The 91751-nt window shown below is 68.5% G+C and carries 69 protein-coding genes; 38 read left to right on the top strand and 31 right to left on the bottom strand.

All coding sequences use genetic code 11. From position 1 onward, the window contains the following. The first annotated feature begins 238 nt into the window (after positions 1-238). From E2F46_RS13825 to E2F46_RS13805, 5 genes are all read left to right on the top strand, one after another. The gene (locus E2F46_RS13825; protein WP_133323068.1) at positions 239-1117 is read left to right on the top strand and encodes a carbohydrate ABC transporter permease; all 879 of its coding nucleotides are present in this window, start codon (positions 239-241) and stop codon (positions 1115-1117) included. Further along, entirely contained in the window at positions 1114-1962 is an 849-nt protein-coding gene (locus E2F46_RS13820; protein WP_133323066.1) for a carbohydrate ABC transporter permease, read from the top strand. The genes E2F46_RS13825 and E2F46_RS13820 overlap by 4 nt, the downstream gene beginning before the upstream one ends. A gap of 23 nt (positions 1963-1985) precedes the next feature. Continuing rightward, a complete protein-coding gene (locus E2F46_RS13815; protein ID WP_425599841.1) occupies positions 1986-5099 on the top strand; it encodes a discoidin domain-containing protein in 3114 nt (1037 codons plus the stop codon). 76 nt (positions 5100-5175) lie between these two features. Continuing rightward, on the top strand, positions 5176-5721 hold the full coding sequence (locus tag E2F46_RS13810; protein ID WP_165967479.1) for an MAPEG family protein: 546 nt from the start codon (positions 5176-5178) through the stop codon (positions 5719-5721). Beyond that, positions 5721-6410: a hypothetical protein gene (locus E2F46_RS13805; protein ID WP_133323060.1), complete on the top strand. Its 690-nt coding sequence runs from the start codon at positions 5721-5723 to the stop codon at positions 6408-6410. Before E2F46_RS13810 ends, E2F46_RS13805 begins: the two co-directional genes overlap by 1 nt. Before the next feature lie 75 nt (positions 6411-6485). Here the strand turns inward: E2F46_RS13805 and eda are convergent, their stop codons facing one another. The 5 genes from eda to zwf are packed head-to-tail and all read right to left on the bottom strand — an operon-like array spanning position 6486 to position 12238. Then, positions 6486-7148 (bottom strand): bifunctional 4-hydroxy-2-oxoglutarate aldolase/2-dehydro-3-deoxy-phosphogluconate aldolase, encoded by a 663-nt coding sequence (gene eda, locus E2F46_RS13800; RefSeq protein ID WP_133323058.1) that lies wholly within the window; start codon positions 7146-7148, stop codon positions 6486-6488. Next, the gene (gene edd, locus E2F46_RS13795) at positions 7148-9067 is read right to left on the bottom strand and encodes a phosphogluconate dehydratase (protein WP_133323056.1); all 1920 of its coding nucleotides are present in this window, start codon (positions 9065-9067) and stop codon (positions 7148-7150) included. The genes eda and edd overlap by 1 nt, the downstream gene beginning before the upstream one ends. Before the next feature lie 26 nt (positions 9068-9093). Next, positions 9094-9822 (bottom strand): 6-phosphogluconolactonase, encoded by a 729-nt coding sequence (gene pgl / locus E2F46_RS13790; RefSeq protein WP_133323054.1) that lies wholly within the window; start codon positions 9820-9822, stop codon positions 9094-9096. Then, a complete protein-coding gene (glk, locus tag E2F46_RS13785) occupies positions 9819-10823 on the bottom strand; it encodes a glucokinase (RefSeq protein WP_133323052.1) in 1005 nt (334 codons plus the stop codon). Before glk ends, pgl begins: the two co-directional genes overlap by 4 nt. Beyond that, positions 10820-12238, bottom strand: coding sequence for a glucose-6-phosphate dehydrogenase (gene zwf / locus E2F46_RS13780; RefSeq protein WP_133323050.1), 1419 nt, complete (start codon positions 12236-12238; stop codon positions 10820-10822). The genes glk and zwf overlap by 4 nt, the downstream gene beginning before the upstream one ends. Before the next feature lie 690 nt (positions 12239-12928). Here zwf and E2F46_RS13775 point away from each other — a divergent pair. The 10 genes from E2F46_RS13775 to mtnA all read left to right on the top strand — a co-directional run bounded on the left by E2F46_RS13775 (position 12929) and on the right by mtnA (position 27920). Further along, positions 12929-14017 (top strand): ABC transporter ATP-binding protein, encoded by a 1089-nt coding sequence (locus E2F46_RS13775; protein ID WP_133323048.1) that lies wholly within the window; start codon positions 12929-12931, stop codon positions 14015-14017. Between the two features lie 143 nt (positions 14018-14160). After that, the gene (otsB, locus tag E2F46_RS13770; protein WP_133323046.1) at positions 14161-14907 is read left to right on the top strand and encodes a trehalose-phosphatase; all 747 of its coding nucleotides are present in this window, start codon (positions 14161-14163) and stop codon (positions 14905-14907) included. Further along, complete coding sequence (locus E2F46_RS13765) at positions 14904-16724, top strand: glycoside hydrolase family 15 protein (RefSeq protein ID WP_133323044.1); 1821 nt, start codon at positions 14904-14906, stop codon at positions 16722-16724. The genes otsB and E2F46_RS13765 overlap by 4 nt, the downstream gene beginning before the upstream one ends. Next, the gene (otsA, locus tag E2F46_RS13760; RefSeq protein ID WP_133323042.1) at positions 16721-18124 is read left to right on the top strand and encodes an alpha,alpha-trehalose-phosphate synthase (UDP-forming); all 1404 of its coding nucleotides are present in this window, start codon (positions 16721-16723) and stop codon (positions 18122-18124) included. Before E2F46_RS13765 ends, otsA begins: the two co-directional genes overlap by 4 nt. Positions 18125-18321: 197 nt before the next feature. Beyond that, complete coding sequence (gene smc, locus E2F46_RS13755) at positions 18322-21825, top strand: chromosome segregation protein SMC (protein WP_133323040.1); 3504 nt, start codon at positions 18322-18324, stop codon at positions 21823-21825. Positions 21826-21859: 34 nt separating this feature from the next. Next, positions 21860-22606, top strand: coding sequence for a cell division protein ZipA (gene zipA / locus E2F46_RS13750; RefSeq protein WP_133323038.1), 747 nt, complete (start codon positions 21860-21862; stop codon positions 22604-22606). 76 nt (positions 22607-22682) lie between these two features. Next, a complete protein-coding gene (gene ligA, locus E2F46_RS13745; RefSeq protein ID WP_133323036.1) occupies positions 22683-25187 on the top strand; it encodes an NAD-dependent DNA ligase LigA in 2505 nt (834 codons plus the stop codon). Further along, positions 25184-26155, top strand: a complete 972-nt coding sequence (epmA, locus tag E2F46_RS13740) for an EF-P lysine aminoacylase EpmA (protein WP_133323034.1) — start codon at positions 25184-25186, stop codon at positions 26153-26155. The genes ligA and epmA overlap by 4 nt, the downstream gene beginning before the upstream one ends. 93 nt (positions 26156-26248) lie before the next feature. Further along, positions 26249-26803 (top strand): DUF3011 domain-containing protein, encoded by a 555-nt coding sequence (locus E2F46_RS13735; protein WP_165967478.1) that lies wholly within the window; start codon positions 26249-26251, stop codon positions 26801-26803. Positions 26804-26849: 46 nt separating this feature from the next. Further along, positions 26850-27920, top strand: coding sequence for an S-methyl-5-thioribose-1-phosphate isomerase (gene mtnA / locus E2F46_RS13730; RefSeq protein WP_133323030.1), 1071 nt, complete (start codon positions 26850-26852; stop codon positions 27918-27920). Here the strand turns inward: mtnA and E2F46_RS13725 are convergent. Beyond that, the gene (locus E2F46_RS13725) at positions 27917-28729 is read right to left on the bottom strand and encodes a CPBP family intramembrane glutamic endopeptidase (RefSeq protein WP_165967477.1); all 813 of its coding nucleotides are present in this window, start codon (positions 28727-28729) and stop codon (positions 27917-27919) included. The two genes, mtnA and E2F46_RS13725, sit on opposite strands and share 4 nt — an antisense overlap. A 300-nt stretch (positions 28730-29029) precedes the next feature. On the opposite strand from E2F46_RS13725, the gene gyrA reads away from it, so the two are divergent. The 9 genes from gyrA (at position 29030) to pbpC (ending at position 47383) form a co-directional block, all read left to right on the top strand. Then, the gene (gene gyrA, locus E2F46_RS13720; protein ID WP_133323026.1) at positions 29030-31657 is read left to right on the top strand and encodes a DNA gyrase subunit A; all 2628 of its coding nucleotides are present in this window, start codon (positions 29030-29032) and stop codon (positions 31655-31657) included. Positions 31658-31728: 71 nt separating this feature from the next. Next, entirely contained in the window at positions 31729-32541 is an 813-nt protein-coding gene (locus E2F46_RS13715; RefSeq protein WP_133323024.1) for a CPBP family intramembrane glutamic endopeptidase, read from the top strand. Positions 32542-32696: 155 nt separating this feature from the next. After that, complete coding sequence (locus E2F46_RS13710; protein WP_133323021.1) at positions 32697-37628, top strand: alpha-2-macroglobulin family protein; 4932 nt, start codon at positions 32697-32699, stop codon at positions 37626-37628. Positions 37629-37771: 143 nt separating this feature from the next. After that, positions 37772-39025 carry an efflux RND transporter periplasmic adaptor subunit gene (locus E2F46_RS13705; RefSeq protein WP_133323019.1) on the top strand — a complete coding sequence of 418 codons (1254 nt, stop codon included), beginning with the start codon at positions 37772-37774 and terminating at the stop codon, positions 39023-39025. 19 nt (positions 39026-39044) lie between these two features. Continuing rightward, on the top strand, positions 39045-39806 hold the full coding sequence (locus E2F46_RS13700; protein ID WP_133323017.1) for an ABC transporter ATP-binding protein: 762 nt from the start codon (positions 39045-39047) through the stop codon (positions 39804-39806). After that, positions 39803-42229 (top strand): ADOP family duplicated permease, encoded by a 2427-nt coding sequence (locus tag E2F46_RS13695; protein WP_133323015.1) that lies wholly within the window; start codon positions 39803-39805, stop codon positions 42227-42229. Before E2F46_RS13700 ends, E2F46_RS13695 begins: the two co-directional genes overlap by 4 nt. Positions 42230-42263: 34 nt before the next feature. After that, complete coding sequence (locus E2F46_RS13690) at positions 42264-43673, top strand: sigma-54-dependent transcriptional regulator (RefSeq protein ID WP_133323013.1); 1410 nt, start codon at positions 42264-42266, stop codon at positions 43671-43673. An 805-nt stretch (positions 43674-44478) separates the two neighbouring features. Beyond that, complete coding sequence (locus tag E2F46_RS17715; protein ID WP_243720446.1) at positions 44479-44982, top strand: sensor histidine kinase; 504 nt, start codon at positions 44479-44481, stop codon at positions 44980-44982. Next, positions 44975-47383 carry a penicillin-binding protein 1C gene (gene pbpC / locus E2F46_RS13680; RefSeq protein ID WP_133323009.1) on the top strand — a complete coding sequence of 803 codons (2409 nt, stop codon included), beginning with the start codon at positions 44975-44977 and terminating at the stop codon, positions 47381-47383. Before E2F46_RS17715 ends, pbpC begins: the two co-directional genes overlap by 8 nt. A gap of 27 nt (positions 47384-47410) precedes the next feature. Here pbpC and E2F46_RS13675 read toward each other — a convergent pair whose 3' ends face one another. Beyond that, entirely contained in the window at positions 47411-47887 is a 477-nt protein-coding gene (locus E2F46_RS13675) for a peroxiredoxin (RefSeq protein ID WP_133323007.1), read from the bottom strand. 142 nt (positions 47888-48029) lie between these two features. Here E2F46_RS13675 and E2F46_RS13670 point away from each other — a divergent pair, with 142 nt between their 5' ends. Both E2F46_RS13670 and E2F46_RS13665 read left to right on the top strand, forming a co-directional pair. Beyond that, the gene (locus tag E2F46_RS13670) at positions 48030-48494 is read left to right on the top strand and encodes an Hsp20/alpha crystallin family protein (RefSeq protein WP_133323005.1); all 465 of its coding nucleotides are present in this window, start codon (positions 48030-48032) and stop codon (positions 48492-48494) included. A 71-nt stretch (positions 48495-48565) separates the two neighbouring features. Beyond that, positions 48566-49462 (top strand): DnaJ C-terminal domain-containing protein, encoded by an 897-nt coding sequence (locus tag E2F46_RS13665; protein WP_133323003.1) that lies wholly within the window; start codon positions 48566-48568, stop codon positions 49460-49462. Positions 49463-49488: 26 nt separating this feature from the next. On the opposite strand, the gene E2F46_RS13660 is transcribed toward E2F46_RS13665, so the two are convergent. The 9 genes from E2F46_RS13660 to bla form a co-directional block, all read right to left on the bottom strand. Further along, positions 49489-49872, bottom strand: coding sequence for a response regulator (locus E2F46_RS13660; protein WP_133323001.1), 384 nt, complete (start codon positions 49870-49872; stop codon positions 49489-49491). 63 nt (positions 49873-49935) lie between these two features. Beyond that, positions 49936-50928, bottom strand: coding sequence for an acrylyl-CoA reductase family protein (locus E2F46_RS13655; protein ID WP_133322999.1), 993 nt, complete (start codon positions 50926-50928; stop codon positions 49936-49938). Between the two features lie 495 nt (positions 50929-51423). Then, positions 51424-52017: an LOG family protein gene (locus tag E2F46_RS13650; protein WP_133322997.1), complete on the bottom strand. Its 594-nt coding sequence runs from the start codon at positions 52015-52017 to the stop codon at positions 51424-51426. Between the two features lie 124 nt (positions 52018-52141). After that, positions 52142-53584, bottom strand: coding sequence for a dihydrolipoyl dehydrogenase (lpdA, locus tag E2F46_RS13645; protein WP_133322995.1), 1443 nt, complete (start codon positions 53582-53584; stop codon positions 52142-52144). A gap of 173 nt (positions 53585-53757) precedes the next feature. Continuing rightward, a complete protein-coding gene (sucB, locus tag E2F46_RS13640; protein WP_133322993.1) occupies positions 53758-54993 on the bottom strand; it encodes a dihydrolipoyllysine-residue succinyltransferase in 1236 nt (411 codons plus the stop codon). Positions 54994-55030: 37 nt separating this feature from the next. Beyond that, on the bottom strand, positions 55031-57889 hold the full coding sequence (locus E2F46_RS13635; RefSeq protein WP_133322991.1) for a 2-oxoglutarate dehydrogenase E1 component: 2859 nt from the start codon (positions 57887-57889) through the stop codon (positions 55031-55033). Positions 57890-58063: 174 nt separating this feature from the next. Then, on the bottom strand, positions 58064-58960 hold the full coding sequence (locus E2F46_RS13630) for a GNAT family N-acetyltransferase (RefSeq protein ID WP_133322989.1): 897 nt from the start codon (positions 58958-58960) through the stop codon (positions 58064-58066). 54 nt (positions 58961-59014) lie between these two features. Then, the gene (locus E2F46_RS13625; protein ID WP_133322987.1) at positions 59015-60193 is read right to left on the bottom strand and encodes a cupin domain-containing protein; all 1179 of its coding nucleotides are present in this window, start codon (positions 60191-60193) and stop codon (positions 59015-59017) included. Further along, positions 60190-60969, bottom strand: coding sequence for a subclass B3 metallo-beta-lactamase (gene bla / locus E2F46_RS13620; protein WP_207949586.1), 780 nt, complete (start codon positions 60967-60969; stop codon positions 60190-60192). The genes E2F46_RS13625 and bla overlap by 4 nt, the downstream gene beginning before the upstream one ends. Between bla and E2F46_RS17495 the strand changes: the two genes are divergently transcribed. Next, positions 60968-61207 (top strand): hypothetical protein, encoded by a 240-nt coding sequence (locus E2F46_RS17495; protein WP_165967475.1) that lies wholly within the window; start codon positions 60968-60970, stop codon positions 61205-61207. The two genes, bla and E2F46_RS17495, sit on opposite strands and share 2 nt — an antisense overlap. Here the strand turns inward: E2F46_RS17495 and E2F46_RS13615 are convergent. Beyond that, a complete protein-coding gene (locus E2F46_RS13615; RefSeq protein ID WP_133322985.1) occupies positions 61197-61595 on the bottom strand; it encodes a VOC family protein in 399 nt (132 codons plus the stop codon). The two genes, E2F46_RS17495 and E2F46_RS13615, sit on opposite strands and share 11 nt — an antisense overlap. A 19-nt stretch (positions 61596-61614) precedes the next feature. Next, positions 61615-62997 carry an adenylosuccinate lyase gene (gene purB, locus E2F46_RS13610; RefSeq protein ID WP_133322983.1) on the bottom strand — a complete coding sequence of 461 codons (1383 nt, stop codon included), beginning with the start codon at positions 62995-62997 and terminating at the stop codon, positions 61615-61617. 261 nt (positions 62998-63258) lie between these two features. Here purB and E2F46_RS13605 point away from each other — a divergent pair, with 261 nt between their 5' ends. Continuing rightward, on the top strand, positions 63259-64686 hold the full coding sequence (locus E2F46_RS13605) for a class II fumarate hydratase (RefSeq protein WP_133322981.1): 1428 nt from the start codon (positions 63259-63261) through the stop codon (positions 64684-64686). A gap of 55 nt (positions 64687-64741) precedes the next feature. Here E2F46_RS13605 and E2F46_RS13600 read toward each other — a convergent pair whose 3' ends face one another. From E2F46_RS13600 to E2F46_RS13575, 6 genes are all read right to left on the bottom strand, one after another. Further along, entirely contained in the window at positions 64742-65392 is a 651-nt protein-coding gene (locus E2F46_RS13600; protein WP_243720445.1) for a YggN family protein, read from the bottom strand. A 33-nt stretch (positions 65393-65425) separates the two neighbouring features. After that, on the bottom strand, positions 65426-66259 hold the full coding sequence (locus E2F46_RS13595; protein ID WP_133322979.1) for a DUF4097 family beta strand repeat-containing protein: 834 nt from the start codon (positions 66257-66259) through the stop codon (positions 65426-65428). 141 nt (positions 66260-66400) lie between these two features. Then, positions 66401-67459: a hypothetical protein gene (locus tag E2F46_RS13590; protein WP_243720443.1), complete on the bottom strand. Its 1059-nt coding sequence runs from the start codon at positions 67457-67459 to the stop codon at positions 66401-66403. Further along, positions 67456-68334, bottom strand: a complete 879-nt coding sequence (locus E2F46_RS13585) for an ABC transporter ATP-binding protein (protein WP_133322977.1) — start codon at positions 68332-68334, stop codon at positions 67456-67458. The genes E2F46_RS13590 and E2F46_RS13585 overlap by 4 nt, the downstream gene beginning before the upstream one ends. Further along, entirely contained in the window at positions 68331-68702 is a 372-nt protein-coding gene (locus E2F46_RS13580; RefSeq protein WP_133322975.1) for a GntR family transcriptional regulator, read from the bottom strand. The genes E2F46_RS13585 and E2F46_RS13580 overlap by 4 nt, the downstream gene beginning before the upstream one ends. A gap of 3 nt (positions 68703-68705) precedes the next feature. Then, positions 68706-69167, bottom strand: a complete 462-nt coding sequence (locus tag E2F46_RS13575; RefSeq protein ID WP_133322972.1) for a hypothetical protein — start codon at positions 69165-69167, stop codon at positions 68706-68708. A gap of 151 nt (positions 69168-69318) precedes the next feature. Here E2F46_RS13575 and E2F46_RS13570 point away from each other — a divergent pair, with 151 nt between their 5' ends. The 6 genes from E2F46_RS13570 (at position 69319) to E2F46_RS13545 (ending at position 73935) form a co-directional block, all read left to right on the top strand. Continuing rightward, positions 69319-69885: a glutathione peroxidase gene (locus E2F46_RS13570; RefSeq protein WP_425599839.1), complete on the top strand. Its 567-nt coding sequence runs from the start codon at positions 69319-69321 to the stop codon at positions 69883-69885. 95 nt (positions 69886-69980) lie between these two features. After that, entirely contained in the window at positions 69981-70913 is a 933-nt protein-coding gene (locus tag E2F46_RS13565) for an FKBP-type peptidyl-prolyl cis-trans isomerase N-terminal domain-containing protein (protein ID WP_133322968.1), read from the top strand. A 61-nt stretch (positions 70914-70974) separates the two neighbouring features. After that, positions 70975-71718 (top strand): BamJ family beta-barrel-assembly machinery protein, encoded by a 744-nt coding sequence (gene bamJ / locus E2F46_RS13560; RefSeq protein WP_165967476.1) that lies wholly within the window; start codon positions 70975-70977, stop codon positions 71716-71718. A gap of 20 nt (positions 71719-71738) precedes the next feature. Further along, on the top strand, positions 71739-73103 hold the full coding sequence (locus tag E2F46_RS13555; RefSeq protein ID WP_133322964.1) for a UDP-glucose dehydrogenase family protein: 1365 nt from the start codon (positions 71739-71741) through the stop codon (positions 73101-73103). Then, positions 73096-73311: a SlyX family protein gene (locus tag E2F46_RS13550; RefSeq protein WP_243720442.1), complete on the top strand. Its 216-nt coding sequence runs from the start codon at positions 73096-73098 to the stop codon at positions 73309-73311. Before E2F46_RS13555 ends, E2F46_RS13550 begins: the two co-directional genes overlap by 8 nt. A gap of 18 nt (positions 73312-73329) precedes the next feature. Beyond that, entirely contained in the window at positions 73330-73935 is a 606-nt protein-coding gene (locus tag E2F46_RS13545) for a DUF2058 domain-containing protein (protein WP_133322960.1), read from the top strand. A gap of 48 nt (positions 73936-73983) precedes the next feature. Here E2F46_RS13545 and E2F46_RS13540 read toward each other — a convergent pair whose 3' ends face one another. The 4 genes from E2F46_RS13540 to E2F46_RS13525 all read right to left on the bottom strand — a co-directional run bounded on the left by E2F46_RS13540 (position 73984) and on the right by E2F46_RS13525 (position 80518). Further along, the gene (locus tag E2F46_RS13540; RefSeq protein WP_133322958.1) at positions 73984-75408 is read right to left on the bottom strand and encodes an amidohydrolase family protein; all 1425 of its coding nucleotides are present in this window, start codon (positions 75406-75408) and stop codon (positions 73984-73986) included. A gap of 159 nt (positions 75409-75567) precedes the next feature. Then, positions 75568-78339, bottom strand: coding sequence for a methionine synthase (gene metH / locus E2F46_RS13535; protein WP_133322956.1), 2772 nt, complete (start codon positions 78337-78339; stop codon positions 75568-75570). After that, a complete protein-coding gene (locus E2F46_RS13530; RefSeq protein ID WP_133322954.1) occupies positions 78336-79421 on the bottom strand; it encodes a homocysteine S-methyltransferase family protein in 1086 nt (361 codons plus the stop codon). The genes metH and E2F46_RS13530 overlap by 4 nt, the downstream gene beginning before the upstream one ends. A 167-nt stretch (positions 79422-79588) precedes the next feature. Next, on the bottom strand, positions 79589-80518 hold the full coding sequence (locus E2F46_RS13525) for an ArsR/SmtB family transcription factor (RefSeq protein ID WP_133322952.1): 930 nt from the start codon (positions 80516-80518) through the stop codon (positions 79589-79591). Positions 80519-80680: 162 nt separating this feature from the next. Between E2F46_RS13525 and E2F46_RS13520 the strand changes: the two genes are divergently transcribed. From E2F46_RS13520 to E2F46_RS13505, 4 genes are all read left to right on the top strand, one after another. Next, a complete protein-coding gene (locus E2F46_RS13520; protein WP_133322950.1) occupies positions 80681-81829 on the top strand; it encodes an acyl-CoA dehydrogenase family protein in 1149 nt (382 codons plus the stop codon). 66 nt (positions 81830-81895) lie between these two features. Next, positions 81896-86878, top strand: coding sequence for an NAD-glutamate dehydrogenase (locus tag E2F46_RS13515; RefSeq protein ID WP_425599840.1), 4983 nt, complete (start codon positions 81896-81898; stop codon positions 86876-86878). A gap of 82 nt (positions 86879-86960) precedes the next feature. After that, positions 86961-87755, top strand: a complete 795-nt coding sequence (locus tag E2F46_RS13510) for an NAD kinase (RefSeq protein ID WP_133322946.1) — start codon at positions 86961-86963, stop codon at positions 87753-87755. Between the two features lie 102 nt (positions 87756-87857). Continuing rightward, a complete protein-coding gene (locus tag E2F46_RS13505; RefSeq protein ID WP_133322944.1) occupies positions 87858-88772 on the top strand; it encodes a 5'-nucleotidase in 915 nt (304 codons plus the stop codon). A 159-nt stretch (positions 88773-88931) separates the two neighbouring features. Here the strand turns inward: E2F46_RS13505 and E2F46_RS13500 are convergent, their stop codons facing one another. From E2F46_RS13500 to sbcB, 3 genes are read right to left on the bottom strand one after another with little or no spacing between them, the layout of a single operon-like run. Beyond that, positions 88932-89465 carry a DUF2939 domain-containing protein gene (locus tag E2F46_RS13500; RefSeq protein WP_133322941.1) on the bottom strand — a complete coding sequence of 178 codons (534 nt, stop codon included), beginning with the start codon at positions 89463-89465 and terminating at the stop codon, positions 88932-88934. Continuing rightward, a complete protein-coding gene (locus E2F46_RS13495; RefSeq protein WP_133322939.1) occupies positions 89465-90151 on the bottom strand; it encodes a DUF2461 domain-containing protein in 687 nt (228 codons plus the stop codon). Before E2F46_RS13495 ends, E2F46_RS13500 begins: the two co-directional genes overlap by 1 nt. Next, positions 90148-91584 (bottom strand): exodeoxyribonuclease I, encoded by a 1437-nt coding sequence (gene sbcB / locus E2F46_RS13490; protein WP_133322937.1) that lies wholly within the window; start codon positions 91582-91584, stop codon positions 90148-90150. Before sbcB ends, E2F46_RS13495 begins: the two co-directional genes overlap by 4 nt. Positions 91585-91751: the final 167 nt, after the last annotated feature.

Raw genomic sequence — 91751 nt, 5'->3', positions numbered from 1 at the left:
GGGCGAGATGGTTGTCGTCGCGTCGGAACGTACCCGCATCCCGACCTTCCCCCGCAGGCGGGGGAAGGGGCAGAAGCGCGCGAGGCGCACATGGCGACTCCCTCCCCCGCGTGCGGGGGAGGGCTGGGGTGGGGGCGAGGCGGGCGAGATGGTTGTCGTCGCGTCGGAACGTACCCCCATCCCGACCCTCGCCCGCTGGCGGGGGAAGGAGAAGATCGTGCCGACGGGGGGCACAGGCATGCGCGCTAGTCTCGCCGGGTGGGTCTTCGCCGCGCCGGCGCTGGTCGTGCTGCTGGTGTTCTTCGGCTTGCCGGTGCTCGCCGCGCTGCTGCTCAGCCTGACCGACTTCGACCTGTACGCACTCGCCGACAGCCGCCACCTGCGTTTCGTCGCGCTGGGCAACTACATCGAGCTGTTGCAGACGCCGATGTTCTGGAAGGCCCTCGGCAACACCACCTATTTCGTGGTGGTCGGCGTGCCGCTGTCGATCGCGCTGTCGCTGGGTGCGGCGCTGCTGCTGCACGCGAAGGTGGCGCGCTTCAAGCCGCTGTTCCGCACCGCGCTGTTCGCGCCGGTGGTGACGACCGTCGTCGCGGTGGCGGTGATCTGGCGCTACCTGTTCCATACCAGCTACGGGCTGGTGAACTGGGGGCTGGGCCACGTCGGCATCGATCCGGTCGACTGGCTGGGCGATCCACGCTGGGCGATGCCGACCATCATGCTGTTCGCGGCCTGGAAGAACTTCGGCTACAACATGGTGATCCTGCTGGCCGGCCTGCAGGCGATCCCGCAGGACCTGTACGAGGCCGCGCGCATCGACGGCGCCTCGAAGTGGCGGCAGTTCCTGCACATCACCTTGCCCATGCTCGGCCCGGTGCTGCTGGTGGTGGGCGTGATCACCATCTCCGGCTATTTCCAGCTGTTCGCCGAGCCCTACGTGATGACCCGTGGCGATCCGCTGCAGAGCACGGTCAGCGTGCTGTATTACATGTTCGAGGAAGGCTTCAAGTGGTGGAACCTCGGCCGCGCCTCGGCGGTGGCGTTCCTGCTGTTCCTGATCATCCTGTCGGTGACGGCGGTCCTGGTGCGGTTCGGCCGCAGGCGGGCGCTGGTATGAGCGTGGCGACCGAACGGGACGTCGGCGAGTCGCGCAGCCATGCCTGGCTGGTCAATGGTGCGCTGGCGGTGCTTGCGCTGTTGAGCCTGGCGCCGCTGCTGTGGATGCTGTCGGTGTCGTTCATGCCGATGGGCGAAGCCAGCCGTTTCCCGCCGCCGCTGTTGCCGGGCGAGGTGACGCTGGACAACTACCGCACCCTGTTCGCGCGCACCGATGCGGCGCGCAACTTCGTCAACAGCCTGTTCGTGGCCGGCACCATCACCGTGCTGTCGCTGCTGGTCAACGCGATGGCGGGCTACGCCTTCGCCAAGCTGCGTTTCGTGGGTCGCGACCGCACCTTCCAACTGCTGCTGGCGGCGCTGGTCATCCCGGCGCAAGTGGCGATGCTGCCGCTGTTCCTGCTGATGAAACAGCTGGGGCTGGTGAATACCTACGCAGGCGTGATCGTGCCGGCGCTGGCGACCGTGTTCGGCATCTTCCTGGTGCGGCAGTACGCGCGCAGCATCCCGGACGAACTGCTGGAAGCCGCGCGCATCGACGGTGCAGGCGAGCTGCGGATCTTCTTCCAGATCGTGCTGCCGATGCTCAAGCCGGTGCTGGTCACGCTGGCCATCTTCACCTTCATGGCCGCGTGGAACGACTTCATGTGGCCGTTGATCGTGCTCACCGACCAGGAGCACTACACGCTGCCGGTCGCGCTTGCGGCGCTGTCGCGCGAGCACATCATGGAAGTCGAGATGATGATGGCCGGCGCCGTGGTGACGGTGGTGCCGGTGCTGCTGCTGTTCCTGCTGCTGCAGCGCTACTACATCCAGGGTTTGCTGCTAGGGAGTATCAAGGGCTGATGATCGTGAAGACCACCCGTGTGATCGTTGCGTTGCTGGCGATGTCGGCGGCGCAGGTGCAGGCGCAGGACGATGCAAGGCTGCTCGACGGATTCGAGGATGCCAGCCAATGGCGCGTCGTCACCTCCAACCAGGTCAGCGGCAGCATCCGCAGCGTGGCGGGCGTCGAGGGCAGGGCGCTGTGCCTGGACTACGACTTCAACGGTGTGTCCGGCTATGTCGGCATCCAGCGCGACCTGCCGATGACCTATCCGGAGAATTACCGCTTCACCTTCCAGTTGCGTGGCGATTCGCCGGACAACGACCTGCAGTTCAAGCTGGTCGATGCCAGCGGCGACAACGTGTGGTGGGTCAACCGGCCGAAGTACGACTATCCGAAGGACTGGACCGAAGTGGCCTACCGCAAGCGCCACATCGACAAGGCCTGGGGGCCAGGCGCGGACGACGTGCTGCGCGAAAGCGCGAAGCTGGAATACACGATCTACAACAACGTCGGTGGCAAGGGATCGGTCTGCTTCGACCAGCTGGTGTTCGAGCCGCTGCCGGTGGACGACGGCTCGCCGCTGGTGCCGGTGGCGGCGATGTCGACCGTGCCTGCCTTCGACGCGATGGCGTCCGTCGATGGCAATGCCGACAGCGCCTGGGAAGCGCCCGCCGGACCGCAGCGCCTGGTCTTCGACCTGGGGCGCGTGCGCGAGTTCGGCGGCCTGCGCCTGGGCTGGGGCGAGGGGCGGCATGCGTCGCACTACGGCGTATCGCTGTCCGAAGACGGCGAACACTGGCGCAGCGTGCGACGTGTCGCGCAGGGCAATGGCGGCAGCGACTGGATCGCGCTGCCGGAATCGGAAGCGCGCTACATCGCGCTCGACCTGCAGGAAGGCACTGCTGCCGGCTACGCATTGCACCGGTTCGAAGTGCAGCCGCTGGCGTTCTCGTCGCATCCGAACGAAGTGATCAAGGCGATCGCGGCCGAGTCGCCGCGCGGCCTGTATCCACGCGGGTTCAGTGGCGAGCAGCCGTACTGGACGATCCTGGGCCTGGATGGCGGCATCCAGCAGGGGCTGATCGGCGAGGACGGGGCGGTGGAAGTGGCGAAGGGCGGCTTCAGCATCGAGCCGTTCCTGCGCGTCGACGGCAAGCTGGCCACCTGGCATGACGTCGAGGTCACGCAGTCGCTGCAGGACGGCTACCTGCCGATCCCGACCGTGCAATGGACGCGCGATGACCTCGACCTGAAGATCACCGCGTTCGCGCACGGCACGCCGCAGTCGTCGCAGCTGGTGGTCCGCTATCGGTTGACCAATCCCGGCCGGCGCACGCGCGACTACACGCTGGCGCTGGCGGTGCAGCCGTTCCAAGTCAATCCGCCGGCGCAGTTCCTCAATACGCCGGGTGGGGTGAGCCGCATCGAGTCGCTGTCGATCGACGGCGCCATCGCCACGGTGGCCGGCGTGCCGCGCGTATTCGCCAAGCAGGTGCCCGATGCGGTCTTCGCGTCGCCGTTCGACGCCGGCATGGCGTCCACGCATCTCGCTTCGGGTCGCTTCCCCACGGTGGCGCGGGTGCAGGACGAGACCGGCCTGGCCTCCGGTGCCTCGCTGTACAACCTGCGCCTGCGTGGCTGGGAGACGCGCGAGATCCAGGTGATGATCCCGATGACCGGCAACGCCGGGCTGGCGCGGCGCTGGTGGGATGCCGACGTGCTGCAGAACGGCGTGGCGGCGGAGTGGCGCGACAAGCTCGGCAAAGTGGGCATCACCGTGCCGGAACAGGCGCAGCCGGTCGCCGACGCGTTGCGCACCGCGCTGGCCCACATGCTGATCTCGCGGATCGGGCCGCGCCTGCAGCCGGGCACGCGGTCGTATGCCCGCAGCTGGATCCGTGATGGCGCGATGATCTCGGAAGGCCTGCTGCGGATGGGCCGCGAGGATGTGGTGAAAGAATACGTCGAGTGGTATGCGCCGTACCAGTTCGACAACGGCATGGTGCCGTGCTGCGTGGACGACCGCGGCAGCGACCCGGTACCGGAGAACGACAGCCATGGCGAGCTGATCTACAACATCGCCGAGTACTGGCGCTACACCGGCGACACCGACTTCCTCGAAAGGATGTGGCCGCACGTGCTGGGTGCGTTCGAGTACATGGAGGTGTTGCGCGCCAGCGAGCGGACCGCGGCGAACCGCCGCGTCAACGAGGCCTTTTACGGAATGATGCCGGCGTCGATCAGCCACGAGGGTTATTCGGCCAAGCCGATGCACTCGTACTGGGACAATTTCTGGGCGCTGCGCGGCTACAAGGATGCGGTGACCGTGGCCGAGGCACTGGGCAGGACCGACGAGCTGCCGCGCCTGGTTGCCGGACGCGACCAGTTCCGCGACGACCTGATGGCGTCGCTGCTGGCGGCCACGCGCCTGCACGGCATCGACTTCCTGCCCGGTGCGGCCGAACTGGGCGATTTCGACCCGACCTCGACCACGATCGCGCTGGCGCCCGGCGGCGAACAGGACTGGCTGCCGCAGGACCTGCTGCGCGGCACGTTCGAACGCTACTGGCGCGAGTTCGTCGAGCGTCGCGACGGCATCACGCCGTGGAAGGACTACACGCCTTACGAATGGCGCAACGTGGCGGCGATGGTGCGGCTGGGCTGGCGTGGCCGAGCGGAGGAAGTGTTCGACTGGTTCTTCGACCACCGCGCGCCGCATGGCTGGAACCAGTGGGGCGAGGTGGTGTCGAGCACGCCGCGCACGCCGTTCTTCCTCGGCGACCTGCCGCATGCGTGGGTGGCCTCGGATTTCATGCGCTCGGCGCTGGAGATGTTCGCGTATCCGCGCGAGAGCGACGACAGCATCGTGCTGGCCGCCGGCCTGCCGCCGGCGTGGCTGGACGGCACGGGCGTTTCGATCGAAGGCATGCGCACGCCGCAGGGCGACCTGCGCTTCTCGCTGCGTCGCGACGGTGGAACGCTGCGGCTGGAAGCGGGCGAAGGCCTGCGCCTGCCCGATGGCGGACTGGTCTTGCCATGGCCGTACGAAGGTGTACCGGGCGCGACCACCATCAACGGCCAGCCGGCGCAATGGGACGGGAACGAACTGCGCATCACATCGCTGCCGGCCAGCGTGGAGATCGCGGCGCCGTAACGCTGCGGGATGCCGCGCAAGGCGACGGCCGTTTGCAGCGGGCGTCGCCGCCACCTAAGCTCGGTGCATGGTGGACATGGCGCGCGAAGAACACCTGATCCGCACCCGCACTTCGCTTGCGCTGGTCGTGGTGCTGGTGTGTTTCGCCGCAGGCCATCTCCTGCTGCCACGTGCGTTCGTGTTTCCCGGCGACGTGGCGAATCGCCTTGCTTTCGCGGCCCAGGCTGCGGCATTCGTGCTGTCGTGCTTGCTGGTGGCGATCGGCATGGTGTCGACGGGACGCCGACGCTCGCGCGACGACATCGCCGGAGCCGCCGCCGGCCCGCCGAGCCCCGTGTTGGCCACCAAGGTCGCGTTCCTGCAGAACACCCTGGAACAATCGGTTCTGGCCTGCGGCGCATTCCTGGCATTCGCGGCCGTGGTCGATGGCGCGTGGCTGGCCTTGCTGCCGGTCGCGGCGGTGTTGTTTTGCGTGGGACGCGTGTTGTTCTACCGGGGGTACCCCTCGGGCGCCGGTGGGCGTGCCTTCGGCATGGCCTTGACCTTGCTGCCGGGCGCGTTGTTGCTGCTCGCCGTCCTGGTTGTGGTCGTCCTGCGCATGGCCGCATCGGTGCTGGCCTGATGTTCCGGCGCGGCGTTGCCCTGTGGCCCTTGCCGCTGGCGATCGCGCTCACGCTGACCGTGGCGGCGCACCTGGCGCTGGTGATCTCGGTCCAGGCAGGACACGTGCCGGCCTGCGTGCCCTACATCGAAGGCTGTACTTCGATCAGCCGCGCTGCACGACATGGCCTGGGCAACCACCTGTTCCGCCTGCTGGTCCTGCCATGCGCATTGCTGGTGGGACTGCACTGGTGGCTGTCGGCGAGATGGGCACGTACCCTGGGGCAGGGTGCGCGCATGCTGCTGGTGCTGGGCGTCCTGGCGGCAATCGCGCTGGCGGTCTATGCGACCTTCCTCGGCACCGAGGGTGCTGCGTACCGGTTCCTGCGGCGTTACGGCGTGAACGTGTTCTTCGGCAGCAGCTATGTCGCACAGCTGGTCTTCCTGCGCATGGCGATCCGTAGCGGCACGTTGCCGCGCGCATTGCGCATGGGCATGCAGGCGGTCTGCGTGGCGATGCTGTCGCTGGGCCTGCTGCATGTCGCGGCACTGGCCGCCATCGGCGGCAGCGATGTGCAGGATCGGCTGGAAAACGCGCTGGAGTGGCAGCTGGGCGTGCTGCTGGTGGCGTGGTATGGCCTGCAGGCCTTGCACTGGCGGCGCGATGGCTACCGCATCGAGACCACGCGACAAGCAGCGCTCATCCCTTAGCGCGGGTCTCGGGTGGCGCAACCTGCTTGCCGATGGCGGTGGGCGCGACGCATGGCGCCATGCTCCGCGCAGCGCCTATCCGCGCGCGCGGACCTCGGCGATCAGCTTCGCCGCGTTCTTGGCGCTGTCGCGGACGCGGCGATAGTCGCCCGCTGCGATCCAGTCCTTCGGCACCATCCACGAGCCGCCGATGCACAGCACGTTGGGCTGCGACAGGAATTGCGCGGCGTCGCCTTCACCAATCCCGCCGGTCGGGCACAGTTTCAGCCCGGCCAGCGGACCGGCGAGACCCTTGACCATCGCCAGTCCGCCCACGGCGGTGGCGGGGAACAGCTTGCAGACGCGAAACCCGTGCGCCATCAGCGACAGGAACTCGGTGGGGGTAGCGCCGCCGGGCACGACCGGGATCGGCGCCTGCGCGAGCGCATCGGCCAACGTCGTCGGCGTGCCGGGCGTGACCAGGAAGTCGGCGCCGGCGTCGATGGACTGGCGGATGTGCTGGTCGTTGAGCACGGTGCCGGCACCGATGACGATGTCGGGCAGCTCGTGCTTCAGCGTGGCCAGCGTCTCCAGCGCGGCAGGCGTGCGCAGTGTGAGCTCCAGCGATTTCAAACCGCCATCCAGCAACGCCTCGGCGATGCGACGGCCCTGGTCCACGCTGTCGGCGGTGATGACGGGAAGGATCCCGGCGTCGAGCAGCAGCTGCTCGGCGCGATCCTGCAGGCTTTCGATCGGCATCAGGCGTCCTTGGATTCGTGTGGGGCTTCGGCGGCCAGTGCGGCGTCGTCGCCCAGGTCGTACTCGGCGTCGTAATCCCACGGCCCGCCGTCGCGTGCCGGTGGGCCGCAGGAAATCGACAGGCCGCCACGGTCCGCGGGGGTGGCGAGTTGGCGATTCAATGCGAACAGGTTGCGGCCGATGTCATAGGCGCAGTGCGCAGTGCTTTCGGCCGGGGTACGCGCCTGCCACTCGCTGGCATCCACCAGCGCTTCCAGCGTGCCCGCCTCGCCGTCCAGGCGCATCAGGTCGCCTTCGCGCAGCAGCGCGATCGCGCCGCCCCGTGCGGCTTCCGGCGTGAGGTGGATGGCTGCGGGGAACTTGCCCGAAGCGCCGGACAGCCGGCCATCGGTGACCAGCGCCACGCGCCGACCCTGGTTCTGCAGCATGCCCAGCAACGGCGCCAGCGAATGCAGCTCCGGCATGCCGTTGGCCTTGGGTCCCTGGTAGCGGACGACGGCCACGAAGTGTTCGGGCAGCGCGCCCGCCGCGTGCAGCCTGTTGAGCGCGCGCGGGTCGTCCACCACCACCGCAGGCGCTTCGATGCTGCGGTACTCCGGCTTGACCGCCGACAGCTTGATCAACGAACGCCCCAGGTTGCCGCGCAGCAGGCGCAGTCCGCCCTGGGCCTCGAACGGTGCAGCGGCGGGACGCAGCACGCCGTCATCGGCGCTCTGCGCCACCGAAGGTACGTAGTCGATCGTGCCTTCGGCGAGCCGCGGCTCGTCGGCATACGCGCGCATGCCGCCGGGCACGATGGTGGGCAGGTCGTCGTGCATCAGCCCGGCATCCATCAGTTCGCGGAACACGTAACCGATGCCGCCTGCGGCGTGGAAGCGGTTCACGTCGGCATCGCCGTTGGGGTAGATGCGTGCGAGCAGCGGGACGACCCGCGACAACCCGTCCATGTCGTCCCAGGTCAGCACGACACCCGCGGCGCGGGCGACGGCGATCCAGTGGATGGTGTGGTTGGTCGAGCCACCGGTGGCCATCAGCGCGACCACGGCATTGACGATGGCGCGTTCGTCGATCAGGTGGCCCAGCGGCCGGTAGTCGGCGCCCAGCGCGGTGATGCGCAGCGCGCGTTCGGTGGCGGCGCGGGTCAGTGCCTCGCGCAGCGGCGTATCCGGGTTGATGAAGGACGAACCGGGCAACTGCACCCCCATCGCCTCCAGCAGCACCTGGTTGGAGTTGGCGGTGCCGTAGAAGGTGCAGGTGCCGGCGGAGTGGTAGGAGCCGGCTTCTGCCTCCAGCAGTTCCTCGCGCGTGGCCTCGCCGGCGGCGAAGCGCTCGCGCACCTCGGCCTTGGTCTTGTTGGGGATGCCGGGCGTCATCGGTCCGCCGGGGATGAACACCGCGGGCAGGTGGCCGAAGGCGAGCGCGCCGATCAGCAGGCCCGGCACGATCTTGTCGCAGATGCCGAGGTACACCGCGCTGTCGAACATGTCGTGCGACAGCGAAATCGCGGTGGCCTGCGCGATGATGTCGCGGGAGAACAGCGACAGTTCCATGCCTGCGCGGCCCTGGGTGACGCCGTCGCACATCGCCGGCACGCCGCCCGCGACCTGCGCGGTCGCGCCCAGTGCGCGCGCGTGTCCGCGGATGGCTTCCGGATAGCCCTCGTAGGGCTGGTGCGCCGACAGCATGTCGTTGTACGCGGTGACGATGCCGAGGTTGGGCGTGGCCTCGCCGCGCAGGCGGCGCTTGTCGGTCGGGCCGCAGGCGGCGAAACCGTGCGCGAGGTTGGCGCAGCTCAGGCGGTCGCGCAGCGGGCCGGCCTGGCGCATCGCTTCGATGCCGTCCAGATACGCCTTGCGCGAAGGCGCGCTGCGGCGACGGATGCGTTCGGTGATCTCGTGGAGGCGGGGGTGCAGGGCCATGGGGGAGCCGTGGTTGTGGGCGCCGCTCAGGGGCACCAGTGGATATGCAGGGGAGGGCCGGGCGTGGTGAAGGCGACGCGGGCCGGGAACTCGTGCGGATCGTCGCCGTCGAGCACGCGATCGAGCAGCTTGCGCTTGCTTTCGCCGCGGATCAGCATCAGCCGCGTGTGCGCCGGGGCAAGGCCCGCCGGCGTCAGGCTGATGCGACGCAACAGTTTGCCCGCGCCCGGGCACCCGGTGGCGTCGACCGACACGTATGCCGCCTTGGTCGACAGCGCCTGGTCGAGCCCCTGCATGCCCGGGAACAGCGATGCGGTGTGGCCGTCGTCGCCCATGCCCAGCACGACCACGCCGGGCCGGTTCTGCGCATGCAGGTTGGCGGCGTTGACCGATTCCTCGATGTTGCGGCCGGCACGGGTCAGGGTTTCGAACCGCGCCTTCGCCGCATTGTTCTGCAGCAGGTGTTCGCGGACCAGGCGTGCGTTGCTGTCGGGGTCGTCGGGCAGCAGCCAGCGTTCGTCGACCAGGGCCACGTCGATGCGGCCCCAGTCCAGCGGTGCCTTCGACAGCGCGGCATAGACCGGCGATGGCGTGCTGCCGCCGGACAGCAGCAGGCGCGTGCGCGGCCTGTCCTGCAGGTCGCGGGCCAGCACCGAAGAGATCGCGACGGCCGCGCCCCAGGTCCACTGGGTGGCGGACTCGTAGCTGTGCATGCGCACGCGCGAGCCCTCGATCACTTCGGCGGCCTGGTTCATGGCGCAGCCCCGCAGGGGCCGTGGCAGGCGATCGCGGCCGCGCCCAGCAGCCCGGCGTGGCGATGCAGCACCGCCATCGACGGTACCCGCGCCATGTTCGGCGAGAACCTGCCCTTGTGTTCGAAGCGCTGGCGGAATCCGGAGTGCTGCAGTTCGTCGAGCATCTTCGGCACCAGTCCTCCGGTCAGGAACACCCCGTCCCAGGCGCCCAGCGTCAGCACCAGGTCGCCGGCGATGGCGCCGAACACCGCGCAGAACACATCGACCGCGCGCATGCAGCGCGGATCGCCGGCGCGGGCGCGTTCGGTGATGTCGGCCGGCTGCATCGGGCCGGGATCGACGCCTGCGATCTCGCTCAGCGCGCGATGGATGTTGACCAGGCCGGGGCCGCAGATCAGGCGTTCGTTCGAGACGCGTCCGAACTGCGCCGAGAGCCGGTCGAGGATGTCCAGTTCTTCCGGCGTGCCGGGCGGGAAGCTGACATGCCCGCCTTCGGTCTCCAGCGGATAGTGACGGCCATCGCGCACGACCAGCGCGCCCACGCCGAGGCCGGTGCCGGGACCGATCACCGCATAGGTCCGGTGCTGGCAGTCGGGCTGCTTGCGCCAGCCGCTGCCGCCGATCTGGCGCATGTCCTCCGGCTGCAGCAGCGGGATGGCCATGGCCTGCGCGGCGAAATCGTTGATCAGTTCGATGCGATCGAAGCCGAGCCGCTCGGCGGTGCGACGCTTCGAAATGACCCAGGGATGGTTGGTGATCCGCGCCTCGTCGCCGTCGACCCGCCCGGCAACGGCGAATACCGCCTCGCGGATGCCCGCGTCCTGCAGGCCACAGGCATCGAGATAGTGCCTGGCCGCGTCGGCCAGCGACGGGAAATCCGCGACCGCGAACCCCTGCACGCTGTCGGCCAGCAACGGTTGCTCCGCCGCCGGCGCAGCCAGCGCGAAACGGGCGTTGGTGCCGCCGATGTCGGCCAGCAGGACGCGGCGCCCGGCGTTCACGGCTTGCGCCCGCCGTTGACCGGAAGCGTGGTGGGCAGGAAGTCGGCGGCCTCCGGCGGCCCCCAGGAGCCGGCGGGGTAGTCCTGCACCGGCGTCCCTGCGGCACGCCAGGCGGCGTTGATGCTGTCGATCCAGCGCCACGCGGCCTCGACCTCGTCGTCGCGCACGAACAGCGTCTGGTCGCCCTTGAGCGCATCGATCATGAGTCGCTCATAGGCGATGCGCCGCTTGGGCGGCAGCATCGACAGGTCCAGCGACATCGGTTCGAGTTCGGTCGCGCCCCATTCCGGCGCGGCCAGGCTGCCCATCAGGGTCAGCTCGATGGTTTCTTCGGGCTGCAGCCGCATGCGCAGCCGGTTGGGGCGCGCATGCTGCTTGTCGGGGCGGTCGAACACCCAGTGCGTGACCGGCTTGAAGCGCACGATCACCTCGGTGGCCCGCGCCGGCATGCGCTTGCCGGTGACCAGCCGGAACGGCACGCCTGCCCAGCGCCAGTTGTCGATCCACGCGCGCACCGCGACGAAGGTCTCCACGTCGTACTCGCGGCCGAAGCCCTTGGCCGCCTTGCCGTCGACCACGCCATCGGTATAGCGGCCGCGCACGCTGTCGTTGCCGGCTTCCTCGGCGGTCATCGGGCGCAGCGCGCGCAGCACCTTGCGCTTCTCGTCGCGGATGCTGTCGGCGTCCATCGCCGCCGGTGGCTCCATCGCGATGAGCGCCAGCAGCTGCAGCATGTGGTTCTGCACCATGTCGCGCAGCGCGCCGTAGTCGGCGTAGTAGCCCTCGCGGCCATCGACGCCGCCGGTTTCGGCGACCACGATGTCCACCGAATCGATCCAGCGGTGCTGCCAGACCGCTTCCAGCAGGGCATTGCCGAAACGCAGCGCCAGCAGGTTCTGCACCGGCGCCTTGCCGAGGTAGTGGTCGATGCGGAAGATCCGCGATTCATCCAGCGCCGACTTGAGCGTCGCGTCGATCGCGCGTGCCGATTCCAGGTCGTGCCCGATCGGCTTTTCCAGCACCAGCCGCGACGGCGCTTCCAGCAGCCCGGCCGCCTTCAACCCGCGGCAGGCGGGTTCGAACAGGTTGGGCGGCGTGGACAGGTAGCTGACCGCCGGACGATCAGCGTATTGCGACAGCGCCGCCGCGACGCCGTCGATGTCCTGCAGGTCCAGCGCGTGGTAGCGGATGCGGCGCAGCAGGTCGTCCAGCGCCCCGGCGTTGCGGTCCTCGCCCTGGATGCGGTTGCGCAGCCAGTCGCGGAAGCCGTCGTCGCTGTGTTCGCTGCGGCCGATGGCGACCACGCGGAAGCCTTCCGGCAACTGGCGGTCGCGCAGCAGGTGCAGCAGGGACGGGAACAGGTAGCGCTGTGCGAGATCGCCGGTTGCGCCGAACAGCAACAAAGTGTCATGCATGGGGCGCGTGGTGGAGTCTCGTCAGTGGCGGGAAGGAATCGGCGCCGTGGCGGCCGTGCGATGCAAGATTGCGAGAGTACCAGCGCGGCTGGTCCTTGTGTGCGCGGGGCGGGACGCGTGCGGGTCTGTGTTCGCGCTGTTCGACGGTGCAGGCGCGACCTCTCCCGCGCGCATCCGGGCGGGATGTCTTGCTGGACATGCGCATGCGTACAGGTATCGATGGCGGCGTCGAGGAATGGTTGCGCATGCCATCGATTCGCAGCGCTGCGTGCGGGCGTCGTTGTGCTATGTCTCGTGGCCGCAGCCCGACGCCAGCGCGGGTCCGGTCGACGTCCATCGCGTTCGCTCGCGGAGGGGCGGCTTCGGCGCGCACTGCGCGGTGCGCCGGGCATTGCGCAGGAGCGCGACAGCGCAGGTCGCCGCCCATCGTCCGGGCATGCCGTGCGCACCCGCGCCGCTGGATCCACCGAACCTTCCCCCGGGGTAGCCCGGGTGGGCGCGGCATCTGGAGTGAAGGGAGGGCGGGCAAGGCGACCACGAATCCGGCATGATGGACTGAAAACGATTACATGCCAGAATACCGGCATCCTGTCCCGCCGTCAGTGCCCGGCTGGGCGGATCAGGCAGCCCGGTATCCCGTATTGGGAAGTCCGTGCTGCGAAATGCCGCACTGCATCCTCGAGGAGTGACATGGCCGATGTCCGCCTGAACCAGCTGCGCAAGGTGTATCCCAACGGGCATGTGGCCGTGGCCGATGCCTCGCTGGACATCGCCGACGGCGAGCTGCTGGTGCTGGTGGGGCCGTCGGGCTGTGGCAAGTCCACCCTGCTGCGGATGCTCGCCGGGCTGGAGTCGATCACCTCGGGCACCCTGTCGATCGGCGGCCGCGTGGTGAACGACGTGGCGCCGAAGGACCGGGACATCGCCATGGTGTTCCAGAGTTATGCGCTGTACCCGCACATGAGCGTGGCCGAAAACCTCGCTTTCGGATTGAAGCTGCGCGGGCACGACAAGGCCGCGGTGGCGGCGCGCGTGGCCGATGCCGCCCGCGTGCTGGAACTCGACGGCCTGCTGGATCGCAAGCCCGGGCAACTGTCGGGCGGCCAGCGCCAGCGCGTCGCACTGGGACGCGCGCTGGTGCGGCAGCCGCAGGTGTTCCTGCTGGACGAACCGTTGTCCAACCTCGACGCCAAGCTGCGCACGGGCATGCGCGTGGAGATCGCGCGGCTGCACCGCCAGCTGGGCACCACGATGGTGTACGTGACCCATGACCAGATCGAGGCGATGACGCTCGGCCAGCGCATCGTCGTGCTCAACGAAGGGCGGATCCTGCAGGTGGACACGCCGATGGCGCTGTACGAACGCCCGGCCAACCTGTTCGTCGCCACCTTCCTCGGCAGTCCGGCGATGAACGTGTTCACCGGCACGCTCGACGTGGGCGATGGCCTGCACCTGCGGCTTGCCGGTGGTGCGCGCGTCGGCCTGCCGCCTGGTTTCGACGTGCCCCGGGCGTGGATCGGGCGCGAATGGCACCTGGGCGTGCGTCCTGAGGACCTGCATCGTTGCGAGGCGGATCAGGCGCAGCTGGTGCCCGAGGTGGAAGTGATCGAACCGGTGGGCAGCGAAGCCCTCGCCAACCTCCGCCTGGGCGCGCAGCCGCTGGTGGTGCGGCTGGCGCCACGCAACCTGCCCGCTGTTGGCGATGCCTTGCCGCTGCGCATCGACCCGCATCGCGTGCACCTGTTCGATCCTGCGACCGGCGACGCGCAATCGGTTTGACCGCTGCGCGCAATGTGCGCATCCTGACCCGCATTGACGCGGGCTTTGCGGTGATGCCGTCATCATGGGCAATGCCTGCGTCGCAGCACCTTTGCAGTGATTTGCGAGGTGCCGTGCGCACGACACCCCCCATGACGATGCCCATGCCTGCCACTGCCATTTCGCTGCCATCACCCCCCGTGCCTGCGCGCGACTGGGCGCTGTTCCTCGATGTCGATGGCTGCCTCATCGAATTCACCGACGATCCCGACGACGCCGGCGTGCAGCCGGGCGTGGTCGACCGCCTGCTGGCGCTGTCCGGCATGCTCGATGGCGCACTGGCGCTGGTGAGCGGGCGCCGCATCGCGATGCTCGACCGCATGTTCGCCCCGGCCCTGTTTCCCGCTGCAGGGCTGCACGGACTGGAACGCCGGCTGGATGCCGACATCGTCGCGCTGGCGGAGGAGGGTGGTGCCGACATGCGCGGCGTTGTCGAGGACGCGCGCCAGGCGCTGGCGCCATTCCCTGGCGCGCTGGTGGAAGACAAGGGCGTCGCGTTGGCGCTGCACTGGCGCGCCGCGCCGGAAGCAGCCGCGTCGGCGATGGCGTTCGCAGAGGGCGCGTTGGCCAGATTGTCCGGCTACCGCCTGCAGCCGGGCGACCATGTCGCCGAGCTCAAGCCCGATGCCGCCGACAAGGGCACGGCCATCGCGGCCTTCCTCGAACACGCACCGTTCCGCGGGCGGGTGCCGGTGTTCGCCGGCGACGACCTCACCGACGAGCATGGCTTCGAGGTGGTCAATGCCCGCGGCGGCATCAGCATCCTGGTGGGTGGGCGTACGGACAGCGTGGCCCGGCACGGGCTGGCGGATCCGGCCGCGGTGCGCGACTGGCTGGGAGTGGCACGATGAGCGTCGACGCAACGGCGCCTGGCGCAACGCTTCACCCGGCGTCGCAATCGCTCGACCTCGGCGTGATCGGCAATGGCAGCTTCGGCGCGCTGGTCGATCGCGAGGCGCGCGTGGTGTGGAGCTGCATGCCGGCGTTCGATGGCGATCCGGCCTTCTGCGCGTTGCTGTCGCCGCGCGACCACGCCGGCGGCGATTTCGCCATCGAGCTCGAGGATTTCGAGCGTAGCGAACAGGAATACCTCACCAACACCGCCATCCTGCGCACGGTGCTGCATGACCGCCACGGTAGTGCCGTGGAAATCCTGGATTTCGCGCCGCGCTGGAAGAACAACGGCCGCATCTACCGACCGGTGTCGATCATTCGCAAGCTGCGGCCGCTGTCCGGCACGCCGCGCATCCGCGTGCGCCTGCGCCCGCTGGCGGACTGGGGTGCACGCAAGCCCGAGACCACGTGGGGCAGCAACCATATCCGCTGGCTGCTGCCGGATTTCACAATGCGCCTGACCACCGACGTGCCGGTGCGCTTCGTGCGCGAGGAAACGCCGTTCGTGCTGGCCGATACCGCGCACCTCGTGCTGGGCCCGGACGAATCGCTGCTGCGCTCCATCGCGGGCTATGCCGAGGAGGCGCTGGACCGCACCGTCGAGTACTGGCGTGAGTGGGCGCGCTACCTCTCGGTGCCGCTGGACTGGCAGGACGCGGTGATCCGCAGTGCGATCACGCTCAAGCTGTGCCAGTACGAGGACAGCGGCGCGATCATCGCCGCCATGACCACCTCGATCCCGGAGGCGCCAGGCAGCGTGCGCAACTGGGATTACCGCTACTGCTGGCTGCGCGATGCCGCCTTCGTGGTGCGTGCGCTGAACCGGCTGGGCGCCACCCGCAGCATGGAAGAGTTCCTGCGCTACATCTTCAACATCGCCACCCACGACGGCAGCCTGCAGCCGCTGTACGGCATCGATTTTGCCGAGGAACTCGAGGAAATCGAAGTCGAAAGCCTGGCCGGCTACCGCGGCATGGGCCCGGTGCGCCGCGGCAACCTGGCCTGGGTGCAGAAGCAGCACGATGTGTACGGCAGCGTGGTGCTGGCCTCGACGCAACTGTTCTTCGACCAGAGGCTTGCGCATCCCGGCGATGCCGCCGCGTTCGCGCGGCTCGAACCGTTGGGCGAACGCGCCTTCGCCCTGCACGACCAGCCCGATGCCGGCCTGTGGGAATTCCGTGGCCGCGCGGAGGTGCATACGTACACGGCGGCGATGTGCTGGGCGGCCTGCGACCGGCTGGCGAAGATCGCCGGCAACCTCGGACTCGGCGAGCGCCGCGACCACTGGCGCTCGCGTGCCGACACCATCCATGCGCATACCGTCGAACGTGCCTGGCGCGGACAGGCGGGGCATTTCAGCGCCTCGTTCCAGAGCGACTACCTGGATGCCTCGTTGCTGCTGCTGGCCGACATCGGCTTCCTTTCCCCCGACGATCCGCGCTACGTGTCGACGGTGGAGGCGATCGGCCGCGACCTGCGCAGGGGCGACGCGCTGTTCCGCTACATTGCGCCGGACGACTTCGGCGAGCCCGAAACCAGCTTCACCATCTGCACGTTCTGGTACATCGACGCGCTGGCCGCGATCGGTCGAACCGACGAAGCCCGCGCGATGTTCGAGCGCGTATTGTCGCGCCGCAACCACCTCGGCCTCCTGTCCGAGGACACCGCGTTCGAGGACGGCGAGGCCTGGGGCAACTTCCCGCAGACCTATTCGCACGTGGGCCTCATCATCGCGGCGATGCGGCTGTCGCGTTCATGGCAGGAAGCGTCGTGAGCCGACTGGTCGTCGTGTCCAACCGCGTGGCCGTGCCGGGCGAGAACCGTGCGGGTGGGCTGGCGGTTGCCTTGCAGGCGGCGCTCGAAGAAAAAGGAGGGCTGTGGTTCGGCTGGAGCGGCAGGACCGTGCGCGAGGCCAGTGGCGCGCTGCACGAGCAGTCCGAGGGCGACATCCGCTTCGTCACCATGGACCTCAACAAGCGCGACCACGACGCCTACTACAACGGCTTCGCCAACCGCACGCTGTGGCCGCTGCTGCATTTCAGGCTGGACCTGGTCGACTACTCGCGCGAAACCCGTGAGGGCTATCGCCGCGTCAACGCACTGTTCGCCGACAAGCTGGCGCCGCTGCTGCGCGAGGACGACACGGTCTGGATCCACGACTACCACCTGATCCCGCTGGCGGCGCTGCTGCGCGAACGCGGCATCGGCTGCCGCATGGGGTTCTTCCTGCACGTACCGATGCCGTCGCCCGACCTGATGGCGGCCATGCCGGACCACGCGCGGCTGTTCTCCACGCTGTACTCCTACGACCTGATCGGCTTCCAGACCCAGCGCGACGTCGAGCGCTTCCAGGACTACGTGCGCCTGTTCGGCGGCGGCCGCGTGTTCGGCGATGGCGTGCTGGAAGCACCCGGTGGACGCAGGCTGCGCGCGGCGGCGTTCCCGATCAGCATCGATACCGCGCACATCGCCAGCCAGTCGGTCGCGGCGATCAACAAGCCCGCCGTGCGCGACTTGCGCCGCAGCCTCGAACCCAGGCTGCTCGCGATCGGGGTGGATCGGCTGGATTACTCCAAGGGCTTGCCCGAGCGTTTCCATGGGTTCGAGCGCTACCTTGAACGCCATGCCGGCGAACGCGGCAGCCTGACCTACCTGCAGATCGCGCCGGTCTCGCGCGGCGACGTGACCGAGTACCGGCAACTGCGCAACCAGCTGGAGCAGATCGCCGGCCACATCAACGGCAACCACGCCGTGCCCGACTGGACCCCGCTGCGCTACGTCAACCGCAACTTCGCCCACGCCACGTTGACCGGGTTCTACCGGCTGGCGCGGCTGGGGCTGGTCACGCCGTTGCGCGACGGCATGAACCTTGTGGCGAAGGAATTCGTGGCGGCGCAGGACCCGGAAGACCCGGGGGTACTGGTGCTGTCGCTGCTGGCCGGCGCCGCGCAGGAGATGAAGGAAGCGCTGCTGGTCAACCCGCACGACCTGGATGGCGTGGCCGATGCCATCGCCACCGCGGCCAACATGCCCAAGGCGCAGCGGATCGAACGCTGGCGGGCAATGATGGACCGGCTGGAGGAGTTCGACATCCATGCCTGGCGGCGTGCCTACATGGCGGTGCTGGAAGGCGAACCCGCCTTGTGGGCGCCGGCAGCGCCGGCGTCCGCTTGAATGGGGGTCGATGGCACCGGGGCCGGTGCGGCGACGATCCTGCGCATGCCCGTTATACTCGGCCACCAGCGCGGCTTTCCCGCCGCAAGTGCGCCAATCCGGTCAATGGCTTGGCGTAATGACTTCAACCTGAATCACATCTAGCCGGCGGCGCGTCCCGAAGGGAGTCGGTGCGGCCGGTGGAAGCCCAACGCCGCATGCGCCTGTCCACCATCAAGCTGTCCGGATTCAAGTCCTTCGTCGATCCCACCACGCTGCACCTGCCGACCAACATGACCGGCGTGGTCGGCCCGAACGGGTGCGGCAAGTCGAACATCATCGACGCGGTGCGCTGGGTGATGGGCGAAAGCTCGGCCAGCCGCCTGCGCGGCGACTCGCTGACCGACGTGATCTTCGCCGGCTCCACCGCCCGCAAGCCGGTGTCGCAGGCCACGGTCGAACTGATCTTCGACAACTCCGACCACACCATCGCCGGCGAGTACGCCGCGTTCAACGAGATCTCGGTCAAGCGCACGGTCAGCCGCGACGGCCAGAGCAGCTACTACCTCAACGGCGCCAAGTGCCGCCGCCGCGACATCACCGACCTGTTCCTCGGCACTGGCCTGGGGCCGCGCAGCTACTCGATCATCGAGCAGGGCATGATCAGCCAGGTCATCGACGCCAAGCCCGAAGAACTGCGCGTGTATCTGGAGGAAGCGGCCGGCATCTCCAAGTACAAGGAGCGGCGCAAGGAAACCGAAACCCGCATCCGCCACACCCGCGAGAACCTCGACCGCCTGGGCGACCTGCGCGAGGAGATCGGCAAGCAGCTGCAGCATCTTGCGCGGCAGGCGAAGCAGGCCGAGCAGTACACCGCCATCCAGGCCGAGCGCAGGATCCGCGACGCGGAATGGAAGGCGCTGGAGTTCCGCGCGCTCGACGCCGAACTGCAGGGCCTGCGCGAAGGGCTGTCGCAGGAGGAAACCCGCCTGCAGCAGCTGATCGCCGAACAGCGCGAGGCCGAACGCGAACTGGAAACCGGCCGCGTGCGCCGCGAGGAGGCCGCCGAGGCGCTCAACAAGGCGCAGGCCGAGAGCTACGAAGTCGGCGGCACGCTGGCCCGGGTGGAGCAGCAGATCGCGCACCAGCGCGAGTTGACCGAGCGCCTGCACAAGGCGCGCGAGGAAACCCGCCACGCGCTGGAAGAGATCGGTGCGCACATCAGCGGCGACGAAGCGCGGCTGGAGGTGCTGCAGTCCGCCATCGCCGATGCCGAGCCGCAGCTCGAGGCGTTGCGCGACGACGACGGCATCCGGCAGGAGGCGCTGCGCAACGCCGAGGAAGCGCTGGCCGACTGGCAGCAGCGCTGGGAAGCGCATACGCGCGAGCAGGGCGAGGCCTCGCGGGCCGGGGATGTCGAGCGCACGCGCGTCGACTACCTTGATCGTCAGTCGCTGGAAGCCGACCGCCGCCGCGAACAACTCGGCAGCGAGCGTGCCGGCCTGGATCTGGTGGCGCTGATCGAGGCGTTCGAAGCGTTGCAGGTCCAGCACGACGAACATCGTGAGTCGCTCGACGGGCTGACCCTGGAACTCGAAGAGCGCAAGCAGGCCGCGGTGGAGCTGCAGGACCAGCAGCGCAGCGCACAGAATGACTTGTCCGAAGTTCGCAAGCAGGCGCAGCAGGCGCGTGGCCGCCTGTCCTCTCTCGAAACGCTGCAGCACGCCGCACTGGGGCAGGAGCAGGGCGTGGCCGTGGAATGGTTGCGCCAGCGCGGGCTGGATTCGGCCGCGCGCGTGGGCGAGCAGCTGGTGGTCGAGCCGGGCTGGGAAAATGCCGTCGAAGGCGCGCTGGGCCAGTTGATCGAGGGCGTACTGGTGGATGCGCCCGAGGCGCTGGTCGATGCGCTGGGCGAGCTGGGCGAGGGCCGGCTGGCGCTGGTGTCGGCCGCGACCGGCGAGGCCAGCTTCGCGCCGACCTCGCTGGCGGCCAAGGTGCAGGGGCCGCTGGCGGTCCGTCGCCTGCTGTCGCGCCTGCACGGTGCCGACAGCCTGGCCGATGCCCGCGCGCTGCAGGCGCGGCTGGGCGAGGGCGAATCGGTCATCACCCGCAACGGCGAACGCCTGGGGGCCGGTTGGGTGCGCGTGGTGCGCTCCGGTGCGGCCAAGCAGGGCGCGCTGCTGCGCGAGCGCGAGATCAAGACGCTGCGCGGCGAGATCGAGGAACTGCAGGCGCGCGAACAGGAACTGGAGTCGGCGATCGGTTCTGGCCGCGAGCGCCTGCTGGCGGCCGAGCAGCAGCGCGAGGAAGCGCAGCGCCAGCTGTATCTCGCGCACCGCAGCGTGTCGGAGCTGGCTGGCCAGTTGCAGAGCCAGCAGGGCCGGCTGGACTCGGCCAAGGCGCGGATCGAGAAGATCGACGCCGAACTGGCGCAACTGGGCGAGACCGTGGAATCCAGCGGGCAGCAGGCGCGTGAAGCCCGCGGCAAGCTCGAGGACGCCGTCGGCCGCATGGCCGAGCTGGAATCGGCGCGCGGCGCGCTGGAAGCCGAGCGGCGCGCCCTCGTGGAAGCCCGCGACGCCGCGCGCAATGCCGCGCGCGAATCCCGCGATGCCGCACACGCGCTGGCGCTGACGCTGGAATCGCAGCGCGCCCAGGTGGTGGCGCTGGCGCAGGCCTTGCAGCGCATGGGCGGCCAGCGCGGCCAGCTCGACGCACGCCTGGGCGAACTGGCGGCGCAGCTGTCCGATGGCGATTCGCCGGTCGCCGCGCTGGAACAGCAGCGCCAGGCCGCGCTGGAACAGCGCGTCGACGCCGAGCGCCGGCTGGGGGCCGCACGTTCCGCACTGGAAGGCGTGGACAACGAACTGCGCGGCTTCGAACGCACCCGTCACGAGCGCGAAGAGCAGGCCGTGACCCAGCGCGAGGCCATCTCGCAGCGCCGCCTCGACCAGCAGGCACTGGCGATCCGTGCCGAACAACTCAGCGCGGCCGTGGTCGAGGCCGGCTTCGCGATGGACGAGGTGATCGCCAATCTCGCCGCCGAAGCCACCGCACCGGCGTGGGAGAAGATGGTCGCCGACTTCGACGCCAGGCTGCGCCGGCTGGAGCCGGTCAACCTAGCCGCGATCGCCGAGCACGCCGAGGCCGCGCAGCGCAAGGAGTACCTGGACGCGCAGGACGCCGACCTCAACAGCGCGCTGGAAACGCTGGAAGACGCCATCCGCAAGATCGACCGCGAGACCCGAGGCCGCTTCAAGGACACCTTCGACCGCGTCAACGCCGGCGTGCAGGAGCTCTACCCGCGCCTGTTCGGCGGCGGCCATGCCTACCTCGAACTCACCGGCGACGACCTGCTCGACACCGGCGTGGCGATCATGGCGCGGCCCCCGGGCAAGCGTGTGTCCAACATCTCGCTGCTGTCCGGTGGCGAGAAGGCGATGACCGCGGTCGCGCTGGTGTTCGCCATCTTCCGCCTCAACCCGGCGCCGTTCTGCCTGCTGGACGAGGTGGACGCGCCGCTGGACGAGGCCAACGTCGGCCGCTTCACCAACATGGTCGGCGAGATGAGCGAGACCGTGCAGTTCCTGTTCGTCACCCACAACAAGGCGACGATGGAGGCCGCATCCCAGCTCAGCGGCGTTACCATGCGCGAGCCGGGCGTCAGCCGCCTGGTGTCCGTCGACCTGGCCGAGGCCGCGCGCCTGGCCGGCGCGGCATGAGCGCCAGCCCCATCATCGCCACCCGGAGGCCCGCATGACCGAATTGCGCATTGGCATCCTCGTCGCCGGCCTGCTGCTGATCGCGGCGATCTGGTACTTCGGCTCGCGGCCCCGCAAGGGGCAGGGCAGGCGCCTGCCGGCCGAGCCGCGCGAACACGCCGGCGGCGACCGCATGGAGCCCACGCTGGGCGCGCAGATCGAGCAGGACATCGCCGCCTCGCACGACTACAGCAGCGACGAGGCGGTGCAGGCCGAGATGGAGCTGATCGATTCGGCGGTGGGCGGCGCGCCTTCGCCGAACAGCGAGCTGGGCAAGCGCGTCAACGACGACTTCGACAGGATCGTCACGCTCTACGTCGCGGCGAAGGCCGGGCAGGTGTTGCGCGGACCGGACATCGTGGTCGCCGCCGAGAAGGCCGGCCTGACCTATGGCCATATGAACGTGTTCCACCGCCTGGTCGAAAGCCATCCCGAGCGTGGCCCGATCTTCAGCGTGGCCAACATCCGCAAACCGGGCAGTTTCGAGATGTCCGAGATCCAGGCGCTGGAAACCCCGGCCATTGCGTTCTTCCTCACCTTGCCGGCGCCCGTGGGCGCGCTGGACGCGTGGGACGCGATGTTGCCCACCGCGCAGCGCATGGCCGAACTGCTCGATGGCGTGGTGCTGGACGAGCAGCGCAACGCGCTGGGCCGCCAGCGCATCGCGGGCCTGCGCGACGAGATGCGGGCCTGGGACCGCGAGCACGAAGTGCCGCCGGTGACGCGCAGCCCGCGCTGGTGAACTGGAGTCGTCTTCCGGGAACGGAAGGCGCTGCCATGGCGGATGAAGGCAGACAGTCGATCGTGATCTCCGCGAAATGAGCAACCCCGCACAACGCATCGCCGCGCTACGTCTCCAGCTGGAAGACGCCAACCACCGCTACTACGTGCTCGACGATCCGGCGATCCCGGATGCCGAGTACGACGCCCTGCTGCGTGAACTGGAAGCGCTGGAAATCGAGCATCCCGAACTGGCCAGCGACGATTCGCCTACGCGCACCGTGGGCACGCGTCCGGAGGGTGGCTTCCCCGAAGTGGCGCATGCCATCCCGATGCTTTCGCTGGCAAACGCGTTCGAGACGCCAGGCGTTGCCGACGATGCCGACGACCGCGCGCGCTACGCCGAGGTCGCCGATTTCGTGCGACGGATCGAGCAGAAGCTCGATATCAGCGACCCGGTGTTCTCGGTCGAACCGAAGCTCGACGGGCTGGCGATCAGCCTGCGCTACGAGGATGGGGTGTTCATGCAGGGCGCCACGCGTGGCGACGGCGCGACGGGAGAGAACGTCACCGCCAACCTGCGCCAGGTGCGCGCGGTGCCGCTGAAGCTGCGCGAGTCCGGCACTCCGGTGCCGTCCGTGTTTGAAGTTCGTGGCGAGATCTACATGCCGCGCAAGTCCTTCGCCGAGTGGAACGCGAAGGCGCTGGAGAATAACGAGAAGCTGCTGGCCAATCCACGCAATGGTGCGGCCGGCTCGCTGCGGCAGCTCGATCCGGCGGTGACGCGCCGCCGCCCGCTGGCCTTCTTCGCCTATTCGGTGGGCGAAGTGCGCGGGCTGGAGTTGCCGGAGACACATTCGCAGACACTTGCGTTGCTGCGCACGTTCGGGTTTCCGGTGGCGCCCGAAGCCGATACCGCCACCGGGTTCGATGGCCTGATCGCGTACTTCCGCCGCATTGGCACGGCGCGCGACAGCCTGCCCTACGACATCGACGGCGTGGTCTACAAGCTCGACGACTACGACCAGCAGCGGGTGATGGGCTTCGTCTCGCGGGCGCCACGCTGGGCGCTGGCGCACAAGTTCCCGGCGCAGGAGCAGTCCACAGTGCTGCGCGCGATCGAAGTGCAGGTGGGTCGTACCGGCGCGATCACGCCCGTGGCACGACTCGAGCCGGTACAGGTCGCGGGCGTCACCGTGACCAACGCGACGCTGCACAACGAGGACCAGATCCGCCGCCTCGACGTGCGCGAGGGCGATACCGTGATCGTGCGTCGCGCCGGCGACGTGATCCCCGAGGTAGTGCGCGTGATCGAGGAACGTCGCCCGGCTGGCACGGTCGAGTGGTCGATGCCGGCCACATGCCCGGTCTGCGGCTCCGAACTCGTGCGCGAGGAGGGTGCGGCGGCCTGGCGCTGCACCGGCGGCCTGACCTGCTCCGCGCAGCGCAAGGAGGCCGTGCGCCATTTCGCGTCGCGCCGTGCGATGGACATCGAAGGCCTGGGCGACAAGCAGGCAGAAGCGCTGGTCGAGTTCGGGTTCGTGCATTCGCCTGCCGACCTGTACACGCTGACCGTCGCGGACCTGGTGCGGATGAAAACGGCGCTGGATGCCGCGACCGCCGCCGATTTCCTGCAGGCGGTGTCCGACAGCAAGGGTGCGCTCGCGCTGGACACGGAAGGACAGCGCATCCTCGCGCAGGACGATTTCGACTGGAAGGATGCCGGCTTCCTGCGTTCGCACCTGGCCGTCGAACCGGACGGCAAGCTCGCGACGAAATGGGCCGGGAACCTGGTCGCCGGCATCGATGCCAGCCGTGCCACCACGCTGGCGCGGTTCCTGTTCGCACTGGGCATCCCGCACCTGGGCGAGACGACGGCGAAGTCTCTGGCGCAGTGGCTCGGGTCGCTCGACTTCGTGCGCAGCACGCCCGCCGTGGTGCTGCAGGCGCTGCCGGACATCGGCGGCGAAGTGGGGCGATCGATTGCCACGTTCTTCGAACAGCCTGGCAACGCCGGCGTGGTCGATGCCCTGCTCGCGGCCGGCATCACCTTCAGCGACGAGGCGCCGCCTTCGGCCGCGCTGCGCGAGCGACTGGGGCTTTCGCACCTGCTGTCGACGTTGCCGGTGGACAAACTCGGCGACAAGAGCGCGCAGCGCCTGGCGGAGACCTACGGCACGCTCGACGCCTTGCTGCGCGCCAACGCCATCGGTTGGGCCGGTGCCGGCGCGTCTATGGCCGGCGCGGAGAACCTTGCCGCGTACCTGGCCGATGCCCAGGCGTTGGCGGCATTGCGCGCGACCGATGCGGCGATGCGTCGCCTGCTGGATGCCGCGCCCGAGCGCGCCGTTGCAGCCAGTGGCCCGCTCGACGGCAAGACCGTGGTGCTGACCGGCAGCCTGGCCGCCATGACCCGCGACGAGGCCGGCGCGAAGCTCGAGGCGCTGGGTGCGAAGGTGGCCGGCAGTGTGTCGAAGAAGACGCAGCTGGTGGTGGCCGGCGAAAGCGCGGGATCCAAGCTGGCGAAGGCACGGGAGCTCGGTATCGAGGTCTGGGACGAAGAGGCCTTGCTGTCTTTCCTGCAAGCCCACGGCGCGTCGTGACGGATTGGCAGCCAAGCGCATCGGTCGATGCGCTGCGCCTGCGCGCCCGGCTCAATGCCGTGGTGCGCGCATTTTTCGCTGAGCGCGACGTGCTGGAGGTGGAGACGCCGCTGATGTCGCGCGCAGGCAATACCGATCCCAACATCGCTTCGTTCGCGCTCGGGTTTTCCGGTCGCGTCGAAGACGGACCGCGCACGCGCTGGCTGCGCACGTCGGCGGAGTTCCCCATGAAACGGCTGCTCGCGGCCGGGATCGGGGACTGCTACGAACTGGGACGCGTGTTCCGCGATGGCGAGGCTGGCGGACGGCACAACCCCGAGTTCACGATGCTGGAGTGGTATCGCATCGGTCGGGATCATCTGCAGCTGGCCGACGAAACCGTCGAACTGGTGCAGGCCGCGCTGGCGCTGGTGCAGCGCGAGGCTTCGGTCGCGCGCATCACCTTCCGCGACCTGTACCGCGACACGCTGGGACTGGACCCGATGACCGCCGGCATCGAAGTCTTGCAGGAGGCATTCGACGGCGACATCGATCCCGCCGGCCTGACCCGCGACGACTGGCTGGACCTGCTGATGACGCATCGCATCCAGTCGCGGTTCCCGCCCAACCAGCTGTTGGCCGTGCACGACTACCCCGCCTCGCAATGCGCGCTTGCGCGGGTGGTGCGGCGCGACGACGTCGACGTGGCCGAGCGCTTCGAGCTGTACCTCGGGCCGCTCGAACTGGCGAACGGCTACCACGAGCTGGTCGATGCAGATGAGCAGCATGCGCGCTTCCAGCGCGACCTGGGCCTGCGTGCAACGCGCGGCCAGATGCAACCGTCGATGGATGCGGCGCTCATGGACGCCATGCGTGCCGGGCTGCCCGCATGCGCAGGCGTGGCGCTCGGCATCGACCGCCTGCTGATGGCAATGCGTGGAAGCGTTTGCATCGACGACGTGCTGGCGTTCGGCTTCAACCGCGCATGAATGCGGGCCACGGAGGGGTCAACAAGTAGCGGGTGCAGGGCGTTTCCATTCGTGCAGGCGCAGGTGCCTGTCACGAACGCCGGAGGAAATGCCATGAACAAGTCCATGACCGCTTTGATCGCAGGCGCGACGATGGTGCTCGCCGGCGGCGCTGCACACGCGCAGTCCGCGGGCTACCACGGTGGCTTCGCATCGGCAGGCTTCGGGCGACCGGGGCATCCTGCGGCCGGTCAGGTGGTCCGCTGCGAATCGCAGAACCATCGTCGACAGCATTGCCGCGTCGATACGCGCGGTGGCGTAACCCTGGTGCGGCAGCTGTCGAACCAGCGCTGCGTGCAAGGGCGCAACTGGGGCCATGACCGCAACGGCGTATGGGTGACCAACGGCTGTCGGGCGGAGTTCGCCGTGGGTCGTGGCGCGCAGCATCGTCCCGGCCAGCGCCCTGTGCCTCCGGTCGCGGCCGGCCACACCGTGCGCTGCGAGTCGAACAACCACGGCCATCGTCGCTGCAATATCGCGGTGAACCGCAGCGTGAGCCTGGTCCGCCAGCTTTCGGATGCGCGCTGTGTCAGTGGCCGCACCTGGGGCTGGGATCGCGGCGGCATCTGGGTCGACCGTGGCTGCCGCGCCGAGTTCGCGGTCCGCTAGGCCCTGCTGACGCATGGCGTCGGTCGTGCGCCGGTACACTGCGCGCATGACCGACGCCATCGATTACGCCCGCTACGACCGCATCCGCCCGATCCGCTGGACCGGCGATGCGCTCGAACTGCTGGACCAGCGCAAGCTCCCGTTTACCGTCGAATACCTTGCATGCCGCACCGGCGACGAAGTGGCCGCTGCCATCCATGCCCTCGCCGTGCGCGGCGCGCCGGCGATCGGCATCGCGGCCGCCTGGGGCGTGGCGCTGGCCGCGCGTGAGGCGGATGCCGGTAGTGCCGCCGAGGCCGCGGTTGCACTGGAACCTGCGATGCAGCGCCTCAACGCGGCGCGGCCAACCGCGGTCAACCTGGCGTGGGCACTGGCGCGGATGCGCGCGGCGCTGCTGCGTGCACAGGCGGGCGACGGCAGCGACTGGCGCGACGCACTGGAAGCCGAGGCGCGCGCGATCGAGACCGAGGACCTCGCGGCCAACCATGCGATGGGCATCCTCGGCGCTTCGCTGATCGCACCGGGCAGTGGCGTGCTCACCCACTGCAATACCGGTTCGCTGGCGACGGCGGGCTTCGGCACCGCGCTGGGCGTGATCCGCGCCGGCGTGGCGCAGGGCAAGGTGGGCAAGGTGTTCGCGGGCGAGACCCGCCCGTGGCAACAGGGTGCACGCCTGACCGCCTGGGAGCTGATGCAGGACGGCATCCCGGCCACGCTGATCGCCGACTCCGCCGCCGCCCACCTGATGAAGACCGGTGCGGTGCAATGGGTGGTCGTGGGTGCGGACCGTATCTGTGCGAATGGCGATGTCGCCAACAAGATCGGCACCTACCAGCTGGCCATCGCCGCGCGCCACCACGGGGCGAAGTTCATGGTGGTGGCACCGTCGTCCACGGTGGACATGGACACCGCCTCGGGCGAGTCGATCGAGATCGAGGAGCGCGACCCTACCGAGCTGTTCGCCATCGGCGGCACCCGCACCGTGGCCGAGGGCGTGCCCGCGTGGAACCCGGTGTTCGATGTCACGCCTGCCGGCCTGATCGATGCCATCGTGACCGAGAAGGGCATCGTCGAGCGGCCGGATACCGCGTCGATGCGGGCGCTGTTCGCCGCCTAGCGCCCCGCCGCCCGCGCTCGCGCGTCGCGTGCCTGCGCAAGGATCGACAGCACCACGCCATACACCGCGCTCGGCAGGGCGACGAACGCAAGCACCTGAATCGCCATTGCGTTGCCCACGGTGAAGTGGCCGTGTGCGAGCAACCATTGGGTTGCGATCATCAGTGCGGCATGGAAGCCGATCGGCCAGCCGAGGTTGCCGCCGAGCAAGCGGAGCCCGCCGAGGATCAGCGCGAAGCCCGGCAGGAACGACCACTGTCCCGGCGCATCGGTCGCGCCGATGGCCCAAGCGAACAGGACGAACAGCACGGTCTGTGCAACCACCGCCAGCCATGGGGCGATGCGACGCGCGAGCGTCCCCTGCAGGTAACCGCGGAACAGCAGTTCCTCGGGAATCGCCTCGATCAGCAGCACGGCCGGAACCAGCAGGGCGAGCGAGGCGAGTGCCGCAGGCCAGTCGCTGGTCATGTGCACACTGGCCAGGCCCAGCCATAGCAGCAGGAGGGTGGCCGGTACGGCGGTGAGCAACCAGAGGCCGGCGGCGGCGAATGCGCCGCGCAGCACGTCGCTTGCATGTTCGATGCCAAGCGACGGAAGTCCCGGCCGGTCCATGCGCACTGCAGCGAACAGGTAGCCGCAAACCAAGGTGGTGATGACCGCGCCGGCGAGCAATCGATGCGCAGGCGTGGCCGCGTCGGGCAACAGCGACATGCCGATCTTCCAGATCGCGATGCAGGCCAGCAGGGCGGCGGCGATCCGCAGCAGCAGGCTGGTGGTGGTGATCGCAGGCGATGGGGGAGGGTTATGCATGGTGTGGCTCTCGTGGCGATTGCATGTCATTTTCAACGCATGCGTCGCGCCTCGAAACTGACAGCTGTCAGCCATCCGCTGCGCCGACAATCCAGCCTTATGGGCGCGACCACGATGATGCCGTGGAGATGGCCTGCAAGTGCTTGTTTTTGCGCCGGAAAATCGTGGTGGAAATGGGCCCTTCGTGGTATCATCCATGCACTGTTTCCGGCGGGGCCTGAAGGCCCCGTCGCCACGTTTCCGGGCACCGCCTGATACAGGCGTCGAACGGCCCGGCACAACCAGGATGCAATTGATTCGATGACCGATCTCGCCAAGGAAATCATCCCGGTCAACCTCGAAGACGAAATGCGCCGCAGCTACCTCGATTACGCGATGAGCGTGATCGTGGGCCGCGCATTGCCGGACGTGCGCGACGGCCTCAAGCCGGTGCACCGCCGCGTGCTCTTCGCGATGAACGAGCTGGGCGCGCACAGCAACAAGCCGTACTACAAGTCGGCGCGTATCGTCGGTGACGTCATCGGTAAATACCACCCGCACGGCGACCAGTCGGTGTACGACACGCTGGTGCGCATGGCGCAGCCGTTCTCGCTGCGCTACATGCTGGTGGACGGGCAGGGCAACTTCGGTTCCATCGACGGCGACAACGCCGCGGCGATGCGTTACACCGAAGCGCGCATGGCCAGGCTCACCCACGAGCTGATGGCCGACATCGACAAGGAAACGGTCGACTTCCAGCTCAACTACGACGAGAAGGAACAGGAGCCGACGGTCATGCCGACCCGGTTCCCGAACCTGCTGGTCAACGGTTCGGCCGGTATTGCGGTCGGCATGGCGACCAACATCCCGCCGCACAACCTGGGCGAGGTGGTCGATGCGCTGATCGCGCTGATCGACAATCCGGAGATCGACATCGACGGGTTGATGGAGCACATCCCCGGCCCGGACTTCCCGACCGCGGGCATCATCAATGGCGTCGGCGGCATCCACCTGGCGTACCGGACCGGCCGCGGTCGCGTGCGCATGCGCGCGCGCGCCGAGGTGGAAGTGGCCGACAACGGCCGCGAGTCGATCATCGTCACCGAGATCCCCTACCAGGTGAACAAGGCGCGGTTGATCGAGAAGATCGCCGAGCTGGTGAAGGAGAAGAAGCTCGAAGGCATCAGCGAGCTGCGCGACGAGTCCGACAAGGACGGCATGCGCATCTACATCGAGGTCAAGCGCGGCGATTCGGCCGAGGTGGTGCTGAACAACCTCTATTCGCAGACGCAGATGGAGTCGGTGTTCGGCATCAACATGGTGGCGCTGGTCGATGGCCGCCCGCAGCTGCTGAACCTCAAGCAGATCCTCGAGGCCTTCGTCCGCCACCGCCGCGAGGTGGTCACGCGCAGGACCATCTTCGAGCTGCGCAAGGCGCGCAACCGCGCCCACATCCTCGAAGGCCTGACCGTCGCGCTGGCCAACATCGACGAGATGATCGAGCTGATCAAGACGTCGGAGAATCCGAATGTCGCCCGCGAGCGGATGCTGGCGCGGCGCTGGGAACCCGGCCTGGTCGGCACGCTGCTCGCCGCCGCCGGCGCCGAGGCCTCGCGGCCTGAAGACCTGCCGGCCGGCGTGGGCCTGGTCGAGGGCACCTACCAGCTCACCGAAGTGCAGGCGCAGCAGATCCTCGAGATGCGCCTGCACCGCCTGACCGGGCTGGAGCAGGAAAAGCTGACCGAGGAATACCGCCAGCTGCTGGACACCATCCGCGGCCTGATCGAGATCCTCGAACACCCCGACGTGCTGCTGGAGGTGATCCGCACCGAGCTGCGCAACGTCAAGGAAGAGTTCGGCGACGAACGCCGCAGCGAGATCCGCGCCAGCGAGGAAGACCTGGACATCCTCGACCTGATCGCGCCGGAAGACGTGGTGGTCACGCTGTCGCACGCCGGCTACGCCAAGCGCCAGCCGGTCACCGCCTACCGTGCGCAGAAGCGCGGTGGCCGTGGCCGCAACGCCGCGGCCACCAAGGACGAGGATTTCATCGACCAGCTGTGGCTGGTCAATACGCATGACACGCTGCTTACCTTCACCAGTGCCGGCCGCGTGTTCTGGCTGCCGGTGCACCAGTTGCCCGACGCTGGCCCGCAGGCGCGCGGTCGCCCGATCATCAACTGGATCGCACTGGAGGAAGGCGAGAAGGTGCAGGCGGTGGTGCCGGTGCGCGAGTACGAGGCCGACAAGTACGTGTTCTTCGCCACCCGCAACGGCACGGTGAAGAAGACGCCGCTGACCGAGTTCGCCTATCGCCTGGCGCGCGGCAAGATCGCGATCAACCTCGACGAGGGCGATGCGCTGGTCAACGCCGAACTGACCGACGGCAGCCGCGACGTGATGCTGTTCGCCAGCAACGGCAAGGCCGTGCGCTTCGACGAGGGTTCGGTGCGGTCGATGGGCCGCACCGCGACCGGCGTGCGCGGCATCCGCCTGGCCGCGGGCGAGACGGTGCGCAGCCTGATCGTGGTCGACGGCGACGGCGACATCCTCACCGCCAGCGAACGCGGCTACGGCAAGCGCACGCCGCTGGACGAGTATCCGAAGAAGGGCCGCGGTACCCAGGGCGTGATGGCGATCAAGACCAGCGAGCGCAATGGCGCGCTGGTCGGTGCCATCCAGCTCAGCGACCACCACGAGGTGCTGCTCATCTCCGACGGCGGCACCCTGGTGCGCACGCGCGCGGCCGGGATCGCCCAGGTCGGCCGCAACACCCAGGGCGTGACCCTGATGCGGTTGGCCAAGGACGAAAGCCTGCAGGCGATCGAACGCATCGATGTGTCGCTTGACGATGAGAACGATCTCGCTGGCGAGCCCGTGCCAGGTGCCGACGTCGTGCCCGTCGCAGGCGAGCAGGGTGGGATCGACGAGGATCGTCCGCTACCCTGAGCCCATCCATCGCGCCAGCGCGCCGCGTCCCGATACGGGCGTCGCGCTGGCGATGAACGAAGGGGAAGGGGATGTTCGAGAGTGCCATGACGCCGGCGGAAGGCATCGCACCGGGGCCCGTCGCCCTCGTGCTGACGACTGCATTGCTGGCATGGCTGGCGATTGGCGAGGCCATTGCGGGCCGTGTGTCTTTCCGCCGTTTTCTCGATGACCTGGCGGCTGGCGTGCCCGATGCGCGCAGCCGGCTCTATCGCAGCTGGACTCGCTGGTCCTGGGTGTTGGCCGCGGGCGTGCTGCTGCTGGCGGCACTCGCGCCGGGATTCGGGCTGGCGCGGCTCGGCATCGCCTGGCCGCAGTGGTCCAGCCTGGCTGCGGCATCGGCGGGCTCCGGTTTCATCAAGGGCGTATTGATCGGCACGGTGCTGATGCTGGTGGTCTCGATCGTCGCGGGTGGGGTGGCCGTCAACCGATTGCGCCGCGAGGGCGCGGCGCCGGCACCGGAGGCGGCCAACCATGCCGTGACCGCATTGCTGCCGCGCAGTCGCCGCGAGCGCCGCGGCTACGCATTCCTGTCGCTGACGGCGGGCGTGACCGAGGAGATCGTGTACCGGGGCTTCGTGCTGGCCGCGATGGTGGTGCTGCTGCCGCCGCTTCCGGCCTTGGCCTACCTGCTGCTCAGCGGGGTGGTGTTCGGACTGGCCCACGCCTACCAGGGACGCGCCGGCGTGGTCACGACCGGCATCATCGGCGTCCTGTTCATGGGTGCCTACCTGGCCACCGGCAGCCTGCTGCTGCCCATCGCCTTGCATGTGCTGATGGATCTGAACGGACTGCGGCTGCACGCGCAGCCGGACTCGCCGCCGGCCGGGACGCATCGCGACTGAGGCGCGGCTGGCGCCGGTGGGGAATGTCACCCGGCCCCACGACTGCAACGACGCATGCGCGCGCGAAGGGATGGCGCCAGTTGCGATACCGCTGCTTCAGTGCGCCACATCGTCCGTTCCGCGCTGTCTATACTGCGGCCGACATCGGAGGATTTATGCGGCTGACGGCGCGGACGACGGATCGGGGCAGCGTTCGATGGGTGGCGCTGCTGTGCATGGTGGCGATGGCGCTCGCCGTCGGTGGGTGCAAGCGCAACGAGTCCGGGCAGTTGCCCGGCTTGTCCGGAGAGGCGATCCGGGCCGAGCGCGAGGTGGTCGAAGGCTTCGGCCTGGTCCGTGCATGGCCTGACCAACGTCGTGGCGAGCTGGCGATCGCGCTGGAATTCTCGCAGCCGCTGGTCGGCACCCAGGACTTCGACGCGCTGGTGTCGTTCGAAACGCGGCCCGGCCGCGACGGCGGGTGGTCGCTGGATGAGGACGGCAGGACCCTGCGCTTCCCGTTCGCCGAGCCCAACCGCGATTACGTGCTTCGCATTTCCGGCGCGCTGACCGCTGCGGATGGCACCACGCTGGGCGAGGACATCGAACGCAAGGTGTTCACCGGCGAGCTCGAGCCGCTGGTGGGCTTCGCGTCGCAGGGCAGCGTGCTGCCGGTCAAGGACTCGCGCGGCCTGCCGGTGGTATCGATCAACGTGCCCGAGGTGGACGTCGAGTTCCTGCGAGTCGACGAGAAATCGCTCCCGAAGTTCTTCGCCGAATACCAGCGTGCAGGCCGTCGCGGCAGCTGGGAACTGGAAGCCGATTACGGCGAGCGCACGCCGCTGTCGCGGATGGCGGAGCCGGTGTACGTCAACCGTTTCGTGCTGGGTGGCGAGCGCAACGAGCGGGTGCTGACCTACCTGCCGGTGCAGGGCATCGCCGAGCTGCAGCAGCCGGGCCTGTATTTCGCGGTGATGAAACGCGCCGGCAGTTTCAACGACCAGTTCGAGACGGCGTTCTTCACCGTCAGCGACATCGGCCTGCACCTGCGCGCGTACCAGGACAAGGCTTTCGTGCACACGGCATCGCTGCAGGGCGGCGAGGCTTTGGGCAAGGTGGCGCTGCGCATCCTCGATGCCCGTGGCGAGACGATCTTCCGCGCCGAGACCGACGGCAACGGCAATGCGCTGATCGACTACACCCTGGATGCGGCGCACGTGCTGGTGGCGACGCGCGGCAACGATGTGTCACTGCTGCCGTTCAACCAGCCGGCGCTGGACCTGTCGGAGTTCGCGGTCAGCGGTCGCGGGCAGGCGTGGTTCGACGTGTTCGCCTGGTCCGGGCGCGACCTGTACCGGCCCGGCGAGACGGTGCGCGTCTCGGCCCTGCTGCGCGACCGCGACGGCAAGCCGGTGCAGGCGCAGGATGGCAAGACGCAACCCTTGTTCGTGCGGTTGAAGCAGCCCGACGGCAAGACCTTCTTCGAAAGCCGCATGCAGTCCGGGGAGCAGGGCTATTTCCGGTTCGAGAAGGAAGTGCCGGTCGATGCGCCGACCGGGCGCTGGCAGGTGGAGTTCCGCACCGACCCGGCCAGCCGCGAGGCGGTGCAGGGCATGACGCTGCGGATCGAGGAGTTCCTGCCGGAGCGGATGAAGCTGGACCTGGAATCGGCCGATGCCGTGCTCAAGCCCGGCCAGCCGTTGCGGCTGGAGGCGGTGGGCGCCTACCTCTACGGCGCGCCGGCGGCGGGCAACCGCTTCACGGCGCGGCTGGCGGTGGCGGTGGAACAGCATCCGGTCGAATCGATGCCGGGCTATTTCTTCGGCGATCCCACGATCACGCTGCCGCGCGATGCCAGCGACGTCGTCGACGCGACGCTGGACGGGCAGGGACGCCTGCGCCAGGACATCGCCTTGCCGGAGGACGTCAAGGCGACCACGCCGGTCGCCGCGGTGGTCTCGGGCAGCCTTTTCGAGACCGGCGGGCGCAGCGTCAACCGCACGCTCAAGCGGGTGCTGTGGCCAGCCGATGCGCTGGTCGGCATCCGTCCGTTGTTCGACGACAAGGAAGGCACCGACGCCAACGGCACGCCGCGCTTCGAACTGATGCGCGTGGGCAGCGACGGCACGCCCCGGCCTGCGACGGGACTGCAGGTGAAGCTGGTGCGCGAACATCGCGACTACCACTGGGCGCACGACGACGAGGGCGGCTGGCGTTACGACTTCAGCCGTCGTTTCGAGGACGTGCAGACGCGCACGCTCGACGCCGGCACCACCGCCACCCGCTTCGACTTCCCGGTGGAGTGGGGCGAGTACCGCATCGACGTGTTCGATCCGCAGACCAGGCTGACCACGCGCTATCCGTTCCGCGCCGGCTGGAGCTGGAACGACGACAACCGCGGGCTGGATGCGCGCCCGGACAAGGTCAAGCTGGCATTGGACAAGACCGCCTACCGCGCCGGCGACACGCTGAAGGTCACGGTAACGGCGCCACACCCAGGCAAGGGGCTGCTGATCGTCGAGAGCGACGAAATGCATTACGTGCAGGCCATCGACGCGCGTCCTGGCAGCACGTTCGAGATCCCCGTCACGGAGGCGTGGGAGCGACACGATGTGTACGTGACGGCGCTGGTGTTCCGCGGCGGCAGCGCGGCCAGCAAGGTCACCCCGGCACGCGCCGTGGGCGTGGCCCACGTGCCGATGGATCGTCGCGACCGGCGCGTTTCCGTGGGCCTCAACGTGCCCGAGCGCGTGCGCCCGGAAGGCCCGATGCAGGTGGTGGTGAGCGCGCCGCAGCTGGCGGGGCAGGTGGCCTATGCCACGGTGTCGGCGGTCGACGTCGGCATCCTCAACATCACCCGGTTCCCGGTGCCGGATGCGGCGCGGCACTTCTTCGCGCAGCGCCGGCTGGGCGTGGATGCCTACGACCTGTACGGCCGCGTCATCGAAAGCTTCGAGGGCGGCACGGCACGCATCCGCTTCGGCGGCGACATGGCGCTGGCGGCGCTGCCGCAGGCGCGGCGCCCGACCGCGCGCGTGCAGACCGTGGACCTGTTCGCCGGCCCGGTGAAGCTGGATGCGCAGGGCAATGCGGGGGTCACGCTGGACCTGCCGGACTTCAACGGCACGCTGCGGGTGTCGGCACTGGTGTACACGGCCGACCGCTACGGCAGTCGCGACCGCGAGACCATCGTGCGCGCGCCGGTGGTGGCCGAAGCCAGCATGCCGCGCGTGCTGGCGCCGGGCGACCGCAGCATGGTCACGCTGGACCTGACCAATTTCACCGGCCGTGCGGGCGAGTTCGACGTACGCGTCGAAGGCATCGGTCCGCTCGCGGTGGGCGAGGGCACGCGCAAGGCATCGCTCGCCGTCGACGGCAGGGCGACGCTGGAGTTCCCGCTCACCGCGCGCGAAGGCTACGAGGTGGCGAAGGTGCGGGTGCGCGTCGCCGGCAACGGTGTGCGGATCGACCGCAGCTATGACCTGCCGGTGCGGCCGGCGTGGCCCACCGTGCTGCGCGCACGCGCGATGACGATCGATCCGTTGGCGCCGGTGACACTGGACGCAGCGCTTGCAAACGGCCTGATGCCCGGTTCGGTGACGGCGCAGATGTCGTTCAGCGCGATGCCACCGATTCCGTTCGCCAGCGCGATCCGCGGCGCGCTCGACTACCCCTATGGCTGTGCCGAGCAGACCACCAGCAAGGGCTACGCTGCGCTGCAGCTCGACCAGGCCACCGCCGCGGCGCTGGGGATCAACGACGTCGACACCGCGCGGCGCCGGCAATACGTCGAGGGCGCGTTCGGCCGGCTGGCGTCGATGCAGGTGCAACGTGGGCACTTCTCGATGTGGGGCAGCGATGGCAGCGTCGATCCGGCGTTGACGCCGTACATCGCCGAGTTCCTGCTGGATGCGCGCGAGCAGGGCTTCGCGGTGCCCGACGGCATGTTGCAGCGGGCGCTGGAACGGCTCAACGAGGACCTGCTGTCCGGCGGCAACGAGTTCTACGGGCGCAGCCATCGCCAGCACCTCAAGTTCGCCTACCAGGCGCATGCCGGGTACGTGCTGGCGCGGGTCAACCGCGCGCCGCTGGGCACGCTGCGCGCGCTCTACGACAACGATCGTGGGCACGCGCTGACCGGACTGCCATTGGCGCACCTGGGCCTGGCCCTGTCGCTGCAGGGCGACCGCCAGCGCGGCGACAAGGCGCTGGAGGATGCGTTCGCGCTGCGCCGTGATCGCCCCGGCTACCTCGGCGACTACGGCAGCCCGCTGCGCGACCGTGCGCTGATGATCGCGATGACCCACGAACGTGGCCTGGCGAAGCCCGCGTGGGACGCGCAGGCCATCGCCATCGGCCGCGACCTCGACGCGCGCCGCAGCCGCGGCTGGATGTACCTGAGCACGCAGGAACAGATCGCATTGGCGCGGCTGGGCAAGGCGCTGATGGCCTCGCAGGACAAGCGCGTCTCGGGCACGCTGCGCACCGGCAGCGACGCCGAATCCGTCGGCGAGGCGCGCATCATCGGTCGGCGCTTCGACTTCGAAGCGCTGTCGCGTGGCGTGCGCTTCGAACCACGGGGCACGCCGCCGCTGTTCGCCAGCATCGAGGTCGCCGGCGTGCCGCGCGAGGCGCCGGCCGCCGATTTCGGCACGCTCAAGGTCGAGCGCCGCTGGTACGGCACCGACGGCAAGCCGTGGACGCCGGGGCCGCTGAAGGAAGGCGAGGCGCTGATCGTCGGCGTCGAGATCAGCTCGGACGTGGACATGCCCGATGCGCTGCTGACCGACCTGCTGCCGGCGGGGCTGGAGATCGAGAACTTCAACCTGGGCGATGCGAAGCAATGGGCGGACGTGGTGGTGGCCGGCATCGCCATCAACGAACGCGCCAGCGCCGCCGATGTGCGCCACGAGGAGTTCCGCGACGACCGTTACGTCGCCGCGCTGCGCCTGTCGCGTGGCGGAACCGCCAGGGTGTTCTACCTCGTGCGCGCAGTGTCGCCGGGCACCTACACCGCACCGCCGCCGCTGGTCGAGGACATGTATCGCCCGGACCTGCGCGGCGTGGGCCGCTCGGTGCCGGCGACGATCACGGTGGTGCAGCCCTGATCCGGTGACGGCGCAGGCGTACGATTCCGGACACGGCGTCCGGAACCGTACGTGTCCAGCGAGGAGATTCCGCGGCACCGTCTTTCGGATCAATCGTTTATGCGATCCGGCCGGTTGGCACGGGGATTGCTCATCCTCAGGGCATGGATATCGCGAAGACCCGTGGCGGCCCGGCATGGCGCCGTCCGAGGAACCTCTGGATCGTTGCCGCGGCGTTGGCCCTGTCGGCGCTCGCGTGGCTGCTGTGGGGGCTGGACCGCGCGGCGCCCTCGGTGTCGGCCAAGGACCTGTGGATCGATACGGCGCGGCAAGGCGAGATGCTGCGCGAGATCCGTGCCGTCGGCACGCTGGTGCCACGCAACATGCGCTGGGTCACCGCCCGTGCCACTGCGACCGTGCAGGACGTTCTGGTGGAACCGGGCACGAGGGTCGAAGCCGATACGCCGATCCTGCGCCTGGCGAATCCGGAACTGGAAGCGAATCTGCGCAAGGCGGAAGCGGCGCTGGCGGGCGCGGAGGCGGACGTGATGGCGATGCGCACTTCGTTGCGTTCGCAGTGGCTGGACCAGCGCTCGCAGCTCGCCCAGATCGAGGCGGAATGGCGCATCGCCGAAGTCAGGGCGCAGGCCAACGAGCGTGCCCATGCCGCGGGCGTGATCTCGGCCATCGAATTGCGGCAGAGCCAGATCACGGAAGCGCAGAACCGGGAGCGTTCGGAGATAGAACGGCAGCGGGTGGACACGTTCGGCGAGAACATGGCGGCCCAGTTGCAGGCGGCGCGGGCGCGCCGCGACGAGGCCGCGAGCCTGCTGGCGATCGCGCGGCAGCAGGTGGAGGCGCTGGATGTGAAGGCCGGTATCGACGGCATCCTGCAGCAGGTCGAGGTGGAGGCCGGGCAGCAGGTCGAGATGGGCGCGATGCTCGCGCGCGTCGCTCGTCCCGGCGAGCTCATCGGCCGCCTGCAGGTGTCCGAGGTGCTGGCCAAGGATCTTGCGCTCGACCTGCCCGCGACCATCGACACCCGCAACGGCATCGCCGAGGCGCGCGTGTCGCGCATCGACCCGGCGGTCGTGGGCGGCAGCGTCGTGGTCGACGTGTCGTTTCCTGGCGAACTCCCCGCGGGTGCGCGGCCGGACCTGTCGGTCGAGGGACGCATCCGCCTCGGCCGACTGGAGGACGTGGTCAGCCTCGCGCGTCCGCCGCTGGCGGTGCCGGGCAACGCCTCCTCGCTGTTCGTGCTCGATGCCGACGGCAGGGCCGCGCGTCGCGTGCCCGTCCGCTACGGCGCCGCGTCCAGCGACCGCATCGAAATCGTCGAGGGCTTGCGCCCAGGCGACCGCGCCATCTTGTCCGACACCAGCCAATGGGACGACTACGACGTCCTGCGCCTGCGCTGACCATCCAGAGGAAGACCGCATGACCACGACCACAGACCGTCCCGACGCCCCGCTGATCCGCCTGCAGGGCGTGCGCAAGGTGTTCCATACCGACGAGATCGAGACCCATGCGCTGTCCGACATCGCCCTGGACATCGCGCAGGGCGAGTTCGTCGCCATCACCGGGCCGTCGGGCTGCGGAAAATCGACGTTGCTGTCGATCCTTGGCCTGCTCGACCAGGCCAGCGGCGGCCGCTACCTGCTCAAGGGCCATGACGTGGCGGCCCTGGACGGGCGTCGTCGCTCGCAGGTGCGCAACGGCGAGATCGGCTTCATCTTCCAGGCGTTCAACCTCATCGCCGACCTCAACGTCGAGGAGAACGTGGCGTTGCCGCTGACCTACCGCGACGACGTTCCCGCCGACCAGCGCAGGCGCCGCGTGCGCGAGGTGCTGGAACTGGTGGGCATGAGCCACCGCGGCAGGCATTTTCCCGGACAGCTGTCCGGCGGCCAGCAGCAACGGGTGGCGGTGGCGCGATCGCTGGTCGGCGAACCATCGATCCTGCTTGCGGACGAGCCGACCGGCAACCTCGACACCCGCAACGGCGAAACCGTGATGCAACTGCTGGAACAACTGCACGAGAGCGGCACGACGCTGTGCATGGTGACCCACGATCCCGCGTTCGCGCGGCGCGCGCAGCGGGTCGTGCACATGCTCGACGGCCGCATCGTCGACGAGGACGCCTTCGAACGCATGCGCCACGAGCACGATATCCCGGTGCCAGGGGAGGCGCTGGCATGATTCGCGCCGACGTGCTGTTCATGGAACTGGCGCAGGCGTGGCGCGCACTGTTGCGGCGTCCCGGCTACTTCGCGCTCGCGTCGCTGACGTTGGCCTTGGGGGTGGCCGCGGCGACGTCGGTGTTCGCGCTGCTCGACAAGGCGTTGCTGCGTCCCTTGCCCTATCCGGAGCCGGAGCGCCTGGCGATGCTGGGAACGGAGTTCGTCGAAGGTTATGCCAACGCGGCGCCGGGATACCGCACCGCGCTGCGGCGCCTGGACGGCATGGAGTCCATGGGCCTGGTCGCTGGCTTCACCCGCAACAGCAACGTCGCCGTCGGCGACAGCGCCGAAGTGGTGCCGTCGCTGCTTGCCGATGGCGGTTTCCTGCCGACGCTCGGCCTGCCGATGGCCTTGGGGCGCAACTTCAGCGACGACGAGGTCCAGCCGAACGGACCGATGGCGGTGATCCTCGACCACGGCTTCTGGCGGCGGCAGTTCGGCGGCGACCCGTCGGCGATCGGTTCCAGCCTGCAGGTCGAGGGCCGCGCCGTGCCCATCGTCGGCGTGCTGCCGGAACACCTGCAGTGGACCGACCGCTTCGACATCCTGCTGCCGCTGCAGGCGGCTCCGGCCAGCACCAACATGGCGACCAACGAACTCCTGGTCGCCAGGTTGTCGCCGGGGACGCGGATCGAGGGCTTGGGCGCGGCGATCGCGCCGCTGCTGCGCACCGCCTATGCCGACCAGCCCGGCGCGACCGCCGAGGACCTGCGCTGGCTGGACAGCGCGAGCATGGGCGCGAAGCCGCTTTCCAACCTCTTCACCCTGCGCGCGAAGACGCTGTGGATGTTCTTCGCCGCCGCGGCTTGCGTGCTGCTGATCGCGGCGATCAACCTCGGCAACCTGATGCTGGTGCGTGCGCTGTCGCGTTCGCACGCCAGCGCGGTGCGTGCGGCGCTGGGCGCGCCGCAGATGCGGCTGGCATTTCCGTCGATGGCGGAGGCGCTGCTGGTGGGCCTGTGCGGCGCGGCCGCGGGACTGGCGCTGGCGTGGGGCGGGCTGCGCCTGTTCGGCGGCCTGGTACCCGCCGAGTGGTTGCGCGGCGGCGAGCCGGGGCTGACCGTAGCCAGCCTCGCTTTCGCGTTGCTGTGCGCGGTCGCGGTCGCGCTGCTGGGTGCCTTGCTGGGGGCATGGCGCGGACGCATGCGTTCGCTGACGAGCGAACTGTCGGGCGGCGGGCGCGCGGGCTGGAGTCGCGGTGCGGGTCGCCTCGGCCGGGCGCTGGTGGTCGTGCAGGTCGCGGTCGCCTCGCTGCTGCTGATCGGTGCGGGGCTGTTCGCACTCAGCCTGCACCAACTGCTGTCGGTACCGATGGGGTTCGAGAGCCGGCACATCATGACGTTCGCGCTGTCGCCGGTGCGCGAATCGCAGCCGGACCTGGAATCGACGCTCGAACAGACCCGCCGCATCCTGGAAGGTTTCGAACGCCTGCCGGGCGTGGAGGCCGCCACGGTCGGCAACGTGGCGCCGACGCGCGGACAGTTCAACATGGGCTTCGAGTTCCCCGATGGCCGCACGGTCTCGACGCAGTATCGGCTGGTCGGACCAGGCTACGCGGACGCCATCGGCTTGCCGCTGCTGGCGGGCCGCGTGCTGGATGCCACCGACGCGGCGGGACGCGAGCCGGTGGCGGTGGTCAACGCGCAGTTCGCGCGTGCCTTCCTCGACGGCGATGCACTGGGCAAGACGGTGCGACTGTCGTTCGATGGCGCGCCGCCCAGGCGCATCGTCGGCGTGGTCGGCGACACCCGCCAGTTCGGCCCGGCGCATCCGCCGCCGGCGATCCTCTACGCCCCGTTCGCGCAGGCGCCGGAACCGATATGGGCGCTGGTGCGCGGCTACATCCCGCTGCACTACATGGTGCGGCTGAAGCCCGGGGCGAACGTGGGCGAGCGCGAGATCCGCGCGGTCGTCGCACAGGCGTCGCCGGCGCAGCCGATCTCGGGGGTGCAGACGATGGAGGCCGTGGTCGCGGCGACCACCGACGAGCAGAGGCTCAACCTGCTGCTGGTCGGCCTGTTCGCGGCGCTCGCGCTGTTGCTCGCCAGCGTGGGGCTGTACGCGGTGATGGCGGTCGCGGTGGAGGCCAGGCGCCATGAGTTCGGGGTGCGCGCCGCGCTGGGTGCGCCGCCGGGGCGCCTGCTGCGGCAGGTACTGCGCGAGGGCGCGATGCAGGTCGCTTTGGGACTTGCGATCGGGCTTGCGGCGGCGCTGGCGCTGTCGCGCCTGCTGCAGGGCTTCCTGTTCGGGATCGACGTTGCCGACCCGTTCGCCATCGGCACGGTCCTGGTGGTGCTTTCGACTGCCGGCCTGCTCGCCAGCCTCGGGCCGGCGCTGCGCGCCGCGCGGGTACCGCCGATGCAGGCGCTGCGCGCGGACTGACGGATTCCCCGCCGGTAACCGCTAGACTTGCGCCATGCGTGTTCCGGACGAGACGAGCAGGAAAATCGTGTCGCGGATCCTCGTCGTCGACGACCAGCCCGACGTGCGCGAAGCCTTGCGCATGCTGTTGCGCACGGAGGGTTACGAGGCCGTGGGCGCCGCATCTCCGGACGAGGCGCTCGGCCTGCTGCGTGGCGACGGGGGCGAGTTCGCCGCCGCGCTGGTGGACATGAACTACCGCACCGACACCACCTCGGGCGAGGAAGGGCTGGCGCTGGTGACCGGCATCGCCGCCGAACGGCCCGGACTGCCGGTCGTCGCGATGACGGCATGGGGCAGCGTGGAACTGGCGGTGGAGGCGATGCACCGCGGCGCGGCGGACTTCATCGAGAAACCCTGGCAGAACGCACGGCTGCTGAACGTGCTGGAGAGCCGCATCGCGCTGGACCGCAGCCGGCGCGGCGAGCGTCGCCTGAGCGAGGCGCAGTCGCTGGCGCTGCAGGATGCGGGCGACGGTTTCGTCGCCGTGTCCCCATCGATGCGGCGCCTGGTCGGCGAACTGCGCCGGATCGCCGGCAGCCACGCGGGCGTACTGCTGCTGGGCGAGAACGGCACCGGCAAGACCCTGCTCGCGCAGCGGATGCACCAATGGTCGCCGCGGCGCGCGCAGCCGTTCGTGAAGGTGGATGTCGGCGGGTTGGCGCCGACGCTGTTCGAATCCGAACTGTTCGGCCACATGCGTGGTGCATTCACCGACGCCCGCCAGGAACGCGCCGGCCGCTTCGAACTGGCCGACGGCGGCACGCTGTTTCTCGACGAGATCGGCAACCTGCCGCTCGAACAGCAGCCCAAGCTGCTGCGGGCGATCGAGGACGGTGAGTTCGAGCGGCTGGGCTCGGCGCGCACGCAGCGCGTGGACGTGCGCATCATCGCCGCGACCAATACCGATCTTGTCGAGGCGGTGGCGGCAGGTCGTTTCCGCCAGGACCTGCTGTATCGGCTGAACACCTTCCAGATCGTGGTGCCGCCGCTGCGCGAACGCAGCGAGGACATCGTGCCCCTTGCGACGCATTACCTTGCGGCGGCGTGCGCACGCTACCGACGTCCGCTACCGGCCCTGGAGGGCGACGCCGAACGTGCGTTGCTGGCGTATCCGTGGCCGGGCAACGTCCGCGAACTCGCGCACACGATGGAGCGCGCCGCGTTGCTGGCCGATGCGCCGCGATTGCGCGCGGCGGACCTCGGACTGCAGCCGGCGCGGGGCGACGGGTCGCAGGCGATCGAAGCGATGACGCTCGAACAGGCCGAAGCCTGGCTGCTGCGCCGCGCACTGCGCGCGGCAACGGGCAACCTGCAGGCGGCGGCGGATCGGCTGGGCATCACCCGGCAGAGCCTGTACCGACGGCTGGAAAAGCACGGCATCGGCCAAGATGGCGAGGATTGAACCGGAGTACCGGAGACGGCTGCTGACGGCGCTGCCGGCAGTCGCGGTGCTGGCGCTGGTGCTGCTCAGCGGCATTCCCGATCCCGTGCCGGCGTGGTTGCTGCTGCTGATCGTCATCGGCCTGACGCTGGTCGCGGCCTGGGGGGCGGATCGAGGCCGCGGGCAGCGATTGCGCGCGATCTCCAGCCTGCTCGATGCGCTGCATGAAGGCGACTACGGCGTGCGTGGCGCACCGCCGCCGCGCGGTGACGCGCACGCCGGCATCGTCGAGCGCATCAACGGGCTGGCGCAGCGTTTGCACGACGAGCAACGCGGCATGCAGGAAAGCCTGCAACTGCTGGCCAAGACGCTGGCTGCGCTGGATGGCGCGGTATTCGCCTTCGAGCAGGACGGGCGGTTGCGGGTCGTCAACCCGGCGGGCGAAAGGCTGCTGGCGCAGGACGCGCAGGCGCTGCTGGGGAAGAGTGCCGATGCACTCGGGCTCGCGCCGCTGTTCGAAACGCCGAACGGCGGCATCCGCGCGCATGCGTTTCCGGGACAGCAAGGGCGCTGGCAGATCGGTCACGCGGCACTGCGCAGCCGCAGCCAGGCGGGCAGGTTGCTGGTGGTGCAGCCGATGGAGCGCGCGCTGCGCGAGGAGGAGGCGCAGGCCTTCCGCAGGCTGCTGCGCGTGCTTAGCCACGAGATCAACAATTCGATGGCGCCGATCGCGTCGATGTCGGACACGCTCCGGCGCATGTTGCCGGTCGACGGCGCGGCATTGGGCCCCGAACTGGCGCGCGAGTTGCATGGCGGCCTCGGTGTCATCGAGCAGCGTAGCGAGGCGCTGCAACGTTTCCTCGGCGGCTACGCGCGATTGGCGCGGTTGCCGCCACCGCAGGTCCGGCCACTGGATATCGCCCAGCTCTGCAGCCGCGTGCATGGGCTTTTTGCGGGCACGCGTTTCCGGATCGAACCCGGCGAGTCGGCGCGCGTGCGTGCGGATGGCGACCAGATCGAGCAGGTGCTGATCAATCTGGTGCGCAACGCGCTGGAAGCCGATGCGCAGGGCGTGGTGGTACTGCGCTGGCGCCGGGAGGCCGGGCATGCACGGATCGAGATCCTCGACAATGGCCATGGCCTGCCGTCGAGCGACAGCCTGTTCGTGCCGTTCTTCACCACCAAGCCGGGCGGCTCCGGCATTGGACTGGTGCTGTCGAGGCAGATCGTCGAGGCCCAGGGCGGCAGCCTGTCGCTGCGGCCGCGCGATGATGCACCGGGCGCCGTCGCGGACGTCGTGCTGCCGCTCGGCGACGCAATGGATGCGTGAGCCCTTCGTGGACGATGCCGAGCATGCCGTGAGGCCGGGGGGCAGGCGTCGATGGCGGTCGCGGGCACTGTCGTGGCTCCGCTGGGGGACGGCAGCGGCGCTGCTGGCGTTGCTGGCGCTCGATGTCGCGTTCCCGCCGCAACTGCCCAGGGCTCGCGACACCAGCACCCTCGTGGTCGCACGCGATGGTACGCCGCTGCGCGCGTTCGCCGATGCAGAGGGTGTCTGGCGCCATCCCGCCGATCCTTCCAGCGTCTCGCCGCTGTACCTCGAAGCACTGCTGCAGTACGAAGATCGCTGGTTCCGCCGCCATCCCGGCGTGAATCCCTGGGCGCTGGCGCGTGGGGCGTGGCAGCGGGTTGCACATGGCCGCATCGTCTCCGGCGGATCGACGCTGACGATGCAGGTGGCCCGTATCCTGGAGGGCACGCCCGGCAGCACGCGCTCGCCCGGCGGCAAGTTGCTGCAGGTGTTGCGTGCGCTGCAGCTGGAGGCGCATCTGACGAAGGACGAGATCCTCGCGCTGTACCTCGAACGCGCGCCGTTCGGCGGCACGATCGAAGGCGTGGAGGCGGCCAGCTGGGCCTACCTGGGCAAGCCGGCATCGCGGTTGTCGCATGCCGAGGCGGCGTTGCTGGCGGTGCTGCCGCAGGCGCCGACCCGGCTGCGTCCGGACCGCGAACCCGATGCCGCCCGCGCCGCGCGCGACAAGGTGCTCGAACGCATGGCCGCGCGGAACGTATGGAGCCGGACGGAGGTGGATGATGCGCTGATCGAACCGGTGGTGTCGCGCAGCCTGCGCGCGCCCAATGCCGCGGCCTTGCTCGCGCAGCGGCTGCGCGAGCGCCAGCCCCGCGCCGAACGTATCGAAAGCACGCTCGATGCCGGCCTGCAACGGGCGCTGGAAGAACGCGTGGCCGCGTATTTCTCGACGCTGCCCGAACGCACCTCGGCCGCCTTGCTGGTGGTCGACAATGCCACGATGGAGGCGCGCGCCTACGTCGGTTCGGTGGCGTTCGGGGACGCGCGGCGGCTGGGCCATGTCGACATGGTGCACGCCTGGCGCTCGCCGGGTTCGACGCTCAAGCCGTTCCTCTATGGCATGGCGCTGGACGACGGCCTGGTGCATTCGCAGAGCCTGCTGGTGGATGCGCCGCAATCGTTCGGCGGCTACCGTCCCGGCAACTTCGGCGCGGCGTTCAATGGCCCGGTCGGCATGGCGGCGGCATTGCAGCTGTCGCTCAACGTGCCGGCGGTCGACCTGCTGGATCGCGTGGGCCCGGCGCGCTTCACCGCGCGGCTGGACAACGCCGGCATCGCGCTGCGCTTCCCGCGTGGGGCCACGCCGAACCTGGCGCTGATCCTCGGCGGCACCGGTGCGCGGCTGGAAGATCTGGTCGGCGCGCACGCGGCGCTGCATCGCGACGGCATCGCCGGGCGCGTGCGCTACACGCCGGACGATGCGCTGGTCGAACGTCGATTGCTGTCGCCGGGCGCGGCCTGGATCGTGCGCGACATCCTCGAGTCGAACGCGCGTCCCGGCGAACGCAGCGATACCTTCGACACCATGCGTCGCCTGCGCGTGGCCTGGAAGACCGGCACCAGTTACGGCTTCCGCGATGCCTGGGCGCTGGGCGCGACGCGGCGGTACACCGTGGGCGTGTGGGTGGGGCGGCCTGACGGCACCCCCTTGCCGGGGCAGTACGGTGCGATCACCGCGCTGCCGCTGCTGTTCGAAACCTTCGACAGCCTGCCGCGCCTGCCGGGTGACGATGCGCCCGTGCCGCCGCCCGCAAGCGTGGCGGCACGCGAGATCTGCTGGCCGCTGGGACTCGCGGTCGAGGACCAGGCCGACGCGCTGTGCCAGCGGCGGATGCAGGCATGGACGCTCGATGGCGTGGTGCCGCCCACGTTTGCCGAACGCGATGCGCGGCTCTGGAGCGCAGGACGCGAAACCTTCGACGTGGATGCGCACACGGGGTTGCGGCTGTCCGCGGACTGCCGGTTGCCGCACGTGTCGCAACGGCGCGAGATCGCGCGATGGCCAGCGCTGCTGTCGCCCTGGCTGGCGCCGGCGACGCGACGTGCCTCTGCGCTTCCCGCGCTGTCCCCGGACTGCGGCGGCGATGGCCGCGACGCGGTGGAAGCGCTGCGTATCGAAGGCATCAACGCCGGGGCGACGCTGGCGCGCGCACCGGGCAGCGCGCAGGGCGTGCGGCTGTCGCTGCGGGCGCTGGGGTCGGAAGCGCGCATCCAGTGGCTGCTCGATGGGCGATGGATCGCGGAGACACGCGGCACGCAGGGCTTCCAGCGCGAGTTCGACCAACCGGGCCAGCACACGCTGACCGCACTGGCAGACAGCGGTGCCTGGGCGAGCGTGCCGTTCCGGATCGCTCGCTGAGGAGTATCTGGTGGAAGCGTGCTGGCGTCAGAGGTTCGCCAGCACGTTCTCGGCCGAAGACACCTTGAACTCGCCGGGCGCTTCCACGAAGACCTGCTTCACCACGCCATCCTCCGCATACAGGGCGAAGCGCTTGGAACGCATGCCCATGCCGTAGGCACTGGCATCCATTTCAAGGCCAAGTGCGCGGGCGAAGTCGCCGTTGCCGTCGGACAGCATCTTCAGGCCTTTCGGCACGTGCTGGCTGTCGCCCCAGGCCTGCATCACGAAGGGGTCGTTGACCGACATGCAGGCCACGTCCACGCCGCGCTCGCGGAAGGCGTCGAACTGCTCGACGAAACCGGGGAGGTGGCGTTCGGAACAGGTCGGCGTGAAGGCGCCGGGCACCGCGAACAGCACCACCTTGCGGCCTTCGAACAGGGTGGGGGTGTCGATCGACTGCACGCCCTCGTCGATGTGCTTGAGGACCACTTCGGGGATGCGATCGCCGGGCTGGATGGACATGGGCATGCTCCTGTGGGGATGGGGCGAGTGTAGCTGCCCGGCGCGCCTGCGGTATTGGCACCCCTTGAAATCCGGACCGGTGCACCTAGATCGCGGACATGGCCGGCGCACCGGCGCGGGCCCCAGACACGGAGCCAACACGATGAACATCACCCGCTATCGCACCCGTCCGGCGCAAGTGGCGCTGCAGGACGAGATCCGCCAGGTCTTCGACCGCTTCTTCAACGACAACGACACCGATGCCGACGGCTCGGCGGTGGTCACCGCGCAATGGGTCCCGCGCGTGGACATCCGCGAGGAAGCCGAGCGCTTCGTCATCTTCGCCGACCTGCCGGGTATCGATCCGCAGCACGTCGAGGTGCTGATGGACAAGGGCATCCTGAGCATCCGCGGCGAGCGCCGTGCCGAGACCGGCGACGACAACGCGCGATTCTCGCGCGTGGAGCGTGCCCACGGCACCTTCCACCGCCGCTTCGCGCTGCCCGACAGCGCCGACGCCGAAGGCATTTCCGCCAGCGGTCGCAACGGCGTGCTGGAAATCTCGATCCCGAAGAAGCCGGAAACCACGCCGCGCCGGATCGAGGTGGGCGCGGGCGCTTCGCACTGACCGCCCACGCGTTTCGATAGACTGGCGCCCGGCCCGCGCACCATGTGCGGGCCGGTGCGGCTGGAGCGAGCATGCAGTTCAAGGATTACTACGACATCCTCGGCGTCGAGCCGAACGCAGGCGAGGCGGAGATCAAGTCCGCCTATCGCCGGCTGGCGCGCAAGTACCACCCGGACGTCAGCAAGGAGGCCGGGGCCGAGGACAAGTTCAAGGCAGTCAACGAGGCCTACGAAGCGCTGCGCGACCCGCAGAAGCGCGTGGCCTACGACCAGCTGCGCGCGCGCGGATACCGGCCGGGCGACGACGTGCAGCCGCCGCCGGGGGGATTCGGCGGTGGGCCGGGCGGAGTCGATTTCGAGGAGATTTTCGCTGGCGGTGGCGCGGGCGGCGGCTTCAGCGATTTCTTCGAGAGCATGTTCCGTCGGGGTGGCGGCGGTCGCGCGCAGCCACGCGGCCCCCAGCCGCCGGGCGACACCCGCGCCAGGCTCGCCGTCTCGCTGGAGAGCGTGTTCCACGGCGACAGCGTGCGCGTGGGCGTGGGCGGCAAGACGTTCGAGGTGCGCGTGCCGAAGGGCATCCGTCCGGGGCAGGTGATCCGGCTGGCGAAGCAGGGCCAGCGCGGCGGCGACCTGCTGCTGGAGATCGAGTACGCCGCACACCCACGCTTCGAGGTGGACGGACGCAACATCATCTACACCCTGCCGGTGGCACCCTGGGAAGCGGCGCTGGGAGCGACGGTCAACGTGCCCACGCTCGGCGGTGACGTGGAGCTGAAGGTGCCGAAGGAATCGGAGGCGGGCCGCAAGCTGAGGCTGCGTGGCCGTGGCCTGCCAGCGGGGGCGACCGGGACGGCGGGAGACCAGATCGTTGAACTGGAAATCCAGGCGCCCACGCCGCACGACCTCAGGCAGCGCGAAGCCTATGAAAGGATCAGGGAGGCGTTCGCCGACGACTGGCGCCGGCCCTGACGGCGGCGACAGCCATGCGGCGCGGGTCAGCCCTCGTCGGTGGTACCCGCACCAATCGTGCCGAGGATCATCTCGGACAGTTCGGCTTCGCTGAAAGGCTTGGTCAGGTAGGCCTTCGCCCCTTGGCGCATGCCCCAGACGCGGTCGGTGTCCTGGTCCTTGGTGGTTACCAGGATCACCGGGATGTGCTTGGTAGAGGGGTCGCGCGTGAGCGAACGGGTGGCCTGGAAACCGTTGAGGTTCGGCATCACCACGTCCATCAGCACCAGGTCGGGCAACTCACGCTTCGCGACCTCGACGCCCGCAGCACCGTCTTCGGCAGTCAGCGCCTCGTGGCCGAGTTTCTCCACGATGCGGCGGATGCCCATCAGTTGCGACGGCGAGTCGTCGACGATCAGGATGCGCGCCATGAGAGTCCCCGTTGTTGGCTGTCCGGATTGTAACGGCGATGGACGCGCCCGCAAGCCGGATGCCTACAGCGTGACCAGGGTCCGCCCGAAGCCACCGCCGGCGAGCAGGGTGCCGAAGACGTCGGGCAGTTCCGCGAGCGAGGCCTCCCGGGTGCAGATGCGACCAAGGTGGCGCGGCTTCCAGTCGCTGGCCAACCGACGCCAGACCTCGTCGCGCAGGTCGCGTGCGGTACCGGCCGAGGCCACGCCCAGCAGCGAAACACCGCGGATGATGAAGGGCATCACCGTGGCCGGCAGCTCGTGCGAAGCGGCAAGACCGGCGCTTGCGACATTACCGTAGGGCTTGGTCTGTGCAAGCAGGCTGGCCAGCATCGTGCCGCCGACGTTGTCCAGGCCACCACCGAAGCGCGCGGTGTCCATGGGCCGCGTGGTCGCCAGCGCTTCGCGTCCAAGCACTTCGGCAGCGCCGATTTCCTTCAGGTAACCCGCGGCGTCCGGTTTGCCGCTGATCGCATGCACGGCGTAGCCGGCGCTGCTGAAGATATCGACCGCCAGTGAGCCAACGCCACCGGTGGCGCCGGTCACCGCCAGCGGGCCGAGTTCCGGCGACTGCCGGTTCTCGGTCATGCGCAGCAGCGCAAGTGCGGCGGTGAAACCCGCGGTGCCGAGGATCATGCTTTCGCGCAAACTCAGCCCGGCGGGCAGGGGAATGGCCCACTGCGATTCGATGCGCGCGTACTCGGCATAGCCGCCGTCGCGGGTTTCGCTGAGGCCGCAGCCGGTGACGAGCACCGCGTCGCCTTCCTTGAAGGTGGGGTCGCTGGAACGAACGACGTGACCTGCGAGGTCGATGCCGCCGACCAGCGGGAACGAACGCAGGATCTTGCCCTTGCCGGTGCCCGCCAGCGCGTCCTTGTAGTTGACGGACGAGTGCGCGACCTCGACCACGATCTCGCCGGGGGAAAGGGCATCGATCGCCATCTGCTCGATGCCGCCGCGATAGCCGGCGGCGTTGTTGTGGATGCGGAAGGCGTTGAAGCGGTCGGGTGTCGGCATATCTTGGATTCCGCTATCCCGGCGGACACCGGGATCCAGTGTCTTCGATTCTTGCGGTTCGGATGCGGAAAAGCAAAGTGCTGATGCGGAAAAGCAAAGTGTTGAGGTGTGCGCATTGCGCTGCGAAGAGGCGCTGGGTCCCGGTGTGCGCCGGGATGACGGTTGCCGGGCTGTTGATCTACGTTGAGCAGCAATTGCTGCTGGAAGACCCGGAGGGCGGCCGGCAGGGAAGCCGGCCGTTTTTCGACAGGACACGGATGTCCTGTCGAAAAATCCCGTCGAGACAGACGAAATCGGTTAGGTTCGCCGGGGAAAGGCATTTCTTTGGCCGCTTTCTTGACCGGCTGCGCCGTTCGCTACGCAGTGTGCCTGCAAAGGAAGTAACCCGCCCTTCAGGGCGGAACGCTCTTGACCTTGACGGCGGTCGTCCGCTCCGCGGTGGATGCAAGCCGGGACCCAGTGGCTTCGATCGGCGGATGCTGGATGCGCACCCTGCTACCGCGTCGCGTTGCGACGCTTCTCATCGATCCACTTCTCAGCCCGAGCAGGCGTGTAATCCCGCATCCACTGCAGCATCGCGTCGATATCGTCCCCATGCCACAAGTCCTGGCGCTGTTCGGGGTGCAGGAAGCGCTCTTCCACCATGCGGTCGATCATGCCGATCAACGGCTCGTAGAAGCGGTCGATGTCGAGGAACGCGCAGGGTTTGTTGCCGATGCCGAGCTGCCGCCAGGTCAGCATCTCGAAAATCTCTTCCATGGTGCCGAAGCCGCCGGGCAGGGCGACGAAGGCATCAGCCAGGTCGAACATGCGCGACTTGCGGGCATGCATCGAGTCCACGATCTCGAGCTCGGTCACGCCACGGTGCGCGACTTCCCAGTCGGCCAATTGCCGCGGGATGACGCCAGTCACTTCACCGCCGGCTTCGAGCACGGCATCGGCAACGATGCCCATCAGCCCGACGTTGCCGCCGCCATACACCAGGCGCAGCCCTTCCTTGGCGATGCGATCGCCCAGCGCGGCGGCGCGGTTGGCGTAGATCGGCTTGCTGCCGGCGTTAGAACCGCAATAGACGCAGATCGATTTCATGCGTAAATCCCTCTCCCGCCGGAGAAGGGGTGGGGTGAGGGTGCGGCGTAGGCATGCCGCTTCCAGCGCTCCGTACCCTCATCCGGCGCGTTGCGCCACCTTCTCCCGGAGGGAGAAGGAAAAATCAGTTGGCCTTGTGGATCGCGCGCTTGTCGACCGCCATTGCCGCATCGTGCACCGCTTCCGACAGCGAGGGATGTGCGTGGCAGATGCGGGCGAGGTCGTCGGCGGAGCCCTTGAACTCCATGGTCAGCACGCCTTCGTGCACCAGTTCCGACACGTTCGCGCCGACCAGGTGCATGCCCAGCACGCGATCGGTTTCGGCATCGGCGATGACCTTGACGAAGCCGGCAGGCTCGGCCATCGCCACGGCGCGACCGACGGCGGCAAAGGGGAAGGAGCCGGCCTTGTAGGCCACGCCTTCGTCCTTGAGCTGCTGTTCGGTCTTGCCCACCCAGGCGATTTCCGGCGAGGTGTAGATGACCCAGGGAATCGTGTCGAAATTGACGTGGCCGGGCAGGCCAGCAATCAACTCGGCCACCGCGATGCCTTCCTCGAAGCCCTTGTGCGCCAGCATCGGGCCGCGCACGCAGTCGCCGATCGCCCAGACGCCGTCGACGCCGGTGTGGCAGTGCTCGTCCACTTCGACCTGGCCGCGCTCGTTGAGCTTCACGCCGGTGCCGTCGGCCAGCAGGCCCTTGCTCGCGGCCTTGCGGCCCACGGCGACCAGTAGCTTGTCGACGGTGATCGACTGCTCGCCGTTCTTGTCGGTGTAGCTGACGACGACTTCCTTCTTCTTGCCTTTGCCCGTGACCTCGGTCTTCGAGACCTTTGCGCCGAGGCGGATGTCCAGGCCCTGCTTCTTGAACTCGCGTGCGGCGACTTTCGAGACTTCGGCATCGGCCACGGCCAGGAAGTCGGGCAGGGCCTCGAGGATGACGACCTCGGCACCGAGGCGCTTCCACACGCTGCCCAGTTCCAGCCCGATCACGCCAGCGCCGATCACGGCGAGGCGCTTTGGCACCTCGGTGAAGTCCAGTGCGCCGACATTGTCGACGATGGTGTCCCCGTCGAACTTCGCGAACGGCAGCTCGATCGAATCGGAGCCGGCGGCGAGGATGACGTTGGTGCCCTTGAGCTCGACTTCGCTGCCGTCGTGCTGCTTCACCTTGACCACGTTGCCCGGCTGCAGCTGGCCGAAGCCGTAAAACGGCGTGACCTTGTTGGCCTTGAACAGCTGCGCGATGCCGCCGGTGAACTGCTTCACGATGGCGTCCTTGCGGCCGACCATGGTGCCGACGTCGATCTTCGCGTCCTTGACGCTGATGCCGTGCTGTTCGAACTGGTGGGTCAGGTTATGGTACTGGTGCGAGGAATCCAGCAGCGCCTTGGACGGAATGCAACCCACGCGCAGGCAGGTGCCGCCGAGCGCGGGCTTGCCGTCCTTGCCGAGCGCGGCGTCGATGCAGGCGACCTTCATGCCCAGCTGCGCGGCGCGGATCGCGGCGTGGTAGCCGGCGGGACCGGCACCGATGACGACGACGTCGAAATTCTGCTGTTGGCTCATTGATCTGGATCCTTTGCCTTTCCCTTCTCCCTCTGGGAGAAGGTGCCCGAAGGGCGGATGAGGGTGCGGCGGAGCGGGATGCCTGGGCCGTTGCGTCGCCTAGCGGAATCCGTCCTGGCGCTCCGCCGGCCCTCACCCCAACCCCTCTCCCGGCGGGAGAGGGGCACGGTGCATCAGAGCCCCAGCACCATCCGGCCGGGGTTCTCGAGCTGGTTCTTGATGTCCACCAGGAACAGCACCGCGTCCTTGCCGTCGATGATGCGGTGGTCGTAGCTCAGCGCGATGTACATCATCGGCGCGGCGATGACCTGGCCGTTCTCGACGATGGCGCGTTCCTTGATGGCGTGCATGCCCAGGATCGCCGACTGCGGCGGGTTGACGATCGGCGTAGACATCAGCGAGCCGAAGGTGCCACCGTTGGTGATGGTGAAGGTGCCGCCCTGCAGGTCTTCCAGCTTCAGGCCGCCCTGGCGCGAGGCCACGGCGAAGTCGGCGATGCCCTTCTCGATGTCGGCGAACGACATGCGCTCGACGTTGCGCAGCACCGGCGTGACCAGGCCCTTGTCGGTGGAGATGGCCACCGAGATGTCGGCGTAGCCGTGGTAGATGATGTCGTCGCCATCGACCGAGGCATTGACCACCGGGTGGCGCTGCAGCGCATTGGCCGCGGCCTTGGCGAAGAAGCTCATGAAGCCGAGCTTGACGCCGGTGTCCTTCTGGAACTGTTCGCCCAATTGCTTGCGCAGGGCCATCACGTTCGACAGGTTGACCTCGTTGAACGAGGTCAGCATGGCGATGGAGTTCTTCGACTGCATCAGGCGCTCGGCGATGCGCTTGCGGATGCGGGTCATCGGCACGCGCTCTTCCGGACGCGCGCCACCGGACACGCCGGCGGTCTTGCCGCTGGCGTAATTGACCAGGTCTTCCTTGGTCACCGCGCCGCGACGACCGGTGCCTTCGACCTGCGACGGATCGATGCCACGGGTCTCGGCGGTGAAGCGCGCGCCGGGTGGCAGGTCGCTGGGCTTGCCCGCGGAGGCCTGCGGCTTGGTGGAGGAGGGCGCGGCGTCATCGGCCCTCTTCGCCGATGCCTTCGACTGCACTTCCTCGGCACCGGCGGCGGGCGCGTCCTTGCCCTTGCTGCCGGATTCGGCGGACGGCGCGGCCGCCGCGCCTTCCTCGATCACGGCGATGACCTGCGCGCTGGTCACCGTGGCGCCTTCCTCGAACTTGATTTCCTTCAGTACGCCGTCGACGGTCGAGGGCACTTCCAGCACCACCTTGTCGGTCTCGAGGTCGACGATGTTCTCGTCGCGCTTGACCGCGTCGCCGGGCTTCTTGTGCCAGCTGGCGATGGTGGCGTCGGAGACGGACTCCGGCAGGACGGGGACTTTGATTTCGGTGGCCATCGGGCGGCTTCCTGGCAGGACTGCGTGGAAAAGGGGGTTATTCGGCGGCGACCTTGCCGGTCGCCGGGTTGACCAGGGCGTCGGCGATCAGCGCCTGCTGTTCGGCGACGTGGTCGTTGTAGTGGCCCGCCGCGGGCGAGGGCGAGCGGCCGCGACCGGCGTAATGCAGGGTCTGGCCAGCGGCCAGGCAGGGTTCGAAGTGGTGCTTGATCTGGTACCACGCGCCCTGGTTCTGCGGCTCTTCCTGGCACCAGATCACCTCGCGCGCCTTCGACAGGCGCTCGAGCTCGGCCGTGAGCATCTCGCGCGGGAACGGGTACAGCTGCTCCACGCGCACCAGCGCCACATCCTTCAGCTTCTGCTTCTGCGCTTCTTCCAGCAGGTCGTAGTAGACCTTGCCCGAGCACACCACCACGCGCCTGACCTTCTTCGCGTCGGCGGTGGTGTCCGGGATCAGGTGCTGGAACTCGCCCTTGGCCAGCTCGTCGAGGGTCGACACCGCCAGCTTGTGGCGCAGCAGCGACTTCGGCGTCATCACCACCAGCGGCTTGCGGGTGGGCATGCGCATCTGCCGGCGGATCATGTGGAAGGCCTGCGCCGGCGTGGTCGGCACGCAGACCTGCATGTTCTCCAGCGCGCACAGCTGCAGGAAGCGCTCCAGCCGCGCCGAACTGTGTTCCGGGCCCTGGCCTTCGTAGCCGTGCGGCAGGAACAGCGCCAGGCCGCACAGCCGTTCCCACTTGGCCTCGCCCGACGAGATGAACTGGTCGATGACGACCTGCGCGCCGTTCGCGAAATCGCCGAACTGCGCTTCCCAGATGCACAGCGTGCCCGGCTCGGACGTGGAGTAGCCGTACTCGAACGCCATCACCGCTTCCTCGCTGAGCAGCGAGTCGATGATGGTCGCGTCCTCCGGCGTCTTCACCAGCTGCTGCAGGGGCAGGTAGTCGATGTCTGTCTTCTGGTCGTGCAGCACGGCGTGGCGATGGAAGAAGGTGCCGCGGCCGGCGTCCTGGCCCACCAGACGCAGCCGATCGCCCTCGTCCAGCAGGGTGGCGTAGGCGAGGTTCTCGGCAAAGCCCCAGTCGCCCGGCTGTTCGCCGGCGGCCATCTTCCGACGGTCCTCGTAGATCTTGGCGACACGCGGATGCAGGGTGATGTCCGCGGGAATGTCGTTGATCTGCTTCGCCAGCGCCTTCAGCTTCGCCGGCTTGACGGTGGTGTCCACCTTGTTCGAGAGCGTGCCCGCAAGCAGTGGCTCCCAGTCGATCGTCAGGTCGTAGTCCTGCGGCTTGGTGTCGGCCAGCTCGGTGGTGACCTCGCCGTTGTCCAGCTTGTCGCGGTAGGCATCGACCACCGCCTTGGCACCGTCGGCATCGACGACGCCTTCCTCGACCAGGCGCGCGGCGTACAGCTCGCGCGGGGTCTTGTGCTTGCGGATCACCTGGTACATCAGCGGCTGCGTCGCCGCGGGCTCGTCGGCTTCGTTGTGGCCGTGGCGGCGGTAGCACACCAGGTCGATCACCACGTCCTTGCCGAACTTCTGGCGGAAGTCGAAGGCCAGTTCGGCGCAGAACACCACGGCTTCCGGATCATCCGCATTCACGTGCACCACCGGCGCGCCCACCATCTTCGCCACGTCGGTGCAGTACAGCGTGGAGCGCGCGTCCTGGCGCTCGCTGGTGGTGAAGCCCACCTGGTTGTTGATCACGATGTGCACGGTACCGCCGACCGCGAAGCCGCGGGCCTGCGACATCTGGAAGAGCTCCATCACCACGCCCTGGCCGGCGAAGGCGGCGTCGCCGTGCAGGAGCACGGGCACCACCTGCCGGCGCCTGGTGTCGGCCCGGCGATGCTGGCGCGAGCGCACGCTGCCCACCACCACCGGATCGACGATCTCCAGGTGCGAGGGATTGAACGCCAGCGCCAGGTGCACCGGGCCACCGGGCGTTTGCAGGTCGGCGGAAAAACCCATGTGGTATTTCACGTCGCCGGTGTGGGCGCGGCCGTCGCCATGGGCGTCGAACCGGCCTTCGAACTCGTCGAACAGCTTGCGCGGGTTCTTGCCCAGCGTATTGACCAGCACGTTGAGGCGGCCGCGGTGGGCCATGCCGACCACGATGTCCTTGACGCCATCGCTGCCGGCGCGGCGGATCATGTTGTCGAGCAAGGGGATCAGTGCGTCGCCGCCTTCCAGCGAGAAACGCTTCTGGCCGACGTACTTGGTGTGCAGGTAGCGCTCCAGGCCCTCGGCGGCGCTGAGGCGCTCAAGGATGCGGCGCTTGTCGTCGGCGGTGCGGCCATAGCGCCCCGCAGCCGATTCCAGCCGCTCGTACATCCAGCGGCGTTGCTCGGCATCGGAGATATGCATGAACTCGGCGCCGATCGCGCCGCAGTAGGTCGCACGCAGCATGGCCACCAGGTCGCGCAGCCGCATCTGCGCCGGGCCGCCGAAGGTGGTGGTGCTGCCGCCGGGCGGCGTGGTGCTGAACTCGTGTTCCAGCTGGGCGTCGGACAGGCCGTGGAAGGACAGCTCGAGGTCCGGCGCGTCGGGCTTCTCCAGCATGCCCAGCGGATCGATGTCGGCGTGCAGGTGGCCGCGCGAGCGGTAGGCCGTGATCAGCTTGAGCACGGCGCCCTGCTGCCGCGACCCGGCGTTTTCAGTCGTGGTGCTGTCGTCGGCGCGCGCGGCCTTGCCGGCCCTGGCCACGGCATCCATGACGACGGAATGGGGCACGTCGCCGGCCTCGCGCCCCTTGAAGCCGTCGAACCAGGTCTTCCATTTCGGCCCGACGCTGTCGGGATCGACCAGGTACTGCTCGTACAGATCCTCGATGTAGGCGGCGTTGGCGCCGAGCTGGGAGGATTGCGCAAACTGCTTCAGGAGACTGTCCACGTCTGGCGTATCGGGCTCGTAGTAATGGGCAAACGCCTGATCCGGAAGGGCTTTCCTGCCCCGGGGACCAGGCGGATCGGTGACTGCGCATTATAGCCGCAGCGCATGCCGCGGCGCATCATGCTTTGGGCCAAGATCAACGCAGCGCAGGTCCTGGCCGCTGTCCGCGCAACACTACAACCCCAGTGCCCGCAGTTCGCTGCAGGGGCGCGAACGCTGCCACACCGGGTCGAATGCCTCTAGCAGCTGCCGCGCACGCGGTGCGCCTGCCAGCGCGGCTTCGCCATCGAAGCGCTGGCCGAGGGGACGGTGGTAATAGCCGCCGGCATCGCTGGCGATGCAGGCCGAGGCGTCGTTGCGATCCACCGGATCGTCCACCTCGCGCAGCGCGAACACGCTTGGCAGGCGCTGTGCCAGCACCAGCAACGGCGCGTGGGCACGCTGCGCGGCGGCGGCATCGTGGAGCAACACGTGCACCTCGTTGCCGCGCCCTGTGGTGCCAAAGGTGCGCAACGCCTCCAGCACTTGCCCGTCATCCAGCAGGCCGGGGTCGAGCTCACGGCTACGGATGACCAGCCGCCTGCGCGCGTCCTGCACCAGCGCCACGGTCAGTGCGACCGCAGCCTCGCGGTCCTCGATGGCGACCGGACGATCCAGCCGCAGCCGCATCGCCTGATGCTCGATGCCGGCTTCCATGAAGCGCTCGCCGACGGCGGCGAATCCGTGGCGACGGTAGAACGCGACCGCATTGGCCTGCGCGTGCAGACACACCGATTCCCAGCCCGCGCCGCGTGCCTGGCGCAGCAACGCGTGGAGCATCGCGGCCCCGACGCCCCGGCCACGCCAGCCGCGCAGGACGGCCATGCGCCCGATCTTTCGTTCCGGGGTGAGCCGCCCGGTGCCAATTGGGCGGCCTTCCGCGTCTTCGGCAATGACGTGGCGGGATTGCGCGTCGAGCGCGTCGAGCTCGATCTCGCGCGGCACCTGCTGCTCCTCCACGAAGACCACCTCGCGCACGGAACGCAGCGCGGAGAAATCCGCGGCATGGTCGGCGCTGCGGATGCGGAACATGCGGTCAGGCCCTGCCGGCACGATCGCTTGGTGCAGGTCGCCACGGCCGTGCGCTCACGTCGGTTCCCCCTCCAGCGCAAGCACGTAGTGGCCGGCGTGGTACAGGTCGAACGTGGCATCGCGTGCGGCCTGCGACAGCGACGCATAGAGGGCGCCGTCGATCCGTGCGGCGGCGGCGAGGCGACGCGCATCGCGTGCAGGCATGGCGTATTCCATGCCCGCGACATAGAGGCGCGCACCATCATTGCCGGCGCGCCACGCGCTGCGCGAGAACGGGTGGCGTTCCAGCGTGCCGCCGCGTTGCGCGAGATCCCACTCCACCTCGATGCGCGGGCGGGGCGCCTCGCCCGAGGACACCTCGACGCTCCGATACTGGGTGATGAAGCGCCCGAACCAGTCGCCCAGGCGGTCCGGGTCGCGCATGCGCAGCGCGTTCAGTGCTTCCACCACGCGAGCCATCGCCGCCGCGTCGATCTCGTTGGGGTCTTTCGGCGGTACCAGGCCCGGGTCGTGGTAGCGGACGCTGTCGTCGGCATCGGCCAGCAGGGTGTCGAGCCAGTCGCCGATCAATTCGGCCGAGGAAGGCGCACGCATGCCCACCGAGAACGTCAGGCACGGGTCCAGCGCCACGCCGTGGTGCGGCACGCCCGGCGGCAGGTAGAGCATGTCGCCGGGTTCCAGCACCCAGTCGTGGGTGGGCGAGAACGCGCGCAGCAGCTTGAGTTCGGCGTCGTCCCGGAATCCGCTCGAGGGGTTCGGACCCGCATCGATCTGCCATTGCCGCCGGCCCTGCGCCTGCAGCAGGAACACGTCGTACTGGTCCACGTGCGCGCCGACCGAGCCGCCGGTCGCGGCGAAGCTGACCATGATGTCGTCGATGCGCCAGCGTGGCAGGAAGTCGAACCGGTCGAGCAGGGCGCGCACGTCCGCGTCCCACTTGTCGACGTCCTGCACCAGCAGGGTCCAGTCGTGGTCGGGCATGCCGGGGAAATCGTCTTCGGCGAACGGTCCGGTGCGCAGCGTGTAGCGGTCGCTGGCGCGGTCGTGCTCGATGATGCGCGAGAGTGCGATCTCCTCGCAGGCCAGGCCGGCAAGATCCTCGGGTTCGATCGGCGACACGAACCTCGGGAACGCCTGGCGGATCAACACGGGCCTCTTCTGCCAGTAGTCGCGCAGGAAGCGTGTGGCGGGCATCCCCAGGAACTGTCTTGGCGTAGCGCGGACTTCGATCATCGTGCAGGCTCCGGGGCGATGGGCGCATCAGCCTCGTCCGCCAGTCGCTTGTCGAGGCGTGCGGTAGCCGCGGCGGCGTAGGCGCGGCAAGCATCACGGTCGACCAAGGGCTGGTCGGCGCCGGGGCCCACGCGCGACCACAGCCGGCTGGCGGTGGGGTGCGGTGTAATCAGCACCTCGCACTCCAGTGACGACACCCGTGCCAGCGTGTCGCGGAAGGTGGCGACGTAGGCGGGATGGTCGGTGAACCGGTACACGTCGTCGGAGATCGCGGTCAGGCTGTCGGCATAGACGATGCGCACGCAATCGCGGTCGTCGCAGGAGGTCCACGTCCAGGTCGTGCCGCCCGCGGTATGGCCGGGCGTGGCGACGGCTTGCAGTTCGAGCGGGCCGACGCGCAATACGTGGTCGTCGGCAATCACCTGCACGTTCGCCACCGGCGCGAAGCCTTCGAGTTCGAGGAACTGGGGGTCGCTGCGGTCGCTGGCGCCGCGTTGCAGGGTTTCCAGCGCCGGTGCGCGCGCCAATACTGGTGCGCCGGTGGCGTGCTGCAGTTCGGCCAGGCCGCCGACATGGTCGAAATGCTCGTGCGAGAACACGATGGCGCGCACGTCGCCCGGATCGAAGCCGAGCGTGCGGATGTTGGCGAGGATCTGCGCGCCCGCCTCCGGCGTGGCGGCATCGACCAGCACGTGTCCGGCGCTGGATGCCACCAGCAGCGCGGCGATACCGCAGGTGCCGACGTACCAGGTGTTGCCGTGGACGCGACGTGGCATGGCGGGATCGTTCCAGCCGGCGTCGGCGGCACACACCTCGGCAGGTTGCGGCGAAGTGGCGCTTGGCGTCGCATGGTCATGGGCCGAGGCCGCCGTGCCGAGGGAAAGCATCGCGGCGATGAACAGCGACCGCAATGAAACACCCGCCGTCTTCGATGTCCCGGCATCGTTGCCGTACCCGGGGCAACCGGGTGATGGCGCGCGTCCGTGGTTCGGTTTGATTGAAGTCATGATGTGATCTCGTCATAGCCACGGCCGACGAACTGCAGCAGGCACCAGCCGTGGCCGAACGGGTCGGCCAGGCGCACGATGCGGCCCCAGTTGGCCTCGCGGATGGGGTGTTCCTGCCGCATTCCTGCGGCAAGCGCGCGTTCGAGCGCAGGTTCCAGGGCATCCACGACCACGTCGAGGTGCACGGGCGTCCAGTGCCGGGCGTAGTCGCGTTGCGCGCCGGCAGCTGCACCGCTGCCGGCGGCGTTCTGCAGGAGGTAGATCGGCGCGTTGCCGCCCCGCAACTCGACGCCGGCATCCCCGAAGCGACGCGCGGGTGTCAGCCCGAACGCCTGCGTGTACAGCGCTTCGGCCGCTGCCACGTCCGGAACGTCGATGTTGACCAGCAACTGCATTGCGAAAGGGCGCCGCGTCTCAGATCTCGCGCGCCAGGCGCTCCGCCAAGCCCGTATAGCTCGCGGGCGTCATCGCCAGCAGGCGGCGCTTGTCGTCAGCGGGCAGTTCCAGCGATTCGATGAAGCGGCGCATCGAATCGGCAGGGATGCCCTGGCCGCGGGTCAGCGCCTTCAGCTGTTCGTAGGGGTTGGGCAGGCCATGCCGGCGCATGACGGTCTGCACTGCTTCGCCCAGCACTTCCCAGGTGGCGTCGAGGTCTTCGGCCAGGCGTGCGGGATTGGGCTTGAGCTTGCCCAGGCCCTTGAGCAGCGCGTCGTAGCCGATCAGTGCGTGGCCGATCGCGGTGCCCAGTGCGCGCAGCACGGTGGAATCGGTGAGGTCGCGCTGCCAGCGGCTGACCGGCAGCTTGGCGGCGAAGTGTTCCAGCAGCGCGTTGGCGATGCCGAAATTGCCTTCGGCGTTCTCGAAGTCGATCGGGTTGACCTTGTGCGGCATTGTCGAGCTGCCGACTTCGCCGGCCTTCACCGCCTGGCTGAAGTAGCCCAGCGAGATGTAACCCCAGATGTCGCGGCACAGGTCGATGGCGATGGTGTCGATGCGCTTCTGCACGTCGCAGATCTCGGCGATGTAGTCGTGCGGCTCGATCTGGGTGGTGTAGGGGTTGAAGGTCTCGCCCAGCGATTCGACGAAGCGCCTGGCGAACTGCGGCCAGTCCACGTCCGGGTAGCTGGCGACATGGGCGTTGTAGTTGCCCACCGCGCCGTTGATCTTGCCGGTGATCGACACTGCGGCCAGTTGTTCGCCCTGGCGCTGCAGGCGGGCGACGACGTTGGCGATCTCCTTGCCGACGGTGGTCGGCGAGGCGCTCTGTCCGTGGGTGCGCGACAGCATCGGCAGTGCCGCGTGTTCATGCGCCATCGCACGCAATGCCCGGATCAGTGCGTCGAGTTTCGGCAGCAGCACCGTCTGCCGCGCCTCACCGATCATCAGCGCGTAGGCAAGGTTGTTGATGTCCTCGCTGGTACAGGCGAAATGCACGAATTCCAGCGCGGGCGCCAACGCGGCATCGTCCTTCAGCCGCTCCTTGATGAAGTATTCGACGGCCTTGACGTCGTGGTTGGTGGTGGCTTCGATGTCCTTGACCCGCTGCGCGTCGGCCACCGAGAAGTCGTCGGCCAGCGCCTGCAGGGTCGCGACCTGGGCGGCACCGAACGGCGCCAGCTCGGCGATCGCCGGTTCGGCCGCCAGCGCGATCAACCATTCCACCTCCACCTTCACCCGCGCGCGGATCAGGCCGTATTCGGAGAAGATCGGGCGCAGGGCCTCGGCCTTGCCGGCGTAGCGGCCGTCGAGCGGCGAGATGGCGAGCAGGGCTGGATCGGCGGGGCTGGGCGTGGGCATGAGCGGGGGATGGGTGGGGCGAAGCCGTCATTTTACGCCGACGGGCGTCGGGTATCCTTCGCACGGCCGTCGATGGAATCGCCACAGGCTTCGAATACACCCGTCGTCCCTGCCAAGGCGGGACCCATGGACCTGGCTTTTCGGCGGAACCACGTCCATGGATCCCCGCCTTCGCGGGGGGGGCGATCAAAGGCGGAGGTTTCAAGAGCGTCGCCAGTCGACTCGCCTGCGCCCTGCACACACACCACAGAGGCGAATGAAATGCCCAGGTCCCGCAGGAACCCCACTGCAAACGACGACTTCCGCATCGAACACGACAGCATGGGCGAGTTGCGCGTGCCCGCCGATGCCCTGTGGGGCGCGCAGACCCAGCGCGCGGTGCAGAACTTCCCGGTCTCGGGCCAGCCGATGCCGCGCGGCTTCATCCGTGCGCTGGGTCTGGTGAAGGCCGCCGCGGCCGGGGCCAACGGCGCGCTGGGCCTGCTGCCCGAGGCCACGGCGAAGGCGATCCGCAGCGCGGCGCTGGAGGTCGCGGAAGGCCGCCACGACGCCCAGTTCCCGGTGGACATCTACCAGACCGGGTCGGGTACGTCGTCCAACATGAATGCCAACGAGGTCATTGCCACGCTGGCGTCGACCGCGCGTCGTCGCGTGCATCCCAACGACCACGTCAACCTCGGCCAGAGTTCGAACGACGTGGTGCCCACCGCGATCCGGGTCTCGGCGCAGCTTGCGGTGGTCGAGGACCTGTTGCCAGCGCTCAAGCACCTGCGCAAGGCCATCGACGGCCGTGCGAAGGCGTTCGGCAAGGTGGTCAAGACCGGCCGCACCCACCTGATGGACGCAATGCCGCTGACCTTCGGACAGGAGTTCGGCGCCTGGTCGTCGCAGCTGGCATCGGCCGAGGCGCGGCTGTCCGACACGCTCAAGCGGCTGCGACGGCTGCCGATCGGCGGCACCGCCATCGGCACCGGCATCAACGCGCATCCGAAGTTCGGCAAGGCGGTGGCGAAGGGGCTGTCGTCGCTGTCGAAGACCACATTCGAATCGGCGGCCGACAAGTTCGAGGGCATCGCCGCGCAGGACGATGCGGTGGAACTTTCAGGCCAGCTCAACGCGCTGGCGGTGGCGCTGATCAAGATCGCCAACGATCTGCGCTGGATGAATTCCGGGCCGCTGGCGGGATTGGGCGAGATCGAACTGCCGGCGCTGCAGCCGGGCAGTTCGATCATGCCGGGCAAGGTCAACCCGGTGGTGCCGGAAGCCGTGGTGATGGCCGCGGCGCAGGTCATCGGCCACCACACGGCGATCACCGTGGCCGGGCAGACCGGCAACTTCCAGCTCAACGTGGCGCTGCCGCTGATCGCGGCCAACCTGCTCGACTCGATCCAGCTGCTGTCGAACGTATCGCGACTGCTGGCCGACAGCGCCATTGCCGGGCTGACGTTGCGTCGCGACAACATCGATGCCGCGCTGGACCGCAATCCCATCCTGGTGACCGCGCTGAACCCGGTGATCGGCTACGAGAAGGCGGCGGCGATCGCCAAGCGCGCGTACAAGGAAGGACGCCCGGTGTACGACGTGGCGCTGGACGACAGCGGGCTGGATGCTCTGAAGCTGCGAAAGCTGTTGGACCCTGCCGCGTTGACGCAGGGCGGCATCAAGGATGGGGGCGGCACAGGCGGTTAGCCCCGCGGCCGGTCCAGGTCGCAGCCGGGTCGCCGCAGCATGGGCGGCGAATGACTCAGGCGTTGGCGTTGTCCCTGTCGCGGGCAGAAACGCGACAGTCGTCGATGTCCTTGTCGGTCATCGTGGCATAGGGCGCCAGCTCCGGCAGGGCGGCGGCGAGCGCCTGCTGCGAGGCCATCAGCGGCGGCAGTTGCTCGCAGATCTTCAGCGCCTCGGCCTCGATCTTGCGCGCCTCGGCTTCGATGTCGCGCTCAAGTTGCCCGGTGTTGCCGGTGAACACGCCTTTCAACGCCATCGACGCCGCCTTCATGCCGAGGTCCGCGCCCTGTACGCCCACCGCGATCCCGGCCTCGGCAATCGCCATGAGGTGCGTGCGGTGCTCGAGCAGCAAGGCGCGCTGGTCCTCGGTGATCTCCACCTGCTCACCGGCGATCAGCAGGTCACCGGCAGGCGTGATTTCCGCCTTCGGCAGGCTGGACTGGCCGTTGCGCCAGTCGCGTGACAGCGACATGTTCTCCGTCGCCAGCTTCCCGCGGGCTTCGTCGGTGGCGCGCTTGACGATGTTGCCCAGCGCCGAGGCGGGCGCTGCGGCGGTGGCGTCGTCGCTGTCCTGGCCATCCTTCGCACCGCAGGCCGCCAGCAGGGGCAGGCAGGCGACCAGGCTGGCAAGCAGGAGCGAGCGTGTCAGGTGGCGGTTCGGGTGCATGCTGTTGTCTTCCCGTGGGATTAGATGGGGCCGTCAGCGTCGACGGGGGATGTCGATCGTTCCGGACACGCGGCTGTGGTCGATGCTGCCGCTGCCCTTGGAGCGGACGGTAAGGTTGCCGGTGACATCCTCGACATCAAGGTCACCGGAACCGATCGAGCCGACCGTCACGTTGCCAGAGACACGCTCGACATCGGCATCGCCGCTGCCGATCGAACCGATCTGCACGTGGCCGCCAGCACCCTTCAGCGTGAAGTCGCCGGAACCAATGCTGCCGACCTCGACATTGCCGCGGACGTTGTAGGCCTCCACGTCGCCGGAGCCGATGGACAGCACGTGCAGCGAGCCGATTTCGCGCAGTTCGATATCACCCGAGCCGACCTTGGCGGTGACGTGGCCGCGGATGTTGCGGGCCTCGACGTCACCCGAGCCGACATCCGCGCTCAGCGCGGAGGCGCCAGTGACCCAGGCATCGCCGGAACCGACGTCGAGCTGCACCATCACGTCCGCGGGCACGCTGGCCTGCAGTGCCATGTAGGCGTACTGGTTGCCGACCCAGATGCCGCGTCCTTCGCGGGTGGCGCGTACCACCAGCTTGTCGCCTTCGCGGTGCTGGTCCAGCGTCAGCTGGCCGAGCAGGTTGGCGCCTGAAGCGCAGGCGCGGCCAGTGACGGCGGGGCGGGCGGCGGTGGTCGCATCCACGCGGAGTTCGTTGTGGCCGATCTGGAACATCACTGTCTTTACCCCGGCCAGGTCGAGCGCGAGGTCGCGCGCGTCGGAGTGCGCGCAGCGGCGGTCGTCGGCCAGTGCGAGGGCAGGGGCGGCCAGCAGTGCCAGTGTGCACAGTGTCAGCAGGGATCGGTACATCGTGGAGCTCCGTGGTTTGAAAGGGACCTGGCTTCGATGCGGATGGCGGCGAAAAGGTTGAAGCGCCACTGAGGCCGATCGAGCAGTCAGCCTGCTGGCGACCGCAGCAGATGCCGACAGGCACCTGCTGCTCGCGGTCGCTCACCCCTCGTCCCGCCAGCGACGGAGGCGGATGGCGGCGAAGATCATCGCAGCACCGGCGACCACGCCGATCCACAGGTTGGCCTGGGCGAGGTTCCTGTACACGCCGATGGGGTTCATCAGGTTGCGCGCCGCGCCGGGACCGTCCATGTCCACGTGCTGCAGGTATTCGAGGTCCATCCACGTCAGCGGGAACACGCTGGTCAGCATGCGCAGCACGATGTTCTTGAAGAACCACCAGGTGTCGAGCCCGAACACCCCCATCACTTCGAACCAGGCGACGAAGATGCCGGCGAACACCGGGATCATCACCGCCCACAGGAACGGCTTGGTCCGCGCCCATGCCGAGCACAGCATCAGCCAGCCGACGGTAGGCAATGCCCACAGCGCGTACACCGGGATCGCGGCGACGTATTGGCCGGCCAGCAGCAGCGGGCTGGACGGCCCCCACAGCAGGGTGTACGGATTGCCGCCGTGGAGGGCGACGACCGCGCTGATCAGGATCAGGAAGCCGAACATCGTGGCGATGGCGGCGAGCGTGGCCAGCAGCGGTGCCACCAGGGTGGCGGTGGCCACTTTCGACAGAACGGTGTCGCGGTCGGACAAGGGCAGCGATTTCCAGAACAGCACGCTGCGGTCCTTGCGCTCGTCGTACAACGCGCCCAGGCAGTAGAAGAACAGCACGAACGCCAGCACGATGAACGGCCAGCTGGACGCCATGATCAGGGTCAGGTCCAGGCCGTCGCCCAGCTGGCGCAGCTCTTCCTGTCCCAGCTTCGAGGTCAGCATGCCCAGGTCGAGTCCGTTGATCTGGAAACGCTCGCCGCTATTGAGCGTGATGTCTACGTCATCGGCGATGTGCTTGCGCGCGGCGACCGTGGCGATCACGATCACCATCAACGACAGCAGCAGCGAAATGCCGCCAGCCACCAGCGGCGCCCAGAAGAAGCCGCCCTTGTGCTCCCAGAACTCGCGCTGCAGCAGCCAGCGGAAGCGCTGCGTCTTGTGCGGGGGCGCCTTGCGCGGCGCCTCGGGCAAAGTGTCGGTGGCGGCGTTCATGCGTAGGTTCCTTTCATCGTGGCGACGAACAGGTCGGCCAGGCCGGGGGTGCGGGTTTCGCCGTAGCCCGACAGCGCGGCCTGGGACATGCCGTCGAACAGCATCACGGTCTTGCCGAAGGGCAGGGCGCGTTCGTCGATGGGACCCAGCTGGCGCGCGGCCTCGGCCTGGTCGGCATTGACCAGCACCTCGACGAAGCGGCCGGCCACGTCTTCCATCGGCGCATCCATGACGATCCTGCCGTCGCGGATGAACATCACGTCGGTGAGGATGTGCTCGACTTCCTCCACCTGGTGGGTGGTGATGATGATGGTCTTCTGGTCGTCGAAGTAGTCCTCCAGCAGGCGCTGGTAGAACTGCTTGCGGTAGAGGATGTCCAGGCCCAGCGTGGGTTCGTCCAGCACCAGCAGGCGCGCGTCGATGGCCATCACCAGGGCCAGGTGCAGCTGCACGATCATGCCCTTGGACATCTCGCGCACGCGCTGCTGCGGCTTGAGCTGGGTGCCGGCGAGGAAGCGCTCGCAGCGGGCGCGGTCGAACCGCGGGTGCACGCCTTCGACGAAGTCGATGGCTTCCTTCACCCGGATCCACCGCGGCAGTACGGCGACGTCCGCGATGAAGCACACATCGTTCATCAACTCATCGCGCTGGGTACGCGGGTCGCGGCCCAGTACCTTCAGGTCGCCTTCGAACGGGATCAGCCCCAGCATCGCCTTGAGCGCGGTCGTCTTGCCGGCGCCGTTGGGGCCGATCAGGCCGACGATGCGGCCGGCTTCGATGCTGAAGCTGGTACCGTCGAGGGCCAGCTTGTTCTTGTAGGCCTTGCGCAGGCCCCGGGCCTGGGCGACGGGGAGGCTGTCGGTCGCGGCGATCATTGGCGGACTCCATCGGGCGTGCCGTGCATCAGTTCATCGATCGACAGTCCCAGGCGCTGGATGCGCTCGAGCACCAGCGGCCACTCTTCCTTCAGGAAGCGGTCGCGTTCGTTGAGCAGCAGCTTCTTCGATGCTTCTTCGGTGACGTACATGCCCAGTCCTCTGCGTTTCTCGACGAGTGCCTCGTCGGCCAGTTCCTGGTAGGCCCGCGAGACGGTGATGGGGTTCAGCTGGTATTCGGCGGCCACCTGGCGCACCGAGGGCAGGGCGTCGCCGGGTTTGAGCACGCCGTCGAGCATCATCGCGATGACGCGCTCCTTCAGCTGGCGGTAGATCGGAGCGCCGTCGCTCCAGGTGATGTCGGCCATGGTTCAGCTCCGGCTGCCGCGCGATCCGCGTGCGAAGGAAAAGTAGGGCACCGCGATCACGTCGCGACTGCCGCCGCCGCGGCGCGCGGCGCGCGGGGTCTCGATATTGGCCTGCGGGGCATGTTCGCCGGTGGCGAACTCCTTGCGCAGCTCGGACAGGGCGGCCTGCAGCGCGACTTCGGTGGCGGTGGCCGCGACCAGGCCGGCGCTCATCGCCAGTGCTTCGGCCGGGTCGCTGGCTTCCGCCAGACTGGCGTCGAGCTGCCGCACGCGGGCTTCGATGGTGGCATCGATCGTGGCGTCGAGGGTCTGTTCGAACAGGGTGTCCTCGACCACAAGTGCAGGCGTGTCGAGCGGCACCGCGTCCTGCTCGGACAGGACCGGTTCGGCGACCACCAGGCCAACGAACAGCATCACGCCGGTGACCGAGAAAGCCAGTATCGTGTTGTGGAGCTTGCGGTTCATGATGAACGTCCTGCTCGGGGTGGGTAGGTGTTGTATTCAACTATAACACCAGAACACGCCGGGTCAAGCGTTTCCACGTCCTTGGGTACCCAACTGAAGTCATGGTCCCGGCGATCCGGGCCGGGCATGTGAGGCTGCGGCAATGAAATCAATGCGATACATGGCAATCCTGATGTTGGTTGGCGCGGCGACCTGCGGCTTCGCGGCCGCTTCCGGTGGTTTGCTCGACCATACGTACCGGCCGTTGGCCGACCGTACGCCGGTGCATCTGGGCACGCGCTATGGCGGCGACGTGCTGCTGGTGGTCAATACCGCAAGCAAATGCGGCTTCACCCCGCAGTTCGAGGCACTGGAGGCGATGAACGCGAAGTACGCGCCGCGCGGATTCGCGGTATTGGGCTTTCCCTCGGGCGATTTCCGCGAGCAGGAGTTCGAGGACGAGGACGAGATCCGCGAGTTCTGCACCCTGACCTACGGCGTGAAATTCCCGATGTTCGAGCGGGTGCACGTGGTGGGCGACAACGCCACGCCGCTCTACCGCGACCTGCTGCGCGCCACTGGCGAAGCGCCGAAGTGGAACTTCCACAAGTACCTGGTGGGCCGCGACGGACGGGTGCTGGGGCAGTGGGGCAGCCGCACCCTGCCGGACGATCCCGAGATCGTGGCCGCCATCGAACGCGCCCTGCAGGCCCCGCGGCCGCGACCTGCCCGCAGCTGAGCGCAGGGATCGGGGCCGATTGCCCCGGCGGTGCCGCGCCGCGACAATACCGGATTCGCGCCGCGCGACGCGGCGCCGACTGGAGAGTGGTTCCGATGACTTCGTTCCTGCGCGGCACGGCCGCGCTGCTGTGCGCCGCCGTGCTGGCGCTTCCCTTGGCCGCATCGGCCGCCGACAAGACCTCGCTCGATACCGACCGCGACCGTACCGGCTACATGATCGGCATGGACGTGGGCCGATCGCTGGCGCCGGTGGCCCCGGACATGGACGTGGCCGCGTTCGAGCGCGCCGTGCGCCACGCCTTCGAGGGCGGCGAGCCCCTGCTGGGCGAGGCCGATGCCGCCCAGGTGGGGCCGGCCCTGATGCAGCGCGTGGCTGCGCGCGGCGGCCAACGCGTGCCCGGGCTTGCCCCCGGCGCTACGCCTCCGCCGGTGGACAAGGCCAAGGTGGGCCTGCTGATGGGCGCCGACGTGGGCCGCTCGCTGGCACCGATCCAGCGCGAGTTCGACGTGGCCACCTTCATGCAGGCGGTTCGCACCACGCTGGCAGGCGGCACGCCGCTGCTGTCGCCGGAGCAGTTTGCCGCAGCAGGCGAAGCGTTCCAGAAGCACATGCAGCAGCGCGAGGCACGCGCAGGCGAGGAGAACCGCCAGGCGGGTCTCGATTTCCTGGCCGGCAACCGCACCACCAAGGGCGTGGTGACCACCGCCTCGGGCCTGCAGTACCAGGTACTGCGCCAAGGCTCCGGTCGACGCCCGATGGCGACCGACCGGGTCCGCGTCCACTATCGCGGCACCTTGCTGGATGGCACGGTGTTCGACAGTTCCTACGACCGCGGCCAGGCCGCGGACTTCGGCCTGCGCCAGGTCATCCCCGGGTGGACCGAGGGCCTTGCGCTGATGCCCATCGGCGGTCGCTACCGTTTCTGGATTCCATCCGACCTGGCCTACGGCACGCAAGGCCGACCGCCAACCATCGGCCCGAACTCCGTGCTGGTGTTCGATGTCGAACTGCTCGACATCCTCTGATCCGATCCCTTCCGCGGGCCCGCACGAGGTCCGCGCTGCCCCGTTTCCCCTGGAGTTTCCGATGAAGACCAAGACCCTCGCCGCCACTGCGGTCCTGTGCGCCACCGCCCTCGTCCTGTCCGGCTGCAAGCCGATCGAGGGCGACGGCAACCGCAGTTCCACTGCGTTCGCCGACCTCAAGGACGAGAAGCAGAAAGTCAGCTACGTCATCGGCACCCAGGTGGGTGAGTCGCTGGCGCCGGCCAAGGACGAGATCGACCTCGACGTGCTGGTCGGCGCGATGAAGGATGCGATCGACGGCAAGCCGTCCACGGTCGACGAGGCGCAGGCGATGCAGGTGATGCAGGCGTTCAGCGAACGCATGCAGGCGGTGCAGATGGCGAAGCTGGAGGAAGACAAGCAGAAGAATGCCGCCGAGGGCGAGGCCTTCCTGGCCGGGAACGCGAAGAAGGATGGCGTGCAGACGACGGCATCCGGCTTGCAGTACGAAGTGCTGGAAGCCGGCGACGGCCCGCGTCCGTCGGCGACCGATACCGTGCGCGTGCACTACAAGGGCACGTTGCTCGACGGCGAGACCTTCGACAGTTCCTATGATCGCAACGAGCCGGTGCAGTTCGCACTGAACCAGGTGGTGCCCGGCTGGCAGGAAGGCCTGCAGCTGATGCCGGTGGGCAGCAAGTACCGCCTGTGGGTGCCCGGTGCGCTGGGTTACGGCGAGATGGGGACGCCTGGTGGCCCCATCGGCCCCAATGCCACGTTGGTGTTCGAGGTCGAGCTGCTGGAGATCGTCAACGCAGCGCAATAACACCAGGATAGGGTTGAGGCATGCGAGTCGCGATTTTCGGTACCGGTTACGTTGGCCTGGTCACGGGCACCTGTCTGGCCGAAGTGGGCCACGACGTGGTCTGCATCGATGTGGACCAGGCCAAGATCGACGGCCTGAATGCGGGCGTCATCCCGATCTACGAGCCCGGGCTGGAGACGATGGTGCGCGCCAACCACGCGGCGGGGCGGCTGTCGTTCACGACCGACGCGGCCGCCGGGGTGGGGCGCGGCGACGTCATCTTCATCGCCGTGGGCACGCCGCCCGACGAGGATGGCAGCGCCGACCTGCGGTACGTGCTGCAGGTCGCGCGTACCATCGGCGAGCGCCTGCATCGGCCTGCGATCATCGTCGACAAGTCCACCGTGCCGGTGGGCACGGCCGACAGGGTGCGCGCCGAGATCGCGACGGCGCTGGACGCACGCGGCGCTGACATCGCCTTCGACGTGGTGTCCAACCCGGAATTCCTGAAGGAAGGTGCGGCGGTCGAGGACTGCATGCGGCCAGATCGCATCGTCATCGGCAGCGACAGCCCTGGGGCGATCGGGACGCTGCGGCGCCTGTACGCACCGTTCAACCGCAACCACGACCGCATCGTGACCATGGACGTGCGCTCGGCGGAGCTGACCAAGTACGCGGCCAACGCAATGCTGGCCACCAAGATCAGTTTCATGAACGAGATCGCCAACATCGCCGAGCGCGTGGGCGCCGACGTGGAGATGGTGCGCAAGGGCATCGGCTCGGATCCGCGCATCGGCTGGCACTTCATCTATCCCGGTGCCGGCTATGGCGGTTCGTGTTTCCCCAAGGACGTGCAGGCGCTGGCGCGAACGTCCGCGCAGCTCGGCCACGAGCCGATGCTGCTGAGCGCGGTCGAATCGGTGAACGAGCGCCAGAAGGGCCACCTGTTCGAACTGGTGCAGCGTCATTTCGACAAGGGCGAGGACGAAGGCATCCGCGGCCGCACCTTCGCGGTCTGGGGGCTGGCGTTCAAGCCGAACACCGATGACATGCGCGAGGCCTCCAGCCGCAAGTTGCTCGCGCAGCTGTGGCAGGCCGGCGCGAAGGTGCGGGCGTACGATCCGGAAGCGACCGACGAGGCGCGCCGCATCTTCGGCGAGCGGGACGACCTGGTGCTGTGCGATTCCGAACAAGCCGCCCTGGAAGGTGCCGATGCGCTGGTGGTGGTCACCGAATGGAAGCAGTTCCGCAGCCCGGATTTCAGGCAACTCAAGGCGGCCCTCGGCGCGGGCGTGGTGTTCGACGGACGCAACGTCTACGACCCGCGCGAAGTCGAGGATGCCGGACTGGCGTATTACGGGATCGGTCGTGGCCGTTCCATCCAGCGGGAGAGCGAAGTTGCCTGACGCACTGGAAGCACGCCTCGTCGAGCTGGAAACGCGGCTCGCCTTCCAGGAGCAGGCGTTGGCGGAATTGAGCGAGGCGCTTGCGGAGAGCCGGATGGAGGGCACCGCGCAGCTCGCACTGTTGCAGCGGCTGCTGGAAGACATCAAGCTGACGCGTGGCGATTTCGGTGGCGAGGCCGGCTCGGAGCCGCCACCGCCGCATTACTGAGCGAAGCGATCCGTAGGCATGACCGATTCATTGCGCGACCAGTTGCTGGGGCTGGGCTTCAAGCCCACGCCCAAGCCGAAACAAGGCCCGAAGCCAACGCCGGCACAGGCGAAGAAGTCCGAGGCCGGGCGCGGCAAGCGTGCGGACGGGCGTCGGGGCGGCAAGCCACATGCCGGCGGCAAGCCGGGTCGCACGCAGGAGGACATCGATCTCGCGAAGGCCTATGCGATCCGTGCGCAGCGTGACAAGGACGAGCGCATCGAGGCGGAGCGCCGCAAGCAGGAAGAGGCGCGGTTGCGTCGCGAAGCGCGCGCGAAGCTGGCGACCCTGCTCGAGGGCAAGGCCCTCAATGCCGAAGGTGCCGACATCGCTCGCCATTTCGAATACGGCGGCAAGATCAAGCGCATCTACGTGACGTCCGACCAGCTCAAGGCGCTCAATGCGGGCGAGCTGGGCGTGCTGCAGCAGAACGGGCGCTACCTGCTGGTCACCGCTGCGCTGCTGGCCGAGGCCGAAGCGGTGTTCGCGCCGTCGGTGGCGCTGAAGGTCGACCCGGATGCGCCGGCAGGGGACGACCCGTACGCCGATCCGAAGTATCAGGTGCCCGACGACCTGGTCTGGTAGCGCACCCTGGCCTGGCGGCAACGCTGCTGCGCCAGGCCATCCGACTCTTCAATCCACCGCGACATCACCGATCGCACCTGACACCTGTCGTCCCGCTTGCCACACCGCTTCGATGCGCCGGGTGTTGCGGATGTCCGACAGCGGGTCCGCCCCGAGCACCACGAAGTCCGCGCGTTTGCCGGGCGCCAGCGTGCCGCGATCATCGAGACCGAGCAGGGTGGCGGCATCGCGGGTGGCGGTGGTCAGCGCCTGTCGCGGCGTAAACCCGGCCTGCGTCATCAATTCCAGCTCGCGGTGTTCGGCGAACCCGATCACGCGGTGCGGCAGCGCGCCGGAATCCGTGCCGAAGCCAATGCGCACGCCGGCCTCGTGCAGGGTGCGCAGGTTGGCGAGATTGGTCTGCACCGCGGCCTTCGCCTTGGCGATGCCATCGCCCGCAAGTTGCTGCGCCCGCCAGCCGGCCTCTTCGAATTGCGCGCGCACGGCCTGTGGAAGCGCGGCGCGCAGGGCCGGTTCCTGTTCGATCAGGCCGGGCTGCTCGGCGTACAGGTAATTCGCTTCGTCGATCTGCACCGTGGGCATGTACCAGGTGCCGCGCCCACGCATCGCAGCGACCAGCGCCGCGTCGACGGGACGGTCGCGCACGCCGTGGGCGATCACATCGATGCCAGCATCCACGAGGTCCTTCGCCGGGCCCAGGTCGTGGATATGTGCAGCCACCAGCAGGCCGAGCGCGTGCGCCTCTTCGATGGCCGCGCGATAGATGTCCGGACGCATGATCGGCGCCTCGCCGCCCAGGTCGTCCACCCAGAGCTTGACGATGTCGATGCCGGCTTCGGCCTGCCGCCGCACGGCTTCGCGTGCCTCGTCGGGTGTCGCCGGACGCAGCGCCGGATCGTGTTCGAGCCCCATGTTCGTGGCCGGCGGCGCACCGTCCGCGACCCCGATGCCACCGCCCGCGCCAAGCAGCGATGCGCCCAGGGAAGGATCGGCATTGACCTCGTCGCGGAGCGCATGGAACACGTCGCCATTCAATCCGAGTGCGGTAACCGTCGTCACCCCGAGGGCCTGGAAGCGACGCAGGTCGCGGATCACGTTCCCGCGCGTGTAGAAGCGGTCGCCATGCTCGGTGCCCTCGGTATTGGCGACATGGGCGTGGTTGCTGACGAGGCCGGGGACCAGGTAGCGCCCGCTGTAGTCGACGCGCCTCGCATCTTCAGGAACGGACTCGACGTCGGGGCCGATGGCTTCGATGCGGCCATCGCGCAACAGCATCGACACGATGCCGAGGTCGCGTTCGCCGTCGAACACGCATGCGCCTTCGATCAGGACGACGCCTGCATCCGGTTCCGGCGATGCCGCTTGCGCCGCGGCTTCATCGCCCTGCTGTGCACTCGGTTGCGTGCAGCCCACCAGCCAGAAAAGCGCTGCGAACAGCAGAGGGTGGCTGGCGCGTCCAGAGACTGCGGACATGGCGTGTTGGCTCCGTGGAAATGAAGCCACCTTAGCGTCATCGGTGTCAGCATCACGTCGTCATGACGCGTTGCACGAGCGACGTGGGTGCGGACGGATGCATGCAGCCGGGTCTGCGGCGACGCGATGTTCCAGGTGCGCGTGGCTGCGCGTCGTCGCCTATTCCGGATCGTAGTCGAGGTTCGACGCCAGCCACCGTTCCACTTGCGCCACCGTCACGCCCTTGCGTTTCGCATAGTCCGCCACCTGTTCCTTCGACACACGGCCGACCACGAAGTACTGGCTGCGCGGATGGCTGAAGTAGTAGCCGGACACCGCTGCGGTGGGCAACATCGCGAAGCTTTCGGTCAGCGACATGCCGGCGTTGGCTTGCGCGTCCAGCAGGCGGAACAGGGTGTCCTTCTCGCTGTGCTCGGGGCAGGCGGGGTAGCCGGGGGCAGGGCGGATGCCGACGTACTTCTCGGCAATCAGCGCTTCGTTGTCCAGCGACTCGCCTGCGGCATAGCCCCAGAACTCGGTGCGCACGCGCTGGTGCAGGCGTTCGGCCAGTGCCTCGGCGAGGCGGTCGGCCAGCGCCTTGAGCAGGATCGCGTTGTAGTCGTCGTGGTCGGCTTCGAAGCGCGCGACGTGCGCATCGATGCCGATGCCTGCGGTGACCGCGAAGGCGCCGATCCAGTCCTGCCTGCCCGAATCCTTCGGCGCGATGAAATCGGCCAGGCAGAAGTCGGGACGATCGGCAGGCTTGTCGACCTGCTGGCGCAGGAAGTGCAGGGTGATGCTCCTGCCCCCTCCCCCGTTCACGGGGGAGGGCTGGGGTGGGGGTGGGTCCGCTGCATGGCCCCCATCCCGACCTTCCCCCGCAAGCGGGGGAAGGGGCTGAACCTCGACATCGTCACCGACGCTGTTCGCCGGCCAGAGTCCGAAGACGGCTTTGGCAGTCAACCACTTCTCTTCCACGATTCGATCCAGCATCGCCCGCGCATCGCGATACAGTTCGCTGGCCTGCGGCCCGACAACCTCATCGGTCAGGATGGCGGGGTACTTTCCCGCCAGCTCCCAGGCCTGGAAGAACGGCGTCCAGTCGATGCAATCCACCAGTTCGGCCAGCGGATAGTCGTCGAAGACACGCAGTCCGGGCTGGTTCGGCACGGGCGGTGTGTAATCGGCCCAGCCGCCATCGAACTTCTGCCCGCGCGCCTTCTCCAGCGACACCAGCCGCTTGGCGTCGCCGCGGTTGCGGTGGCGTTCGCGGATCTCGGCGTAGTCGGCATCGTTGGCGGCCACGAAGGCCGCGCGCATGTCGCGCGAGATCAGCGACTGCGCCACGCCCACGGCGCGCGAGGCGTCCTTCACCCACACCGTCGGCGCGGTGTAGTGCGGATCGATCTTGAGCGCGGTGTGCGCGCGCGAGGTGGTGGCGCCGCCGATCAACAGCGGCATCTCGAAGCCCTGGCGCTGCATCTCGCGGGCGACGTGGGTCATTTCCTCCAGCGAGGGCGTGATCAGGCCGGACAGGCCGATCAGGTCGGCGTTCTCGGCACGGGCGGCGTCGAGGATCTTCTGCGTCGGCACCATCACCCCGAGGTCGACCACGTCGAAGTTGTTGCAGGCCAGCACCACGCCGACGATGTTCTTGCCGATGTCGTGCACGTCGCCCTTGACCGTGGCCATGATGATCTTGCCGTTGGACTTGCCGGAGTCGCCGGTGCGCGCCTTCTCCGCCTCGATGTACGGCAAGAGGTAGGCCACGGCCTTCTTCATCACGCGGGCGGACTTGACCACCTGCGGCAGGAACATCTTGCCGGCGCCGAACAGGTCGCCGACCACGTTCATGCCATCCATCAACGGCCCTTCGATGACGTCCAGTGGGCGCGTGGAGGCCTGGCGGGCGAGTTCGGTGTCCTCCTCAACGAAGGCATCGATGCCATGCACCAGGGCGTGCGCGAGGCGGGCGCTGACCGGCTTCTCGCGCCAGGCGAGGTCTTCGACCTTCTTTTCGCCCTTCCTGCCCTTGTAGCGCTCGGCGATCTCCAGCAGGCGTTCGGTGCCGTCCGCGCGGCGATTGAGCACCACATCCTCGACGCGCTCGCGCAGTTCGGCATCGAGGTCGTCGTAGACGGGCAGGCCGCCGGCGTTGACGATGCCCATGTCCATGCCCGCCTGGATGGCGTGGTACAGGAACACCGAGTGGATCGCCGCGCGCACTGTCTCGTTGCCGCGGAACGAGAAACTGACGTTGGACACGCCACCGGAGACGTGGCAGTGCGGCAGGGTCTGCCGGATGATCCGCGTGGCCTCGATGAAATCGACGGCGTAGTTGTCGTGCTCCTCGATGCCGGTGGCGATGGCGAAGATGTTGGGGTCGAAGATGATGTCTTCCGGCGGGAAGCCGACGTCCTCGGTCAGGATGCGGTAGGCGCGGGTGCAGATCTCCACCTTGCGCGCGCAGGTGTCGGCCTGGCCGGTTTCGTCGAAGGCCATGACCACGGCGGCGGCGCCGTAGCGCAGAACCTTGCGCGCCTGCTCGATGAACTGCGCTTCGCCTTCCTTCAGCGAGATCGAATTGACCACGCCCTTGCCCTGCAGGCACTGCAGGCCGGCCTCGATCACCTCCCACTTCGACGAGTCCACCATCACCGGGATGCGGGCGATGTCGGGCTCGGACGCGATCAGGTTGAGGAAGCGCACCATCGCCTTGCGCGAATCGATCAGGCCCTCGTCCATGTTGACGTCGAGGATCTGCGCGCCGTTGGCGACCTGCTGGCGCGCCACCTCCACCGCTTCCTCGTAGCGTTCTTCCTTGATGAGCTTGCGGAACTGCGCGCTGCCGGTGACGTTGGTGCGCTCGCCGACGTTGATGAACAGCAGGTCCGGGGTAATGACCAGCGGTTCGAGGCCGGACAGGCGGGTGTGGCGTGCGGGTGCGTTCAAGCCGCTTGCTCCAGCGACGAAGGCAACTGGCGCGGTGTGATGCCCGCGACGGCTTCCGCGATCGCCTGGATATGCGCCGGCGTGGTGCCGCAGCAGCCGCCGACGATGTTCAGCAGGCCGGATTCGGCGAATTCCTTCAACGTCGCCGCCATTTCCTCGGGCGTCTCGTCGTATTCGCCGAACGCGTTGGGCAAGCCGGCATTCGGATGCGCGCTGACGTAGGCATCGGCGACGCGGGCGAGGGTTTCGACGTGCTCGCGCAGGTCCTTCGCGCCCAGCGCGCAGTTCAGGCCGACGGACAGCGGACGGCCGTGGGCGATCGACGTGTGGAAGGCTTCCGCCGTCTGCCCGGACAGCGTGCGCCCGGAGGCATCGGTGATCGTGCCGGAAATCATCACCGGCAGCCGCGCACCGCGGGCGTCGAATGCTTCCTCGATGGCATACAGCGCGGCCTTGGCATTGAGCGTGTCGAAGATGGTTTCGACCATCAGCACGTCGGCACCGCCGTCGATCAGACCGTCGATGGCATCGCGATAGGTGCCGCGCAGTTCGTCGAAACTGGTATTGCGGAAGCCGGGGTCGTTGACGTCGGGGCTGATCGACGCGGTGCGGCTGGTGGGGCCGAGCACGCCGATCACGAAGCGCGGTTTGCCGGGGGTGCGGGCCTCGATGGCATCGCAGCACTCGCGCGCAACCGTCGCGCCGGCCTTGTTCAATTCGTAAACCAGGTGTTCGAGATGGTAGTCGGCCTGGCTGATCGCGGTGGCATTGAAGGTATTGGTCTCGACCAGGTCGGCGCCGGCCTCGAGGTAGGCGCTGTGCACCCCCGCGATCACGTCCGGCCGCGTCAGCAGCAGCAGGTCGTTGTTGCCCTTCAGGTCATGCCCGCAGCCATCCCCGTGCGCATGGGCGTGCTGGCGGTCGCAGCCATCGGCGAACCGGTCGCCCCGGTAGTCGGCTTCTTCCAGTCCGTGTTTCTGGATCATCGTGCCCATCGCGCCGTCGATGACCAGGATGCGCTCGCGCAATGCCGCTTCCAGGCTTGCGACGCGTTCGGGATGGAGCCATGGGAGGGATTTCATCTCGGGTCTCGTAGGGCGGGCCTCGGCCCGCCGTGTCAGGAATCAGGTGATGTCGTCAAGCCGACTGGTTTGCTGAAGTCACGTTGATGGCGCTTCGACGCACGACATGCCACTGGCGATGGGGGTGATTGAGTCGTGACGGAAAACACGGCGGGTCTGGACCCGCCCTACGGCTTCCTGGCGATCAGCGACACCACCTCGAAATGCGGCGGCCGTTTCTCCCGCGTCACCGTTTCGGCGTTCAGCAACTCCAGCCCGGCCTTCGACACGAACCGCCGCAGGTCCTTCTCGGTGAAGCCGAGGTTGGCGTGGCCGTAGGCCTGCACCACCGACTGGTGCTCGTGGCGGTCCAGGCTGGACAGCAACAGCCGGCCGCCAGGACGCAGGACGCGCGCAGCATCGGCCACCGCCTGCGCCGGTTTGTCGGCGTAGGTGAGGGCATGCATCAGCACCACCAGGTCGAAGCTGGCGTCGGCGAAGGGCAGGGCATGCATGTCGCCCTCGCGCACCTCGACGTTGCGGAACTTGCGCAGGCGTTCGGCCGCCGCCGCGACCACGCGCTGGCTGGCATCGACGCAGACATAGCGATGCGCATGCGGCGCCAGCAGTTCGGCAAGAACGCCGTCGCCGGACGCGATGTCCAGCACGTCGCCTGTTTCCAGCAGCGGCAGGGCGGAGCGTGCCAGCGCTTCCCAGGTGCGTCCGGGGGAATAGTGCCGCTCCATGTCGCCGGCCACGCTGTCTGCCCAGTTCTGGTCGGCGGCGCGGCTGGCCAGCACGGCTGGCACGCGTTCGGCGTCCTGGCGCAGGAGCGGATCATCGCTGCCTGTGGATAGCGCCTGCCAGAGTGCGCGCTGCGCCGCATCCAGCGATTCGTGGTCGAAGCGGTAGTAGGCCGACACCCCGGCGCGACGGTCGCGCACCAGCCCGGCCTCCTTGAGCTTGGCGAGATGGGTGGAAACGCGAGGCTGCGCGAGCCGCGTGATCGCGGACAGTTCGGCCACCGTGAGTTCCTCGCCCTCCAGCAGCGCCAGCAGGCGCACGCGGGTGGGGTCGGCCAGGACTTTCAGCCGGGACGACCAGGCTTCGAGATCCATTTATATCTCCATATCGCGATATAGAGATGATTATTCGCGTGGCACCTGCCCGCGTCAAGCATGGACCACGTGAAGCGGGGCTTGTCACGCCGCGCTGCGGCTGGGGTTCGTCATGTCCGGCGGCTACAATATCGGTTGCTACGGAAACGATAGAGGGACGACGTGGACTTCGGATTCAGCGAAGAGCAGTTGATGATCCAGGAGGTCGCTCGCCGGATCGCGCAAGAGAAGATCGCGCCCAGCGCCGAGCACCACGACCGCACCGGCGAGTTTCCGCTCGAAAACATCCGCTTGCTGGGTGAGAACGGGCTGATGGGCATCGAAGTGCCGGCCGAGTACGGTGGCGCCGGGATGGACCCGATCGCCTACGTGCTGGCGATGGTGGAGATCGCCGCGGGGGATGCGGCGCACTCGACCATCGTTTCTGTGAACAACTCGCTGTTCTGCAACGGCATCCTGACCCACGGCACCGAGGACCAGAAACAGACCCATGTGCGCGCGATCGCCGAAGGTGCCGAGATCGGCGCCTTCGCGCTGACCGAGCCGCAGTCCGGCTCGGACGCCACCGCGATGCGCTGCCGAGCGGTCAAGCAGGCCGATGGCTCCTACGTCATCAATGGCAAGAAGAGCTGGATCACCTCGGGCCCGGTGGCCAAGTACATCGTGCTGTTCGCCATGACCGAGCCGGACAAGGGCGCGCGCGGCATCACCGCGTTCCTGGTCGACACCGCGCGCGATGGTTTCCATCGCGGCAAGACCGAACCCAAGCTGGGAATCCGCGCCTCGGCCACGTGCGAAATCGAATTCAGCGACTACGTCGCGCAGCCGGCCGACGTGCTGGGCGAGGAAGGCCACGGCTTCAAGATCGCGATGGGCGTGCTGGATGCAGGCCGCATCGGCATCGCCTCGCAGGCCATCGGCATCGCCCGTGCCGCCTACGAGGCCACGCTGGAGTACGTGCGCGAGCGCAAGGCCTTCGGCGCGGCCATCGGCAGCTTCCAGATGACGCAGGCGAAGATCGCCGACATGAAGTGCAAGCTGGACGCGTCGCTGCTGCTCACGCTGCGGGCGGCCTGGCTGAAGGGCCAGGGCCGGCGCTTCACCACCGAGGCCGCGGTCGCCAAGCTGACCGCGTCCGAGGCGGCGATGTGGATCACCCACCAGGCGCTGCAGATCCATGGCGGCATGGGCTACTCCAAGGAAATGCCCATCGAGCGCTACTTCCGCGACGCCAAGATCACCGAAATCTACGAAGGCACCAGCGAAATCCAGCGGCTGGTGATCGCGCGGCACGAAACCGGGCTGCGCTGAGCCACGGCCGCATGTGTTGCCTCCGCCCCTGAACGACACCATGGCCCGCGTGAGAACGCGGGCCTCATTCCATCGAACGAGTGTTCCATGACCACGCCCAGCAAGAAGAAGACCCCCGCCCCGCGCAAGTCGGCAAGCGACGCCCGCAAGGATGCCCGCAGCGGACTGCTCGACCCGATTTTCGACGCGATCCGCAAGCGCAAGGGCGATGACGATGCCAGCGCGTTCGCCGGCGCGTTCTACCGGCGCATGACCGAGGAAGAGCTGCCGCTGCACGGGCCAGACAGCTGGGCCGCGCTGGCGATGGACCTGCTGGACTTCGCGCGCAAGCGCAAGCCGCGGACCGCCAACGTGCGCCTGTTCAACCCCACGCTGAAGTCGCATGGCTGGGAGTCGTCGCACACGGTGCTGCAGATCGTCAACGACGACATGCCGTTCCTGGTCGACTCGGTGACGATGGCGCTGGCCGAGCAGGGCATCGGCGTGCATGTGCTGGGCCATCCGGTGATCCAGATCTCGCGCGACAAGGCCGGCAAGCTGCTGGCGGTGGGCGAGGGCGAGATCGAATCGGTCATGCATTTCGAGATCGACCGCCAGACCGCCGAAAGCAATGCCCGCATCGAGCAGGTGCTGCGCAGCGTGCTGGACGACGTGCGCGCCATCGTGGCCGACTGGATGCCGATGCGCGAGAAGATGCAGCAGGCGGCGGCCGACCTCGCCACGCGCAGGATGCCGGTCTCCGATGCCGAGCGGCGCGAGGCGCAGGAGTTCCTGCGCTGGGCGGCGAACGACCACTTCACCCTGTTCGGCTACCGCGAGTACCACGTACGCAAGCAGGGCAGCGAGGAAATGCTGTGCCCGGTGGAAGGCAGCGGCCTGGGCCTGCTGCGCGCCAGCGATGCGGCCAGGCCGCGTCCGCTGAAGTCGCTGGCCGCCCACCAGTTGCGCAACGAGGGCAGCGCCGAGGCGCTTGTCATCACCAAGACCAACGCGCGTTCCACCGTGCATCGGCCCGGCTACATGGACTACATCGGCGTGCTGGGGTTCGACGACAAGGGGCGTGCCGTGTCCGAGCAGCGCTTCCTCGGCCTGTACACCTCCAGCGCGTACAACCGTCGCCCGTGGGAGATCCCGCTGGTGCGCGAGCGCTACGAGCATGTCATGAGCGAATCCGGCCTCAAGCCCACCGGCCACAGCGGCAAGGCGCTCAAACACATCCTGGAAACCCTGCCGCGCGACGAACTGTTCCAGTCGACCGCGGACGAGTTGTTCCAGCTGGGCACCGGCATCCTCGGCCTGCAGGAGCGCGTGCGCAGCCGCCTGTTCCTGCGCCGCGGCCGCTACGGCCGTTTCTACTCCGCGCTGGCCTACGTGCCTCGCGATCGCTACAACACCGAGGTGCGCCATCGCATCGAGGCGATGCTCAAGCGCGTACTGCGCGCCGACCACGTGGACAGCAATGTGCTGGTCGGCGATTCGCCGCTGGCCCAGCTGCACATGATGGTGCGTCCGCGCCAGGGCGAATCGCTGGACGTGGACCAGGCCACGCTGGAAGCCGAGCTGGCCGCCATCGTGCGCAACTGGCAGGACGACCTGCGGGACGAACTGGTGTCGCGCCATGGCGAGGAACACGGACTGGCACTGGCCGAGCGCTACGGGCGCGCCCTGTCGGCCGGCTACATCGAAGGTGCGTCGGCCTCTGCGGCGGCCACCGACGTCGAGCGCCTGGCCGGCCTGCGCGATGCCGACGACCTGCAGATCAGCTTGCAGGAATCGCCGGACCGCGTCACCGGCGAGCGCGCCCTGCGCTTCAAGCTCTACCGCCAGCACAAGGACATCCCGCTGTCCGACGCGCTGCCGATGATGGAGAACATGGGGCTGCGGGTGATCACCGAACACTCGCACCGCATCGAGGCGGACGGCACGCCGCTCTACATCCAGGATTTCGATGTCGAGCTGCGTGCGCATGGGCTGGACATCGACAGCGTCAGCGGCAGTTTCGGCGAGGCGTTCGCGCGCGTATGGCGCGGCGACGCGGAAAGCGACGGCTTCAACGGGCTGGTATTGGCGGCCGGGCTCGACTGGCGCCAGGTTTCGATGCTGCGCGGGTACGCCAAGTACCTGCAGCAGGTGGGCGTGCCGTTCTCGCAGAACTACGTCGAAGCCACGTTCGCGCGCCATCCGCTGATCGCCCGGCTGCTGGTCGAGATTTTCGAAGCGCGTTTCCACCCGGCCACGGGCAGCGAGTCGAAGGCGCAGGTCGCCGAGGGCGTGGCGCGGCTGGCCGCGCAGTTCGAGGCGCTCGCGGCCGGCGACGAGGCCACCATGGCGGTGCTGCGGCCGATCATCGACGCGCGCCGCAACGGGCGCAACGCGCAGTACGACAGCACGCGCAAGGCGCTCAAGGCGTTGCTGGACAATGTATCGAGCCTCGACGAGGACCGCATCCTGCGCGGCTTCATCGGCGTCATCGATGCCACCCTGCGCACCAGCTACTTCCAGTCGGGTGCCGACGGCCTGCCCAAGCACACCATCGCCTTCAAGTTCGACTCGTCGAAGGTGCCCGACCTGCCGAAGCCGCGCCCGTACCGCGAGATCTTCGTGTACGGCCCGCGCATCGAAGGCATCCACCTGCGCTTCGGCCCGGTGGCGCGCGGCGGCCTGCGCTGGTCCGACCGCCGCGAGGATTTCCGCACCGAAGTGCTGGGCCTGGTGAAGGCGCAGATGGTGAAGAACACCGTGATCGTGCCGGTCGGCTCGAAGGGCGGGTTCATCGTCAAGCGGCCACCCGCCAACCCGGATCGTGACGTGCAGTTCGCCGAAGGCGTGGCCTGCTACAAGATGTTCATCAACGGCCTGCTCGACATCACCGACAACATCGTCGACGGCAAGATCGTGCCGCCGCGCGACGTGGTGCGCCACGATGGCGACGACCCCTACCTGGTGGTGGCCGCGGACAAGGGCACCGCGACGTTCTCGGACACTGCGAACGCGATCGCGCGCGAGCATGGCTTCTGGCTGGACGATGCCTTCGCGTCAGGCGGGTCGGTGGGCTACGACCACAAGGGCATGGGCATCACCGCCCGCGGCGCATGGGAGTCGGTCAAGCGCCACTTCCGCGCCATGGGCCGCGATTCGCAGTCGCAGGACTTCACCTGTGCGGGCGTTGGCGACATGTCCGGCGACGTGTTCGGCAACGGCATGCTGCTGTCGAAGCACATCCGCCTGGTGGCGGCCTTCGACCATCGCCACATCTTCCTCGACCCGAACCCCGAGGCGTCGTCGTCCTACGTCGAGCGCGAGCGCATGTTCAAGCTGCCGCGTTCGAGCTGGGAGGACTACGACGCCGCGAAGATCAGCAAGGGCGGCGGCGTGTGGCCACGCAGCGCCAAGTCGATCCCGTTGTCGGCGGAAGCGCGCGAGGCGCTGGGCATCGAGGGCAACGTGGCCTCGATGAGTCCGGTGGAACTGATGTCGGCGATCCTCAAGGCACCGGTGGACCTGCTGTGGAACGGCGGCATCGGCACGTACGTGAAGGGCAGCACCGAACAGCACGCGGACGTCGGCGACCGCGCCAACAACGCACTGCGCATCAACGGCAACGAGTTGCGCTGCAAGGTGGTGGGCGAGGGCGGCAACCTGGGCCTGACCCAGCTCGGCCGGGTCGAGGCCGCACTGGGTGGCGTGCTGCTCAACACCGACTTCATCGACAACTCCGCCGGCGTGGACACCTCCGACCACGAGGTGAACATCAAGATCCTGCTCAATGGCCAGGTGCAGGACGGAAAGCTGAAGATGGAGGCGCGCAACAAGCTGCTCGCCTCGATGACCGAGGAAGTGGCCGACCTGGTGCTGTGGGACAACTACCGCCAGAACCAGGCGCTGAGCCTGATGCAGCGCATGAGCGTGACGCGCCTGGGTTCGAAGCAGCATTTCATCCGCACGCTGGAATCGCAGGGCCTGCTCGACCGCCAGATCGAGTACCTGCCGTCCGATGCCGAGATCGCCGAGCGCAAGGCGCGCGGCGTTGGCCTGACGCGCCCCGAACTGTCCGTGCTGCTGTCTTACTCCAAGCTGGTCGCCTACGAGGAACTGCTGCGCTCGGACGTGCCGGAAGACCCGTACCTGTCGAAGGAACTGCTGCGCTACTTCCCGCAGCCGCTGCAGCAGAAGTACGCCAAGGCCATGGAACAGCACCGCCTGAAGCGCGAGATCATCGCGACCGCGGTCACCAACACCATGATCAACCGCATGGGCGCGACCTTCCTGATGCGCATGCAGGAAGACAGCGGCCGCAGCATGGGTGAAGTGGCCAAGGCGTTCACCATCACCCGAGAAACGCTGGAAGCACGCTCGCTGTGGATCGACATCGACGCGCTCGACGGCAAGGTGCCGGAGTCGGTGCAGATCGACGCCCTGCAGGTGATCTGGAACCTGCAGCGTTCGTTCACGCGCTGGCTGCTGTCGCGACCGGGTGCGATCCCGGACATCACCACCGCGGTCAAGCGCTACCACGATGGCTTCCACGACATCCGCGCCGGCAAGGACATCCTGCCAGCGTCGCAGCGCCCGGCCTACGAGGCCAGCCTGCGCGAGTGGGCGGAGAAGGGCGTCCCGGAGGCGTTGGGCGGCCAGCTGGCCGCGTTGCCTTACCTGGATGCCTGCTGCGACATCATCGAACTGGCGACCGAGCGCAAGCAGAAGCCGGTGGACGTGGCCAAGCTGCACTTCCGCATTGGCCAGGCGCTCAACCTGCCATGGCTGGCCGGCCAGATCGACGCGCTGGTGGTGGAAGGCCGCTGGCACGCGGTCGCGCGCGGCGTGCTGCAGGACGAACTGGCGGCGCAACATCGTGCGCTGGTGGGACAGGCGCTGCGCATGCCCGGGCATACGGCGGATGAAAAGGTGGCGCAGTGGATCGGTCGCGACGATCCCAATCTGCGCTTCACGTTGGCGATGCTGGGCGAACTGGCGACGCAGAAGACGCTGGACTATCCCACCGCATCGGTGGCGGTCCAGCGGCTCTCGCAGCTGGTGCAGCGCAGCTGATGGCCGATGGGTGGCGCCGCGCCGCGGCGTCACCCTGCGCTATGCTGGCCGCATCGCCCAGCGACCGGATGGACACGGACCGATGAGCACGACGCCACGCATCGCTTTCCTCGGCAGCCAGACCGATGGCGCGCGCGACGCGCTGCAGGCGCTGGTGGCGCGCCACGGGCAGTGCGAACCCGCCGAGGCCGACGTGCTGTGCGCGTTGGGCGGCGACGGTTTCATGCTGCAGACCCTGCATCGCCACGGCAGCCTCGGCAAGCCTGTATTCGGCATGAAGCTGGGCACGGTGGGATTCCTGATGAACACCTACCGCAGCGGTGGCGACGGCATCGACGCGGGGCAGGACCTGCTGGCGCGCATCGCCGCCGCCGAGCCTGCCGTGCTGCGGCCGCTCGAAATGGTGGCGCAGACCGAATCGGGCGCCACCGTCGGTTCGTTGGCGTACAACGAAGTCTCGCTGCTGCGACAGACCCGGCAGGCGGCGCAGATCGCCATCGACCTCAACGGCCAGACCCGGCTGGACGAGCTGGTGTGCGACGGCGTGATGGTCGCCACCGCCGCGGGCAGCACCGCCTACAACTATTCCGCGCACGGACCCATCCTGCCGCTGGGGGCCAGCGTGGTGGCATTGACGCCGATCGCCGCCTTCCGCCCCCGGCGCTGGCGCGGCGCCTTGCTCAAGGCAGGCACGGAAGTGCGCTTCCGCGTGCTGGATCCGTTCAAGCGCCCGGTCAGCGCCACCGCCGACTCGCACGAGGTGCGAGACGTGGTGGACGTGACCATCCGCGAGTCCCGGGACCGGACGGTGACGCTGCTGTTCGACCCCGAGCACAACCTCGAGGAACGCATCCTCAGCGAACAGTTCGTGGTGTAGGGCGGGCCCCGGCCCGCCATCGCGCGGCCTCGAGGCGCACGCCACGCAACCGACAGACCGCCGTCGCACGCCCCGAGACACACCCGGCGCATAATCCCCCGCATGTCACGCACCGAACCCGTCGCCGTCCTCACCATCGCCATCTCGTCCCGGGCACTGTTCGACTTGGAGGACAGCCATGCGCTGTTCGAGAACGAGGGCATCGAACCCTACGCCGAATACCAGCGCACCCGCGAAGACGACGTCCTGGAGCCGGGCATCGCGTTCCCCCTGGTGCGCAAGCTGCTGGCGCTCAACGTCAATGCGCCACCCGATGCGCCGCGGGTCGAGGTGATCCTGCTGTCGCGCAACTCGGCCGATACGGGCCTGCGCATCTTCAATTCCATCCAGCACCACAAGCTGGCGATTTCGCGCGCCACGTTCACGTCCGGCGAGCCCACCTGGCCGTACATCCGCCCCTTCGGCGCGCAGCTGTTCCTGTCGGCGAACCCCGACTCGGTGCGCCAGGCGCTGGCTAACGACGTGGCGGCGGCGACGATCCTGCCGGCCAAGGCGCTGCCCGGCAACCTCGCCAGCGAGCAGATCCGCATCGCGTTCGACGGCGATGCGGTGATCTTCGACGACGAAGGCGAACGCGTCTCGCGCGAGGGTGGTATCGATGCCTTCCACAGGCACGAGATCGCGCGTGCGCGCGAGCCGCTGATCGGAGGGCCTTTCCGTGGCTTTTTGTCGGCCCTGCACGACCTGCAGGCGGCCTATCCCGCGGGGGAGGCCGCGCCGATCCGCACCGCGCTGGTCACCGCGCGGTCCGCGCCCGCGCACGAGCGCGTGATCCGCACCCTGCGCGAGTGGGGCGTACGCCTGGACGAAGCGCTGTTCCTCGGTGGTCGCGCCAAAGGTCCATTCCTCGAGGCCTTCGGCGCCGACATCTTCTTCGACGACTCACTGCACAACATCGACAGCGCCCGGCTGCACGTCGCCGCCGGCCACGTGCCGCATGGCGTGTCGAACCCGTAGGGCGGGTCCCGACCCGCCGCTCGTCCAGTCCCGCCATTGGACAACGAGCTCATTCCACGCCAGCGGCGACGCGGTGACAGCAATTGCGTTGGCCGGTCGCGATGTCGAGAGGACCGCGCGTCCACGGATGCAATACGCGACGGCGGGTCGAGACCCGCCCTACAGCGGCAGGTGGATGTCGCTGAGCCGCCAGCGCAGGCCGTTGCGTGTCAGCACGAACGTGGTCTCGGTGCCATCGGCAGCGGTGACCGTGGCAGTGAAGCGCGATGGCGACTCGAAGCGGTATCGCGGGTCCTGCAACGGCTGGGCGCGATCGCCGGTATCGGCACGCGTCGGCGGTGGCAGGCCGCTGGCGCGGTTCCAGACCTTGCGGCCCTCCATCAACGCGCCCAGGCCCATCGGCGTGACCATGGCGTCCACGGCGCCATCGGCCAAGCCCGCGGCCATGCGAATGCCCAGCGCCCCGGCCAGGCTGGACTGTGCATCGGCGCCGGCGCGGCGCACGATGGCCTCGCGCATCTGCAGCTTGAGGCTGTGTCGCAGCGGAGGGAAGTCGACCTGCTTCGCCAGCGCACGCGCATTCTCGGTGCGCACCGCATCGCGGATCGCGTTGATGGTCAGGAACGGGCCGGCCACGCCGTAGGCCAGCACGCCCACGACGGCAAACACGGCGATCCACGTCCACTTCTTCATCAGAACTCCAGGTCGAGCGCGGCGCACAGGTAGTCCACGAACGGCCCCAGCGCAACGAGGTCCTTCGACAGCAGCCGCACCAGCGAGGTTCCCGTCATCGTGGCATCGTCGAGCGGCCGCCAGAACACCCAGTTCCGGTGCCTGAGGTCGTCGATGAACTCGAAATCCGACGGGAAGCCGCGCGGCGGCCGCACCAGGGCTTCGCTGTCATCGAGTTCGAAGCGGCGGCGCAGCGCCGGCGCATGGGCCGCGGCTTTCCAACTGCCGGGGTTGTCGAGGATGAACTGGCGGACGCGGCGCTGGGTGTCGGTCTCCGGGTGCCACAAGCCCGCGCCGACGAAGCTGCCGCCCGGCTGCAGGTGCAGGTAGAACGACGGTGCCGGCACCTCGCGCCGGCGCGTGTGGAACAGGCGCGCGCCCTGCCAGGGTTTGTAAGGCGCCTTGTCGCCGGAGAAGCGGGTGTCGCGCTGGATGCGGAACAGCGAGCCGCCGACGGTCTTCGGATCGGCATGGAAATGCGGGCTGACGTTGGCCAAGGGCGCCTGCAGGTCGGCCAGCAGGCGCTGGAATGGTTCGCGCACGTGCGCTTCGTATGCGTCCTTGTGGTCGAGGAACCACGCCCGTTCGTTGTGGCGGGCCAGGCCACGCAGGAACTTCAGGCTTTTGTCGGTGAAATAGCGGCTCATGCCAGGCTGCCCTGCAGGTCGCGACCCCATCCGTCCAGCGCATCCAGCACGTCGCGCCGGTCTGGGTGCGTTTCGCGCAGTGTCGCGATCTCGGCGAAGAACGTCGTGAACGAGTGCTCGGACATCGTGGTGCCGTCGGCGAGGCGGACGCGGCGATAGTCGTTCCAGCGGGCGCGTTCCTCGGCCGAGAGCGTCGCAGGCCAGTTGCGCGCACGGTAGCGGAACAGCAGCTCGCCCATGCGCGGATCGCGGAAGCCGAACGTGCGCGTTCCCAGCGCCTCGGGCGGCGTGGCGCGCACGTCGGCGAACAGGCGCTTGTCGCCGTCGGGAATGAAGCCGTCGTAGAGGCCGGCATCCGCATCGCCGCGCGGGAACTCGCGCTCCAGCGCATAGACGCGGCGGACTTTTTCGGCCAGCGCCGGGCCGGCGCTGCGCAGGCGCGCGGCGTTGCGCTCGACGTCCGCCGGATCGATGGCCAGCCGGGTGAAGTCGTCCTCGCGCAGGTAGCTCCACGGCACCAGCGCCGGGCAGCGGTTGAGGTGGACTTCCTTCAGCGCGATGCGGGTCGTGCCCTCGGGCAGGGCATCGGCACGCACATACAGGCGCGCCGCGATGTCTTCCGGCGACAGGTCGAGCAGGGCATCGGGTTCGCTGGCGAGGTCGAACACGATCACCCGGCTGTCGATCTTCGGATGCCGCGCCAGCGGCAGCACGGGGGCCGCGCACAGGCGGGATGCCGGGTAGCGCTGGGAGACATGCAGTGCCGGGGTCATCGCGATGACATCCAGCTGGCTGGCGGCGAACCGCTTGTCCCGCAGTTGCAGCGCGTAGTCCCACAGCCGCGGCTGCGACTGGCGGAACAGGCGGGCCAGGCCGATCAGGGCGCGCACGTCCGACAATGCCTCGTGCGCGTCGCCGATGCGCACGCCATTGCCCGTGGCCAGGTGTTCGAGCTTGAACGAGGTGCCCTTGCCGTCCTCGCGTTGCGGCCAGGCGATGCCGTCGGGGCGCAGCGCATGCATCAGCCGCAGGGCGTCCAGCAAGTCCCAGCGAGAGTTGCCGCCGCGCCACTCGCGTTCGTACGCGTCGTGGAAATTGCGGTACAGGCCGAAGCGGACGAATTCGTCGTCGAAGCGCAGCGAGTTGTAGCCCAGGCTGCAGGTCTGTGGACGTGCCATCTCCTCGAAGATGCGGGCGAAGGCGTCGGCCTCCGGCACGCCATTCGCAAGCACGTGCTGTGGGGTGAGTCCCGTGACGAGACTGGCAGCCGGCGAGGGCAGCAGGTCGTCGGCCGGGCGGACGAGGATGTCGATGGGATCCTCGATCTCGTTGAGCGCCGCATCGGTACGGATGGCCGCGAACTGGGCGATGCGGGTGCGGCGGGGGTCGGCGCCGAAGGTCTCCAGATCGTAGAAGAGGAAGCTGTCAGCCACGGGCCGGGTTCCTGCGCAGGTCGGCAACCTCAGCCGTTGCGACGGCATCGTTCCCTCCAAAATGGGATTTCATCGAGGCGCGATCGTAGAAGAGGAAGCTGTCAGCCACGGGCCGGGTTCCTGCGCAGGTCGGCAACGTCGGCCGTTGCGACGGCATCGTTCCCTCC

This window comes from Luteimonas aestuarii, assembly GCF_004357985.1.
GTDB lineage: Bacteria > Pseudomonadota > Gammaproteobacteria > Xanthomonadales > Xanthomonadaceae > Luteimonas > Luteimonas aestuarii.
Note: the sequence above shows the minus strand (reverse complement) of the source record. Positions and strands in the feature narration are given on the sequence as shown.

Coding starts and splice junctions, on each gene's coding strand:
- E2F46_RS13825 (WP_133323068.1), top strand. CDS start 239: ATGCGCGCTAGTCTCGCCGGGTGGGTCTTCGCCGCGCCGGCGCTGGTC.
- E2F46_RS13820 (WP_133323066.1), top strand. CDS start 1,114: ATGAGCGTGGCGACCGAACGGGACGTCGGCGAGTCGCGCAGCCATGCC.
- E2F46_RS13810 (WP_165967479.1), top strand. CDS start 5,176: ATGGCGCGCGAAGAACACCTGATCCGCACCCGCACTTCGCTTGCGCTG.
- E2F46_RS13805 (WP_133323060.1), top strand. CDS start 5,721: ATGTTCCGGCGCGGCGTTGCCCTGTGGCCCTTGCCGCTGGCGATCGCG.
- eda (WP_133323058.1), bottom strand. CDS start 7,148: ATGCCGATCGAAAGCCTGCAGGATCGCGCCGAGCAGCTGCTGCTCGAC.
- edd (WP_133323056.1), bottom strand. CDS start 9,067: ATGGCCCTGCACCCCCGCCTCCACGAGATCACCGAACGCATCCGTCGC.
- pgl (WP_133323054.1), bottom strand. CDS start 9,822: ATGAACCAGGCCGCCGAAGTGATCGAGGGCTCGCGCGTGCGCATGCAC.
- zwf (WP_133323050.1), bottom strand. CDS start 12,238: ATGCATGACACTTTGTTGCTGTTCGGCGCAACCGGCGATCTCGCACAG.
- E2F46_RS13775 (WP_133323048.1), top strand. CDS start 12,929: ATGGCCGATGTCCGCCTGAACCAGCTGCGCAAGGTGTATCCCAACGGG.
- otsB (WP_133323046.1), top strand. CDS start 14,161: ATGCCTGCCACTGCCATTTCGCTGCCATCACCCCCCGTGCCTGCGCGC.
- E2F46_RS13765 (WP_133323044.1), top strand. CDS start 14,904: ATGAGCGTCGACGCAACGGCGCCTGGCGCAACGCTTCACCCGGCGTCG.
- smc (WP_133323040.1), top strand. CDS start 18,322: ATGCGCCTGTCCACCATCAAGCTGTCCGGATTCAAGTCCTTCGTCGAT.
- zipA (WP_133323038.1), top strand. CDS start 21,860: ATGACCGAATTGCGCATTGGCATCCTCGTCGCCGGCCTGCTGCTGATC.
- ligA (WP_133323036.1), top strand. CDS start 22,683: ATGAGCAACCCCGCACAACGCATCGCCGCGCTACGTCTCCAGCTGGAA.
- E2F46_RS13735 (WP_165967478.1), top strand. CDS start 26,249: ATGAACAAGTCCATGACCGCTTTGATCGCAGGCGCGACGATGGTGCTC.
- mtnA (WP_133323030.1), top strand. CDS start 26,850: ATGACCGACGCCATCGATTACGCCCGCTACGACCGCATCCGCCCGATC.
- E2F46_RS13725 (WP_165967477.1), bottom strand. CDS start 28,729: ATGCATAACCCTCCCCCATCGCCTGCGATCACCACCACCAGCCTGCTG.
- gyrA (WP_133323026.1), top strand. CDS start 29,030: ATGACCGATCTCGCCAAGGAAATCATCCCGGTCAACCTCGAAGACGAA.
- E2F46_RS13715 (WP_133323024.1), top strand. CDS start 31,729: ATGTTCGAGAGTGCCATGACGCCGGCGGAAGGCATCGCACCGGGGCCC.
- E2F46_RS13710 (WP_133323021.1), top strand. CDS start 32,697: ATGCGGCTGACGGCGCGGACGACGGATCGGGGCAGCGTTCGATGGGTG.
- E2F46_RS13705 (WP_133323019.1), top strand. CDS start 37,772: ATGGATATCGCGAAGACCCGTGGCGGCCCGGCATGGCGCCGTCCGAGG.
- E2F46_RS13700 (WP_133323017.1), top strand. CDS start 39,045: ATGACCACGACCACAGACCGTCCCGACGCCCCGCTGATCCGCCTGCAG.
- E2F46_RS13695 (WP_133323015.1), top strand. CDS start 39,803: ATGATTCGCGCCGACGTGCTGTTCATGGAACTGGCGCAGGCGTGGCGC.
- E2F46_RS13690 (WP_133323013.1), top strand. CDS start 42,264: ATGCGTGTTCCGGACGAGACGAGCAGGAAAATCGTGTCGCGGATCCTC.
- pbpC (WP_133323009.1), top strand. CDS start 44,975: ATGCGTGAGCCCTTCGTGGACGATGCCGAGCATGCCGTGAGGCCGGGG.
- E2F46_RS13675 (WP_133323007.1), bottom strand. CDS start 47,887: ATGTCCATCCAGCCCGGCGATCGCATCCCCGAAGTGGTCCTCAAGCAC.
- E2F46_RS13670 (WP_133323005.1), top strand. CDS start 48,030: ATGAACATCACCCGCTATCGCACCCGTCCGGCGCAAGTGGCGCTGCAG.
- E2F46_RS13665 (WP_133323003.1), top strand. CDS start 48,566: ATGCAGTTCAAGGATTACTACGACATCCTCGGCGTCGAGCCGAACGCA.
- E2F46_RS13660 (WP_133323001.1), bottom strand. CDS start 49,872: ATGGCGCGCATCCTGATCGTCGACGACTCGCCGTCGCAACTGATGGGC.
- E2F46_RS13655 (WP_133322999.1), bottom strand. CDS start 50,928: ATGCCGACACCCGACCGCTTCAACGCCTTCCGCATCCACAACAACGCC.
- E2F46_RS13650 (WP_133322997.1), bottom strand. CDS start 52,017: ATGAAATCGATCTGCGTCTATTGCGGTTCTAACGCCGGCAGCAAGCCG.
- lpdA (WP_133322995.1), bottom strand. CDS start 53,584: ATGAGCCAACAGCAGAATTTCGACGTCGTCGTCATCGGTGCCGGTCCC.
- sucB (WP_133322993.1), bottom strand. CDS start 54,993: ATGGCCACCGAAATCAAAGTCCCCGTCCTGCCGGAGTCCGTCTCCGAC.
- E2F46_RS13630 (WP_133322989.1), bottom strand. CDS start 58,960: ATGTTCCGCATCCGCAGCGCCGACCATGCCGCGGATTTCTCCGCGCTG.
- E2F46_RS13625 (WP_133322987.1), bottom strand. CDS start 60,193: ATGATCGAAGTCCGCGCTACGCCAAGACAGTTCCTGGGGATGCCCGCC.
- E2F46_RS17495 (WP_165967475.1), top strand. CDS start 60,968: ATGGCGGGATCGTTCCAGCCGGCGTCGGCGGCACACACCTCGGCAGGT.
- bla (WP_207949586.1), bottom strand. CDS start 60,969: ATGCCACGTCGCGTCCACGGCAACACCTGGTACGTCGGCACCTGCGGT.
- E2F46_RS13615 (WP_133322985.1), bottom strand. CDS start 61,595: ATGCAGTTGCTGGTCAACATCGACGTTCCGGACGTGGCAGCGGCCGAA.
- purB (WP_133322983.1), bottom strand. CDS start 62,997: ATGCCCACGCCCAGCCCCGCCGATCCAGCCCTGCTCGCCATCTCGCCG.
- E2F46_RS13605 (WP_133322981.1), top strand. CDS start 63,259: ATGCCCAGGTCCCGCAGGAACCCCACTGCAAACGACGACTTCCGCATC.
- E2F46_RS13600 (WP_243720445.1), bottom strand. CDS start 65,392: ATGCACCCGAACCGCCACCTGACACGCTCGCTCCTGCTTGCCAGCCTG.
- E2F46_RS13595 (WP_133322979.1), bottom strand. CDS start 66,259: ATGTACCGATCCCTGCTGACACTGTGCACACTGGCACTGCTGGCCGCC.
- E2F46_RS13590 (WP_243720443.1), bottom strand. CDS start 67,459: ATGAACGCCGCCACCGACACTTTGCCCGAGGCGCCGCGCAAGGCGCCC.
- E2F46_RS13585 (WP_133322977.1), bottom strand. CDS start 68,334: ATGATCGCCGCGACCGACAGCCTCCCCGTCGCCCAGGCCCGGGGCCTG.
- E2F46_RS13580 (WP_133322975.1), bottom strand. CDS start 68,702: ATGGCCGACATCACCTGGAGCGACGGCGCTCCGATCTACCGCCAGCTG.
- E2F46_RS13575 (WP_133322972.1), bottom strand. CDS start 69,167: ATGAACCGCAAGCTCCACAACACGATACTGGCTTTCTCGGTCACCGGC.
- E2F46_RS13570 (WP_425599839.1), top strand. CDS start 69,319: ATGCGATACATGGCAATCCTGATGTTGGTTGGCGCGGCGACCTGCGGC.
- E2F46_RS13565 (WP_133322968.1), top strand. CDS start 69,981: ATGACTTCGTTCCTGCGCGGCACGGCCGCGCTGCTGTGCGCCGCCGTG.
- bamJ (WP_165967476.1), top strand. CDS start 70,975: ATGAAGACCAAGACCCTCGCCGCCACTGCGGTCCTGTGCGCCACCGCC.
- E2F46_RS13555 (WP_133322964.1), top strand. CDS start 71,739: ATGCGAGTCGCGATTTTCGGTACCGGTTACGTTGGCCTGGTCACGGGC.
- E2F46_RS13545 (WP_133322960.1), top strand. CDS start 73,330: ATGACCGATTCATTGCGCGACCAGTTGCTGGGGCTGGGCTTCAAGCCC.
- E2F46_RS13540 (WP_133322958.1), bottom strand. CDS start 75,408: ATGTCCGCAGTCTCTGGACGCGCCAGCCACCCTCTGCTGTTCGCAGCG.
- E2F46_RS13530 (WP_133322954.1), bottom strand. CDS start 79,421: ATGAAATCCCTCCCATGGCTCCATCCCGAACGCGTCGCAAGCCTGGAA.
- E2F46_RS13525 (WP_133322952.1), bottom strand. CDS start 80,518: ATGGATCTCGAAGCCTGGTCGTCCCGGCTGAAAGTCCTGGCCGACCCC.
- E2F46_RS13510 (WP_133322946.1), top strand. CDS start 86,961: ATGAGCACGACGCCACGCATCGCTTTCCTCGGCAGCCAGACCGATGGC.
- E2F46_RS13505 (WP_133322944.1), top strand. CDS start 87,858: ATGTCACGCACCGAACCCGTCGCCGTCCTCACCATCGCCATCTCGTCC.
- E2F46_RS13500 (WP_133322941.1), bottom strand. CDS start 89,465: ATGAAGAAGTGGACGTGGATCGCCGTGTTTGCCGTCGTGGGCGTGCTG.
- E2F46_RS13495 (WP_133322939.1), bottom strand. CDS start 90,151: ATGAGCCGCTATTTCACCGACAAAAGCCTGAAGTTCCTGCGTGGCCTG.